This is a genomic window from Yersinia rochesterensis, assembly GCF_003600645.1.
GTDB classification, from domain to species: domain Bacteria; phylum Pseudomonadota; class Gammaproteobacteria; order Enterobacterales; family Enterobacteriaceae; genus Yersinia; species Yersinia rochesterensis.
Genome location: NZ_CP032482.1, coordinates 1,554,516 through 1,669,858 on the forward strand (window position 1 = coordinate 1,554,516; position 115,343 = coordinate 1,669,858).

Here is a 115,343-nt window from a genome sequence, read left to right on the forward strand (position 1 = left end):
GCCGCTAAATGTAACACCCTGCTCGCTCACAATCGCTTGTTCTTGCATGATAACAGCATCGGCACCTGCGGGAATAGGTGCGCCGGTCATGATCCGAATACAGCTATTTGCTGGCCATTCATCTTTAAAGGGGGCGCCTGCGAAAGCTTTACCCGCCACCGGTAATGGCAGGGTACTGCTAAGTTCATTACAGCGCACAGCATAACCGTCCATAGCTGAATTAGCGAAAGGTGGCACGGCAATCGGTGATGTAATTGCACTAGCTGTGATACGTCCCGCAGCATCAGTGAGCGCTATGGTTTCGCTGGTCTGTAATGGCGTGATCTGCGACAGCATTTTAGTCAGCGCTTGCTCCAGAGAGAGTAAATCCGAGGTATTACCGTGATCCATGCTGAACTCCGTGATCTGAGGGCACCGTTACAAGAAACTAAGCGGGTGCTAGGCAATCTATCAATTGAGAAGGCCATTATGGCAGAGATTGTTATGCGGGTGAATTGATGGCGGCAAAGAGGCCACAGTCTGATACTGTCTTTTACCGAACGACTCTTTTTCTTAGCATTTGCTTTCATCAGGCAAACTGGGGGTAATATGGACTATCAAAAAATTCTTAGATTCTGGTTTAGTGAGATGGATCCGGCATTGTGGTTCAAAAAAGACGAAGATTTTGATACCTATTTACGTCAGCATTTCGGTGCCTTTTGGCAGGCTGCTTCTAAGGGGGAGCTGGCGCATTGGCGGCAGAATATTGAGGGGCGCCTGGCGGAAATACTCATATTAGATCAGTTTAGCCGAAACTTATTCCGTGATTTACCGACTTCTTTTTCCTGTGATGGCATGGCGTTAGTGTTGGCACAGGAGGCGGTCAGTAGTGGTAAAACTAGCCAACTGTCTGATACTCAACGTGGTTTTCTCTATTTGCCTTTTATGCATTCTGAATCCGCATTAATCCATCAGCAAGCATTGAAGCTATATACCGAACTAGGTAATGAGACTCAGCTCGATTATGAATTGCGCCATAAAGCCATTATTGATCGCTTCGGCCGCTACCCACACCGCAATCATATTCTTGGGCGAGTATCCAGTGCCGAGGAGCAGGCTTTTCTGTTACAACCCGGATCTGCTTTTTAGTTCCAAAGGGGTGAACAATAAGTCGTCAGAGCTACACCTAAACTGGCGGCTTATTGCTGTCTTGGCTATTACTGATCTTGCAGTCATGCTCACAAAAAAACACTCTCCCTAAAGTCGAATCGACATTTTTATCCATTTGACCTCACAGGATAATTTGAGGTTTTTCCTAAACTGCCGTCCACTCCATAATGCTCATTGAAACTATATTGTTACCAATATATAACAATCTAACAATATATAGATGAGAACTCAGTCTCTACGGTTTTTCATTTCTGAGTTTATGTTGGCATGGAAGTTTAACAATATGGTAGATGGATCAATATGGTTGAAACAACATCATTAGAGACGAGCGCAGCATCACAATCAGCACGTTTGACAGAGAAAGCGGATACCCGGCAGAGAATTCGAGCTATCGTCGGTGCTTCCTCGGGTAATTTGGTTGAATGGTTCGACTTTTATATTTATTCGTTTTGTGCCCTTTACTTTGCACCGCTTTTTTTCCCTAGCGATAATCCGACCACTCAGTTAGTGCAAACTGCGGGTGTTTTTGCCGCAGGTTTTTTGATGCGCCCTATTGGTGGCTGGTTATTTGGTTATATTGCCGATAAACATGGTCGTAAGCTCTCCATGCTTATTTCTGTCTACATGATGTGTGCTGGCTCGTTAATGATTGCCTGCCTGCCAACATATGCTTCTATTGGTAGCCTCGCTCCTATTTTGTTATTAATTGCTCGCTTATTCCAAGGTCTATCAGTCGGTGGCGAATACGGCACCAGTGCTACCTATATGAGTGAAGTGGCAGTGAAAGGGCGCAAAGGTTTTTATGCTTCTTTCCAATATGTCACATTGATCGGCGGACAATTACTGGCATTATTAGTGCTGGTTTTGTTACAGCAAACTCTATCATCTGAAGTATTACATAGTTGGGGCTGGCGGATTCCTTTTGTGCTTGGGGCATTGCTGGCCGTGGTTGCACTTTATTTACGCCGTTCATTGAATGAAACTTCAGATGAAAAGACCCGTAACAAGAAAGATGCCGGTAGTTTGAAAGGGCTGTGGAAGCATCGGCGAGCCTTTATTATGGTATTAGGTTTCACTGCTGGCGGTTCACTGTCTTTTTATACTTATACGACTTATATGCAAAAATATTTAGTCAATACGGCTGGGATGGATGTGAAAACAGCCAGTCTGGTAATGACAGCGGCATTGTTTATTTTCATGATAATCCAACCCTTATTTGGTGCATTATCCGACCGTATTAGCCGGCGTACATCTATGCTGACTTTCGGTTTATTATCTATGCTACTCACAGTGCCTATTCTCCATGCGTTGAAAGGTGTCACCAGCCCTTATATCGCCTTTATGCTGATTGTCACCGCACTAATTATTCTCAGCTTCTATACTGCTATTGGTGGATTGCTGAAAGCCGAGATGTTCCCACCGGAGGTCAGAGCACTGGGGGTTGGCTTATCCTATGCGGTCGCCAATGCTATGTTTGGTGGTAGCGCTGAATATGTCGCGTTATCTCTCAAATCTTTTGATATGGAAAACAGTTTCTTCTGGTATGTCTCAGCCATGTGTTTCCTCACCTTCCTGGTTTCATTACGTTTACACCGCAAAGGGCAGGAGGTTGAACTATAAAGGGCTAATGTTGCGTACAACTGAAGCCACAATAAGATGGCTTCAGTAAGTATTGGCTAAATAACGTTGAATGGTCGCCAGTAATTTCCCTGTTCCACAACATGTATCATTATATCCTTCGGTATGTCGACGGTTAATAACCCGGTCATGGGGGCAGCCGCCATGACAAATAGAAAACCACTCGCAAAGTTGCATTTTTTCAGTCGCATTTTTTTCCTCATTGATGACTTGTTGATTATGCGATGAATGAGCTAAAAGATCCGCCAGGTCAGTATTTAACAAAGATCCATAGATGCTACCTTTATCACCCACATATTTGTCGCAGGGAGAGATGTCACCATTGGGTTCTAAGGTAATAATTTCTTGCGAGCAATTGCCAGACCAATAACATGCGGAAAGTTTATTTTTAGCATCTTTCAATACACGAATAAAATCATAAAAAACAGCAATATGTATCTTTCCCTGATAACCGTTTACCCAAATAGTAAACAGCTCTGATAGAAACTGGATAAATTCAGCATAACTGATAAATCCTTCGCCAACATACTGCCCTTTAACGAGTCTATTATCAGGAACTATATTAAGAAACTCAATGTGGGTTAATTCTATTGAGATAAAATAGTCCAACATCTCTTTCATGTCAGTTTTATAAACTTCTCGGTCAACAACAATAAGAGCACCATATGGAATATTATACTCGAGAAGTTTTTTTATTCCTTTGGCTATGCGATCAGATGTTTTTCTGCCTCGATAGTCCATCCGCCGTTTATCATTTACCGCTGGTACTCCATCAAGACTAATTCCGACATTCATGCCAATACCTTTAATAAATATTAACCACTCATCTGAGATATTAACGACATTTGATTGCATGGTGTTGGTTATATATTGCTCTGGCCGCTTGAATTGTTGCTGCAACCAAATAAGTTTTTTAAAAAATGCTGGCTTTAGTAGTGTGATTTCACCGCCATGCCAGACAAACTCAAATCTATTTACATTAGGAATGGCAAGGATCTGCCGTACTGTCCGGACGAGGGTATGAAATAACACCGTCTGATTGGGGCCTTCTGCCCATGAGTGGCAGTAGGTACAACGAAGATTACATAAACGGGTTGCCTTTAACACAACAACCAGTTTTTTTGCTTTAATAGCTTTCACTGAAATACTTTTTTTTATCTCTTCGTTGAATGTATCTAGCTCATCACTATCGAGTAATTTTTTTGCTGGTATTTTACCAATAAGATAAGATGATAGTGTTCTGTATTCACATGTATCGAGCTTTTCCAGTTCTTTAAGACCTATATCATTTATCTTAGTGCAATCAATGAATTTTACCGGAATTATATTATCCATAGCATATTCCTATTTGTTCATGTAAGTTTTCCATCTCTCATGTTTATTATTCTGTTGCCATATGAAGAAGCTTCATCTGAATGTGTAACCATAATAATAGTTGTACCTTTTTGGTTTATATATTTTAATTGCTGTAATACAGAAAGGGCATTTTTACTGTCTAAATTGCCAGTAGGCTCATCAGCCAAGAGCAATGCAGGGTTAGATACCATCGCTCTGGCGATGGCGACTCGTTGTTGTTGACCGCCTGAGAGTTGCATTGGTTTATGATTTTTCCGGTTATCAATATCGAACAGGTTTAAAATTTGGTTAACTTGTTCGGTACGTTCCTTTTTACCAATGCCCCGATATTTAAGTGGTAAGGCAACGTTATCAAAAATAGATAAGTGTGAAATGAGATTGAATGATTGAAATATATAACCTATTAATAATCGTCGTAATATTGTTTTTTGTGAGTGGCTCATATCAATAATGTTTTTTTTCGCCAGTGTGAATGAACCATTATCAAGAGAGTCAAACAGACCGATGATATTAAGTAATGTGGATTTTCCTGAGCCTGATGGCCCCATAATAGAAACGAAATCACCTTTTTCAACGCTGAAGCTAAGATGATTAAGAACCTTGGTTTTAATTGTTTTGGTGGTATAACACTTTTCAGCATTTTGTATATTTAGCATGTTATTTGAACTCAATAATATCGTATTCACTATTGTTAGTTTCTGGTGGGGTGACAATGATTTCCCCAACCTTTATTCCTGCTATTATCTCTGTTTTCATCGGGCTTCGACGATCTATTTCTATTTTAGATTTAATAGCTAGATCATTTTCTGGCTGATATATATAAATGAAATTATTTCCATCATCATCGGAAATGATACTATCAGTTGGTACCATCAATGCAGAGCTGTTTTTTTCTTGTAGTGGGATTTGTATTTCAATAGATTGCCCTCTTTTAAGTAGGGAGGTAGTATCATGTAGAGGGATCAGTTTTGCTTTGAATTTACCATTTTCAACAATAGTGGATACTGATTCAATAAGTAGTGGTGTATCTTGACCATTTATTGCTGCCAATATTTGGCTTTGTGGCTTAATTTTATCGAGGTAATATTCACTGAAATAAACATTAAAATAATATGATTTAAGGTTGTCGATAATTGCAATTTTTTCGCCGGGTTTTATTTGTTGACCCAGTTCTACATCAAGGATAGATAAAACCCCATCAATTGGAGCTTTTATAACTAATTGTTCCATCCCGTTTTCGATGATATCCATCATTCTCTCCAGTAATAATATAGAATCATCTATCCTCTTGAATTGTAATGGGAATGATTCTTTATTTTTATTATCATGATCTTTTAAAATTTCACTTTTTATTTGCCAGTTTTTTAACATACCGACTTGGTTTTCCAGTTCGGATTTTGCAATCATTGATTTCATGTCGAGGACTTGATGCCTGGCTAAATCTCTGGACATAGTCGTTATTTGATGCTGAGCCTCTTGTAAATTAAGTTTTGTTTCTCTATTATCTTGTTCCAATTGTATTTTCATATTGCGTAGATTGCTTATTTGCTCGGTAATGTTTACTATTCTGGATGTCGTTTCCAGCATAAAATCGTAGTTAGATAAACGAATAATGATATCGCCTTTCTCGACAGTATCGGAAGCCTGTTTGGCGACTTCAGTGACTTTTCCTCCTCGTTCACTTGATACAATCATACTTTCTTTAGGTACCGCGATAGCTCGGGTTGTCAGCACATCTTGATACACTTCTGCTTCAATAGTATGGAAAACAGCATTCTCTCGTGATATGAGTAAAGACCGCTGAGCGGTAGATAAACAATAAATATAATAAAGACAAGAAATAATAGCCAATAATACGAAAAAAATAATTAACTTAGCAGTCGTGTTTTTATTTTTTCTCTGCTCAATATTTATATCCATGATGTTATTTCTTCTTCTGACTATTTAGTGTATTACTATTGAAAATAAGTGTAGTAGTCATAACGATAATTACGCATAAAATAAAAGTAATAAATGAACCTGTCGCATAAACATAAGATAACCCTTTAATTACACTATATTGTGCCAGCCAATTATGCAATAACATAAAACCGAGAGGGAGTGATATTATTACTGCTATGACGATAGGTATAATGTTCTGCTGTATAAAGAAAATAATATGCGTATAAATTGATCCGCCAATAGACTCCATTATTGCTAGTGTTTTTTCGAGCCGTTTGGTCTCTGAGGTGCTGATTATTATTGTGCTTATTAATACTAATGTGACTGTAAATAATGTTACCGTGTTGATCGTATCATACATAAGTATATTATTACTGAAATATTCTTGGTGTAAGTTGCTGACTGATTTTATATGCTCAGTATTAACGTGATAGCGTTTTAATATTTTCTCTATTTTCCCGATGTCTTGAATGTTTTCAATTTTGACAGCACCATAGCGTTGGGGATTGTTTTGAATAAGCATAAGTAAGGGAGGCGCTGTCTCTTCTCTATCTGCCAGATAAAAGTCATCGATCACATTCAGTACCCTAACTGATTGTTGCGAGTTATTCTCATTAATATAAAAAATAGTATTCAGTATATGGTCATAGGACTGTTGTCCCATTAATGTCATAAACGATTTCGTGGCGATTGCATGGTAAATGTTGCTATTATCACTGGGTAATAATGGGCTTTTGTCCCCCGCTAGAATATTTACTCCCCAAGTATTAATAAAATGCTCATTTACCTTTAGGATGTTAACTGTGGCTAGTTTGTCTTTTTCTTGCTGATTACTATGGAATACAGAAGTATTCTGCCGAGACATGTCAAATGGCCGCCAGTTACTCAGCGAGATACTATTAACTCCAGCTGCATTCCTTAATTCATCTTGTAAATTGTTTATTGCGGTTTTTGATTTTAATTCGTCACTTAGTATAAATGTTATTACATTTTCTTTTTCATAACCAAAATTGTAATCTTTCATAAAATGAATCTGTGTCATTATACCCGCCCACAGGTATATGATGATACCTGCAATAATGATCTGCATGCAGAACATAATACGAGTCATATAGTGTGACTGAGATGATTGTGCAGCAATGCTGTTGCTATAGGTATTATTAGGCAAAGTCAGCGTCAGCAAAAAAAGGTAGTGGGCGAGTAAAATAGCTGCGTAAGTTAGCGCGGTAGTAATAGATAACGCGGTTGAGAAGTCATAATTGCCATGAGTAAAGATAAGCTCTCTGGCACTATCGGAAAATTGCACGAGTGACATCAAAATAAAAAGAGCAGCTAATAGTACAAATGCAGTTTGGAATGTAGCAATAAAAAATGCTTCTGTGATTAGCTGATAACGGGACGCACCAATGGCTTTTTTTATATAGAAACTGTTTCTCTTCTTTGTATTTATCACATTGTTAATATTGAAGAAATTCATTGTCGTAGCAAAAAAAACAAATACACCTGAGGCGTATAAAATATTTAAGTATGAGCTTGAAACTACTGTGCTAATTTCATCAGGCAATGCATTGTCATAATGGATATCAGCAATATTACGTGCTGAAAGCTGAATGAATTCTTCTGGACTAAAAGGGGCTCCTGGAAGCTGTGGTGCGTGCTGAATAACGTGAGAATTTAGTTGCTCGGAGGTGGGGCTGATCCCAGATTTCATCGTGATAAAAGCGTAGGCATGGGTATCATACCAATCATGTCTTTTATCGTGGTAACCATCCAATATTTCAGGAGCGAATGCGATAACTGCAGTCGTTTTAAAACGGCTGGATGGATTAAATTCAACAACATCTTTAATAAGAAATTGGCCTTTATCACCTAACGTTATGACATGCCCTTGAGGGTTATCCAGATGAAGATATTGTCGGTTAAACTCAGGGGTAATGATAATTTCATTCTGTGCCAGATAGAGTTTTTTTTGTTGATAGGGATTTAATGTGTTAAAAAAATCGGTGCTAATTGCATAGATATCAATATTTGAATACGTCTTATCATTGACATGTAGGTTGGTGAAAATACGTGCGATGTAATCAATCTTCTTGATATCTTTATCATTTCTTAATACGGAAATAAGTGGGAATGGAACTTGTGCTGACTTCACTTCATCGCCGTTAGGTAGATTAAATGATGTTTCTATCCGATATATATCTTTATAGTTACTATTATGTTTCTCAATACGAGAGTCTGTTAAATAAAGAAACAATACAAAAAATAGTGAGATCAATCCTATAGCCGTTATTAGTATTGCTAACAGGCTTGATACTGGGCTTAGCTTCAGATCATTAAAAAATTCACTTGTTAGCATGGAAAGTATCTCACTGATTTTAATAAAATAGAGTGGTGGTGTTATTTTTTTCTAAAATTCATCAAACGATAATGATCATTATAATTAAGATGCTACTAATAGCATCTTAATTTGTTTTAATTAAAAGTATCATTGTTTGATTTATTGTTGTGTAAAACTTTTTGACCAATTCCAGGCGGTTATTTGGTTGTCGGCGTTGCTGCGTTTTAGATTTTCTATTTCATGGTCATTTATAGAAAATAAATTATTTTTAAATGATTGTTCTAACGACTCTAACTTAGTCTTTAATGCCATTAAATGAGCATTATTTATTCTTTCATTTGATTGATTCGACGTAAACATATGAATATCCTTTTAAGTTTATTCCTTTTTTGTGCTGCTCAGCCTCAGTGAGTGTTGAGCTATTTATTTGTAATTCTTTTCTCCGATTTTATCAATGTTTTTTTCATCATGCTTTTTATAATGATTTATTAATTATGTTATTAAACTAAAGGATTATTAGTTATTGGCGTAACGAGAGTAAGCTATATATCTTAAATAAAATAAAAAGCTCCCGAAGGAGCTTGAGGTTAATGGCAAAGTGCCTGTAGCCGGTGAAAACAGGCAGATCGTAAAGACGCCATACTTCTTTTGTTAAACAAGCTTCCCAGGGGGGCGAGCTGCGCCATCCTTGGCGCGGACGCTTTACTCTTCTACCTACCGTCATCTTGCAAGATCGAGTTATCGAGGTTTGTCAGCAGTCCGAAGGAGCTTTAAGTTTTCTATTATTGTTGATCGGCTGAGTGATATCCGTTAGCGATGTAAATATTCGGCATGGAAACGCAGATGATCTTCAATAAATGTCGCTATGGTGAAATAGCTATGATCATAGCCCGGCTGAATACGCAAGGTCAGAGGCCAATCACGTTGACGTGCCAACTCGGCTAATTTTGCCGGTTGTAATTGATCGGCAAGGAACTGATCGACATCTCCCTGATCCACCAACATCGGCAACTGGGTTTCTGCATGTGTTAGTAAATGGCAGCTATCATATTGTAACCATTGGCTTTCATCTGCACCCAGATAGGCACTAAAGGCTTTACGGCCCCACGGAACCTGACACGGATTGACTATCGGCGCGAAAGCTGAGGCCGATTGATATTGCTGCGGGTTACGCAGCGCTAACATCAGCGCACCGTGCCCGCCCATTGAGTGACCACAGATAGATTGACGTGCACTGACACTAAAGTGCTGACCAATCAATGCAGGCAACTCCTGGCTGATGTAATCATACATATGAAAATGTTCAGACCAGGGAGCTTGCGTTGCATTGAGGTAGAACCCCGCTCCCTGGCCTAAATCATAGCCATCATCATTAGGAACATCATCACCACGTGGGCTGGTATCCGGCATCACCAGCACCAATCCTAGCTCAGCCGCGATACGCTGTGCGCCCGCTTTTAGCGTGAAGTTTTCATCATTACAGGTTAGCCCCGATAGCCAGTAAACTACCGGCGGCGGGTTATCATCCCGTGGTGGTGGCAGATAGATGCTGAAAGTCATATTGCAATTCAGGCTGCTGGCGGCGTGGCGATAGCGCTGTTGCCATCCGCCAAACATCCGGTGCTCTTCGAGAAGTTCAAGTGACGTATTCATGCCTTCTTGCCTTACTTGTTTTGTAAAGAATGGTTTTGCGAAGATTGATCAAAATGAATCACGGTACGGATGGATTTGCCTTCATGCATCAAATCAAAGGCTTCATTGATTTGGTCCAATCCCATGGTATGGGTGATGAAGTCATTCAGGGCGAACTTCCCATCCAGATATTGCTGCACAATGCCCGGTAATTCTGAACGGCCTTTTACCCCACCAAAGGCAGAACCACGCCAGACGCGGCCTGTCACCAATTGGAATGGACGGGTTGAGATCTCTTCACCGGCACCGGCGACACCAATAATCACTGATTCGCCCCAACCTTTATGGCAGCACTCTAAAGCTGAACGCATGACATTGACGTTACCAATACATTCGAATGAGAAATCTACGCCGCCATCGGTCAACTCGACAATCACATCCTGAATAGGTTTATCATAATCTTTCGGGTTAATCAGGTCCGTCGCACCCAGTTTGCGGGCCAGCTCGAATTTACTGGTATTGAGATCGATACCGATAATGCGACTGGCACCGGCCATCTGTGCGCCAATGACCGCAGACAAGCCAATACCACCCAGCCCGAAGATAGCTACAGTGTCACCCGGTTTTACTTTGGCAGTATTGATAACTGCCCCCATGCCAGTGGTGACGCCACAACCGAGCAAGCAAACTTCTTCTAATGGCGCTTCTTTATTGATTTTTGCTAGTGATATTTCTGGTACCACTGTCAGTTCGGAGAAAGTTGAGGTGCCCATGTAATGGAAAATTGGCTGGCCATTCTTAGAAAAACGCGTGGTGCCATCAGGCATTAACCCTTTGCCCTGTGTGCTGCGGATTGCTTGACACAGGTTGGTCTTACCAGAGCGACAGAATTTACATTCACCACATTCAGGTGTGTACAGCGGGATCACATGATCACCCACCGCAACACTGGTCACGCCTTCGCCAATTGCTTCTACAATACCGCCACCTTCGTGACCCAGAATAGCTGGGAATACACCTTCAGGATCTTTGCCCGATAAGGTATAGGCGTCAGTGTGGCAAACCCCACTGGCGACGATCCGCACCAGGACTTCGCCTTTTTGTGGTGGCATTAAATCGACTTCTTCAACGGATAGCGGCTGGTTTGGCCCCCATGCGACGGCGGCGCGGGTTTTAATCATCTTCATGGTGTTGCTCCTATAGCTTCTGTGTAATGAGTGTTATATAAATATATTCTTTATGTATCATATATGTTTCATGTGATCGTTACCGATAACAGCAGACGATACTTGTATAAATTATGACCGGAAAAAGTAGCTCTGCCCGCTCAATTACTGAGTTTCAATCTGTTCAATGATTAATTCTTTGAGGGCGCGAACATTAGGGCTAAAGGCATCTTTACGCCAAATAAGCCAGGTTGCCGTCTCGGCAATATCGGGTGGCAGGTGGTGCACCTGTACTCGCTCGTGGCCGGGTAGTAGAGCCAATACTGAATGCGGTATCAGCGCTAACCCCGCTCCGCTAGCCACACAAGCTAGCATGGCGTGGTAGGACTGGATTTCCATGATATGTCCAGGTAAGCAGCCCGCCTGACGGAACCAGCTTTCCAGCTGTAGCCGATATGAACAACTGGGACGAAAAGCAAACAAAGTTTCATCCACGGCATCACGGGCTTGCAGAATAGGTCGGTGATCCAGACAGGAAATGATCACCAATTGCTCCTCGAAAGAGCGGCAACCATGCAGTTCATCATGCTGCACCGGGCCATCGACCAATGCGGTCGCCAGTGTTCCGGCTCGGACTTGTTCAATGATTTCGCCGGAAGTCCCGGTGGTCAGTGATAAAGAGACCTTGGGATAGCGCTGGTGATAAGCCGCGAGCAGATTGGGCAGGCGAGTGGCCGCAGTACTTTCCATCGAGCCGAGAGGGAAATTACCGGCAGGTTCACCTGCATGAGTAATGCTCATGGCCTCCTCGCTCAGCGCCAGAATTCGGTTGGCATAGCAAAGAAAATTGTGACCCATGGGCGAAAGGCGCAGGCGCTGTTTTTCACGGATGAACAGGTCTGCACCCAACTCTATTTCAAGCTGGCGCAGGCGTGTCGTCAAATTTGAGGGGACGCGGTGCATCTGCTCCGCTGCTCGGGCAACGGAACCTGTTTCTGCTACACAACAAAACATGCGCAGCTGGGTCAGATCCATAGGTGTTCTCTTTTTGTGATGAACTTAGTGACTATTATTCATTTTTTGTGATTCTAATGCTCAGGCATGATATTCGCAACTTTCTTTTAACAGATTGTCTGCGGTAATGAGCTGACAGAAATAGATAGGCGGGGCTGATGGCATTAAGAATTGCATTGAGTGGCTTTCTGGCATTAGTGGTGGCTATGGGGATAGGGCGTTTTGCTTTCACTCCCCAAGTGCCACTGATGATAGCGGAACATCAATTCACCCTGACCGGGGCAGGGCTGGTTGCGGCAGTTAATTATCTGGGATATTTATTTGGTGCTTTTGATGCCATGCGGGCCAGCCGCCATGTTGAACGCCGCTTATGGCTAGGGATATGGGGCGCGGCGGCGTTGACATTGCTATCGGCGTTTGTTGACGGGCCGTGGTGGCATGGTGTGGTACGTTTTGCTATTGGCTGGGCCAGTGGCTGGTCGATGGTGCTGGTTGCCGCCTGGACCAATGAGCGATTGGCACATTTTGGCCGTCCTGCGCTGAGTGCGGCTGTCTTTGCTGGGCCGGGGGCTGGCATATTCATCAGCGGCATGTTGGCTGTGCTGATTCATAGCTATGGCTTATCGGCGGGAGAAGCTTGGCTAGTGTATGGCGTATTGGCGTTGATTATTGTTGCTGCCATTAGTATTAATTTACCGCGCAGTGGGGAATTGCATCGTCCTCATCTTGCCGCTGTGCCACTGACTTTAACTCCAGCACTGAAACGGTTGGTGTGGAGTTACAGTCTGGCGGGGTTTGGCTATATTTTACCCGCCACGTTTTTATCGCAGATGGCCACTGCCCGTTTCCCTGATAGTCTATTTGCGCAGTTTGTCTGGCCTGTTTTCGGTGGTGCCGCCGTGATAGGTATTACCCTCGGTATCCTGACGCGCCATTGTTTGACATCACAAACACGGCTGGCATTAACCCTGTGGGTACAGGCCTTAGGGGTGCTGTGTGCAGAATGGGTGCCAGGTGTGAGCGGACTGGCATTGGGTGCTGTATTAATCGGCGGTGGTTTTTTGAGTGTCGTCCAACTTTCTTTGCAACATGGTCGCGAATTGGCCCCGGAACACACCCGGTATATGGCCGGTTTATTGACCACCGGCTATGCTATCGGGCAGTTGGTTGGGCCGATATTATCCGCGATTTCGACCGCATTGACCCACCGGTTGGAACCCGCATTATATGTCGCAATAGTGGCACTGATGATTGCCGGGGCTTTGGTGATTAAAACCCCAGCCCGTGCGCGGGAGATTGCTGCTCATCCAGACGCAACAATTTCATCATGATGAAAGAGCCGCTGCAGATGAATAACAATCATCGGATATCAAGAACAATCACTGGATAATCATTTTGCTCTCAACTAAAGTGGAGAGCAAAATCTGAACGTGATCTACATCATGTTTATCTCGCTCAGACACGTATGCCTGTTGGAGAAAAGAATGTCATCGCTGAGTAAAGAAGCTGAGCTGGTTCATGAAGCACTGCTGGCCCGTGGCCTTGAAACCCCATTGCGCAAACAAGAATTAGATGCCGAAACGCGCAAGACCCGGATTCAGGAACATATGACGCAAGTTATGCAATTGCTGAATCTTGATTTATCTGACGATAGCCTGGCTGATACACCCAGACGTATCGCCAAGATGTATGTTGATGAGATTTTCTCCGGACTGGATTACGAGAATTTCCCTAAAATTACCCTGATCGAAAATAAAATGAAGGTTGATGAGATGGTTACGGTGCGTGATATCACCCTGACCAGTACTTGTGAACATCATTTTGTCACTATCGATGGTAAAGCAATAGTGGCCTATATCCCGAAAGACAGTGTGATTGGTTTATCCAAAATCAATCGTATTGTGCAGTTTTTCGCCCAGCGCCCACAAGTACAAGAGCGGCTGACGCAGCAAATCCTGCTGGCCTTGCAGACCTTGTTAGGGACAAATAATGTCGCTGTTTCTATTGATGCCGTGCATTATTGTGTGAAAGCGCGTGGTATTCGCGATGCGACCAGTGCGACCACCACCACGTCATTGGGCGGGTTGTTCAAATCCAGTCAGAATACTCGCCAGGAATTCCTGCGCGCTGTTCGTCATAATAGCTAATATCACCACGGTTAATTAGCCTTTTGCCAAAAAGGGCACCATTGGGTGCCCCTATACAGGATGTCGGGTATGCGTCAACGCATCGCAACGTTAGACAGCGCGCGAGGTCTGGCCATTCTTGGCATTCTTCTGCTCAATATTAGTGCTTTTGGCCTTCCCAAGGCTGCTTATCTTAATCCTGCTTATCTTGGTCTTCCCTCTGTGTCTGATAGCTGGACATGGGCCATTCTTGATATTGTCGCTCAAGCAAAGTTCCTCTCTATTTTTGCCATTTTATTTGGTGCTGGCCTTGAACTGCTGCTTAAACGTGGCAAAGGCTGGATACGGGCGCGGCTTTCTCTCCTATTGTTATTAGGGTTGATTCACGGCATTTTCTTCTGGGATGGCGATATTCTTTTAGCTTATGGTTTGATCGGCCTGGTGTGCTGGCGAATGATTCGTGATGCTAAAGATGCAACCAGTTTATTGCGCACCGGGGCGGTGCTTTATTTGCTGGGGGTGGCGGTGTTATTGCTACTGGGTTTTGTCACCAGCGGCGAGCCGGGCCGCTTTTGGCAACCGGGGCCAGCAGATTTGCAATATGAGCAATTCTGGAAATTACAGGGTGGGGCGGAGGCTTGGAAAAACCGGCTGGATCTGTTGTCATCCAATTTGATTGCTATCGGCGCGCAATATGGCTGGGAACTGGCAGGCTCAATGCTCTTGGGGGCCGGGCTGATGCGTTGCGGTTGGCTACGTGGGGAATTCAGTTTGCGCCATTATCGGGTGCTGGCTGCTTGTTTGATACCGCTTTCATTAGTTATCCAAATACCGGGTGTGGCGCTGCAATGGTTGGTTGGATGGGATTTCCGTTGGACCGGCTTTTTGCTACAAGTGCCGCGTGAGCTGGGCGCACCTCTGCAGGCGGTAGGTTATTTGGCCTTGCTTTATGGCTTCTGGCCGACATTGGCGGGCTGGCGAGTTAGCCATTGGTTGGCACAGGTTGGCCGCATGGCACTGAGCAATTATTTATTGCAGACATTGATATGCACTTTTATCTTCTATCACCTCGGCTTCTATCAGCAGCTAGATCGTCTGCAATTGTTAGCTATCGTTCCATTGGTCTGGCTATGTAATATCCTCTTCTCCTTGTTATGGCTGCATTATTTTGCCCAAGGGCCAGTCGAATGGCTTTGGCGTAAATTGACCGCCTATGCTTGTGGTCAATCGTTACAGCCGCGCAACACCAAGTCTTGAATGCGTCTAAAACAGGATAATGATTGAACAGTTGCAAATTTGTATGTAAACGTTTTCTTTCTTGTGACGTATTTCACGTGGCAGTCTCAATAAACTGGGTAGGATAGGCCACCTGCCATGACAGGTTGTGCTTAACCTATGCATGGCGACTTATTGATAAAATAAGACTCACAGGATAAGGTCATGGCCGCTCTGCATTCAACTGGAAACAGTATTACTATTCGCGATGTGGCCTCACGGGCGGGCGTTTCGCTGGCCACAGTTTCAAGAGTGCTTAATAACAGCGCCTCTATTCGGCCAGAAACTCGGGCTGCCGTGCTGAAAGCGGTGTCAGAGCTGGGCTACCGACCTAATGCCAATGCACAGGCGCTGGCAACTCAAAGCAGTGATACGGTCGGTGTGGTCGTGATGGATGTATCAGATCCCTTTTTTGGTGCATTGGTGAAAGCGGTAGACACTGTTGCACAGCGACATCAAAAATATCTATTAATTGGCAATAGTTATCACCAAGCAGATAAGGAGCGGCACGCCATTGAGGTGTTACTCCGCCAGCGATGTAATGCTTTGGTGGTTCACGCTAAGGTATTGAGTGACGGTGAATTAATTGCCTTTTTGGACCAAGTTCCCGGCATGGTTCTGATTAATCGAATCATTCCCGGGTTTGAGCATCGTTGCGTCGGATTAGATAATGTTAGCGGTGCGCAAATGGCGTGTCGCCTGCTGCTCAAACATGGTCATCAGCGCATTGGTTTCCTCGGTTCTAATCACCCCATAGATGATGTAATGCAGCGCCAGATTGGGTACCTCAAGGCACTTGAGGGTGCCGGTATTACTGTACCTGATACTTGGCGCGCCTATGGTACTCCGGACTTAGCCGGAGGAGAGCGGGCTATGATTGACCTGCTGGGGCGCAATTTGCAACTCAGTGCAGTGTTTGCCTATAACGACTCAATGGCTGCTGGCGCACTGGCGGTGCTAAAAGAAAATGGTATCAGTGTCCCTGAGCAGTTTTCGCTGGTGGGTTTTGATGATATCCCGATTGCTCGCTATACCAGCCCTAAATTAACCACAGTCCGCTATCCTATTGTTTCTATGGCAACTTTAGCCACAGAGCTGGCGCTTGAAGGTGCCAGCCGTGCGCCAGACTCACATGCGGTCTATTGTTTTAATCCTACACTGGTGCCCCGGCATTCTGTCGCAATTTGTGGTGTCGCTCACTAGTTCGGTATTTATTCTTGTGTAACCGTTTTCAATCTGTGAGAAAATTCACAGATTCTTAACAACGGCCCGTCTATGCTCTAGTTGTTTTCTACCTGAATGTATCAATATGTCATCAGTTACCGGATAAAAAAATACACGGTAGCGGGTTTTAGAATAGCGATTTACAAACGCGAGTTCCGCAAACGACGAGTTTGTAAATGACATGGTTTTTGACGACTCAGGCAGCTTTTCGGAGTGGAGTGTGTTCAAGGACGAAAGATATGAGTGTCAGCTGCTTTGAACGATGGGTTTTTCTCACGTTAAGGCGATGGTGTTATCACCCTGTACTACCCTACATAAACCCGGAGATACAAATGAATAAGAAGGTTTTCACATTAGCGACTCTGGTTGCCAGCATGATGTTCGGCGCGGCGGCTCAAGCTGATACCCGTATTGGTGTCACTATTTATAAATATGATGACAACTTTATGTCCGTGGTCCGTAAAGCTATCGAGAAAGATGCTAAAGCATCTCCTGATGTTACCTTACTGATGAATGACTCTCAGAATGACCAATCCAAGCAAAACGATCAAATCGACGTGTTGCTGGCGAAAGGCGTAAAAGCGTTGGCAATCAACTTGGTTGACCCAGCCGCAGCGCCGGTGGTTATTGATAAAGCCCGCGCAAACGATGTTCCAATCGTGTTCTATAACAAAGAACCTTCACGCAAAGCGCTTGATAGCTATGACAAAGCTTATTATGTAGGGACTGATTCCAAAGAATCTGGTGTTATCCAGGGTGAGTTAATCGCCAAACATTGGCAAGCCAATCCAAATTGGGATTTGAACAAAGACGGCAAAATTCAATTTGTGCTGTTGAAAGGCGAGCCAGGTCACCCAGATGCAGAAGCTCGTACCACCTATGTTATCAAGACCCTTAACGAGAAAGGCATCCCGACACAACAATTGCAGTTAGATACCGCAATGTGGGATACCGCACAGGCTAAAGATAAGATGGATGCGTGGCTATCTGGCCCGAACGCCAACAAAATTGAAGTGGTTATCGCTAATAACGATGCCATGGCAATGGGTGCAGTGGAAGCATTGAAAGCGCATAACAAAACCAGCATTCCAGTCTTTGGTGTTGACGCCTTACCAGAAGCATTAGCTCTGGTGAAATCAGGTAAAATGGCCGGTACTGTTCTGAACGATGCCAACAATCAAGCTAAAGCGACCTTTGATCTGGCTAAAAATCTGGCCGATGGCAAACCTGCTGCCGAAGGCACTAAATGGAAAATCGAAAACAAAATCGTACGAATTCCATATGTAGGTGTTGATAAAGATAACCTGGCTGAATTTACTAAATAATAGCCAGTAGCCGTGATGGGATGTACCCACAGCAGCTCTAACCGCTATGGGTAAAGACGTTATTAATAACCTTCTGGCCCCGTTCTTGGGTGACCAGCACCGGGGTGGAAGGTTTTTTTGCATTGATCCTTATTTTGAATATGCGCTAAACGACTGGTGCTGTATATATCCAGGACGTCAGTGGCAATTCTTAGCCAGGTACAACTATGGCCGATATTAATACAGCACAACCTCGTGAGTGGTTGCTGGAAATGAGTAATATTGATAAATCATTTCCGGGCGTAAAGGCGTTAGATAACGTAAATCTTAAAGTGCGGCCAAATTCGATCCATGCCTTAATGGGAGAGAATGGTGCAGGTAAGTCAACGCTATTAAAATGTCTGTTTGGTATCTATAAAAAAGACTCTGGAAGTATTATCTTTCAGGGGCAAGAAATAGAATTTAAAAGTTCTAAAGAAGCATTAGAACATGGTGTTTCTATGGTGCATCAGGAGTTAAACCTGGTATTACAACGCACCGTAATGGATAATATGTGGTTGGGGCGTTATCCAACTAAGGGTTTCTTTGTCGATCAAGATAAAATGTACAAAGATACCAAAGCAATCTTCGATGAATTGGATATTGATATTGATCCACGCGATAAAGTTGCCACTTTATCGGTATCCCAAATGCAAATGATCGAAATTGCCAAAGCTTTCTCTTACAATGCCAAAATCGTCATTATGGATGAACCCACTTCTTCATTAACTGAGAAAGAAGTTAATCATTTATTTACGATTATCCGCAAATTAAAAGATCGCGGCTGCGGAATTGTTTATATCTCCCATAAAATGGAAGAAATATTCCAGCTGTGTGATGAAATTACTATTTTGCGCGATGGTCAGTGGATTGTGACCCAACCACTGGAAGGGCTGACCATGGACCAGATAATCTCAATGATGGTCGGGCGTTCACTGAGTCAACGTTTCCCAGATCGCCTTAATAAGCCCGGTGAAGTCATTCTGGAAGTGAAAAATCTGACCTCACTGCGCCAACCTTCAATCCGTGATGTGTCCTTTGATTTGCATAAAGGTGAGATTCTGGGAATTGCCGGGTTGGTGGGGGCAAAGCGCACCGATATTGTTGAAACTTTATTTGGTATCCGCGAAAAAGTAGCTGGCACTATTAAGTTGCATGGTAAGAGTATTAATAATCACAGCGCCAATGAAGCTATTAATCACGGTTTTGCCTTAGTGACGGAAGAGCGCCGTTCAACCGGGATTTATGCTTATCTCGATGTTGGCTTTAATTCCCTAATTTCTAATATTCGTAATTATAAAAATAAATTTGGGCTGCTGGATAATACCCGCATGAAAAGCGACACCCAATGGGTTATTGACGCTATGCGAGTAAAAACACCCGGTCATCGCACCAGTATTGGTTCTTTATCGGGTGGGAATCAGCAGAAAGTTATTATTGGCCGTTGGTTACTGACTCAACCAGAAATATTAATGTTGGATGAACCGACTCGGGGGATTGACGTCGGTGCTAAGTTTGAAATCTATCAGTTAATGACTGAACTAGCGAAGAAAGACAAAGGAATTATTATTATTTCCTCTGAAATGCCTGAGCTATTAGGGATTACTGACAGAATTTTGGTAATGAGTAATGGTCAGGTTGCGGGAATTGTTGAAACAAAACAAACCACGCAAAATGAAATATTACGTCTTGCATCCTTGCATCTCTAATCTAGTCGAAGGTTCTTATTATGAATGCGTTAAATAAGAAAAGCATGCTCACTTACCTTAAAGAGAGCGGGATTTACGTCGTATTATTCGTATTGCTGGCAATAATTATTGTCAAGGACCCGACATTTTTAAGCCTGATGAACTTAAGTAATATTCTGACCCAATCTTCTGTGCGTATTATTATCGCGCTCGGTGTTGCGGGGCTGATTGTGACTCAAGGGACTGACTTATCCGCCGGTCGTCAGGTGGGGTTAGCGGCAGTGGTTGCAGCTACAATGCTGCAAGCCATGGATAACGTTAATAAAGTTTTCCCAGATTTGCAGACTGTACCTATTCCGATCGTTATTTTAACCGTGTGTTTGATTGGTGCGATTATCGGATTGGTCAACGGTATTATCATTGCTTACCTGAATGTGACACCATTTATTACCACATTGGGCACCATGATTATTGTTTACGGGATTAACTCCCTGTATTACGACTTCGTGGGCGCATCACCGATTGCCGGTTTTGACCCTGCATTCTCAACCTTTGCACAAGGGTTCTTGCGATTTGGTGATTTCAAACTCTCTTACATTACTTTCTATGCTTTGATTGCTATCGTTTTTGTTTGGGTACTGTGGAATAAAACGCGCTTTGGTAAAAATATCTTCGCCATCGGCGGTAACCCAGAGGCAGCAAAAGTTTCTGGTGTGAATGTGCCACTAAACTTAATCATGATTTATGCGCTGTCTGGTGTGTTCTATGCATTCGGCGGGATGTTGGAAGCTGGCCGTATCGGTAGTGCGACGAATAACTTAGGCTTCATGTATGAGTTAGACGCAATCGCCGCTTGCGTGGTCGGCGGGGTGTCATTCAGCGGCGGTGTCGGTACGGTTATCGGCGTGGTGACCGGGGTAATCATCTTTACTGTGATTAACTACGGGCTGACTTATATCGGTGTGAACCCGTATTGGCAGTACATTATTAAGGGCGCGATTATTATCTTTGCGGTAGCACTGGACTCACTGAAATACGCTAAGAAGAAATAATCGACCATTAGCAGTAAAAAAAGCCAGCCAGAGTCAAACTCGGCTGGCTTTTAATTGTCATTTTTTTCGTCATAATTGTCGAAAGATACCATGATGTCTGGCGCACTAGATTCAGTGAGCCGGATTACGCAGATAGATAATCCAGTAGGTCAAACCTACTAATAATCCGCCACCAATGATATTACCGAGAGTCACCGGAATAAGATTATCAATAATAAAATTAGACATTGTGAGGGCAGGGAATTGCTCTGGTGCTGCATTAATTGAATGCCAGAATTCAGGTGATGCAAAATCACGAATCACAATAGCTAATGGGATCAAAAACATATTAGCAATGCTGTGCTCAAATCCACTGGCAACAAACATGCCAATGGGAAGTAGCATCACCACGATTTTGTCTGTCAAAGTATGGCCTGAATAACTCATCCATACAGCCAGGCAGACCATCAGATTAGCTAATATCCCCAAACACACAGCTTCTACAAAGGTATGGTGCAATTTATGGTCGGCTGTTTGCAGCACATTTAAGCCCCATAAACCATTCGCCGCGGTATGCTGTCCAGCAAACCAAATCAGAGCAACAAAAAACAATGCGCCAATCAAATTACCAAAATAGACATTAATCCAATTGGCCATTAATTGCCGCCAATTTATCTTGCCGCTGGCTTTCGCTACCACAATCAACACCGTAGAGGTGAATAAATCAGCACCACAAATAATTACCAGAATCAGGCCGAGGGAGAAACATAAACCGCCGACTAATTTTGCCAGCCCATATGCCACACCTGCGGTGCCGGTGGTAGCTGTAATGTAGAAGACAAAAGCAATGGAGATAAAAACACCTGCTGTTATGGCTAAATAAAAGGTTGTGGCGGGATTCTTAGTGGCCTTATATATACCAACTTGCTCTGCAAGTTTTGCCATATCAACCGGAAGTCGTAGATCAAAGGGATTTTCAATACTCATTGATAACTCCTTGTTGCTTATTTTATTGTTAAGATAAAAATAAATATTTATTTTAGTGACAGGAGTTTCATGCATTTTCCATACCATGAAACAGATGGGGCGATTATAAATTGGGTGATGAGTCAGATTAAGTATTTCTATTGGTGATTTTCAGTCAGTATTACTCATATCGTTATATAATAATCTATACATCGATGTGCCGGTGATGGATATAAATTGTCACGATATGTTTTAATGTAACTTAATGTTTTATTGAATTTTTAATCTGAATGAGACGTGATTTCAATCATGAATTGTCATAGGCTAATGTGGTGAAATAGTTTATTAATCCAGATCAAGCTTATCGTTGGTTAATATATATTTGTTCATTTCAATACATTAAAGTAGTTATCATCCATTTTTTGGGCTTAATTACTTTGGGTATATATGGATAGCGCAAAAAAACTACCCCGTCCCACATTGGCTCAAGTTTGGCAAGACACATTGTTCAGGGTATCGAAAAAGTTATTATTACTGCGGGATATAACCGATTTAGTTAATGAACTCAGGAAACTCTCTTTTTCTGTCATCCGTTTCCAACGGGTCAATTTATTACTGCTTAACCCCCTGTATAACCAAATGACCCTCTATACCCATGATGATGTGTCTGATACTGTCGTGGAGTCGCAAAATATTTTATTTGCCGAAGGCCCTGGTGGCCAGGCCTGGCAGCAACAGACGCCTTTGCAAACTGACCATCAGCGTATGCAAAGGGAGTTTTCTGCTGTCTGCGATTTAGCGCCGTATCAGGAATTACATTCTGGTTGCCATTTTCCTTTGGGCCATGATAACCACTGGTCGGGCTGTGTTGAGTTTATTAAAACCGATGACAGCCAGTTTGATGAGCAAGATATTACTTTACTGGAATTATTGGCCGAGGTAGTGGCCATTGCGGTGAACAATATTACTGAGATAAACCGAGCATTTTCCGAGCGTGAACGGTTACGCTTTGAACGGGATCATTTCCGGATATTAGTTGATGTCACCAATACGGTTATTTCTAAACTGGAGTTGGATGTATTAGCAGCAGAAGTCTCGAAAGAAATACATCGCTTTTTCAATATTGATTACATCAGTTTGGCAATATGTGGCACCCACAATGACAAAAATAAACTGAATGTTTTTTCTACCCGCTATCAGTCTGGTAAAGCGGTGCAGCATCAGCAATCCTGGGTGGATATAACAGGTACATTAGCCGGGCAGGTTTTACATAGCCGGGAATTATTGCTGGTCAATCTGGCTGATATTGCTCTCTTGGCTCCGGATGATAAACAACTGGAAAATATGCTGGACGCTGGCTTACAGGCAGTCTGTCTGTTACCCCTATTTTTCGGTCATAAGATGCTGGGCGTATTAAAACTAGCACAATGCCAAAGTGATATTTTCACCGACAGTAACCTCAAGTTGCTGCGACAAATAGCTGCGCGAATTGCTATCGCAGTCGATAACGCTTTGGCTTATAACGAAATTACCCGTTTGAAAGATTCACTGGTCAATGAAAATCTCTATTTGACTGATCAAATTATTCATAATGAAGAGTTTGGTGAAATCATCGGCCAAAGTAGCGCTATTCAAGCGGTGCTGGAACAGGTTGAAATGGTGGCCTCCAGTGATTGTACAGTGCTGATTTTGGGTGAAACAGGAACAGGTAAAGAGTTAATTGCTCGCGCTATCCATAATTTGAGCACCCGTAAGAATAAACGCATGGTGAAAATGAACTGTGCGGCTATCCCCTCCGGCTTAATGGAGAGTGACTTATTCGGTCATGAAAAAGGAGCTTATACCGGCGCATCATCACAGCGCATTGGCCGATTTGAAATGGCAGATGGCGGTACGTTATTTCTCGATGAGGTCGGTGATATTCCTCTTGAGCTGCAACCGAAACTCCTACGGGTACTACAAGAGCGCGAAATAGAACGATTGGGGGGCAGTAAAATTATTCCGGTTGATGTTAGGCTAATTGCCGCAACCAACCGCGATTTAAAAACGATGATGGTGAATCGGGAATACCGCAGTGATCTCTATTATCGGCTTAATGTTTTCCCAATTGTGATTCCACCTTTGCGTGAACGCCCTGAAGATATTCCTTTACTGGTGAAATTCTTTACTCAGAAAATAGCCAAACGTATGAACCGCACTATCGATACCATTCCGAGTGAGACATTGCGTTTGCTCAGTCGCTTACCTTGGCCGGGTAATATTCGTGAACTGGAAAATGTGATTGAGCGGGCGGTGATCCTCAGCCGTGGCACTACGTTAAATTTACAGTTAAAAGAACTGGAATATCATTTATCACCATTAGAAGTAGCCAAACCGGTGTCTGAAAAGGTTGTTCACAAAGTTTTATTACCTGAGAGTGAAGAACCGGAATTTTCAGAATCCGAACGTGCGCGAATTATTCGGGTATTACGGGAAACTAATGGCGTGGTTGCCGGGCCAAAAGGGGCGGCAATTAAGTTAGGGCTGAAACGTACGACACTGTTATCCCGCATGCAGCGGCTAGGAATATCAGTAAAAAGTATCGAAGATGAAGATGGAATGGAGTAACTCAAAAATAAGATCCATATCTAATTACCGGTCACCCTGTTGAACCAAGGCGTGATAAATCTTTCTACTCGGACGAAGCGTCGCGAGCAAAGCCAGTCTGGGCGCGCCCAGCGCACAGCCACCGAAGTGTACATAAGTACATGACGGTGGCGAGCACTGCGTAAACCCAGAATGGCAAAGCGCAGTAGCCGTTAGTCTATTAACTTACTTCGGCTTCTCGACGTAACCGCGCCTTCAACTGGCTATACTCTTGCTGCACGTAGTTTTCCGCCCAAGTTTGATCTGTAATGGCCTCAAGTTTCACCGCACAATACTTATATTCCGGTGTCTTGGAAATAGGGTCCAGATGGTCCAGTGTCAGCTCATTACAAGCGCCAATCCACCACTGATAAGTCATATATACCGCACCAACATTGATACGCTCACTGACTGACACGCGAGTAATAACCTTGCCGCGCCGTGATTCAACCCACACTAATTGCTGGTCTTGCAAGTGCATTTTATCAGCATCCTGCGGGCTGATTTGCACATAACCTGGTTCGTCGGCCAGTGTTTGTAATGCTGAGCAATTACCGGTCATTGAGCGGCAGGAATAGTGGCCGACCTCACGCACGGTACACAGCACCAGCGGATACTCCTCATCCACCTGTTCCATTGGTGCGCGCCATTCGCTGGCAAACAACAGTCCTTTGCCGCCAGGGCGGTCGAACTTATTACCGGCATATAGCCACGGTGTGCCGGGACTGTCTTCCGTGGTACAAGGCCACGGAATATAGCCTAAACCGGCCATTTTTTCGTAAGTTGCGCCGTAATACAGTGGGCACAGCTCGCGCAGTTCGTCCCAAATCTCTTTAGTATTGTTGTATTTCATCGGATAGCCGAGCGCCGTAGCCATTAGGCTAATAATTGCCCAATCCGGTTTTACATCACCTTGGGGTTCTACAGCTTTTTCAAAACGTTGGAAGCCCCGGTCGGCGGCAGAATAAACGCCTTCATGTTCACCCCACGATGTTGCCGGGAAAATGACGTCCGCTTCGGCAGCCGTTTTGGTCATAAATATGTCCTGCACAATCAGCAATTCCAATTCGCTGAATGCTTCGCGCATCATCGAAAGGTCGGGTTCAGTTTGCAGCGGATCCTCGCCCATCACGTAGTTGGCTTTGATTTTTCCCTCTTTAACCTTGTGCGGAACATCGGTCAGCGAGTAACCAATTTTGTTGGAAAGCGAAGGAACACCCCAGGCTTTGGCAAATTTTTCCAGTGTTGCTGGGTCAGTAACGGGTTGGTAACCGGGGTACATATTGGGCAATGCGCCCATGTCGCAGGCACCTTGCACGTTATTTTGTCCACGCACCGGGCCAACGCCAACATTCGGGCGGCCTAAGTTGCCCGTCAGTAATGCCAATCCAGATAATCCCTTAACAACATCTACGCCCTGACCCCATTGGGTTACTCCCATGCCCCACAAGATGGTGGCAGAGGGCGCGGCAGCATAGATGCGCATTGCTTCACGGATGGTTTGTGCTGACAAGCCAGTGATGCTTTCGACATATTCCGGTGTGTATTTGGCAACAATTTCGCGATACTCATCAAAACCTTCGGTATAACGCGAAACATAGTCTTTATCGTATAGTTCTTCAGTTATCAGCACATTGGCGAATGCATTCACCAGCGCCATATTGGAGCCGTTTTTCAATGGCAGCCACAGGTCGGCAATACGCGCTGTTTCAATATGGCGAGGATCGCAAACAATGACTTTAGCGCCTTTCTCTTTAGCTTTGAGAATGCGGCGGGCCACGATAGGGTGAGAATCTGCGGCGTTATAGCCAAACACTAAAATGCATTTGGTATCTTCAATCTCGCAGATGGAATTACTCATCGCGCCGTTACCCAATGTCACTTGTAGACCCGCCACTGATGGGCCGTGACACACACGAGCGCAGCAGTCAATGTTGTTGCTGCCGGTGACGGCGCGGGCAAATTTTTGCATTACATAGTTGGTTTCATTGCCCGGCCCACGGGAAGAACCGGTGTGCATAATGGCTTCCGGGCCATATTTTTCTTTAATAGCGCGCAGTTTACTGCTGGCGAATTCGATAGCTTCGTCCCAAGAAACTGCTTCCAGCTTGCCGCCTTTTTGACGACGAATCATCGGCTGTTTTAAGCGCGGGGTCAGTAGCTTGGTATCATTGAGAAAATCCCAGCCATAATAGCCTTTCAGACAAAGTTCACCCTGATTGGTGACGCCATTTGCCCCTTCAGCGCCAACAACTTTACCATTTTCGACCAGTAAATTGATTTTGCAGCCGGAGCCGCAGTAAGGACAGACAGTGAGTGCCTTGTGCATATTAATTATCCTTCGTTCAAAAGTTCATCTCGTTGGCTTCGTCCAGTGCGGCGCGCATTTGTTTCTTGCGTAGCATGGCTTGCAGGGTGTCGCGGCCAATCAGGTGTAGCGCCTGAGTCGGACACACCGAGATACAGGCCGGGCCGGCGGCGCGACCTTCACATAAATCACACTTTTGAGCTTCAGCTTTCAGGCAAAAGCCCTGTGAGAGGCCGTTGAACATCACTTCGACCTGTTTGGTCACCACATTCATGGCACCGTAAGGGCAGGCAACAACGCAGGTTTTGCAGCCAATACATTTCTCCTGCAATACCTGGATGCTGTCAGTTGCCCGCACAATCGCGCCATTCGGACAAACATTGGCACAAGGGGCATCTTCACAGTGACGACACATAATGGCGGTGCTGACATTCATTCCTTTGACCACTTTCAAGCGCGGGGCGAAATTGGCTTTGGTCATGGTGTCCAGTTTGCCGCCATTGTGTGCTAGCACGCAGGCAACCTCACAGGTACGGCAGCCAATACACTTTTTTGGGTCTGCGATTATGAACCGGTTCATTGTTTCCTCTCCTTACGGTTCCAAATAGAAAGTTCTGGCAGATTTGCATTTAGGTTCGCAAATCTGGCTCATTACCTCACATATTGCATGGTTTATGCCAAGTTGAAGAGGTTCGATAGAAGTTAATCAATCTAATTGTTTTAAAAGGATTTATGGTTTTTTATCGAGGGGAGAGAACTGGAAAAAACTGTCGGCGGGTGTGACGTCGGCAAATTTGACGACACCACACCGTCACCTAATCAAAGGTGGCTAAAACCGCCGTCACCCTGCCAATGGGGTAGTTGTTGATACAGTGTTTCGACGGCCTGTTTGACAATGTCGGTCATCGGGAAGTAGAACGCCACTAAGGTGGGCTGGATACCGACGAAGATAACTTCGCTGATATCTTCCTTTAACTGATCAATCAGAAAATTGAGCGGTAAATTATGCGTGCTCATGATGAACATCTCGGAAATTCGCTGCGGATCAATAATACGAATCTCACCTGGCGGCAGTTCCATATCGGCGGCATCAACGATAATCAAGCGCGTGGGGCGTAAAGCACGAATCCGATGCACCACATTTTCCGGTGCCGAGCCGCCGTCGATAACTTGCCAGTCAGCTAAGGGTTGCTGGGTCATGCGCTCGGCTAGCAGCGGGCCTGCGCCGTCATCGCCCATCATGCTATTGCCGACGGTTAATACTAAATTTGTGATGGGATGTTGATGGTTCATGGGCGGCGTTTCACCATTAAATAAATGGCCGGTTCCTGCTCAATATCGTACAGGGTTTGCAGCAGTTGTTGGCTCCACTGCGGGTGCAGCGAAGTAGGGTCTTCAGCCAGTGGCGCAAAGGCTTGGGCCAGTAATTGGGTATGGGTGCTGTCGATGGTGATTTCACCAAATTTCAGCAAGCCGGCCATTTTTCGGCGAGCTTCGCCCTCGGGTAACTGGCTGAACCACTGTTCATACTCATTCAGCGGGCATTCCATGATGGCTTTTAAGCAATCAATGACTCCAACATGGTGGCCAATAGCCAGCGAGTAATACATCACTTGCTGCGCTTGCTCGGGCATATCCTCATCACTGTCGAGGAACTTCTGGTTTAGCGCATAAAAAATCACTTTAGCGGCCATCAACATACCCTCCCGCCAGTTGTTATAGAGTGAGTTGTTGCAGAGTTATCTGTTGCAGGCTGGCAAATATCTCACTTAGGCGCGGGTCATCTTGCTGGTGGAGGTAACTTTGACAGCGCTGTTCCAGCCCTGGTAGAGGTTGATTGACCAGCAGTGATAAGAAACTGTCGGTGATTTCCCGCCCTTGACGATAACCGGCCATGCGGCGGGCCTCGCGCTCTAACAATACCCGCAGTGTGAGTGGCGCATCCGGGTGGATCAGCGCCACGCGCTCATCGGCGGCTTCTTGATGATCCTCACCTTTGAGTTTTTGCTCCAGCAAACCCAGCGCTACCGCAAAGCCATAAATGGTGGCGGCGGGGGTAGGAGGGCAGCCGGGGATATAAACATCAATCGGCACAATGGTGTCGCTACCGCCCCAGACACAATACAGGTCGTGGAAGATGCCGCCGCCGCAACCACAAGCGCCATAAGAGACACAGATTTTAGGGTCAGGGGCCGATTCATAGGCGCGTAAGGCCGGTGTGCGCATGGCGCGAGTGACTGCGCCAGTAAACAGTAAAATGTCGGCGTGGCGCGGCGAGGCCACCACTTTAATACCAAAGCGCTCAGTGTCGAATACCGGCGTAATCGAGGAGAAAATCTCGATTTCACAGCCATTGCAGCCGCCGCAGTCCACTCGATATACATAAGCCGAGCGTTTGATATCTTTGAGTAATTTTCTTTTTAGCTGGGCGATAGAAGAGTCAAGCGCAACTGGCTGGCTGATATGGTGCCCCCAGGCCGGTTTTAATGAATCTAGTTGGCTCATGAGTTGATCCCCTCATTGCGGTGCTGATTGAGCATCACATTATGCTGACTAACAATATTATGCTGACGACCAATATTATGATGACGACCAATATTCTGTTTCCGCTTGCACTCCGGGCAGGTTTCAAAATGAGGCCGTTGTTGTTCGACATCTTCAGCGCTCATTCCGGAGTGAATCAGTAGCGCCATGACGTAATCCACTTCTTTTTTCGGCGCAAAGGGCTGCTGGCACTGCTGGCAATGGGCGAGAGTAAAACTGGCGCGCTGATATAAATCGGCTTTATTGAATACCGCCAGCTCAAATTCTTGTGATAACACAATGGCGCGGGTCGGGCAGACTTCCTCACAGCGACCACAAAAAATGCAGCGCCCCAGGAACAATTGCCATTGTCGAGTCCCGCCAGTAAGGTCGGTTTCCATGGTCAACGCATTGGCGGGGCAGGCCATGGTACAGGCACCACAGGCAATGCATTGCTCGGCATCATATTGTGGTTTACCACGGAAGCCGTGGCTGACCTCAAGCGGCTTAAACGGATACTTCACCGTGGTATCGCCAACTTTCAGGATGGTTTTAAACAGTTTTAACATTCTTCATCCCTCTATTTGAGCGGCGAATGGGTGCGCTCAATGCCATAGCGTTCGATCTCTTTGTACGGCACGGTGACGGATTTCTGCTTGCGCATATCCACCAATGTCACCCGGTCGGTGCAGGAGTAGCAGGGATCGAGACTGCCAATAATCAATGGCGCATCAGAAACCGTGTTGCCGCGCAGCATATAGCGCAGCACCGGCCAATTGGCATAGGTGGCGGCGCGACAGCGCCAGCGGAACAGCTTTTGATTGTCGCCGGTCATACTCCAGTGGACATCTTCGCCGCGTGGCGCTTCTGAAAAACCGAGCGCAAATTTGTATGGCTGATAGTGGACTTTTTCCTCCAGCAGCGGCCCGCCCGGCATATGGTTCAGCCCGTATTCAATCATCACCAGCGAGTCAAAGAATTCCCGCACCCGCACCAGCAGGCGCGAATGTACATCACAGCCATCAAGGCTAAACAACTCTTTAGGGACATTGGCGTAGTTGGCGTAAGGGTGGTCATGGCGCATATCGCGGGCATAGCCACTGGCGCGGATCATCGGGCCGACAGGGCTGAAATCACGGGCAATTTTGCGGTCCAGCAAGCCAACACCGACAGTACGCTGCTCAATATTGGCGGTGCTCATCAGCATATCCACCAGCTCACTGATATCGGCGCGCATCTCTGAGACCAATTGCAGAGTTTTGAGGCGGTCGGCTTTCAGAATATCGCGCCGTACCCCGCCAATCAGATTCAGGCCATAGGTTTTACGCGCGCCGGTGAGCATCTCGGCGATGGTCATGGCTTTTTCGCGCACGCGGAAGAACTGCATAAAACCGGTATCAAAACCGACAAAGTGGCAGGACAATCCGATATTGAGCAGATGGCTGTGCAGCCGCTCGACTTCCAGCAAAATAGTGCGGATCATCTGCGCCCGTGGTGGCACGATAATGCCGAGCGCATTCTCAATCGACGAGGTGTAAGCGACACTGTGAGTAAAGCCGCAAATACCGCAGATGCGATCCGACAGGAAAGTTACGTCGTTATAGCCCATGCGGGTTTCAGCCAGTTTTTCCATGCCTCGATGCACATAAAAAAGGCGATAGTCGGCGTCAATAATGTCTTCGCCGTCAACAAACAACCGAAAGTGGCCCGGCTCATCGGAGGTAATATGCATCGGGCCGATGGGCACGACCCGGCTGCTGCTGCCCGCTTCATTTTCAAACTGATAGGTTTCAGTGTTGCTGGTAGGGGTTGGGCGCTGGCGGTAATCCATGGTGTCTTTGCGCAATGGATAAAGGTCGTCCGGCCAATCATCGGGCAGCACTAAACGGCGCTCATCAGGCAGGCCAATGGGCTGCAAGCCATACATATCGCGCACTTCGCGCTCCCCCCAGACCGCCGCCGGAACCCGTGGTGTCACGGAGGGGAACTCGGGGCGCTCGGGGCTAATCAGCGCTTTGACAATCACCCAGCATTTGTCGCCGTATTCTTTGCCGGTATCAACGCCGTATTGTTCGCGGCCCTCCATTGACAACACATAGTAAATAGCAAAATAGCCATTCAAACTGCGTTCGTCATTGCCGAATAGCACTGACAGCCAACCACCTTGTTGATAATAAAGGTGTTCAACCACATCCGGCAGACTGTTCAGCTTAATGGTAATCGTCAGTTGGTCTGGGGTTTGCCACTCTTCATCAAGGATTGCCGCCGGAAATTGTTCCCGCAGGCGGGCTACATAAGCGGCGCCCAGTTTTTCACCACCATGTGGCGGTTGCCCTGAAACTGAAATAGGGGGTTCGTGAGTCACGTTACATCTCCTGACGAGTCGGGGTAAGTTGTACAACGGTATGGCTTTGTGCAACGGATGGAATGGGCTGAGTTATCGTTGGGGGTGGAGAAATCTGTTGCCACGGCAAGATAAAGGGCTGCTGGGCGGGGTCACGACTGTCATTATTGAGCACAATCTGTGCTGCATCGGTCAGCAAACGGGTGACCGGTGCGGGAATATGTACCCCGAGCAACAGCATCAACAGCAATAAAATAGCCATTGGCGCAGTGGTCAGAATCCCCAACTCCCCTTTGCTCACGGCTTCCGGTGGGGTGCCCAGCACAGTGCTGGCGATCATGCGCACCAACCCGGCCAGTACCAGGGTTAGCAGCAATAGTAAGATAATCACTAAGGTGATATGACCGGCTTTAATCGCGGCGGCGACCACCATAAATTCACTGACAAACACGTTAAACGGCGGCATCCCGGCCAGTGCCAATGCGCCGCCAGCCAGCATCACCGCCGTGAATGGCGCAACACGAATAATGCCCTTGATAGCGCCCATATCTCGCGTGCCATACTTCAGCAGCACATTCCCCGAACCGCAGAACAGCAAGGTTTTTGCCAGGCTGTGATTCATAGTGTGGAACAGTGCGGCCAATACCCCGAGTGGGCCACCAATGCCCAATGCCACGGCGATTAACCCCATGTTCTCCACACTGGAGTAAGCCAGCAAACGTTTCATATCGCGCTGTGCCAGAATAAAAAATGCGGAGACGGCAACTGACATCATGCCGAAGACCAACAGCAACATTTGTGGGAAATGCGGCCCGATAGCGGCGCTGATAATGATGTAATAGCGGATGATGACCAACAGGGCGCAGTTGAGTAATACGGCGGATAACAAGGCGCTGGTCGGGCTGGGGGCTTCGCTGTGGGCATCCGGTAGCCATGAGTGCATGGGAAACAGGCCGGTTTTGGTGCCAAAGCCAATCAGAATAAAGACAAATGCCAGGTGCATCAGGCTAGGGTCTAGCTCTTTGGCATGTTCGGCGACGACTGTCCAGAAGATGGCACTGCTGGGGTCTGCCAGCACATTGGCCGCATTGGCATACACCAATACTGTGCCGTATAACCCGAAAGCCACCCCCACGGTACAGATGATAATGTACTTCCACGCCGCCTCCAGTGAGGAGCGCTGGCCGTATAATCCCACCAAAAAGGCCGAACTGAGAGTGGTGGCTTCAATGCCGACCCACATCAGAATGAGATTATTGCTGGTCACCACCAACAGCATGGTGAACAGGAACAGATGGAAAAAGCCGTAATAATTGCACAGCGTGCTGACGGTAATTTCGTCGTTATTCACTTCATGGCGCATATAGCCGAGGGAGTAAAGGCCGGTGATAAAACCGATAACCCCCAGAATAGCGAGGAACAACGCGCTGAGGCTGTCAATATGCAGCCAGTTGTGAACCGCCAGAATTTCCCCGCCAACGGCGACCCGGCATACCACCATCAAGGCCACTATGAACAATAAACTGATGCCGGCAAAATGTACCCAAGTGGTTGCCATGCGGGCGGCACGGCCCAAAGCCCGGCAAGCAAATGCCAGCAGCGAGGTTATCAGAGGTATCGCCAGCAGTAACAGCAGCAGGTCAGTATGACTCATTTCATTACCCCTTTAGCGCCGTCAGTTGTTTAACATCCAGCGTGTGCAGTGTGCGGTAAATTTTGCGCGCCATTAACGTCATCACAATCACCGCGAAGATGGCATCGGTAGCAATACCAATCTCGACCAACTCCGGTGCGCGGAAAGCCAGTAACGCCAACATCAGGTGAGCGCCATTTTCCATCAGGCAGTAGCCGAAGATATTTTTCAGGATATTGCGCTGGGTGACGATACACAGCAGGCCAATCAGGAAGTGCCCCAGTGACACCGCCAGCGTCGGTTTCAGGGCGCTGACCATCGGCAATTGCACCGGCTCGACCACGAAGTAGCTCAGTAAAATGATAATGGCGGCGATAAATATTAGACTGGCCGTCCCTATCACACCGCCGTCGGCTTTGGGGTCTTCCATCTGGCGAAAAGCGCGGTACATAATCCACGGCACCAAGATCACCTTGGTGATAAAGGCGGTCAGCGACCACATATACAGCTCGTGGGCGTGCAAGGTTTCGGCTAATACCAGGAAAATCAGCACCAAGACCAGTGACTGCACCGCATAAAACAGCGCCGAGGTGGCGGGCTTTTTGACAATAATTACCAGTAGCGAGGTAATGATCAGCAGGCCAGCTAGATTGTTGACGACCATATTGTTGACAAGAAGTGTTCCGGTCATTTTTTACTCCCTTATCCGAGCCAGGCGACGGCAATAAAGCTTGAGCACACAGACATAATCACCAGCACCACCAACACGCCCTGCATGGCCAACGGCAGCGGTTTGGCACTGGCGACGGCTTCTGATGGTTTGCCGGGCACGGTTTGCCCGAACCAGTAGAGGAACCAGCCGAAGCTCGCTACTGATTCAATCAGGGCCAGCACCAATAGCGGTATTAGCAGCCAATGTTCACCAGAAAGTGAGAAACCGGCGGCGAAAATGGGGAATTTGCTGAAGAAACCGTTAAACGGCGGCACTCCGGTGATAGCCAGTGCGGCGACACAAAATCCAACGCCCAATAGCGGCATTTTGCCCATGATGCCTTTGAGTTTGGGTAACATGCGGGTACCGCAGCTGTAGCTCAGCGCCCCGGCGACCAGGAAGAATAAGCTCTTGGCAAACGCGTGGTTGAAGATGTAGGCAATGCCGCCATCAAAGGCCAGTTTTGACCCATAGATAGCCAGAGACAGCGCGAAGAAAATATAAGACAACTGGGTGATGGTGGAGTAGGCCAGCAGCCGCTTCATATCTTTTTGCGGCAGATACATAAAGAAGCCATAAATCAGGGTGATAACCGCCATCACCATGCCGACGGTGCCGATAATTTGCGGCACGTCACCGGCAGAATAAATGGCACGGGCGAAGATATAGACCCCCACTTTGACCATCGAGGCGGCATGCAGATAGGAACTGACTGGGGTCGGCGCTTCCATCGCATCTGGCAACCAGATATGCAGTGGCAGTTGGGCGGATTTCCCCCAAGCGGCAAACAGGATGCCACCGAACACCATGATTTTGGTGTTGTTATCCAGTTGCGCTAGCGCGGTTAAAGCAAAAGTGCCCGTATTGACCAGCAGCACTGCCGCCGCCAAATACAGGCCGATGGCGGCCACATGGGTGACCAGCAAAGCTTTTAGCGCTGAGCGCAGTGACTTCTGGCTTTGATAGTAGCCAATCAATCCCCACGAGCAGCCGCCAGTAATTTCAAAGAAGAACAACTGACCCAGTATCGTGGATGATAATACCAGCCCAGCCATCGCGCCGATGAATACTAATAACAGCGCATAGTAGCGGTTGGTGCCTTCGTGAGGATGCTCGCGATTACCTAATGTCAGATAGCCAGTGGAATAAATGCTAACCAGCAAACCGAGGAACACCACGGCGAAAGCAATCAAGGTGCTGATGCGGTCGATGGTCAGGCCGAACAGCGCCATATCACCGTAATGAATCAGATCAAAAGTGACATCAATCTTGCCGCCACTCAGATAGGCGTAAGCCAGCAGCACAGTGCCGAGAGTGGCCAGCAGTGAAAAGAAAGTGCAAGACCATTTTGCCCATTGTTGTGGTAAACAGGCCGTGAGAATGGCACCGGCAAACGGCAGCAGAATGGTCGCAAGGGCGATGTTTATAAGGACTGAATCCATAAGAGCCATGTTATCCATGATGGGTTTATTAGCTCCTTAAAGGCCGGTGAGATAGAAAACCAGAGACAGGGCGGCGACGCCAAACCCCAGCCAGGTAACACGGGAGGTCAACAGGAAGCGCCCGCGGGCAATACTGTTTTCCACGATGGAGGCCAGTACAAACAGCACCACCAATTTGATAACACCGGCCACCAGCGCCCATAGCAAGCCCGGCCCACTCAGTACCGCCAGCTTGCCAAAGGGGATAAATACGCCGAGGAAAAGCTGCGCCACCACCACCTGTTTTAAACTAATGCCCCATTTGACCAAGCCCAGTGACGCGCCGGAATACTCAGTCAGAGGCCCTTCTTGTAGCTCTTGTTCTGCTTCGGCGACATCGAACGGAATTTTGCCCATCTCGATAAACACCGCGAAACCACAGGCCAATAGCGCCAGAGCCGTTGCCGTCGGTGATTGCCAGTGCCCTTGAGACAAGGCGGTACTGATGGTGCCGATATTGGTGGAACCAGCAATTAACCCGACCACCAGCAGTGACAGAATTAATGTCGGTTCGACCAACACCCCCAGCGTCAACTCTCGACTGGCACCAATACCGGCGAAGATGCTGCCGCTATCCAGACCCGCCAGTGAGAAAAAGAAGCGGAACAACGCGAACAGATACAACAGGGTTATCAGGTCGCCCGCCACCCCAAAGGGGGAGGCCAGAGTGAAAATGGGCAACGCCATGGCAATCAACAACATGCTACCCAGCAGTACATAGGGCATCAGGCGGAAAATAATCCCAGCATTGGCGGGGGCTACATCCTGGCGTTTCAGCAGCTTGGCTAAATCTCGATATTCTTGCAGGACGCCCGGCCCACGGCGCGAGTGCATCCGGGCTTTCACCATGCGCGAGATCCCCGCCATCAGCGGTGCCAGCGCTAGCATCACCAGCGCTTGCCCGATGGCGAAAGCAATCATAGAGACCGCGGGCATATCAATAGTTGGCATTGCTCGTCTCCTTAAATAGCCGCAATGATCAGCAGGGTAACCAACGCGGCGACCACATACAGACAGTAGAGGCGGAAATCGCCCTGTTGCAGCCATTGAATTCGTTGGCTGAGCCATTGGATCAAACGGATAAGCGGAGCCACAATTTTGTCGTCCCAGACCGGTTCCACCCGGCCCGCGCCACTGACGGAATGTTCCAGCGCGCGTTGCATCATTGGCGCGGGGTCGAGTGTTTTACGCAGCCGATAGAGTGGGGCAAACATGGCTCGCAGAGGTTGAGTAAAACCACCGGCAGAGACAGTCATCGCCTGCTCCCAGGCATAGCCGCAAGCCCAAGGATCACCGCCATGGCGAAATGCTAAACGGCTGCCTTTGTAGCGGCTGACGACTAGCAAAATCACCAGTGGCAATATCAGTAAACCGAAGAAAATATACAGGGTGGACAGCATGGCCTGAGAACTGTGTTGCGGGAATAACACCGCGCCTTGGGCGACCTGCAAAGAAGGCACTGGCGGGGCGGTTATCAAGCTAGCGGCAATGCGGGCAATCACCGGTGCGACGTGGGTGGCACCTATCCCCAAGGCCAAACACAACAGTGCCAACAACAGCATGGCGGCGGTCATCGGCCAGGGGACTTCCCGCGCGAGGGCTGCTTTTTCTGTGCGCGGCAACCCGCAGAAACTAATGCCGTAAACTTTCACAAAACACATCGCCGCCAGTGCGCCGGTAATTGCCAGCATCACGATAGCAATCGGCCCGGCCAGGCGAATAATAAAGCCGCCATCTTTGGTCATGGTAAACAGCGATTGATAAGTAAACCATTCACTGACAAAACCATTGAATGGCGGTAGGGCGGAAATCGCCATACATCCCACCAAAAAGGCCAGCGCGGTATAAGGCATCATTCTGGCTAAGCCTCCCATCTTCTCCATGTCTTTGGTATGTAAGCGATAAATGACCGCACCGGCCCCAAGGAACAGCAGCCCTTTGAAGACGGCGTGATTAAGCAGATGGTAAAGTGCGCCAAGTAAGCCAAGAGCGGCTAATACTGGCTGATGGCTGGCAATCCCTATCATGCCGACCCCAACACCCATCAGGATGATGCCGATGTTCTCGACGGTGTGGTATGCCAGCAGGCGTTTGATGTCGTGCTCCGCCAGCGCATATAGCACGCCGAGCACGGAGGAGACTGCGCCAAAGCCCAAGACCACCACGCCCCACCACAGCTGGCTCGCGCCGAGCAAATCAATGCCCACTTTGATGATGCCGAAGATACCAATTTTAACCATGACACCGGACATCAGGGCTGAAGCATGGGACGGGGCAGCAGGGTGCGCCCGTGGCAACCAGCCATGGAGCGGCAGCATCCCGGCCTTGGCACCAAAACCGAAGAAAGCTAACAAGAAGATAACCGAGGCCATGATCGGCTGCGGGTTAGCTTGACGGAAAGCAGCAAACTCCAGACTGCCGCTCAGGCGGTACAACAGGAAGAAAGCAATCATGATCAGCACGGAACCGGCGTGGGCAATCAGAAAATAGAGCAAGCCCGCGCTGATGGCGTCGTCGTCCTGATCGGAAATCACCAGGAAGTAAGATGCCAATGACATCATTTCGAAGAAAATAATAAAGTAGAAAGCGTTATCCACCACCACCAGCGCCACCATTGAGGCGATGAATAAGTTCATAAAGACCCCCATTCCCCATGCCCCGCGCCCTTTGTATTCCTGCACATAGGCCAGTGAATAGAGGGCGGTTATCACCACCAACAGTGAGATGACCATCAGCATAAATGCCGCTAATGGGTCAAGGCGCAGACTGAATGCCGCGAATGGGAATGGCCCGGCGGTGATGAAAGTGATTATCCCGCCTCCCAGCAGTGTGGGCGCAGCAGCCAACAGACCAACAACGCCACCCAGTAATGACGCCAGCCCAGAGGCATAAATCGCCAGTGTTTCGCGCCGTGCCAAAAGCAGAGAAAGCAATGCGCCAGCCAGATACAGCAGTAAGGAGAGCCATAATAGCTCAAGCGAACTCATCATCTTTTCTGCTCCTCGTGAGAGATGGCGGACGCGGTGTCCGTGGCCATAAAGGGCAGCTCGTTGGCAAATCCGCTGGCGGCGGCCAGGTGCTTGGCGCGATTAGCCTGCTCAATGCTGTGTTCATCCACCAACATCAAGGCATTGGTCGGACAAACCCGCACACATTCCGGCCCCTGCGGTTGGAAGCTACATAAGTCACATTTCACTGCGACAGTGCGAACTCCGGCATTCCAGGCAAGGAACGGATTCATATTGACCGGGCTGAATGGCACATCAGATAACGTGGTCATCGGAATGTATTCAGGGAAAATTTCTGGCACCCCCAATGGTTTACTCCCCGCTGGGGTGATAGCGCCAAATGGGCAGGCGATACCGCAAAGCTTACAGCCGATACAGGTGGTTTCATCCAATTCGACGGCGTTATTGGTCAGGGTGATGGCATTGACCGGACAAACTCGTGCGCACCATGCATCTTCGCAGTGGCGACAGAGAATTGGCGTCGTAACCGTGGCGTTACGCATCACGGTCAATCTGGGATGTTCTTGTAAACCCTTGGCTTTATGCACCTGGCTGCAAGCAGCCATACAGGTATTGCATCCAATACAAAGCCTTGGCTCCGCAATCACAAAGCGGTTCATGGCCATACCCTCCGGGACAAAAATCTGGTGACAGTCAGGCAGATAGAAATCATTTCCCAGCGACAAAGCATATTCTGTGCCAGTCCGGCGGAGGCCAATACAAAAGAGCGGTGAAGCCCCGCCAGTAGGGCATTAAGGTGATTGCAGATAAAGGGGAGGAATTTAAAAGGCAGTAAAAACAGGGGGATTGCCACAGGTCGGTGTCGACATTAGTGACGAAACTGCCGCTGTTTGATGACACTTCGACAGTAATTATTCATCCAGTGAATTTATTGCGAGAGGATTTTGGTAAATATCATTATTTATCAGTTTGTTAAATTGAATGTCGTTTCAGTAGAAAGCGCGGAATTACTGGCACCGTCTTTGCATTATTTTTGTAAGTTAAATCCACACAGGGAGAACAGTCATGCATGAGATTACCTTGTGCCAAAACGCTATTGCCATGATAGAACAGCAGGCACGGCTGCATGGTGCGCAGAGAATTACCGGGGTGTGGCTGGAAACCGGCGCATTTTCTTGTGTCGAGCCGCAGGCATTGGAGTTCTGCTTTGAGCTGGTGTGCCGTGGCACTTTGGCTGAAGGCTGCGTTTTGCATCTTAGCCAGCAGCAATCACAAGTGTGGTGCCATGACTGTCAGCAATCCATTAATTTGCTCAGCAGTAAAGTGACTCGCTGTCCATTGTGTGGCGGCAGTCATTTGCGTACTGGCGCGGCTGATGATGGCGTGATGATTAAGCGGTTGGAGGTGGAATGAATTTACTTTTTTTATGCCGTGATACAGCAGGAGCCGGATTATGTGTATAGGGATCCCAGGGCAAATTGTCGCGCTAGATGACATTCAACCGGGCACGGCATGGGTGGATGTCTGCGGTGTACGCCGCTCGGTGAATATTATGCTGGTGGCCGCAGATGAGCAGGCCAGTGCAGCATTAATCGGCCATTGGGTTTTGGTGCATGTGGGGTTCGCCATGAGTCGGCTGGATGAGGATGAAGCACTGGAAACCTTGCAGTTATTGCAGGAAATGGGGGAGGTTGAAAGCGATGTGGGGGAATTTCTAGGGCAAAGGGGGAGTTTTTTATAGTCTAGTGGTGTTGATTCAGGAGTTCACAAATTCAGTAAGTTAGATATTCAGTGATCCGGTTCGGTTGTTAGTGCTTCACGGCTCACCTGTCCTTGAGTGAACCAACAGCCAAAGGGGGTGGCGGCCCCCTTGTGGAATTACGCGCTGGCGCGAAATATTACTGCTGTTCGCAGTACCCTCCGGCAGTTTGCATGCTAATCGAACCGGGGCCGACTATAGCCTCTTCGAGGCTACTCTCCGGGCCAACGCAAGCGTTGTTCAAAACTGCTACGCAGTGTTGTCGCATTCCAGCTCGACAGCCCCTTTCGCCGCGTCCATGCGGCTCATTCGGCCTGCAATCTTTGTCGGCAATATTTCTGATTGCGCTTAACTGCAAAAGCAAAACAAGAGCAAAAACAAAAGCGGGGCAAGAGTAAAAACCAATTCAAAATCATGGTGCAGGTGCAGGTGCAGGTGCAGGTGCAGGTGCAGGTGCAGTTTTTTTCGCTTTTTCTTCTGCCAGCCGTTGTTCCAGTTCAACTAACTGTTCTGGCGATACTGCCGGATAGCCTTGTGCATCATCGGGTATGACGTGTACCTCAGGGATAGGAATTAATGGCCCAAGGAAGCGCGGCTCACGTTTCAGAACATAGAGATCAGACAGTGCGCCGAGGCGGGCAAAGATCTCGCGGACCCGGACATTGAGCATATTTTTGGGGGATGGCACGGCAAAACACTGCGCTTGAATCCCCATATGCAGAGCAATAAATAATGCCCGCTCGCAATGGAAACGCTGAGTAATGATAATAAAATCATTAGTATCAAACACCTTACGAGTGCGCACAATAGAATCTAGCGTGCGAAAACCTGCATAATCCAACACGATATCAGAGGGGGCAACCCCTGCGGCGATCAGGTCACGGCGCATGGTCATTGGCTCGTTATAACTGTGTAGAGCATTATCACCGCTAAGCAGTAAGTAACTGATTTTGCCACTGTTATAGGCGTTTAATGCTCCTTGGATGCGGTATTGATAGAACTGATTAATACCACCGGTACGGTAATATTTGGCAGTACCCAACACCACACCGACTTGCCGATGGGGTAAGTCTTGTAGCTCATCATAAATAAAAGGGGCTGTTTTCCAGCTGATCCAGCGATCGAGCGCAATAGCTGTCACCATCAGCAACCCTGCGATGATAATTAAGCTAATAATCAGGCGTTTCCACATTCTGAGGCCTTTAATGCATTCAACTCACTGGTGATGTTGCAAGGCTACTGTACCTGCCCATGCCGCGCAACATAATATCTTTCGCCCTTAGGGTTACAACTGCGTTAGCTGCGCTCGTTCACCCGAATCACTGACTTGAGCCAGTGATTCGGGATTCTCTTACAGCCAGCCTGGCTGTAATGCCAATGTCTTTTCGCCCTTGGCGCTACAGCGGCGTTAGCTGCATTCGTTACTCGGCCAACGTAAAAGTGCGGGCCGGGTAGGATTTAGAACGAAGTTCGCTTGTAGGTACGATACTGTGGTTGCCAATAGTTATGCTCAATGGCTTTTGCCAGTGCTTCTTCTGAGGTCACAATGGCGACGCCTTGCAACTGTGCGGCTTTACCGACCTGCATTGCAATGGTTTTTGACACAGCTTGAATATCGTCGATATTCGGCAACAATGCCCCCTCACCATTAAGCGCTAGTGGTGAACACCCGGCTAATGCGCGGCTGGCAGCCATTAGCATGCCGTCAGTCACGCGTTTGGCGCCGGATGCCAATACTCCCAAGCCAATACCGGGGAAGATATAGGAATTATTGCATTGAGCAATTGGATACAGTTTATCTTTATAACTCACGGGTGAGAAAGGACTGCCCGTCGCCACCAGTGCGGCGCCATCGGTCCAGTTAATAATGTCTTCTGGCCGTGCTTCTACCCGCGATGTTGGGTTCGACAGTGGCATCACGATTGGGCGCGCGCAGTGTTTGTGCATCTCACGGATCAATTCTTCGGTAAACAGCCCTGGCTGACCAGAAACGCCAATCAGGACAGTGGGCTTGGCATTACGCACGACATCCTGCAATGAGATTGAGTCACTGCTCAGATTCCAGCCCTGCAGTGAATCACTCTTCTGCACCAGTTTACTTTGAAAATCCAACAAATTAGGGAGTTTGTCAGTCAACAGGCCGAAACGGTCGACCATAAAGACGCGCGCCCGGGCTTGTTCTTCGCTCAATCCTTCTGAGATCATCTGTGCGATGATTTGCTCAGCAATACCACAACCAGCAGAACCGGCACCGAGGAAGGTGACTGTTTGGTCGCGCAACTGGCTACCAGCGGCATGACTGGCGGCAATCAGGCTACCCAAGGTGACCGCTGCAGTACCTTGAATATCATCATTGAAACAGCACAACTCATCACGATAGCGGTTAAGCAGCGGAGTCGCGTTATTCTGAGCAAAATCCTCAAACTGCAACAACACATTCGGCCAGCGACGTTTTACTGCCTGAATGAACTCATCAACAAATGCATAATATTCATCGCCGGAAATTCGCGGGTGACGCCAGCCCATATACAGCGGGTCATTCAGGCGTTGTGGATTGTTGGTGCCCACATCCAACACCACTGGCAAAGTATAAGCTGGGCTGATACCACCACACGCGGTATACAGTGAGAGTTTCCCAATGGGAATGCCCATACCGCCGATACCCTGATCGCCAAGGCCAAGAATACGTTCGCCGTCGGTGACCACGATAACCTTAACATTCTGCTTGGTGGCATTTTGCAGCATGTCATCAATGTGTTCACGGTTCGGATAGGAGATAAATAACCCGCGCGCGCGGCGATAGATATCCGAAAAGTGTTCGCAAGCTTCGCCTACAGTCGGGGTATAAATAATGGGCATCATCTCACTGAGATGGGCTTCCAGCAGGCGGTAAAACAGAGTCTCATTGGTATCTTGAATATTACGCAGATAAATATGTTTATCATCGTCGTTTTTGAAATCTTGATACTGGCGGTAAGCACGCTCGGCCTGTTCCTCAATGGTTTCAACCGCTTCCGGTAATAAGCCGTGTAAATTGAAGTGGTTGCGCTCATCATTAGTGAAGGCGCTACCTTTATTCAATAAAGGGAATTCCAATAGGATGGGGCCAGCGTAAGGGATGTACAAGGGGCGCTTACTTTCGTATTCCAGTTCCATGAGTTTTACTCTTTGACTTTGGGTAGAGACAGTAATTGTTACCCCGATCCTAAAAGATAAGAAAAATATGTACAGCTTTTGTTAGTTAAATAAAACAACTGTGGGTAAAAGTGCGAGCCAACTTACAGATTCAATAGCTAATCAGCAACATGCGGTGTTTTATTGCGCAATACCCCGCATGCCATTGCATGCTGCGTTGTCATTCGAGGAGCATTTTGTTTGCATGGCAGATAAAACTCACCTGCTGGCACAAAAAAACATCACATTGGAGGAGTATCTGGTACAGCCTCATTTGCTGATAGCCCTTCAGGCCGTGGTGGGGACTGATTTATTACTGACTGTCGCCAGCCGGGTGGTGACTGAGCAAAGTGATAACCGGGGTTAGTCAGATAACCCCGGATTAAGCGCTATTCGTTTAAAATGTCACGCGTTTTACATCAGAGCAACCAAGGGCGGCCAGTGTGGCTTGAGTTGCAGCCCACTGAGTCAGTATCGGCTGGCTGCCTTCGACCAGCACTGCGCGGCGAATAGCACCACAATCTTTGCCTGAAAGATTGGTCAGGATCAATGCGGCTTGCAGTGGTGGCAAACTCGGGTTGAATGCCGCATTTTCAGCATAACGGCCTGCATAAATGTTGCCATCTGCAGTTTCTAATGCCACGCCGCTGTGAGAAAGGCTGTAAGGTGCATGGCTGTGGTTTGCACCATTAAGTGCCGCCTGAGTCAAGGCGTCAGTGTCAGTCACTTTATATTCGTGATTGACCGGGTCCATCAGCAGGGTGGTGATATCCAGATCTTTCGGACCGAAAGAGTCAGGTAAATATTGTCCCAGTGTTGAAGCCGGGCGGCCTGGTAGATGAATGTGCAGGCCAGTTCCGCTGTTCAATTCATTCATAAACTGGCGGCAATGACCACATGGCGTGTAATTAACGGTAATAGAAACCAAACTGGCCTCATTGCGCAGCCATGCATGGGTGACAGCGCACTGTTCGGCATGAATGGTTTGTTGCAATGGGGCACCACTGAACTCCATATTGGCACCGAAATAGAGATTACCGCTAATCCCCCTGGCAATGGCCCCGACCTTAAAATGGGAGATAGGCGTTAGCGCACAAGCGGCGGCCAGTGGTAACAACGCAAATGCTAGCGCATCGTCATCTAACCCACTGATGCTCTTCACTGTTTCAACTTGCTTAGCTGTCAGCATTGCAGGGAAATCGTTTGCGCTCAAGATAGGTTCAAGGGCGGATTGCAGTGAGGCGGGCAACGTAGCCCAAGCGTCATGGAAACGTGCTTGCATAGGGTTCTCTCCAATAGTTACGGGAAACTATTTTAGGCAGCTTAGGGTTTTCTTGGTGTGACGTGGATCTCGTTATATATGAAATCTATGCAAGTAAAATCCCAAATGAGAGATGTATCTCAAATTTATACCGTCATCCTCAGCCAAATAAATGTAGCAGTATCGGAAATAAAAAGGGCGCCAGCAGTGAAGTAATAATCCCGCAGATAACCAATGCGAGTGAGCTAAACGCGCCTTCCTGGAAATCTAACTCCGCACAACGGGCAGTGCCAAGGGCGTGCGAAGCTGTTCCCATTGCCAAACCGCGCGAGGCTTTGGTGGTGATTTTTAACAGATTCAACAAGCTGTGACCAAAAACGGCCCCCAGAATGCCGACAAAAATAACGCATACCGCACTGATGGCCGGTAAACCATGAATAGATTCGGCCACGGCCATGGCGATCGGCGTAGTGACGGATTTTGGCAAAACTGAGGCAGCAATTTCAGGGGTTGCCCCCATCCAGAGGGCAACAGCAGTACCACTGACCATGGCGGTAATACTGCCGATAAAACAGATGCTAATGATGGATTTCCAGCGCGCACGAATCTGATGCAACTGTTCATACAGTGGGAAAGCCAGTGCCACCACCGCGGGCTGCAACAGGTCATTCAGGATTTTGCTGCCCGCGAAATAGTTGGCATAGGGCATATGTGTTACTAACAACAATGGAATGATGACAACCATTGATATCAATAATGGGTTGAGCAGCGGCATTTTTAGCCAGCGGGCCAAACGACGGGCGCTGAAGAACACAATGAGAGTCAGTGGCAGTGACCACCATAAATTGCTGATCATTTGTCTTCCTCCGTGTGAGTCGGAGAACCTACCACCTTGCGCTCACGGTGGACATATTGTGAACTGTAGGCCACCACCAGCATCACAATCAGGGTACTGACAAAGCAGGAAACCACAATCGGGCCAAACTGCTGGGTCAGTTGATCATAATATTGCATGACGCCGACACCGATCGGCACAAACAGTAGCGCCATATAGCGGATCAGCAGGTGGCAGCCAGGTTTCACCCAGGTTGAAGGCAAAATCTGTGAGGCCAGCAGAGCAAACAGAATCAGCATGCCGATGATGCTACCGGGGATGGTGATGGGTAGCAGTAAGGCCACGGCCTTACCCGCCCATAAACACAGATAAATAATGACGAAAGCTCGCAGATACTGCCAGCAAAGTGAAGTCACATTGCGCATAAGAAGAGTCCTGAGTGACCGAATACATTCATCATACAATTAAGTTTAGCACTGTGCCAGTCATCACAGTATGAATAATATACCCATTACTTTTCAAATTGCAGGGGTGCTGGCTGCTGGCTCTTCTTGTCTTTTAGCCAGTTGGTAGCCGCGATAGAAGAATGCCAGCCCCAAAATAGCCGCAACAATTAGCATATAGAACATCATTTGTGGTGCCGCATACGCTAACAAAAAGCCGCAAAGTACCGGATTAGCTGCACCGCCTAACTGGCCGAGATTCTGTACTCCATAGTAACTGCCTTTAAGATTTGCTGGGGCAATAAAATCGATAAACAGGTATTCGACCGGGATAACAATAATCTCACCTAATGAGAAAATCGCCATTGCCAGCATCCACACGGGGATTGACTGCTGAGCCACCATAAATCCGAACAAACCAATAATAAAGAACAGTGTGCCGAGCATCAGCCAGCGCATTAAATTCTGTTGATTCATACGGCGACTTAATAGGTATTGTAAGGTAATGACAATGACGGCATTGACCGTCATCACGGCACCAATCACTTGATAAGCAAATTTGGCATCAGACACGGTAATCAGGTATTGAGATAAGTAGCCGGAGAACTGGCCAAAAACCACTGCACTGAGCATGCTCCCAATAGTGAAATAAATCAGCCGGTTATCATGGCGCAGAATACGGAATGTCTGGCGGAAATCTGGCACGGATTCGGTCTGTGTCTGTTCAGCGACCGACATATCAGCGCTGTTTATTCTGAATTTTAAAGTGATGGCCACCAATAACGCCAGTATCCCCGAAATGATAAAAGGAACTTGCGGCCCGATGTTGACGACCAACACCCCTAACCCTGGGCCGATCGCCCAGCCAACATTCACTAGGGTGTAGTTAGCCGAGAAAGCTTTAATGCGCTCATTAACCGGTAGCCAGTCAGCAAAACAGGCTTTAATAGCAATAGCGTAGACCGAGTAGGCCGAGTGCAACAGCGCCAGAATCAGGATAACCCACGCTGGGTGCTCAACCCACGGCAAGCTAAAAAAGGTCACTGAGAATAGGGTGACGGCTAGCAGAATCAACTGTTTTTTGTTGAATTTGTCCACCAGATAACCGCCGTACAAACTGGTGAAAATACCTAAGGTTAAACTCGCCCCAAGGACTAACCCAACCTTATCGGGAGCCAACTGAAAATGCTCGGCCAAATAGATGGTGATAAAGGGGAGTGTGACGGCTCGCCCAATGGTCAAGACCAATGAGGCAATCAGCAGATTAGTGACTCGCGATGGAAATCCTTTCATGGCATTTTCTTATTGATAATTATTTTGGGTAATGAACTGTTTCTATGCGGTTTTTTCAATCAAAAGAATGACTCGAACAGCATTACCACAGAGCGGCTCAGCCAATTACAGTAGACTATTGCAGGAACTAAAGAGAGGGGGAGGAAGAAAAATTTTTGCAAATAGCCGATCGACCTAAATCGACCAGCCATTTATAGGTTTTTAACCTAAATATTCGATGATAGATAAGCCACCATTATAATCGGTGCTGTAGATAATCCCCTTGGCATCAACAAACACATCACACGACTGAATGACTTGTGGGCGACCGGGTCGCTTATCCATCATTTTTTCCGGCGCAGCGGGCACTAAAGCCCCCGTCTCTTTCGGCTGATAAGGGTTGCTGATGTCATAAGCACGAACCCCGGCATTCTGGTAAGTTGCAAAAATCAGTGATGAGCTGATAAAACTACCAGGCCGGTTCTCATGCAAATTATGTGGGCCAAAATGAGCGCCTTTTTTCACATAATCCTGCTCATCAGGCACCGGGAAGGTTGAGATACTCACCGGATTGCTCGGCTCACGAATATCGAATAACCAAATATGCTTCTCGCCATCCTCTTGGTTATCCAGCACCGCTTCATCCAGCACCACCAATAAATCGCGGTCGGGCAGGGGCAATGCAGTATGTGTGCCACCGCCAAATGGTGGGCTCCAGTTACGATGACTGATAAGCGTTGGCTCAGAGCGGTCGCTGACATCTAACAAGGTTAGGCCGCCATCGCGCCAACTGCCATATGCAGTGTCGCCGCTGATAATGGCATGATGCAATGCATAGCGTTTGCCGTCTGGCCAAGTGGCTTGCTCACCCGCCGCAGTATGCATGCCGGGTAAAGCATAACGGCCAGCAACCTGCGGTTTTTGCGGGTCAGCCAAGTCAATGGTGAGAAAGATATAATCACTGTAACCATCTAACAGCGCCGAAACATAAGCCCAACGCCCGCCGACATACCAGATTCGGTGGATACCAATGCCGTCAAGTGGCAGGAAACTTATCTCGCGCGGCTTATCCGGTGTCGAAATATCAAAAATGCGTAAACCGGCACTCCAACCGCGGCCTTCTTGCTGGGTACTGACCGTTTGGGCAACTGACTGGGTGTAATACACTTTTTCTTCGGCAAAACTGGCGTCAGCGAAGAGGTCACGAGCATTAATCACCAGTAACAGGTCATCATGGGCTTGTAAGTGCACATTCCAGGTATTGGGTGGTGCGGCAATAAAACCCGCGGGGCGGGGATTTTTGGCATCTCGAACATCAATAATTGAGACACCCTGCGACACCATATGGCCGACATAGGCGTAACCGCGATGCACCATCACCTGCACACCATCTGGTTTGCCGCCCTGATCGCTATGACCAATCAGCCGCATATTGCGGCTGTATTCTGGTGTCGGCAAGACTCCTTGCGCTGCCATTTATTTCACTCCAAATCGATTAACCACATTGATTTTTACGGGTTCATTACTGACCGTTCTTGACCGCAAGGGTAGCAAACCAAGGCGAGTTGAAATCATCAGATTGGCCCCAGCCAGGGATAATTTTACTCAAACCAGCAACGTTAACCGGGCCGGGTTGGCTTGCCAACAGGGCTTGTGGAATAGAGGCTGCACGGAATTCATAGCTAGCGGGGGTTTCTTCACCAGCAATCTTCTTGGCAATCAGGCGCAAGTTAACCGCCCCAATGAGCTTAGGATCGACAGCAACACTGACTTTCCATGGGCTATTAGCTTCACGCATCAGTTGTAAATCTTGATTCGAGATATCAATGCTGTACAGCTTGATTTCAGTACGGCCATTTTCCTGCAAGGCTTTATAAGCGCCCTGAGTAAAGGCATCCCAAGTTCCCCAGATAGCGTCGATCTTACCTTTTGGGTATTTTGCCAAGACGGCACCCACTTTATTCGCGGTATCACCTTGAACATCAGATGAAACAGCACCAATAGACTCCAGTTCAACAATGCCCGGATTCTGTTTTAGTAATGTCTGATAAGCGGCCTGGCGACGTTCCATTGGTGGGAAACCGGCTACCCAGAGTTTAATAATATTTGCTTTCCCGTTGAAATCTTTGACTAATTGACCGAAAGATTCATTGGTCAAGGAGGCGTCGTCTTGTTGAGTCACAGTTAAGCCGGGGATATCGCCCTGAATGGCGGTATCAAATACAGACACCGCAATGCCGCTGGCGGCAATACGTTTAACCAGTTCAGTTGAGTAAGGGTCACGGCCTTGGGAAAGGATAATTCCATCATATTTTTGGCTAATAGCTTGGTTAACAAAGTCCTGAAAACGTGCATCATCGCCATTACTCAAGAAAGTATCGACTTTGAAACCGAGCTTTTTGCCCTCTTTTAATACACCTGACAAGAACTGTGTTGTGTTGTCGTCAGAACCCAAATTACGAATTACCGCAATTTTAATCAGCCCTTCATGGTTGGCTATCGCGTCTGGAATTGGGGCTACTGTGGCGGTGTCCGCAGCGAATACTGGCAGTGCCGTCAATAGGCTCAGGGCCAGTAATGGGGAAGAAAATTTTTTCATCTGGAACTCCGTCATGGTGTTGATATGTTATGCAATGTGTACGTTGCTATCATTGTTATGGCTATCTTTGTGTCTAGACGTCTATCTGTCTCTGTGGAACATCATAACCATAACTATTTAGATAAGGAATTAACTTTGTTATGAATTTTTGGATTGCCTTATGTCTTTTAGTTTGGATAGCTGAAATAAACAGCGAAAGACGGAGAGGGGGTGAGTATAATGAGAGCAAATAATACCAATAACCTTTTTGTTTTAGTGGTTTTATTTCAATAGAAGTTTTATGGTCTATTTTTATTACAACGAACATCAGGGTTAATATTTTATTTCACTGCATACTCATGACTGGTATTCTAAATAGACCTGAGCCACAACAATAAAATAAAAGATGTTAACTGTCATGAAATGAGTCAATTTTCATCGTTTTAAGTTTAATGATTTTTAAAGGATTAAAGTCACTATGGGTAAAATTAGCAACCTATATAAATTCAGGAAAGATGGCGTTGAGATGGCGAAAATGGATTTAGATTATCTTATCAATAATGGATTTATTGATAACCCTATTTGCCGCTATATGTCGCGTAGTGAGTTCTTCTTTCTATTTTTTCGTTATTTATTCGCATTAATGGTTATTGTGTTTCTGGTGACGATTTTATTTCCTGATTTGACTGATGACGTTTTGTATCTTTCAGTTTCGTCCTTCTTTCCCGTACTTTCATTGGTGTTGTTGCTACCTTGTTCATACCGTTTGGCGAGCCAAAAGTTAAGTCCCTGTTTATTGATGTTCCACTTTCTTCCGTTCGCTTATTGTTTTTTGCACGGCGTACTGATGTTTTTCTTGTTGGGTTCATTTTTACTTTATCTGATACTTATCAATATTTTTGATATAAAACCACTCGCATGTGAACGTAGAAAACAATGGGCTTCTACCTTACCTAACGAATATCCATTCAGATTGGCACTGATCAGCTTTAGTTTATTATATCTAAGCTTTTTTCTATTATTTGAGTTAGATGATGCCATTATTGCGTTAATGATGTTGTCGTGGATTTTCTTTTTACTGGCTAAATGGTATTGGCCGGTGGTGGCATTGAATATCGTGGGGGCCGTTGGTTTATTCTGGTTTTTCTCGTCAGGATTTGTGGAAGTAAAACATCATAAGAATATTATTATTGATGCACTTATTAAGATTTCTTTACTGGACAGTATTTTATTTTTAATTTTCTCACTCAGTTTATTTATTAATATCCTATTTTGGTTGGAAGCTCGGCAACGTGAGCAGCAACCTATCACGCATAGAGAGTAACGGTCAGATTTCAATCAATATGTTGGCAATAAAAAGCCAGTCAGGACTCCCATGACTGGCTTTTTCGTCTTCTAGCTCGATATTACTTTACTTGCATGCCGGGTTGAGCACCACTGTCCGGACTAAGCAGGAAGATATCGTTGCCGCCAGGGCCGGCTGCCATCACCATACCCTCTGAAATACCAAAGCGCATTTTACGTGGAGCCAGGTTTGCCACCATCATGGTGAGTCGACCTTCTAAGACTTTCGGATCAGGGTAAGCCGAACGAATGCCAGAGAAGACCTGACGCGTTTCACCGCCGATATTCAGTTTTAGTTTCAGTAATTTATCTGAACCCTCGACAAAATCTGCTTGTTCAATCAGCGCGATACGCATATCCACTTTAGCAAAATCATCAAAACTGATGGTTTCCTGGATCGGGTCATCGGCTAATGGACCGGTTACCGTCACTGCTGTTGCAGCCATATCTTCTTTAGAAGAAGCGACCATATCGTTCACCTTATCCAAATCAATACGGTTAAATAGCGCTTTAAAAGTATTAATCTGATGACCTAACAGGGGGTGTTCGATGCTATCCCAAGTTAATTCAGTGTTGAGGAAAGCTTCGGTACGTTCGGTCAGCGCAGGTAGCACCGGCTTGAGGTAAGTCATCAAGACCCGGAACAGGTTGATGCCCATGGAGCAAATAGCTTGCAAGTCAGCATCACGGCCTTCTTCTTTCGCCACAACCCAAGGAGCCTGTTCATCAACATAACGGTTGGCAACATCGGCCAGCGCCATAATTTCACGAATCGCTTTGCTTGATTCGCGGCTATTATAAGCATCCGCAATACTGACGGCGGCATCTGTAAAGGTTTTATATAATTCAGGTGAAGCAAGGTTCCCGGCTAACTTACCAGCAAAACGCTTGTTAATAAAACCGGCATTACGGGAAGCCAGATTGACCACTTTATTGACGATATCGGCATTAACGCGCTGGACAAAATCTTCCAGATTCAAATCGATATCATCAATACGTGAAGAGAGCTTGGCGGCGTAGTAATAACGCAGGCAATCGGCATCCAGATGTTTCAGGTAAGTGCCCGCTTTAATGAATGTGCCACGGGATTTCGACATTTTTGCGCCGTTTACCGTGACATAACCATGGACGAACAGATTGGTTGGCTTGCGGAAGTTACTGCCCTCCAACATGGCTGGCCAGAACAAGCTATGGAAGTAAACAATGTCTTTACCGATGAAATGATACAGATCGGTTGTAGAATCTTTACGCCAGAACTCATCAAAATCTAAATCGCCGCGCTTATCGCACAGATTTTTGAATGCGCCCATATAGCCGATAGGGGCATCAAGCCAGACGTAGAAATATTTACCTGGCGCATCGGGGATTTCAAAACCAAAGTAAGGCGCATCACGGGAGATATCCCACTGTTGCAGGCCCGACTCAAACCATTCCTGCATTTTATTCGCAACTTGTTCTTGCAGTGCGCCTGAACGTGTCCAGGCTTGCAACATATCGCTGAAAGCAGGTAAGTCGAAGAAGAAATGCTCAGATTCGCGCATGACCGGCGTAGCACCGGAAACCGCAGATTTTGGGTCAATAAGTTCAGTCGGGCTGTAGGTTGCGCCACAAACTTCGCAGTTATCGCCATATTGATCCGGCGCTTTACACTTCGGACAAGTGCCTTTCACAAAGCGATCGGGCAGAAACATACCTTTCTCAGGGTCATAGAGCTGAGAAATAGTCCGATTTTTGATATGACCGTTCGCTTTTAGGCGGCCGTATATCAGGCTCGACAGTTCACGGTTTTCATCACTGTGAGTCGAGTGATAGTTATCATAACTGATAGCGAAACCGGCGAAATCTTGTTGGTGCTCCTGGCTCATTTCGGCAATCATCTGCTCTGGTTCGATACCCAATTGCTGAGCTTTTAGCATGATTGGGGTGCCGTGGGCATCATCTGCACAGATAAAATGAACCTGGTTGCCGCGCATTCGCTGGAAACGGACCCATACGTCTGCCTGGATGTGCTCGAGCATGTGACCGAGATGTATAGAACCGTTAGCGTATGGTAGCGCGCACGTCACCAATATTTTTTTCGCGACTTGAGCCATAGTGGGAAATTGCTTTCTTTATGTCGATTAAAGGGTCTTTGATGTTAACCGATATACCGGCTCGTCGCTAGGGTAGGAAACCTGCACTTTGCCTTAAGTTATAATCGATTTACTTTGACGACACAGGCATGACGGAGTTCTGGTACACTATATACTCGTCATACTTCAAGCTGCATGAGCGTTGGCTGCTCTCATTCACCCGAATTATTGACTGGAGTCAACTCATCGGGATTTATTCAATTGCCGCCTTCCTGCAACTCGAATTATTTAGAGTATATTTTGGTTAAAAACGATTGTTGGTTAATAACGATAAATACAAGGAGCCGGGATGAGCCAAAAATCCCCCGAGCAGACCACCCCTGACCTGCTGCAATTACAAATTTCAAAGGTTCTTGCTGCCTTTAAACACCCAACCTTGCAAAAGAGCCTAACTGAGTTGCGCGCTATTCATCACTGTGCCCTATTGGACAATGTGCTGCATATCGAGCTGGTGATGCCTTTTGCCTGGCAATTTGGTTTTGATGCATTGAAAGAGTCGGCCAGCGGAGAATTGCTGGCAGTGACCGGTGCTAAGGCCATTGACTGGAAACTTTCTCATAATATCACCACGCTAAAACGCGCCAATGATCAACCGGGCGTCAAAGGCGTGCGCAACATTGTCGCGGTCAGTTCCGGTAAAGGCGGGGTGGGGAAATCCAGCACCGCTGTGAACCTGGCATTGGCCTTGGCGGAGGAAGGCGCAAAAGTCGGTATTCTGGATGCTGATATTTATGGCCCCTCCATCCCAAATATGTTGGGCACCACCCAGCAGCGGCCAACATCCCCTGATGGCAAACATATGGCACCGATTATGGCCCATGGTATTGCCACTAACTCGATTGGCTATTTGGTGACTGACGAAAACGCGATGGTGTGGCGCGGCCCGATGGCCAGCAAGGCCTTAATGCAGATGCTGCAAGATACCTTATGGCCGGATTTGGATTATTTGGTCATTGATATGCCGCCAGGTACCGGTGATATCCAACTGACGCTGTCACAGAATATTCCAGTCACCGGTGCGCTGGTGGTGACCACGCCACAGGATATTGCCCTGATTGATGCCATGAAAGGCATTGTGATGTTTGAGAAAGTGCATGTGCCGGTGCTGGGTATTATTGAGAATATGAGCATGCATATTTGCAGTAATTGTGGCCATCTGGAACCTATTTTTGGTACCGGCGGGGCAGAGAAACTGGCGCAGAAATATCATTGCAAACTACTGGGCCAAATTCCGCTGCATATTTCACTGCGCGAAGACCTCGACCGCGGCGAGCCAACGGTTGTTAGTCATCCTGATAGCGAATTTGCTGATATCTATCGCCAACTGGCATCCAACGTTGCGGCAGAAATATACTGGCAGGGCGAAGCGATTCCGACGGAAATTTCATTCCGCGCGGTGTAATTGCGGTTATTTGTCTCTCTAAAGTCTTTGGCGTTGCGCAGTCAACACCGCTGCAACGCCAAAGACGCAGGGTATTGTGCTGGCATCAAACCCGTTAACTCCTTATAATTGGCGCGATCGAAGCACTTAGCGTGCTTTGTCTCCCCTCACACTTCGTAATCAGGTCTTTAATTTTATGACTGACAAAGCACACCAGTGCGTCATTATCGGGATAGCGGGTGCCTCAGCCTCCGGAAAAAGTCTTATCGCCAGTACGCTGTATCGTGAATTGCGTGAACAGGTTGGTGACCAACATATTGGCGTCATTCCTGAGGATGGTTATTACAAAGACCAAAGTCACCTGTCAATGGAAGAGCGGGTCAAAACTAACTATGACCATCCCAGCGCCATGGACCACAATTTATTGTTGGAACATCTGCAATCACTGAAAGCAGGCAAGCCGATTGAACTGCCGCTCTACAGTTATACTGAGCACACGCGTAAAAAAGAAACCGTCCATTTAGAACCGAAAAAAGTGATTATTTTGGAAGGGATCTTACTGTTGACTGACATTCGTCTGCGCCAGGAAATGAACTTTTCTATCTTTGTTGACACCCCTTTGGATATCTGTTTGATGCGCCGTATGAAGCGTGATGTCAATGAACGTGGCCGTTCCATGGACTCCGTCATGGCTCAATATCAGAAAACAGTGCGCCCAATGTTCCTGCAGTTTATCGAGCCTTCCAAGCAATATGCTGACATTATCGTTCCGCGCGGCGGCAAAAACCGTATTGCGATCGATATTCTAAAAGCGAAAATTAGCCAGTTCTTTGAGTAATGTTCGTCTGGATCTTTGCTTCTTAATATGGCAGCTTTCATAGTATGCAAGCTGTAACATGCGAATTTTGATGGAGATTTTAGCAATGAGACTGTGCGACCGTGACATAGAAGCTTGGCTGGACAGCGGTAAATTGGGGATTGACCCCCGCCCGCCAGTAGAACGTATTAATGGTGCGACAGTCGATGTCCGCTTAGGGAATAAATTTCGTGTCTTCCTCGGGCATACTGCGGGTTTTATTGACTTAAGCGGCCCGAAAGATGAAGTCAGCGCAGCGCTGGAACGGGTCATGAGTGATGAAATCATTCTGCCTGAAGGAGAAGCATTCTTCCTGCATCCCGGTGAGTTGGCGCTGGCGGTTACACTGGAATCAGTGACTATTCCCGATGATTTGGTCGGCTGGCTTGATGGCCGCTCTTCCTTGGCCCGCCTTGGATTGATGGTGCATGTGACCGCCCACAGGATAGATCCCGGCTGGCAAGGTAGGATTGTGCTGGAGTTCTATAATTCAGGTAAGCTGCCATTGGCACTGCGCCCTGGCATGCTGATTGGTGCGCTGAGTTTTGAGCCACTCTCAGGCCCCGCTGCCCGCCCTTATAATAGCCGTCAGGATGCCAAATATCGTGGCCAACAAGGTGCTGTAGCCAGCCGTATTGATAAAGATTAGTCCTTTTCTCGCTGAGATTTTCGCCTGATAAGGCTTGTAGCTTGATAAGACTTTTAACTTGATAAGACCTTTAGCTTAATAAGACAAGAGGATGTCATGAGACGATTACTAACGACGTTGATTATCCTGCTGGTTGTGCTGGTGGCAGGAATGAGCGCATTGGTATTGCTAGTAAATCCTAATGACTTTCGTGCTTATATGGTCAAACAGGTTGAAAGAAAAAGTGGCTATCATCTGCAACTGGACGGTGATTTACGTTGGCATGTCTGGCCTCAACTTAGCATCATTGCGGGTCGGACTGCGTTAACGGCCCCCGGTGCTGCTGCGCCGGTAGTCAGTGCTGAAAATATGCGCCTGGATGTTAAGCTCTGGCCACTGTTATCGCATCAGCTTGATGTTAAACAGGTCATGCTAAAAGGTGCGGTTATCCGTTTAACGCCGGATAGTGAGGCACAGCAGGAACCAGGGGCGCCGGTTGCGCCAGCGGGTAATGCACCTCTTGATGAACATCGCGCCTGGAAACTCGATATCAATAAAGTCCAGGTTGCTGACAGTCTGCTAATTTGGCAACGGTCAGATAATGATCAAGTGAATGTTCGCGATATTAATCTTGAACTTAGCCAAGACCCTCAACGACAAGTCCATATAACACTCGACAGCCGTGTTAACCGCAATCAGCGGGATGTCACTTTCTCCTTGGTTGCCGACGCCGATATGCGCCATTATCCACAGCAGTTCAGCGCGAATATCAGCCAATTCACCTATAAATTGGAAGGTGCAGATATTCCTGTCGGTGGTGTGAGCGGCGAGGGGACATTAGAAGCCAGTTATCAACGCGATATTCAGCAATTGTTGCTCAATAAACTGAGTTTCAAGGCAAATAATAACCAACTGACAGGCAGTGCCAAAGCGACTTTTGGCCCAGTTCCTGAGTATGTTATTAATTTGGCTGCTGATAATCTCAACTTGGATTCCATTTTCGGTTGGCAACCCAAGAGCATCGCCGACACTAAAGCCACGGCCAAAGCGGCGACGGTAACCGCACCAGTTATTGCTATTCAAGTCGATGATGATGTTGGGCAGGATTTACAGGCATTCCGTGATTTTTCGGCGCAAATGACACTGACTGCGAATAATGTGGTTTATCGTGCAATAAAAGTCAGCCAATTTAATTTACAAGCATCAAACCAACAAGGTGATGTCCAGATTAGCCGTTTAACGGGCAGCGCTTTGGGCGGTGATTTTTCACTGCCGGGTTCACTGGATGTCACGGGCAAGAAAATCCTCACCGCGATTAATCCGGTGATAAACCATATGGAATTAGGGCCGGTATTAGCGGCAGCAGATTTACCGCAGATGATGACTGGTAAATTCTCCATGAAAGCGCAGTTGTCCGGCGATGGCATTAATGTTAAGGCATTCACTCATCGTTGGAAGGGGGATGCGCAGTTCAGCATGAATGATGCAAGGTTAGAGGGGCTGAATATTCAGAAACTCATTCAGCAAGCGGTCACTCGTAGTTCCAATGATGTTAAAGCTCAAGACCGCGATGAGCGCTATACCGCGGTTAAACAGCTGCAAGCAAATTTGACTCTGAACAAAGGGCGGATGAATGTCAGCAATCTGGTTGCAGACTCTACTTTGATTGCGATTAAAGGCAGCGGAGAACTCAATCTACCGGCGAAGCAAGCTGACATGAATCTGTCAGTACGTGTGATGCAAGGTTGGAGCGGGCAAGATAGCTTGGTCAAAATGCTGCAAAATACGGACATTCCACTGCGTATTTATGGTCCATGGGCTCAACTCAGCTATCAACTGAATGTTGAGCAGCTTTTGCGGAATGAATTACAACAGCGGGCTAAAAAAGCACTCAGTGATTGGGCTGAACGTACTCAGCAGAGCCGCGGAAGTAAGGATCTTAAGAAGCTGATTGATAAGCTTTAAAAAAGAGCGCCATCTTCGATAGCAATGATAGTTATCGGAGGTGGTGGTCTGACTTTGTTATTCTTCAGTTATAATATTGTTCTCCAATGTCGCCTTTCTAAACATAAAATCCTCTCTCTTGCTCACAAACTAACATTTGTTTCTAAAATCTCTGCGAATCATTGATAGATGTCATAAACTCGCCCATGGACTTTGGGCAGAGTGCAGAGCAATTTCCGTGTTTTAACAATTTATGTTTTAACAATTTATGTTTTAACAATCTGTATCTCAATAATCCGTGTCTTAACAACAATAATGATTTACACCCCAAGTAATTAGCGGGCCACTAGCGGTGCGGTGGTGTTGAAAACGCAGGGTATTCAGCAACAGGCGAGTTTTCGGTAAGAGAGGGTATATGTTAGATCTTTTGATTGGGGTTGTAGTGGCCATTGGTGTTGGCCGTTATATTATTAAAGGCTACTCAGCCACCGGCGTACTCATGGTCGGCGGCTTATTGTTATTAGCTATCAGCGCCCTGATGGGCAAAAACGTGTTACCCGCCAGTGCGACGCCAACTGGTTGGCGGGCGACAGACATTGTTGAGTACGTCAAAATCTTGCTGATGAGCCGTGGTGGCGACCTCGGTATGATGATCATGATGTTATGTGGCTTTGCCGCGTATATGACCCACATTGGCGCGAATGATGTGGTGGTTAAGATTGCATCCAAACCACTACAAATGATCAACTCCCCGTATTTATTGATGGTCGCGGCCTATATTGTGGCCTGTTTGATGTCTTTGGCGGTGTCATCGGCAACCGGGTTGGGCGTATTATTGATGGCGACATTGTTCCCAGTGATGGTTAACGTGGGTATCAGTCGGGGGGCTGCTGCCGCAATTTGTGCATCACCCGCAGCTATCATTCTGGCCCCCACCTCTGGCGATGTTGTGCTGGCAGCAAAAGCCTCTGAAATGCCGCTGGTCGATTTTGCTTTTAAAACCACATTACCCATCTCCATTGCGGCGATTGTCTGCATGGCTATTGCTCACTTTTTCTGGCAGCGTTATCTGGATAGCAAAAGCCAGGAAAAGCATGAAATGATGGATGTTAATGACATCACGACCAATGCCCCGAGTTTTTACGCCATTTTACCTTTCACACCTATTATTGGTGTGCTGATATTTGATGGCAAATGGGGGCCGGAACTACACATCATTACGGTATTGGTCATCTGTATGCTGATTGCTGCAGTGATTGAGTTCTTGCGCAGTTTCAATGCAAAAACGGTCTTTACCGGACTCGAGATTGCTTATCGGGGGATGGCTGATGCATTCGCGACAGTGGTCATGCTGTTAGTTGCTGCTGGGGTATTTGCGCAGGGTTTGAGTACCGTTGGTTTTATCAGCGGGCTGATTGGATTGGCACAATCATTCGGCACAGGTGGCATTATTATGATGCTGGTATTGGTCACTATCACCATGCTGGCGGCGATGACGACCGGCTCAGGTAATGCGCCATTCTATGCATTTGTTGAATTGATCCCGAAACTGGCAGGACAAATGGGAATTAACCCGGCTTATCTGGTGATCCCAATGCTACAAGCTTCAAATTTGGGGCGTACATTGTCCCCGGTTTCTGGCGTGGTAGTTGCGGTGGCGGGGATGGCAAAAATCTCACCTTTCGAAGTAGTGAAACGCACCTCAGTTCCGGTATTAGTTGGGCTAGTGGTGGTGATTGTCGCTACTGAAATTCTGGTTCCTGTGCACTTATAACATCTAAAAATTGTCATAAAAAGCACAAATAATGATAAAAAAACCGGGTAGCAATAAGCAACCCGGTTCTATTTTTATCATTCACATGGCCAATTTCTGCGGCCTAAATATTACGCTACCCACTAATTACACTTCATAATCAGGATCCGGAACCTTCAGTGGCGTTATCTTCACCTTTAAGATGCGGTGACTGCTCACCTCAAGAGGTTCGAACAGATAGTCACCAATTTTCAGTTGCTCACCGACCTGAGGGATCCGCTGGGTATACTCCATCAATAATCCAGCCAATGTATGATATTCACGTTTGTCATCAATCGGCAGTGGTAGATAGAGCACCAAATCTTCCAACGGCATATAGCCATTGGCTATCCAGCAGCCATCATCGGTTTGTTGAATATCATGACGGGCATCTAATTCCTCACCTGCAACAGGCAGATTACCCGCAATGGTTTCCATCACATCGGTCAGCGTCACCACCCCTTCGATAGAGCCGAATTCATCCACCACGAAGGCAAAATGGGTCTGTGCCTGGCGGAATTGCTCAAGCGCCATCAGCAAAGAGACTTGCTCAGGGAAAATTAAAGGCTGACGAATCAATGCTCGCAAGTCGAGTTTTTCATTGGTTAACTGTTGCTTCAACAAATCAATGACATGAATAACGCCGAGCGGTTCATCTGTTGAACTATCTTCGGTGACGACAATTCGGGTATGCATATTCTTCGTTAGCAACTGAGTCAATTTTTCTGGCGGATCATTCAAGTCGAGATACTCAACATCATGGCGTGAGGTCATGATGCTACTCACCGTCCGCTGTGCCAGCCCTAACACCCGCTCAATCATCCGGCGTTCTTGTTGGTTGAACACCTCTTGACCCACCCGAGTATTATCAGCAATCAGATTAGCTGTATGGTTATCCAATTCAGCTTCTTCATGCTTGCCACTGAGCATACGCAGCACCGCTTCTGCTGTCCTTTCACGTAAAGGACGGACAGTCGATAGGAAGCGGCGGCGGTTGAATTGTGCAAACTGATTCAGTGATTCAATAATGACTGAGAAACCAATAGCCGCATACAGATAACCTTTCGGAATACGGTAACCAAAGCCTTCAGCCACTAAACTGAAACCTATCATCAGCAAGAAGCTCAAACAGAGAATGACAATCGTTGGATGCGCATTCACGAAGCGAGTCAATGGCTTACTGGCTAATAGCATCAGGCCAATTGCAATACAGACCGCAGCCATCATGACCGCCAGATGATCGACCATGCCGACGGCGGTAATCACCGAATCGAGGGAGAAAATAGCATCCAACACCACGATTTGTGCCACGACAGGCCAAAAACGAGCGCCTTTGCGCTGCTGATTTTGTTGATGATCCTTACCCTCAAGGCGCTCATTGAGCTCCATGGTGGCTTTGAATAACAAGAATATCCCACCGATTAGCATGATCAAGTCACGAGCGCTGAATGGATGCCCAGAAAGTGTGACAAATGGCGCAGTTAATGTCGCTAACCAAGAGATACTCGCCAATAACACCAAGCGCATCAGCAGTGCGCACAACAGCCCTGTTACTCTCGCTTTATCTCGTAAATGACGGGGTAGCTTCTCCGCCAAAATAGCAATAAATATTAGATTATCAATACCCAATACAATTTCGAGCACAACCAGCGTTGCTAGCCCCGCCCAAATAGTAGGATCTGCGATCCATTCCATATATCTAACTTCACCTTTTATTTCTATGAATTATGACACTAAAACGAATAATGGGCTTATAAGATCAAATTTTCAAATTTAATATAAGAAATAGCTGATATTCATGACAAGAAATACAAACGTAAAAAGGAAATCAATGAAGATAACGTAATGAAATAATTACGCTAATTTATAATTAGTGTGTCAACCAGATAAAGAGAGCTAACAGAATTCTCCTAGTTAAATTTAATATTCTATACTGGATAATCAGTAGAAATCATGATGAGTGTAAAGCGCCTATCCTGTCAAAAGTAGAACATGCCTTTATCAAAGAAAATTTAGACTTTTAGGGTTCTTGCCGTATCCCAAACGCCTGCGCCGTTGAAGGTTTTGTCAATGATTTACCCTTTTACTCTGAGTTTTCTGACCTGAGAAGTGTTGGTCAGTTGGAATACAGAGTGACACTCACGACAACGAAAACGGTTCTAGTTTTTAGGATTCTACCCATGGCGATAAACCAGAGCTGGATCATAACGGAAACAATAAATATTGCGTGGCCAGAGTAAACCTCAAAGGCCACATTATACATCGGATTTAACCGATTGGAGTTATCTTCTAATGAAGATAAAACAGCACTTTTAACACTTTGCTGTGCTCTGATTTTCCTCGTTCATTGACGTTTGAAGCTTTTGGTATTGCTTTATTAGAAGGTGCGATGCATGACAAACCTTTAATTTCAAGTGAAATAGAAACTAAGACAACATTTATTAATACCGGTCAATAGATAGGATTGCTTGTACCGCTATCAGATCCAAAAGCATTAAGAGCAGCGATGGATAACTTATGGGGTAATATTTGAGCTATCTGAAAAATTAGGACGTAATTCAAGAACACGTTATTTAGAATATTTTATTTCTGAGAAAATAGTGTCTGGTTATATTGTTCTCAATAATGAAATTATTGATAGATAATATTTCATTACATAATTTTATAAATTTTTTTGATAATGCAATGTTAATTCAGTCTGTCTGATGATTGACAAAAATGAGGTGTTTACAGGTATTTTAAGAATGTAATCAGAAAAATTCTGATGTAAACTTTGATGCGAGTAGATGGATAAGGGATAATCCCAGTTTATTTCGCCAAGTGTACAGAATTAATCCAACCAGATTTAACTGTTTAAAGTTGAAGAGGTCATAGCAATGAAGTGTTTGAAAGCCGTTATTCCTGTTGCCGGGCTTGGCACCCGCATGTTGCCAGCGACGAAGGCGATTCCGAAAGAAATGCTGCCAGTGGTTGATAAGCCTCTGATTCAATATATCGTAGATGAATGTGTTGCCGCCGGAGTCAAAGAGATCGTGCTGGTAAGCCATTCGTCCAAAAATGCGATAGAAAACCATTTTGATACCTCATTTGAATTGGAGGCGGCACTGGAGTCACGGGTTAAGCGGCAGTTATTAAAAGAGATTAAAAATATTTGCCCGCCCGATGTCACCATTATGCAAGTGCGCCAGGGCCATGCCAAAGGACTGGGGCACGCAGTACTTTGTGCTCAACCGATGGTGGGCGATAACCCATTTATTGTGCTGCTGCCAGATGTACTACTTGACGATTCAACAGCTGATTTGTCTAAAGAGAATCTTGCCAGTATGATTCAGCGCTTTGAGAAAACTGGGCATAGCCAAATCATGGTCGAGCCGGTGCCTCAAGCGGACGTTTCCAAGTACGGTATTGCTGATTGTGGCCATGTTGATTTAAAACCAGGTGAAAGCACCCTGATGACAGCTGTAGTAGAGAAGCCTTCTGTAGCTGATGCGCCTTCTAATCTTGCTGTGGTTGGGCGCTATGTGTTGTCTAAAGATATTTGGCCATTACTGAAAAAAACTCCGCGCGGTGCTGGCGATGAAATTCAGCTTACTGATGCCATTGCGATGTTAATGGAGCAAGAACCGGTTGAAGCTTTCCATATGACGGGTAAATCTCACGATTGCGGCGACAAATTAGGCTATATGAAAGCCTTTGTCACTTATGGCGTTCGCCATAACACCGAAGGTGAAAATTTTACTGCTTGGCTGAAAAAACAAATCGATTAATATCGATTTAGTGCCAGAATAGAGAATGATTTTAAATTTGCATTAAAAATCAGTAGGTTAATTATGACCAAATTGAAAGCAGTAATCCCTGTGGCCGGTTTAGGCATGAGAATGCTTCCCGCCACCAAAGCTATCCCCAAGGAAATGCTACCTATTGTCGATAAGCCATTAATCCAATATGTAGTTAATGAGTGTGTTGCTGCCGGTATTAAAGAAATTATTTTAATAACTCATTCGTCAAAGAATGCGGTAGAAAATCATTTTGATACTTCTTATGAGCTAGAGGCCATGCTGGAGGCGCGTGTTAAGCGCCAATTATTGGAAGAAGTGCAATCTATCTGCCCGCCGGGAGTGACGATTATGCACCTTCGCCAAGGGCATGCAGAAGGATTAGGCCATGCGGTATTATGTGCCAAACCACTGGTAGGGAATGAACCATTCGCGGTGTTGTTGCCGGATGTGCTGATTGATGACGCAATGTCGGATTTAACCCGAGATAATCTGGCTCAATTGGTTAAACGTTTCGAAGAAACCGGCAACAGCCAAGTATTAGTACATTCGGTTGAACCAGAGGCTTTATCAAACTACTCGGTCATTTCGTGTGAAAAAGCTGACTTGGAACCTGGTGAAAGTAGCCGTATTAAGGCCATGGTTGAAAAGCCGCAAAGCCCAGTTGACTTACAATCAAATCTTTCTGCTGTGGGGCGCTATGTCCTGTCCGCAGATATTTGGCCACTGTTGGAGCAAACCAAGCCCGGAGCTTGGGGGCGTATTCAACTGACAGATGCTATTGATGCTCTGGCTGAAGTTAAACCAGTAGAAGCTGTTGGATTAACTGGCAAGTCTTATAACTGTGGTGAGAAACTCGGTTATATGCAGGCATATGTTGCTTACGGTTTACGTCATCCAAAGCAAGGCGCTGAGTTTAAGGCCTGGTTGAAAGAATTTCTGGCGTAAGCCAATGTAGCGATATATGAAAAGCAATCTTGGTGATTGCTTTTTTTTTCTACAAACCAGCATGATAAATTAAATCACATTCACTGTTCACTTTGATAAAGCAAACGTGTGCGAACAGCAACTAGTCAGTTGTGCTATCTATCGCACCAATCACTACCCAGCGGACATAATCCTGAGTTAACATGTTTCCCACATCAAAAACCTGTTGGCTTCAAGGCCGATAACAGGTGTCATCTCTTCAGACAGGAGTTTTTTAATGTCCAAACAACAGATCGGCGTTGTCGGTATGGCAGTGATGGGCCGTAACTTGGCGCTCAATATCGAAAGCCGCGGCTATTCCGTCTCTATCTTTAACCGTTCATCAGACAAAACCGATGAAGTAGTTGCTGAGAATCCAGGTAAAAATCTGGTGCCGAGTTACACCGTTGAAGAGTTTGTTGATTCACTAGAAAAGCCGCGCCGTATCCTGCTGATGGTGAAAGCGGGTGAAGCCACTGATAAAACGATTGCTTCACTGACGCCGCACTTGGATAAAGGCGACATTCTGATTGATGGTGGTAATACTTACTACAAAGACACCATCCGTCGTAATCGCGAACTTTCTGCACAAGGTTTTAACTTTATCGGTACTGGTGTTTCCGGTGGCGAAGAGGGGGCATTGAAAGGCCCATCCATCATGCCTGGTGGCCAGAAAGAAGCCTACGAGTTAGTTGCTCCTATTCTTGAGAAAATTGCTGCTCGTGCTGATGATGGCGATGCTTGTGTTGCGTATATTGGTGCAGACGGTGCGGGCCATTACGTTAAAATGGTTCACAATGGCATTGAATACGGTGACATGCAGTTGATCGCTGAAGCTTATTCTCTGTTGAAACAGTCTTTGGGCTTGAGCAACGAAGAGTTAGCAAGCACCTTTGCTGAGTGGAACAAAGGTGAACTGAACAGCTATCTAATTGATATTACTAAAGACATCTTTACCAAGAAAGATGAAGAAGGTAAATATCTGGTTGACGTTATTCTGGACGAAGCAGCAAATAAAGGTACCGGTAAATGGACCAGCCAAAGTTCTCTGGACTTAGGTGAGCCATTAACATTGATCACTGAGTCTGTGTTTGCTCGTTATTTGTCTTCCCTGAAAGATCAGCGTGTTGCGGCATCTAAAGTGCTCACTGGCCCGACAGTGAAGCCTTTCACTGGTGATAAAGCTGAGTTCATTGAGAAAATTCGTCGCGCATTGTATCTGGGTAAAATAGTTTCTTACGCGCAAGGTTTCTCTCAGTTGAAAGCGGCTTCCGAAGAAAATAACTGGAATCTGCATTACGGCGAGATTGCCAAGATTTTCCGTGCTGGTTGTATTATTTGTGCTCAGTTCCTGCAAAAAATCACTGACGCGTACGCAGAAAATGCGGATATCGCAAACCTGCTGTTGGCACCTTACTTCAAGCAAATTGCTGATGAATATCAGCAAGCGTTGCGTGATGTTGTGTCTTATGCGGTTCAAAACGGTATCCCAACACCAACATTCTCTGCGGCGATTAACTATTATGACAGCTACCGTTCAGCCGTACTGCCAGCTAACTTGATTCAGGCGCAGCGCGACTATTTCGGCGCACATACATATAAGCGTACAGATAAAGAAGGCGTGTTCCATACCGAGTGGATGGAATAATCTATTTAACGGCTACTGCGCTTTGCCATTCTGGGATTGCGCAGTGCTCGGACTCCTCACGTACTTCGTGTACGCTCCAGGTCACTCCGCGCTGGGCGCCCCCAGACTGCCTTTGCTCGCTACGCCTTGAATAGGTTTGCTATTAAGACAAACTTAGAAAGAACAGACAGTCGCTGATTTTAAAAGTTTGCCTTAATAAAAATGCCCTCGATGCTGAGTCGAGGGCGTTTTTTTGCCAGTAAGAGAACCAATAAGAAAATTACTTCTCGTGGCGTTCGCGCAGGCGGCCAATGACTTTGCTTAGATCTAAATCCTGATCTTGTAATAACACCAGCAAGTGATACATCAAATCCGATGCTTCATTTGTCAGTTCTTCACGATCATTCACCGTGGCAGCAAGGGCGGTTTCCACTCCTTCTTCCCCCACTTTTTGCGCGATACGCTTAGTGCCGCAGGCATACAGTTTTGCGGTGTAAGAACTGTCTGGATCTGCTGACTTACGTGATGCCAACAACTGCTCTAGTTGATATAGGAAACCCCAATCGCTGGCCGCTGGGGCGAAGCAACTGTTATTACCTAAATGGCAGGTTGGGCCGATAGGATTGACCAGAATCAGCAGGGTATCATTATCGCAGTCAGGGTAGATATTTACTACATTCAGGAAATGGCCGGAGCTTTCGCCTTTGGTCCATAAGCGCTGTTTAGTGCGAGAGAAGAAAGTGACTTTGCCGGTTTCTTCTGTCACTGCCAGCGCTTCTTTATTCATATACCCCATCATCAGAACTTCGCCGGATACGGCATGTTGAACGATGGCTGGCATCAGATTGTCGACTTTGTCCCAATCCAGTTGGTTAATTTGTTGTTCGCTTAACACACTCTTATCTCCACACCTTGTTCAGACAAATACTTTTTCAATTCGCCGATATTAATGATTTGCTTATGGAATACGGAGGCTGCTAGCGCACCATCGACATCTGCATCACGGAATGCTTCCAGAAAGTGTTCTGGTGTTCCGGCACCGCCAGAGGCGATTAACGGGACATTGCAGAGAGTTCGCATCTGTTTCAATTGGCGCAAATCATAACCGTTACGCACGCCATCTTGATTCATCATATTTAGCACAATCTCACCGGCCCCACGTAATTGAACTTCTTTTATCCAATCCTCGGTTTGCCAGGTGGTGGCTTTGGTCCGTTTTTCATCGCCGGTAAATTGATAAACTTGGTAACTGTCACTTTCTGCGTCATACCAAGTATCAATGCCCACCACAATGCATTGTACGCCATAGCGGTCGGCCAAGCGGGTAATTAACGTCGGATCAGCCAGCGCTGGTGAGTTGATGGAGATTTTGTCCGCACCGAAGGTTAGGATTTGACCGGCATCTTCCACACTCTTAATTCCACCTGCAACGCAGAATGGAATATCAATCACTTCCGCAACCCGTGATACCCAGCTTTTGTCGACCACTCGGCCATCAGAGGAGGCCGTGATATCGTAAAATACCAACTCATCAGCGCCTTCTTGTGCATAGCGTTGTGCCAGCGGCACGATATCACCAATGATTTCATGATTGCGGAACTGGACGCCTTTAACCACTTGGCCGTCTTTCACATCCAGACAAGGAATTATACGTTTTGCCAGCATGCAATCGCCTCCTTCACGTTAAATTTGCCGTCCAAGAGCGCGCGGCCCACGATCACGCCTTGTACACCACTGCCGCGCAAACGAGCAATATCATCCAGACAACCAATGCCACCGGAGGCCTGGAATGCCACTTGCGGGTAACGCTGGCACACTTCCTGATACAGCTCAACATTTGAGCCACTTAAGGTGCCATCGCGTGAGATGTCTGTACAGAGCACATGTTTTAGGCCGAAAGGTAGGTATTGTTCGACAATTTGCTCTAACGTGGCATCAGAATTCTCCTGCCAACCGCTGATTGCGACTTCTTTGCGGCCTGCATCATTGATACGCACGTCCAGCGCTAGCACAATGGCCTCGGCACCATAGCGTTCAAACCATTGCTGTACCATTTCCGGTTGTTTAACCGCGGTTGAACCCACAACAACGCGTGTTGCGCCAGCTTCCAGTAGTGCGACAACATCTTGCTCATTACGGATACCGCCGCCAACTTGCACCGGCACATCAACACCGGCCAGTAACTCACGTAATAATGGGATTTGGCGGGCTGCGGGGTCTTTAGCGCCAGTCAGATCAACCAAATGCAATACTTGAGCACCTTGCTGCTGATAATCCTGTAAGCGCGGTAACGGGTGATTGCCATAATCACGCTGTTGACCGTAATCGCCTTGATGCAAACGCACCACCTTGCCTTCGATCAAATCCAAAGCGGGAATAATCATGGTGCTTACATCTCCAAAAAGTTTTTCAGCAGTTGGGCTCCAGCCGCTCCGGAGCGTTCCGGATGAAACTGCACACCAAAGAAGTTGTCTTTTTCGACTGCGGCGGTAAACGGCTCGCCGTAATTGGCTTGGGCGATGGTATTTGGGCATATTGGCATTGCGTATCCGTGCACAAAGTAGAAATAAGTTCCGTCCGGGATACCGCGGAACAGATGATTTCCCGCCTGTGGCGTGATCTGGTTCCAACCCATATGCGGTAACGGTAAACCAAAGTCTGTCATCTGTTTTACCGGTGTATCGATAATGCCAAGCGTCTCAATCCCGCCGCTCTCTTCGCTGCTGGTTGCCAGCAACTGCATTCCGAGGCAAATACCCAGCACTGGCTGAGTGCAGCTTTTAATCAACTCGATAAGCTCGCGTTGCTTCAATTGCTCCATTGCTGCATGAGCGGTACCCACGCCAGGTAGAAACAGCTTATCGGCCCGCAGCACTATTTCCGGGTCGCGGCTGATAACCGGCGCATAACCTAAACGCTGCACCGCGTAGGTGACAGAGGAGAGGTTGGCGCAACCGGTATCCAGAATCACCACATCCATTACAGCACTCCCTTGGAACTTGGCAGGGTGTTGCCCTCAACACGGATTGCCTGGCGCAAAGTACGACCAAACACTTTAAACAGGCTTTCCACCCGGTGGTGATCATTGCGACCTTTGGTTTTCAGGTGCAGGGTGCAGGCCATGGCATAAGAGAGAGAGCGGAAGAAGTGCTCGACCATCTCAGTGCTGAGGTCGCCCACGCGCTGATAGTTAAATTCTGCTTTGTATTCCAAGTGTGGACGGCCGGAAATATCTAATGCACAACGAGCCAGACATTCATCCATTGGCAGCACAAAACCAAAACGCCCAATACCGCGTTTGTCACCCAGTGCGTTGTTAATAGCCTCACCCAGCGCCAGCGCAGTATCTTCCACGGTGTGGTGGTCATCAATGTACAGATCGCCACTGACCTGAATATCCATCCGGAAACCGCCGTGTGTTGCGATTTGGTCCAGCATATGGTCGAAGAAACCTACGCCGGTTTTGATCTTACTGCCGCCTTCTCGGTCCAGCCAGACATCAACATCAATGGCAGTTTCTTTGGTGACACGGTTAACGTGAGCATGGCGATCACGCTGGGTCAGTTGTTTGGCAATCTGTGACCAATTCAGCCCATCGCGCTGATACCGCAAGCCGCTGATACCCATGTTTTGCGCCAATTGCAGATCAGTCTCGCGGTCACCGATAACATAGCTGTTGGCGCTGTTCATCACACCTTCGGCCAGATAGTTTTCGACTAATACTGTTTTTGGCTTACGACAATCACAGTTATCTGCCGGTAAGTGCGGGCAAATCAAAACCTGTTCGAAATTGATCCCCTGAGAGCTGAAAATCTGCATCATTAGGTTATGTGGCGGATCAAAAGTTTCTTGCGGGAAACTGGCAGTGCCCAGCCCATCTTGATTAGTTATCATCACCAAACGATAATCTGCTTTTTGCAGTTCCAGCAATGCTGGAATGACGTCTGGCTCCAGCTCCAGCTTGTCCAGCCGATCAACCTGAAAGTCCGCTGGTGGCTCAGCAATCAGGGTGCCGTCTCTGTCAATAAAAAGAAATTTCTGGCTCATATCGTTTCCTTACGGAGGCTGGAGGTATTAGTGTTATTCGGGCTATCAACACCAGGTAAAGGAGCAAGGGCGGCAGCCACTCGCTCACATTCCTGGCGGGTACCTATCGTGATACGCAGGCAATTCGATAGGCTCGGTTGCTTGTTTTGGTCTCGCAAAATAATGCCCTGATCCCACAGTGTTTTGAACACACTGCTGGAGGCTGTGAATCGCGCTAATAAGTAGTTACTTTCACTGGTAAACACTTGTTCAACACAGGCGCAGTTTTGTAACGCATTTTGTAGCCATTCACGATTGGCTTTTACTTCGCTGACCCGTTGGCGCATTTGCTCAAGGCCCTGTGGGCTGAGCGCCTGTGCAGCAATATCCGCCACTGGCGTTGATAATGGGTACGGCGCAATCACTTTAAGCAGCAGTTGGATGATATCGCTGTTCGCTAACGTAAAGCCACAACGCAAACCGGCTAATGCAAAAGCTTTCGATAAGGTGCGCAAAATAACTAAATTCGGATAATCTTTTAGCCAACCGCTCACCGAGGCCTGTGGGCAGAACTCTATATAAGCTTCGTCGATAGCCACGATAGCGCGGCCTTGTGCTAGTTCCAGCACTGCGCGTAAGTCAGCCGGGTTGATCAAATTACCGGTTGGGTTATTCGGGCTGCAAATATAAATCAGTTTCACCCGATCTAAGCTTTCTTTAATCGCGGGCACATCTAATTGCCAATCTGTTTTGGTCTGCACTGTGCGAAGCTCAACACCAAAAGTTTCGGCACTGACAGCATACATACCATAGGTTGGCGGGCAGAACAGAATAGCATCCTGACCCGGCTCGCAGAAGGCGCGAATTAACAGCTCAATCCCTTCATCGGCCCCACGGCTGACTAAGACTTGGTCAGTTTCTAAACCGGCGTAAGCCGCATAGCGCTCGATAACCAATTTGGGCTGGCACTCGGGGTAGCGGTTAAAGGTTTGCGCCGTCAACTGGTATTCAGTGGCCAGCGGATATTCATTGGCATTGAGCCACACATCGCCATTACCGCCCAAGCGGCGGGCTGACATATAAGGGGTCAGTGCGCGGACATTGGCCCGGGCTAAATCAGTGACATTGGCAGAGTTACTCATGCTTGCTCCTTATTAGCGGCTGTCAGGGCAGCGACACGGAGGGTAACGGCGTTTTTGTGGGCGGTCAGTTGTTCAGCCTGAGCCAGCGTTTCAATGGTTGATGCCAGTCCCAGCAAACCTTGCGGGGTTAATTGCTGCACGGTCATGCGCTTAACAAAATCGGCTAGCCCTAAACTGGAATAGGTTGAGGTATAACCGTAAGTCGGCAATACGTGGTTGGTGCCAGAGGCATAATCACCGGCCGATTCTGGCGACCAGTCACCCATAAACACCGAACCGGCGTTATCGATCTGATCAATGATTTCTTCCGGCTGGCGGATTTGCAGAATCAAGTGTTCCGGCCCGTATTGATTGCTGATTTCAATACATTGCTGCAAGTCTTTAGTGATGATCAAGCGGCTGCTTTCCAATGCTTGACGGGCAATATCCGCACGCGATAACTGCTGGAGTTGGCGCTCAACTTCGACCGCAACGGCTTGAGCAATAGCGGCATCTGGCGTCAGTAAGACTACTTGAGAATCCGGCCCGTGCTCGGCCTGAGACAGCAAGTCAGCGGCAATAAACGCCGGTGTAGCGCCGCTGTCGGCGATAACCAATACTTCAGATGGGCCAGCCGGCATATCAATCGCCGCACCGTCCAAACGTTGGCTGACCTGACGTTTTGCTTCAGTGACATAAGCATTGCCCGGCCCAAAGATCTTATTCACTTTCGGCACTGACTCACTACCAAATGCCATCGCAGCAATCGCTTGCGCTCCGCCAATTTGGAACACTTCTTGAATGCCACATAATTGCGCGGCATACAGAATTTCATCGGCAATCGGCGGTGGGGAGCATAAAATCACGCGCTGGCAACCGGCAATACGCGCCGGAGTGCCAAGCATCAGCACGGTAGAAAGCAGCGGAGCTGAGCCGCCAGGAATATATAAGCCGACGGAGGCAATCGGGCGGGTGATTTGCTGACAGCGCACACCCGGTTGCGTTTCAACATCCACCACCGGCATTTTCTGCGCGTTATGGAAGATTTCAATATTACGCACCGCTTGCGCCATGGCCTGTTTGATGTCGTCACCCAAGCGCCCTGCGGCGGCGGCTATCTCATCGCGGCTGATGCGGATGTCAGCAACTTTAACCGTATCAAAACGTTGGCTAAAATCACGCAAAGCACTATCGCCCTCGATTTTCACCCGGTCAAGGATTTCACTGACTGTTGCGGTGATTCGCTCTGATGCATTAATAGCTGGGCGGCTCAACAGCGCTTTTTGCTGCTCTTCACTGCATTGCTGCCAGTTGATTAAGGTATTGAAATTCGTCGGCTGCATTCTTTACTCCATCATCTTTTCAATCGGCAACACCAGAATGGAGCTGGCACCCAGCGCTTTCAGTTTTTCCATGGTTTCCCAGAATAGGGTCTCGCTACTGACCATGTGCATCGCTACGCGGCTTTTGTCACCAGCCAGTGGCAGAATGGTCGGGCGCTCGGCACCCGGCAGCAGGGTGATGATTTCATCCAGGCGCTCACTTGGCGCGTGCATCATGATGTATTTGGATTCGCGCGCTTGAATCACACCCTGAATACGGGTCATCAGGCGGTCAATCAGCTGTTGCTTATCGGCTGGCATTTCGCCATCACGTTGAATCAGGCAGGCTTTAGAGCGGTAAATCACTTCAACTTCGCGCAGGCCGTTGGCTTCCAATGTGGCGCCAGTGGATACCAGGTCACAGATGACATCGGCTAAACCGGCACGTGGAGCCACTTCAACTGAGCCGTTGAGCAAGCAGGATTTGAAAGTTACCCCTTGTTTATCAAGATATTGTTTTAAAATGTGCGGGTAAGAAGTGGCGATGCGCTTATTTTGTAAACATTGCGGGCCGGTATATTCGGTATCCAGTGAGGCGGCCAGTGACAGGCGACAACCACCGAAATCCAGACGGCGTAAAGTGAAATAACGTGGGTCTTCACCTTGAGCACGGCGGCTCAGCAACTCTTCTTCCAGCACGTTTTCGCCAATAATCCCCAGATCAACCACACCATCCATCACTAACCCTGGGATATCGTCATCACGTACTCGCAGGATATCGATCGGCATGTTTTCCGCGAAAGCGATCAGGCGCTGTTGTTGTAAATTAATTTTAATTCCGCAGCGCGATAATAATTCGTGGCAATCGTCACTTAGGCGGCCTGATTTCTGCATCGCAATGCGTAAACGCGTTTTATCCAACATGGTAATCCTCTTAATCTATTAATTTATAAATCTAATTTATAAAATGGTGGGCAACAAAAAAGCCCTCGGAAGATAATCTTCCGAGGGCTTTCTCTATTGCGTTCTACCGCCACCTGGAAGATTCGTTAACCGTCTTCCAGCACACATCGGCCTGCAAGACTAGTCAGGATGATGGTGATGATGGTGATTAAATTGAACGCGATTCATAATAATTTCTCTATTTGGGATTTCTAACATAATTTCTGTCAATCAACGTAAACCATCTGACTAGTACCGCGCAACCTTTTTTTCACCTGATGATTTTATTTTACGGCGGTACACCACGTGCCATCTGCTGGCGCTGGTTTTATTTTTAGCGATTATCACTCTATTTGATGTCAGTTTAAGCAGGAAATTGTTACATATGGCGATTACGCCAACGAACAAAAACAGATTCATAATATCGAGCAATTATTAAGTTACATTAATTCTCGTAGGTTATTAGTATGGAGTGTGGCGGTATGAACCGGTCGAGGGCAATTGAGATGAAAAAAGTAGCCATTATTGGATTGGGCTGGCTGGGTATGCCGTTGGCGCAATCATTGGTTCGTCGTGGAATTGAGGTTGTGGGGAGTAAAACCACGCCGGATGGCGTCGAAGCCGTCAGAATGAGCGGGATTAATTGCTTTCAATTGCAACTCACCCCCGAGTTGATTTGTGACCCAGATGATTTGGCACAACTGATGACGGTGGATGCGCTGGTTATCACCTTACCCGCCAGCCGCACGGCTGACGGCGGGGCACAGTATTTTCAAGCGGTACAGATGGTGGTCGACAGTGCACTGGCGTTTGGTGTGCCGCGCATTATTTTTACCAGCTCGACCTCAGTGTATGGCGAAACTCGGGGCCGAATTAAAGAAAGTTCTCCACTGCAACCGGTGACCACAGCGGGTAAAACGCTGGCAGAACTTGAACTCTGGCTGCATAAATTACCGAATACTTCGGTGGATATTTTGCGTCTGGCGGGGTTGGTGGGGACTGATCGCCATCCGGGCCGTTTTCTGGCGGGTAAAACCAATGTGAAAGGTGGCTCGCAGGGGGTAAATCTGGTGCATCAGGAGGATGTGATATCCGCCATCGAACTGCTGCTTAACCTGCCCAGAGGCGGGCATATTTATAATTTGTGCGCGCCAATCCACCCACGAAAACGGGATTTTTATCCTGAATGCGCGCGCGCGTTACAACTGACTCCGCCCGAGTTTGCGCCTGAAGATATTGAAGAACCCATTCGCGAGATTGATGGCAGTAAGATTTGCAGTGAGTTGGGGTTTGAGTATCAGTACCCCGATCCAGCCAGAATGCCTTTGAATTAATGATACGGCTACTGCGCGTTTGTATTTTGGGCTTGAGCACTGCCCAAGCCCAAAATACTTTCGCTCGCTACGCCTCGAATGGATGGGCATTGAAAACATTACGAAATAAGGATCAATACCCAATCACCGCTTCTGATGAATATAAGTCAGGGCTAAGGCCAGCGCCAGAACCAACCCTTTGATGATATCCATTGCGTAGTAAGGTACTGACAGCATCACCAGCCCGTTTTGCAGCACACCAAGGATAACCGCGCCAATTAAGGTGCCGAAAGCATTGGGTTTGCCGGAACCCGCGAGTGAAAAGCCAATATAGGCGGCAGCAACGGCGTCCATCAGGTAACCACCACCGGCGTTGACTTGTGACGAGCCAATGCGTGATGCCAGTAAAATCCCGCCCAGTGCCGCTAGCAAAGATGAAAATACATAAGCCAACACCCGATAACGTACGGTACGGATGCCCGCCAGCCGCGCCGCTTCTGGGTTGCCACCAATGGCATACATCCGGCGACCATGCTTGGTTAATGACAAATACAACTGCACTACAATAGTCACCGCCAACATGATTAGCACGATAACCGGCACTTGACCCAGCGCTGAGAATATCTCAGGAATGACGCCCTCCGCCATATCGCCGCTCGGCAGCAACATATTCTGCGTGATAGAGCCGCCGTAGCTGTACGTCATCGCCACGCCCTGAATGACAAACAGACTGGCAAGGGTCGCCAGCATATCGGGGATCTTCAGCACCACAATCAGAAATGCGTTAAATAGCCCCACTAATGTACAAATGAGCAAGGTCAGGATAATTGCCCCAGTGGTGCCAAATCCGTACCAGACAAAGAGTGAGACCACGATGGCATTGGCCAGCGAAGCAGTCGAACCGACCGATAAGTCAAACCCCCCCACAGACAGGGAAATAGACACCCCGATAGCAATCACTGTCACTATGGCAATGGATCGCAATATATTGATGATATTGTTTGGGTCGAGGAAGTTATCTGAGGCCAGACCAAACAGCGCGATTAGCGCCACGACGGTGAGCAACATCCCCCATTTGTAGAGAAAATCAAACAACTGGTGACGCCATGGCTGCGCGTCCGGCAGGGGTATTTCTTTGCTCACTGAGGGGTTCCTCCGGTTGAAAATAGTAATAATGTTTCTTCATCGACATCTGCGGCGTTTAGCTCGGCAACAATTCGCCCATCCCACAACACACAGATACGAGAGCATAAACCGACCAATTCTGAGAATTCACCGGATGCATAAATAATGCCTTTTCCCTGTTGCGCTAACCCGTCAATCAGATTGAACAGATCCTGTTTGGCTTTGATGTCCACACCTTTGGTTGGCTCATCAAAAATCAATACCTGCGCATCGCCGCGCAACCATTTGCCGATCGCCACTTTCTGCTGATTCCCCCCCGACAAGCGGGCGAGTTTTTGCTGCGGCGAAGAAGTTCGCACCCCCAAGCGCGCAATCAACTCTTTGGCCCAACTCAACTCTTGGCGGCGGCTAAAAATACTCCAGCGGGAAAAACTGTCATCAGCGGCCACACTCAGGTTCATTGGGATACCTTCGTGGATAAAAATACCTTCTTTGCGCCGTTCTTCGGGCACTAAAGCTAGCCCCTGCTCGACGGAGCGATCCGGTGAACGCGGTTTCCAAGGTTTGCCCTGTAATTCACCCTGATCAACACGGCTGGGCGTAGCACCAAACAATGCTTTGCACAATTCGGTTTTTCCCGCGCCAGCTAACCCGGCAATCCCTAATATTTCCCCTTCATGCAATGTCAGGGAAATATCGCGTAATTTGTGTTGGTCATGTAACCCACTGACAGACAATAATATTTTTTCACTAAATGCCGTTCGTCGGGGTGGGAAAATATCATCCAAAGTGTGGCCGAGCATCTTTTCGACAATTTGCTCACCACTCAGGTCACCCATTGCATCATGGCTGACTTTGCGACCATCGCGTAATACGGTCAATTGATCGCAAATTTCGCGCAATTCATGGATGCGGTGCGAAATGAACACAATGGCTATTCCTTCGGATTGCAAGCGGCGCACCACTTTAAACAGACGCGCACTCTCTTCTTGATCCAAGGGGGCGGTGGGTTCATCCAGAATGAGAAAACGGCATTGATGGGAAAGGGCGCGGGCCAATAGAACCTGTTGTTTCTCCGCCAATGTGCAAGATTCCAACCGCTGGCGCACATTCAACTTGAGGTCAAGCTGCCCGAGTAGCGCTTCTGCCTGGCGATAAAGTTGTGGCCAATTAAACAGATGCCCCTGTTCCGCTAGCGTATCCAGCATAATATTTTCCGCCACAGACAGGGTAGGGATCAGTGCGACATCAACCTCTTGCTGAACCACATGGATACCGTGCTGCTTTGCCTGACGGGGGGAGTGAATGTCTATCTGCTGGCCATCAATATAGATCTCGCCGCGATAGTGATTGTGAGCGCCGGAAAGAATCGCCATCAGCGTCGATTTCCCTGCACCATTAGCCCCGACTAGCGCATGAGTAGACCCACCTTCCAGTGTGAAATCAACTTGTTGTAGGGCATGGAATCCAGAAAATGAGATAGATATATTCCGCATCTCAAGGCGGGAGGATGAGGTGATACTGGACATAAATTTCTATCACTGCCCTATGAAGTATTTTGACGGAATAGGCAGTCAATAATGCTGCGGTAGACTTCTTTTTAACACAATTTCCATTATTCGCAACAAACTAAAATAGTTAAGGTATATCAAAAAGTTATTAAACATTGGCAACTTAGCCTTTAAGATGAGAAAAATACTGATGAGATCATCCTTTAAAAGGAACGCGCCATGAGCACGAACGCAATCCGAGTGCAGGTGGGGCCTGCCAACTATTTTTCTTTTCCAGGCGCTATCGAAAAGCTGAGCGAGTTTTATCCTCAAGCAACATTGGAAAATGCGCTGTGGATCTATGGTGAGCGCGCCTTGGCGGCGGCCAGTGATTATCTGCCAGCGGCTTTCCATGGGCCACAAGCGGTACGAGCTTTATTTTCCAGTCATTGCAGTGAATCTACTGTTGCTGATTTAGTGAAGGCTGCGGGCAGTGACCGACAAGTGGTGATCGGTATTGGCGGTGGTGCAGTATTGGATACGGCCAAGGTGGTGGCGCGTAAACTTGGCTTGCCGCTGGTAGCTATTCCCACGATCGCGGCAACCTGCGCGGCCTGGACACCACTTTCCGTGTGGTATAACGATGCCGGGCAAGCGCTAAATTTTGAAATATTTAAAGATTCCAACCAGTTGGTGTTAGTAGAACCGCGTATTATTTTGCAGGCACCAGTGGAATATCTATTGGCGGGAATTGGCGATACATTGGCGAAATGGTACGAAGCGGTGGTGCTAAGCCCGCAACCGGAAACATTGTCTTTGACCGTTCGTTTGGGTTTACAGGCCGCGCTGGACATTCGCAATGTGCTGCTCAAACAGAGCGAATCTGCATTACAGGCGGTGGAGCAGGGGGAACTAACGCAAGATTTCCTTGATGTAGTGGATGCGATTATTGCCGGTGGCGGTATGGTCGGTGGGCTGGGCGAGCGCTATACCCGCGTTGCGGCGGCTCATGCAGTACACAATGGTCTGACACTGCTGCCCCAGACCGAGCATTTCCTGCATGGCACCAAAGTTGCCTATGGAATTTTGGTTCAAACAGCCCTGCTGGAGCAAGATGAAGCACTGCAATCACTGATTGTGGCGTTTAATAAATTAGGTTTACCAACGCATTTGGCTGCGCTGGATGTTGATATTAATGACCGTGATGCTATTGAGCGTGTGATTAGTCGAATTCTGAAGCCGAGCGAGTCAATTCATTATCTGCCTGTTGAGCTGAGTTCAGACAAAATATGGACAGCAATTGAGCGGGTAGAAATTGCCGCTCAGCACTGATACAGCATAGAAATAGCCGTTTAGATCAAACTGCCATAAGAATATTGTTTCAAGCCGTTTAACATCTTGTTTTTTGCTCTCAAGTTAGGGCAAAATACGCGCCATGGAATAGCCGACGTTTAAACGCGTCGGTTATTTTTTTGCATTCGTGTTTTCACAAATCAAGAGGCCGGACAACGATCCGGATAGATAAACAGGTCCGCGAGCGATTATTCACATACGAAAATCGCCGTTATGAGGAAAGAAAGATGGGGCAATTATTTACACTGGCACCGGTGCCCACCGGTATGCGCTGCACATGCAGCGATTATGGCGCAACAGGTATGGCAAATACCCGTTACACCGCTCTTATTTCCCCACTTACGTGTCCCAGGCAGATACGAAGTTTCCCCGTCACCTCTGACCTGCGAGCTACACTTGCAAATTGGGTCAAAGGTATGGGGAGGCTGAATCATGACGCATAATGCTACTGTTGCAGTCGGCACCAATCAAACTGGCACCAATAACCGCGTTCAGCTCAGAAAAACACTGACGTTGGTGCAAGTGGTGATGATGGGCTTGGCTTATTTACAGCCGATGACCATTTTCGATACTTTTGGTATTGTCTCCGGCCTGACCGATGGTCACGTCGCGACTTCTTACGCCATTGCGTTGATAGCAGTGCTGTTCACTGCCGTCAGCTATGGCAAATTGGTTAAGCGTTTCCCGTCTGCGGGTTCGGCTTATACCTACGCCCAGAAATCCATTAGTCCGAATGTTGGCTTTATGGTGGGTTGGTCATCACTGCTGGACTACCTGTTCATGCCGATGATTAACATTCTATTGGCAAAAATTTATCTCGAAGCGATTTTCCCAGGTGTGCCATCATGGATTTTTGTTGGCGCATTGGTCAGCTTGATGACGCTATTCAACCTGCGTGGCATTAATGTGGTCGCTAACCTGAACTCGATCATCGTTGTGGTTCAGGTCGCTGTCATGGTGGTCTTTATGGGGCTGCTGATTCACGGTGTTTATCAAGGTGAAGGGACAGGTACGCTGGTTAGCCCACGTCCGTTCTATTCTGAAAATGCTCATTTGGTGCCGATGATAACCGGGGCCACGATACTGTGCTTCTCATTCCTTGGCTTCGATGGCATCAGTTCGCTGTCTGAAGAAACGCCAGATGCCGGGAGAGTGATCCCGAAAGCGATTTTCCTGACTGCATTGATTGGCGGCGTGATTTTTATTGTCGTGTCTTACTTCTTGCAGCTCTATTTCCCGGATATTTCGCGCTTCACTGACCCCGATGCATCACAGCCGGAAATCATGCTGTTTGTGGCCGGCAAATTCTTCCAGTCAGTGATTCTGTGCTTCTCCTGTGTCACGGTGTTGGCATCAGGTATGGCGGCACACGCCGGCGTTTCGCGCTTGCTGTATGTGATGGGGCGCGATGGGGTATTCCCTGAGAGAATATTTGGCTACGTGCATCCAAAATGGCGTACTCCAGCCATCAACGTATTGTTGGTGGGGGGCGTGGCATTGTCTGCTATTTCCTTTGATTTGGTCACGGCAACTGCATTGATTAACTTTGGTGCGCTGGTGGCTTTCACCTTCGTTAACCTGTCGGTGATTTCACAGTTCTATATCCGCGAGCGCCGCAACTGCACAGTTAGGGATCATATCAGCTACCTGATTCTACCGATGATTGGTGCAGGGACAGTGGGTGTACTGTGGGTTAATCTGGAAAGTAGCTCTATGACTCTGGGGCTGGTATGGGGCGCAATTGGCCTGCTTTATATGGTCTGGAAAACTCGCGCTTTCCGTCAGGCATTACCTCAGTTTACTGGTGAGCTTGCACAGTAACGCCATGTGTTCTTGTTGATTGGATATGGTGTTATTGCTGATTAAAACGGAGCCTGACGGCTCCGTTTTTTATTGGATTAAATCCATTATCAATATCAGCTCACCAGATCTCTGGCATAGTCAAACAGGGCTTTCAGTAGTGCCAACTTCTCTTTATCGCCCTCATACTGGTTATAAAACTGTTCCAGTTGCAGTACATAATCTTGCACTCTTTCTGGATTAAGTGCTTCGCGACGATGCTCTAACCAGCGCTGTTGCTCACTGTCCGTCAAAGTATTCGGATAATTACGGGCGCGGAAGCGAAATAGCAGCGCTTCCAAACGTGGGTCTTGGAAGGTCAGATCGAGCGCGGGTAGATTTTGTGGCTCAGTTTGTAAAATGATTTTCATGGTGGCGCGGTCAGCATCACTGAAAAATCCATTATACAGCTGGGCATCTACATCATCAGACACTGCAAAAGGTTCCGCTTCAGCAAACAACGCGACCACTTTTTCGCGTATTTGCGGGTTTTGCCGCAATAGTTGCAGGTTTTGCAGACAGCGCTGACGATCAATCCCCAGCCGCTCGGCATTCTCAGCCAGCAGCGTTTTCGCCGGTGCCAATACCGGACATTTATTAATGTGCACCAACTTCAAGGGGACGGCTGCGTCTTGAGCATTGAGTTTATCGCGGCGGGTATACAGCCGCTCACGCAGAGTATCGCTATCCAGCTCCAATAGTGGCGACGTATCACCCGCCAAATCGCACATAATTACCGCATTTTTATTCTCAGGATGCCATGCTAGCGGGGCAACCCAACTGGTGTTGCCCCGCGCGGCACCAAACATGCCAGACACATGAACCAGTGGCGTCATATCTGCAATATCAATCAATGCGTTAATTTTATGTTTGCTGCGGTGCTGATAGAGGTAATCAAACAGCCGGGGTTGCGCTTGCTTGACCAACTTTGCCATGGCGATGGTGGCGTGCACATCGGACATCGCATCATGGGCATGTAAGTGCTCGACACCATTGGCTTTAGTTAAATGCTCAAGTTTAAAGCTGGGTAAGCCATCTTCGTTTTCTGGCCAGACAATGCCTTCTGGACGCAGGGCATAACAAGCGCGCATGACATCGAGCAAGTCCCAACGGGAATTACCGCCTTGCCAGCTATAAGCATAGGGATCATAGAAATTGCGGTAGAAAATATTGCGGCTAACTTCATCATCAAAACGAATATTATTGTAGCCGAGAATACAGGTGCCGGGCACATTGAAAGCTTGATGAATTTGGCGGGCAAACTCGGCTTCATTAACCCCATTGGCTAAGGCATGTTGCGGGGTGATGCCGGTTATCATCACGGCCTCTGGTTGCGGCAGATAGTCATCGGCGGGGGCACAGTAAACCACCAATGGTTCCTCGATGATATTGAACTCCAAATCGGTACGCACTCCGGCAAACTGCGCGGGTCTGTCTAACGCCGGGCGCTGACCAAAGGTTTCATAATCGTGAATGTAAAATGTTGGTGACTTATTTTTATCTGACATTATTCAGTTTAACCCTTAATTCTTATGGCTATTCTTTATGATGGGACACCGCCGCGGTCAGTCGCAGTGACCCATGGCATTAGTGCTAGAATATCATTTCAGGCGGGTTAGGGTGTCAGGATTTATTTTGAAATAATTATGTTTTAGTCAATCAGTGTCGTTCTAACTAATATTTACCTGCTGTTTAATTAGCTACTTATATAATCTGCATACTTAATAAAATATGTAGGATTAATGGTGAAAACACTTCTGTTAACCGGTGCCACAGGTTTTTTGGGCGGAGCAGTGCTTGAAAAGTTATTGTTGGAAAACTCAGATTTTAATTATTTATTATTAGTTAGGGCCAAAACACCGGAGCAGGGATTAACCCGTATTCGAGAAAATCTGGCAAAGTTTTATCTGCCTGCTGGGCGGCTGAATAAAATAATGACACATCATATTCTATTAGGGGATTTAGCTGAACCTGACAGTTTTATTAATGACCCGCGTATCAATGAAGTGACGCATGTTATTAATTGTGCCGCCGTCGCATCATTTGGTAATAACCCATTAATCTGGAAAGTTAATGTCGACGGCACATTAGCCTTCGGCAAAAGAATGTCTCAGGTCGCCGGTTTACAAAGATTCATTCATGTGGGCACCGCCATGTCTTGTACTCCCGATGCCGATACTGTAGTGAATGAGCAGATCCTATCGGCAGAAGATGATGCACATTTAGTGGAATACACTAAATCTAAATCGGCCATTGAGCGCTTATTGGCGGAAGAATGTCCGGGGTTGCCATTGGTATTTGCCCGGCCATCAATTGTTGTCGGGCATACTCGTTTGGGCTGCCAACCTTCTAGCAGCATCTTCTGGGTATTCCGCATGGCATTAATGCTGCGCAAGTTTATGTGCTCTCTGGATGACTATATTGATGTTATTCCAGTCGATTATTGTGCTGACGCCTTAGTGTGTATTTTGCTGCATCCAAACTTACCGGAAGATATCTATCATATTTCTGCTGGAGAGAAAGACAGTGTCAGTTTTGCTGAGATTGATCAGGCCATGTCGTCAGCAGCTCGACAACAACCCATGGGGGCAGATTATCGCCAGGTAGAATATGGTGCTTTGGTGCAGATGCGTAAGCAACTGAAAGGTATTTTCGGCCCATGTAATGAGCGTTTAATGTTGAAAGCCATGCGCTTATACGGCTCTTTTGCCGTGCTAAATGTACGTTTCAGTAATGAGCGATTGCTCAGTTTGGGGATGCCAAGGTCGCCCCGTTTTACCGATTATATTGCTTGTTGTGTAGAATCGAGCTTTGGCATGACAATCCAACAACAAATGGCAGTTGATTTTAAATAAGCTTATTTCCCCGTTTAGCCATCGCTGACGGGGATTATTTAGTTCCCTCCGATTTATTCCCGCCACTTTTAGTAACGGTTAATCCGATGCCAGAGTGTAATAACTCAGCTAGACTTAGTTTTTAGTATCTTATTGGAAGTAGGTCTGTCGTGCGCTTGAATAAAAAAATATCGCCGCTGGATAACCTGATTTACACCCATTACCGCCTGACTCATGCTTTGCGTATTACGCTGGCTTTTATCCTAACATTCCTGATTATCCGCTTGTTGGCCGTCCCAGAAGGGACTTGGCCGCTGATCACCTTAGTGGTTGTCATGGGGCCGATATCCTATTGGGGGAATGTGTTGTCCAGAGCTATGCAGCGCATTGGCGGGACTGTTTTTGGCGCAATATCCGGTCTGATCGCCCTTTATCTTGAGTCATATTCTCTCACTCTGATGCTGGTTTGGTGTGGCGCTGTAATGTTCCTGTGTGGTTATCTGACTCTGGGCAAACGCCCCTATATGGCTCTGCTGATTGGTATCACGCTGGCAGTGGTCTGTGGGTCAGCTCCGGGGGATATGAACACGGCACTGTGGCGCAGCGGCGATGTTATTTTTGGCTCATTATTGGCGTTAGTTTTTACCAGTGTCTATCCGCAACGCGCCTTTACCCATTGGCGCATGCAAATGAGTGATAACTTGCGCGCTATCAGCCAAATTTACGCCGCCTACTTATCGCCGAATGTTATCGATCGTCCGCGATTAGAGCCAAAATTAAAAGCTGCGCTCAATCAATCGGTTAAAATGCGTACTTTTATTGCGCCAGCCAGTAAAGAATCTCATATTAATAAAGATGTTTTTGAGGCTATCCAGACACTCAGCCGCAATCTGATTTGCACACTGGAATTACTGGTGGATGCTTATTGGTCATCGCGAGAAAGTCATTTTATTATGCTCAATGCCAAAGGGCTGCGCAGCGCCCAATTGATGACGGCCCGCACGCTTAATACTTTAAGTGACAGTTTGCGCGATGGTTCACCGGCTCGAGAGCGGGAAGTCGCGGGTGAGTTGAGCGAAATTTCAACCGAATTGAAATCATTGATGTTGGTTGTCACACAAGAACAGCAGATAGAAACGCCAATTTACGGCTATGTTTGGCTGAGTCTGGAGTTAACCAAACAACTTGAGGAATTGGACGATCTGATTAATATGACCTTGCGCAGGTGATCAATCCGGTTTTAAGGCAGATGATATTTCTGTCTGGCGGGTAAAGCAGGTAAGATAAGCCAATGAATCTTGTCACCAGGTACGGCAAAGCGGTATGGTGCAGGTAGCCTGGTCACCAGCAATTGAATTTGTGTAAAACTTAAGTGAAGGTATGAAAATGGATAATGCAACTAAGCCAACTTTCCAGGACGTTTTGGAGTTTGTGCGTATGTTCCGTCGCAAAAATAAATTACAGCGTGAAATCGTTGATAACGAAAAGAAAATTCGTGATAACCAAAAACGCGTTCTGTTGCTCGATAACCTGAGTGAATACATCAAGCCAGGGATGAGCATTGAAGAGGTTCAGGCCATTATCGCTAACATGCGTGGTGACTACGAAGATCGTGTTGATGATTACATCATCAAAAACGCCGATCTGTCTAAAGAACGTCGTGAATTGTCGAAAAAACTGAAAGCGATGGGTGAAGTTAAGTAACTTTAGCTCAAGCGGGATAGTTTTTTTGTAGCTATTAATAGAAAGGCTGGCATCAATTGCCAGCCTTTTCTTTTTTCTATCAATACATTAACTTGACGGTTTATTTTGCCGCAAGAAACGAAACGCTGGAATGTTGATTCCTTTGACAAAGATAAACGCCAGCAGCAACGAACCCCACAATGCCATGGTGATATAGCTACTCACCCCCATGATATTCAGCCCGCTTTCCAGCATTTGTAGCAAGAACAGCGCTAATACAATGCCGAAAATCTTACCAAACCCGCCATCAGGATTAACCCCGCCTAATACCGTTGCTAGAATAGTGATAAGTAACAGTGACTCGCCGTAGGACGCTTTGGCGGAGTTGAGTTTGGACATCATCAACAACGCCGCGACAGTGCAGAGTAACGATGAAATCACATACACCCAAATTAGTGTGCGGCGGGTATTAATCCCGGAGAAAAAGGTGGCTTTTTCGTTGGAGCCAGAAAGATATATCTGACGGCCCAACGGGGTCTTGGCCAGTATTAACCAGATAATCAGAGCGACCGCGATGAACAAATATAACGGCACCGGCACCCCGAGAAAGTTATTGCGATCCAATGCCAGCACATAGTTGGGGAAGTTAGAAATCGCCGACCCTTTGGAGATAAGCACATTCACGCCCTTGAGCAAGGTCATGATGCCCAATGTCGCCAGAATAGGGGAGACGCGGACCACCGAGATAAGTACCCCATTGATCAGCCCAACCACCAAAGCAACTGAGGCTCCGGCCAATAGCATCAGCATCATTGAGCTGAATGTTGGCTCAAGGTGGGTACAAACCCAGGCCATCACCAGCGCACTGGCATTGGCGGTAGCAATGATTGATAAGTTAATCCCTCCGGTCAGCATAGTGATTGCCATTGCCAGTGTTAATACCCCAGCGACGGGGATTTGTGAGGCAATGGATTGGAAGTTAGCCGCAGACCAGAATACCTGTGGGATCAGCACACTGAACACCACCGCCACCAACACCAGCAGTGCCACCAGCCAGCGCTCGGTATGATCCCGTTGAGTTGTTTTCGACATGGTTATATCCCTACCTTATGACGTTGGCCCCAGGCCGTCACACTGATACTGATGACAATCACCAGACCGATAACCACGGTGTGCCAGTACGACGAAATACCCAGTAAATTCAAACCATTTTGCAATATCGCCAGCAAAATCACTCCCAGCAGGGTACCGGTTAAAGTGCCGCGCCCGCCGATAATACTGGTGCCGCCCAGCACTACCGCCGCCAATACAGTGAGTTCATAGCCGAGCAGTGAATCTGGGGCCACCGTCAAAACGGTGTAAGACTGCACCACACCGGCAATGCCGGATAAAAAGCCCATGTAGCCATAAACAAACAGTTGCAGCTTAAGGATGCTGAACCCCATGCGGGAGGCGGCTTCCTGATTACCGCCTAATGCATAAATTTGCCGACCAATACTGGTGCGAGTCATCAGCAAAGCTGTGACGATAATCGTCGTCAGCAAAGTCAAAATCGGCAGCGAAAGGCCATAGTCATAGCCATCAGCAGCGGTAAAGGCGAACAGCATCGGCCCATGTTCGAACCATTCTGGGTAGGTATACAACCAAATTCCTCGGCTGAGATACAGCAGTAATCCGTAGAATATATTCAGCGTGGAAATGGTAATAATGATGGACGGCACGCGCAGGCGATTAACTAACAGCGCATTAATCAGCCCCAGCAATAAGCCGATACCGCCCGCCAGTGCGAATGCCACCGGGAAGTTACCACCGAACTTCACAATTAATGTCACCATGACATATTGCGAGATGATGGTCATCGCCGGGAATGAAATATCAATACCGCCAGAAATCAACACGATAAATAAACCACAGGCCAAAATGGTTAACATGGCATAGTTATTTATCAAGTCATAAATATTGGCGAGTGTCAGAAAATCGGGACTGGCGAAAGTCAGATAAGTCGAAATAACCAATATAGTGAAAGCCAACATAACTTCATGGCGTTTCAGATGTTCTTTATTGAATAAACCTGTTTTACCGACATCCGATTTATTGAGTGCATGGGGGTTAGCCATTTACTACCTCCGCAATGGCTGCTTCGCTGCTATTACTTGGCAAGAATTCCTGCACAAGTCGGCCGGCCCGCATTACTAAAATACGGTGGCTGTTAAAGTAAGCTTCATCAATCTCATCACACACCATCAATACCGCAATGCCACGCGCTGACAATGCATTGATAATATTATAAATACCGGCTTTGTTGGCGATATCCACCCCGACTGTCGGAGAGTCGAGGATCAATATTTGCGGCTCAGTTGCCAGCCATTTGGCGATAGCAATGCGCTGCGCATTCCCACCGGATAAGGTATTGACCGGTAAGTCACTGCTGCCAATTTTAATCGACAGGTGCTTTACCATGTCTTCGACCAATGTATCGACCCGCTCAGTACGCATCAGGTGGAAGGTGTTTTTCAGCCGGTGTAAAACCGTGGCGCTGATATTGTCGCGGATGGATTGCGCCATAATCAGCCCGGTGCTCATGCGGTCTTCCGAAACATAACCCACACCGGCGGCGATGGCATCGCGGTTACTACTGAAATACATTGGTTTATCATTGATACGAATGGTTCCCGACTCGGGAGTGGTTAAACCGAATAAACTGAGACACAACTCGGTTCGCCCGGAACCCAACAGGCCGACCAGCGAGATAATTTCGCCCGGATGTAAAGTCAGTGAGACATTGTGATATTCGTTGCCACGGGAAAGTTCTTCCACTACCAGCACTGGCGGGCGTGATGGGGTGTAAGCGGGTAAGACCTGAAAATCAAACTTCATACCGGTCATGAGCCAAGCCAGCCGTGGGTTATCAACTTCAGCGGCGGGGTAGGTTCCGACCCAATTACCATCTTTTAGCACCGTAATGCGGTCTGAAATTTCCAGCACTTCACTCAACCGGTGGCTAACAAATACCACGCAAATATTGCGTGATTTAAGTTCATGCACCACCCGCAGCAAGCCGTTAACTTCTTGCCGGGTCAGAGACGCGGTGGGTTCATCCATCACAATCAAACGCGCATCCTGCGCCAGCGCACGACAGATAGCGACTAACTGCTTCTGGGCGATGGGTAAATCCTCAACCAATTCATCCAGATTAAGATGGGCATCAATGCTATTGATGACGCGCTCGGCGGTTTCCCGCATCTGACGTTTATTCACCCATAGATGATGATGATAATGATTCATGGCAATGTTCTCAGCCACGGTCAGATTGGGGAATAATGATAAATCCTGATAAATAACCTGAATCCCCAGCCGGACAGATTCAATGGGGGTCAGGGTTGAATAGGTTTTGCCATCGATAGTCATCGCGGCATCGGCATCGGGTTGATAAACACCGGAGATAATCTTGATCAGTGTGGATTTGCCACAACCGTTTTGCCCTGCGAGGCAATGAACCTCACCTGGTAACAGGGTCATAGCCACCTTATTGAGCGCTTTAACGCCATAAAAGGTTTTACTGATGTTTTCCAGGGTAATAAATGGTTGCATAGATCTTACTTCCTCTCGATCCAAGCGGATATTAATGACAGAGCCGGACAGGGCATCCGGCTTTGCGATAACTCAGTAAATCAATACAGTGAATCCACGTTATCTTTGGTTACGCGCAACACATTATGGAATTGAATCAGACGTTTATCTTGATTAACTTCCGCTTTACCCACTCCTGGAACATCCATGCCGGTTTCGATTTTCTCGCCTTTCAGCACTTTATCAGCCACCGCAGTCATAGCATAACCGGCTGAACCTGGGTCATAAGTCACACCCATCGCGATGTCACCACTTTTCACCAGTGATGCCGCCTGAGACGGGATCATCATGCCGAACACATGAACATTGTTTTTCGCGCGTTTCTCTTTCACTGCGCGCCCAGCACCAATCGGGCCTTGTGAACCGAAAGCGACGATGCCTTTCAAATCACTGTGCGCTTTCATCAAGTCCAGTGTAGTGCGGCGTGAGTCATCAATGCTCTCGGCGACCGGCATACGGCTGGTCACTTCAAACATTTCTGGATAATGCTCTTTTTGGTATTTAACAAATAGATCTGCCCACAGGTTATGTTGTGGCACGGTCAGGCTGCCAACATAAATCACATAACCGCCTTTGCCGCCCATCGCTTTTGCCATTTCTTCCACATTATCTGCGGCAAATTTGGCATTATCGATGATCTCAATATCCCAGTTAGCACTTGGCTGCCCAGGAGATTCGTTGGTTAACACCACGATTCCAGCTTCACGCGCTTTCTTAAATACTGGCTCCAGTACATCGGCATCGTTCGGTACAATGCTGATGGCACTGACTTTCTTGGCGATTAAATCTTCAATAATTTTAACTTGTTGTGGGGCATCAGTGCTGGAGGGGCCGACTTGATAGGCTTTGATCCCAAGATCTTTACCGGCGCGTTCCACCCCTTCGCCCATGCGGTTGAACCATGGCATACCGGCGATTTTCGAGATATTGACGACTTCCACTTCTTGCGCCAATGCACTGCCCGAGCAGGCGATCATGCTGAACAGGCTAGCTGCTAATAATGTTTTTACACTCAGTTTTTTCATCTAAGGCTCCGGGAGTTCATGTAGGTTGAGGCTATCGTAGTTAGGTGTTGGCGTAATATTCTGTATGACTTAAGTTATATTTATGTTTTTAATAAAATGAAGATTTATCAGGAAGCAGATTTTACATCTGCACTACATTTCCTGTAGGTGGACTCTACTGCCTCGGTGGCTATTTTCCCCATATCTTTGAATGCTATTTACATGGATAAAATGGCTGCTTTCCTGGTTTGTGACTGAGGTCATGGTTCTGAGGGGGGAAGTCAAGAGAGTTGCATCGAAATGGTCGGCATAAAGGGAATTGCAGCGCGTATTGCATGGACATTCTGGTTTGATGAGTTTGATGATAATCACGGCTAGTTAGAGTTGAATGGCGGCCTATGAAGGCTATCGTACCCCGCCGGGTACCATGGTTAATAAGTGTTGGCGCGGATAATTCTGGCTAATGTTGCGTTGTTGTAATTGCCAATGAATGTGTTCTACATCATGAAGTTGGCGATCTAATAGCAACCCCACCACACTGCCGCTGTGTGCCACATTCAGCCCATATAAATCCAATTCCTCCACTAACGCCAAGAGGGCGGAAAAGTCCGGTTTGACCAACAAGTGCTGACTGGCTTGTGCGCTAAGGGTGGTGGATTGGCCCAACAGGGCGTTATCGTGGCGTTCGGCGGCCTGAGTAAACAGTTGCCATGCCCGCTCCAGTGAGGCGGCACCCGCCAACAATGTGGGTTGGCGATGACGACGATGATAATCTTCAGTGTTGAGAATATGCGGGCTTTCCAGCAGCAGAATGTCCATGGAAGGCTGCCAATCATAAGAAATCTGCGTGGCGGCGGTTTGGTGGTCAAATAAGGTTAGCCGCCGAAATAAAGTGCTGTCAGTGGGCTCCAGACTGACGCACAAAGTAGCAAGGGCGGCTTCATCCAGTGTTTCACCCAGATGACGGGCGGTGGCCAGTGCGGTAGCAGCAATGTCGGCTGTGCTGCTGGCCAACCCTTTTGCCACCGGAATAGTGGAATCAAAACTGATATGCAGGCCACGGGCCATCTCTGCTGGTTGGTCGAAGTAAGCTAATACCGCCCTTAGCATTTGGCGCATACGTGGCCGTTCGTGGCCGTCTGGAACACCGTCGGTGACTGACACGGTGCTAAACCAGTTTACCGGGCAGGAAATCAGCTTTTCCCCTCCCAATATCCAGCCCTGAATTAACTCACCACAGGACGCGGGGCAGCGGGCTTCAGCCATGACCCAAAACCTGCTGCAAGGCGGTGACCAACCGCTGATTATCGGTTGCACTTTTGATGGCCACACGGTAATGGTCGCCGGTCAGACCGGGGTAATTGGCACAGTGGCGAATCAAAATATGCTGCTGCAATAATGCTTGTTGCAGGTTGATTTCTGGCCTTAGGCAGCGCAGGAAAATGTAATTGGCGCACCCTTGCCACACCTGCAATGCGGGTAAATCCGCTAAGTGCTGATATAACCAAGGCCGCTGCTGCTTTAGCCACTCATGCGTCGCCTGAATATAAGGTTGGTCATCAAGAATAATCTCACCCGCTAGCGTGGCGAAAGCATTGATAGTCCAGGGTTCGCGCTGCTGTTTCATTTGCGCCATAGCCGCCAGATTGCCACTGAGCAGGTAACCCAAACGTAACCCTGGGATCGCGAAAAACTTAGTCAGGGAACGCAAGACATAAAGTTGGGGGAAATCAGCCAATTGTGGGATAAGCCCCGGCGCATTGGGCAGGAAATCAATAAAGGCCTCATCGACAATCAGCGCAATGTGGTGTTGATGGCAGCACTGCACAATAGCTTGCAACAGCGCCGCATCAGGCATCAGGCCGGTGGGGTTATTCGGCGTTGCTAAAAACAGGCAATCAGGGCGCAATTGCACTAAAACGTCTAGTAACCGCTCATCGGGCTGATAGCCATCAGCTTCACTCATCTGATAATCATGAATCTGGCAACCGACTCGTTGCAGGGCGCGGCGATATTCAGCAAAACCCGGTGTCAGCAACAGGGCACTGCGCGGTTGCAGATAATGCACCACGGCATAAATCAGTTCAGTAGCCCCATTGCCTGCCATGATGTTTTCCGGCAAACAATGGTGAGCACGGGCTAGCGCACTGTGTAATTGGCGATACTCAACATCAGGGTAATGCTCCGCGCGCGCTAACTGTTCAACAATGGCAATTTTTAGGGAGTCTGGCATTCCCAACGGATTAATATTGGCACTGAAATCAAGGATGTTTTCTGCATCTGTGCCGATTTTCAGTGCCATTTCCAGCACATTCCCACCATGCTCACTCATTGCTGCGTTATTCCCCTATTTAGGTTATGCATTAGATTACCATAAGCGAGGGAATTGAGTTTAGCGACAGCGCTTCTGGCGTGAATGCCAGAATTTCGCGCAAGCGCACCACATCACCAATCACAATCAACGCCGGCGCAGTTAACCCTTGTGCAGCCACCTGATCAGCTAAGGTGGTCAGGGTGCCACTGGCGACTTGTTGCTGTTGATGGCTGGCATACATCACCACCGCTGCGGAGGTGTTCGGCGCTTTACCCGCAGCAATCAATTGCTGGCAAATGGTCGTCAGTTGCGTCATTCCCATCAGGATAATCAGAGTGCCGTCCAATTTTGCCAGTGTCGCCCAGTCCTGCGGCTCATTACCTTGGCGCAAATGGCCGGTAACCACATGAAAACCTGAAGAATAATCACGATGAGTCACCGGGATCCCAGCATAGGCCAGCCCGCCGATGGCTGAGCTTATCCCCGGCACCACCTCAAACGGAATCTCCGCCAATGCCAATGCTTCAGCCTCTTCACCGCCGCGGCCAAACACATAAGGGTCACCGCCTTTGAGCCGCACCACATTCAGGCCGCGCTGGGCGCAATCCACCAAAATTTGATTAATTTGTGTTTGCGGCACCAAATGATGATTGGGCGTTTTACCCACATTGATCATTTCGCAACCGTCCGGGGCTTCAGCCAATAATTCCGCACAAACCAACCGGTCATAGACCAGCGCTTCGGCGCGGCGAATAGCATGTAAGCCTTTGACTGTAATCAGCGCCGCATCCCCCGGCCCCGCGCCCACTAGCCAAACTTTCCCACTTTTCATATTGCCTCTCATTGTGCGGCGAGGGCCGGTTGTACCGGCAGATTCAGTGCCACGCGCAGGACATCACGGGCAATCATTAATTCTTCATTGGTATTGACGATGGCAATCTGTACTGGGGCGTTATCTTGTTGAATAAAAAACTGATTTTTGAGGTTTTTCTCTTTATCCAGTTCAATACCAAGGAACGCCAATTCCCGACATATCTGCTGGCGGGCGCTACGTGAATTTTCGCCAATGCCGCCAGTAAAGATAAGCGCATCAATCCCGCCCAGTTGCACGATATAGCTGCCAATCACGGCACGGATCCGCTCGGCGAACAGCTCAAGGGCTACTGCGGCGCGGCGGTTGCCATTGTCGGCGGCGTGTTCCACATCACGATAATCATGAGAAATGCCGGAAATACCCAGCAAGCCGGATTGGTTATTGATCAGATGGTTAATTTCGGCCGCACTTTTGCCTTCCGTTTGCTGAATAAAAGGCAGAATAGACGGGTCAATATCGCCGCTGCGGGTTCCCATCATCACACCCGCTTGTGGGGTGAAGCCCATGGAGGTATTCACCGAGCAGCCATTGCTGATAGCACAAATACTGGAGCCATTGCCAAGGTGACAGGAGACAATGCGTAGTGTTTCCACGGGCCGCCCCATGTGCTCGGCACAGACTGCACTGACATATTTATGGCTGGTGCCGTGGAAGCCGTAACGGCGGATGCCCAGTTCTGCATAATAACGCCAGGGTAATGGATATAAATATGAGGTTTGGCTGAGTGTTTGGTGAAACGCGGTATCAAACACCGCCACCGCGTGGGCATGGGGTAGGGCGTGTTGAAACACCCGGATACCCAGTGCATTCACCGGGTTATGTAAGGGCGCTAATGCGCAAAGTTGTTCAATGTTATTCAACACTTGCGGGGTTATTAGCACTGAATCGGCAAAGGTCTCACCGCCATGGGCAACCCGATGGCCGACGCCGATAATTTCATCCAACGAGTCAATAATATTGTGCTCAATCAGCGCCCTGAGCAGGTATTCAGCCCCCTGGCGGCAATCCGCGATGGGGAGAGTTTCTCGCCATTGCACATCACCGGCCCGCAGATTAAATACCGCATCATTCATACCAATGCGCTCAATTAATCCCTGACATAGCACTTGTTCACCATTTAGCATGGAAAAAAGCTGAAATTTCAACGAAGAACTGCCGGCGTTAATCGCCATAATCTTACCGGGCATGCGACTCTCCACAATGTTTTAAATAAGTCATAAGGTCAGTTAACCCCTCGCCGGTTTGCGCCGAGGTGATAAAAATATGTTGTGCGCCCGCTTGCGTCAGGCAGTCCGCCGCCCAGCTCAGTTGAGCGGCGTGGCTGACGGTATCGGCTTTGCTGATAATGCCGATCACCGGTTTGTTGAAAACCTGTGCCAACATTGGCGCAAACCAGCTCTGTGTGGCATCGGCGTTTTGCACCAACCCCACCACATCGGCCTCACAAGCGCTCGCCAGTAACGCACTGTATAAGCAGCGGTTTTCCAGATATTCACCCGGTGTATCTATGGCATTGTCCTGCCAGATAATGGCCTGGGTTTTCTGGTAATTCAGCGCTTCGCCATGCAAACGCTGGATTAGCGACGTTTTGCCGCATTGACTGGGGCCAATCAACATGATGCGCTGCATGGCATTAAGTCCGGGTCATCGGGCAGGCGGTAAACTTCATCATGTCGCCGAGGGTGTGAATCACCTGTTTCAACGCGTACTCCACCGCAGAAACATCGCCGGTAAACACCACTGCGCCAGTGAAACGATCAATAAAACCAATCTCGACCGCACCCGATTTGGTGGCGATATCACTGGCAATAATCGAAGCTTCACTGGGGGTAATGGTCAGAATACCAATGGCGCTGCTGACATCGTTTAGTCCCAGTTTTTTGTAAAGTGCTTTATTCGGGTTGGCTATCAGATGCGCGAGAGTTATCTGTTTGCCGGGAACATATTCTTGAATCACGCGCTCGGGGGTATTGTTGGTTTCCATCATGCCTCCTGAACTAACTGACGCCACAGCGCCTCATGGGGACGCGGGATAACTGAGCTGTAAATCAATAATCCCTTTTCACCGGCACATTGGCTGGCGACTTCGACTGCGGTTTGCACATCAGCAATATCGCCACTGAGCACCTGATAACATTTGCCGCCGATACCAAAAGCCATATGAATACGCACCAAAGTGACATTGGCGGCTTTTACTGCCCGGTCAGCTGCAGTGATGCAGGCCACTACACTCCAGGTTTCCACCACACCTGCTGCCTGGCGGTTCTCCACCCGATTTAAGCCGCTGATGGCGGGTAATACTGACGGGTGAAGATTGGGTAGCACGATGCTATCGACCAATAAGTGCCCGCTATGCCGTTCGCCGTTTTGCACCGACTGAGTCACCGCTCCGATGTCGCCCCCGACCATCAGCAAATATTTGCCGGGGCACAGAGTTTTGCTGACCAACAGGTCGACATTGGCACTTTTCAGCATTAAGTCGCAGACTTCCATCCCTTTGGCGATACTGCTTAATTCAACAATTCCAATGGCTTGTGACATGCTTACTCCTGTTAAATGCCGCGACGAATCGTGATGGTGTTGGCGCTGACATCCGTGACGACATCCCGAATACTGGCGTGTAGCGGTGCGCCCAAGGCGTCATGCGGGATGTGCCCAATCAACTGGCCGTGTTCTACCTGATCTCCGACTGTGACAATGGCTTGTGCGGCAGTACCGATATGTTGGCGCAGCGGCAATATCACCTGCTGCGGCAAATAGTTTTCTTCACTGAAAGGTGCGGCTTGATACCAGTCAGTCAGATCCAAACGAGCAATTAGCCGTGATGTCGGCACCAGGCGGTAATTTGCCATTGGGTCGGCTGCGCGCAGTTCTCCTTGATAGCGGGCACCTTGCGCACGCAACTGGGTTTTCAGCAGGCGGTTAATACGCATTGGCGAGATATCTACCGGACAGGCGTAGCTTTCACACAGACTGCATTCTGAGCAGGTCAGGGCGCTGAGCAAGATGTCTGGCGTGGCGACTTGCTGATAAATAATCGCCCGCACCAGTAAATGTGGCGGCAGTTCATGGCCAATCAGGTGGCGTGGGCAGAGTTCAGTACACATGCGGCACTGCTCGCAGACGGTTCGGGCGATGGCGAGCACATCCTGGTCACTGCGGGCGCGGCGGGTAATCAGCAGATGGTCAGCGGGCAACACCAGCAGGCCGCCAGTGGTTTTGGTCACCGGCTGGTCAAGGTCATGCAGGGCATGGCCCATCATTGGGCCGCCATTGATATAGGCCGGATTGTTGATGGTCACGCCACCAGCCAGTGCCAGCACCTCTCGCAAAGGCGTACCCAGTGGCACCGTCAAGGTTAAGGGCCGTGCCACTGCGCCGTTGACTGTCAGAGTGCGGCGGGTCACCGGCCATTGCTGTTCCACTGCTCGAGCCACATTGAGCAAAGTTTGCACATTATTCACCACCACGCCAATGCTGATGGGCAGCGCGGCGGGCGGAACCCGGCGACCGGTCGCCAACCAAATGGTGATCACTTCATCACCAGCGGGGTAAACATCGGGTAAAATATGCAGCCGAATTTGCGGTGGTAGCAGCGGTGTCAGCGCCGCAATGGCTTCCTCATATTTAGCTTTTAAGGCAATGATGCCTTCGCGCGCACCGGTTGCGACCATGCCATACAGCACGCCGCGCACCAATCTTGCCGCCTGACGAGGGATTAATTGTTGGTCTACTTTCAGCAGCGGTTCACACTCAGCGGCATTAACCAGAAAAATTTCCGCCTGCGCCTGTAATTTCACCGCCGTGGGGAACCCGGCACCACCCGCCCCAACCACACCAGCATCCCGCACCCGCTGTTGGATAGTCGCGGCGTCACATTGCACCAGCTCGCTATCAGCGGAGGGAGTGCACAGAAAATGAGTATCCGGTATCTGAATATCACTCATAAAGCGCCTCGATAATTCCGCGGATATCTTTGTCGTCAGCTGGGCGTGGATTAGTGCGCAATGTCACATCGGCCTGAGCGGCGGCAATCATGTCTGGGATGTGTTGCTGCAACTGGCGTTCATTGATTTTCATTGCCGCCAACGGCTGAGGTAGCCCGCACTGGCGTTTCAGCAATTCTATTTGGTGAATAAGCTGATTGACCGCCCCGCGATCGTCACCATTGGCCGGGCTGAAATGGCACAGTTTTGCCAGCCGAACATAGCGTTTACGCGCCCGGGCATCGGCGGCGTTAAAGCGAATCACTGGCACCAGCAGCAGGGCATTCGCCAAACCATGAGCAATATGAAATTGCCCGCCTAATTGGTGGGCGATGGCGTGATTGATCCCCAGCCCGGCCTGGCTGAATGCCATGCCCGCCAGTGTCGAGGCATTGTGCATTTTTCCACGGGTTATCAAGCAATCACCTTTACGGCAGGCGGTTACCAGATGGCGGAATACCAGTTGCACCGCTTTTTCTGCCAGTGCATCGGTAAAATCACTGGCACGCGGTGAAACATAGGCTTCCAGTGCATGAGTCAGTACGTCCAACCCGGTATTGGCGGTAATCGCGGGCGGCACGCTGGCCACCAATGCGGCATCCAAAATGGCAATGTCAGGGTAAATATCATCGTCAAATATCGGATATTTAATACTTTTTTCTGGGTCACTTATCACGCAAGCGCTGGTGACTTCCGAGCCGGTGCCGCTGGTGGTAGGGATGGCGATACAGGTTTCTATCTCCAGCCCCTGCTTGCGGCTAAACCAGACAATGGCTTTGGCGGCATCCAGTGCCGAGCCGCCACCAAAACCGATCACCATGTCGGGGCGCAGTGCTTGCATCTGCTCAATCCCTTTCACCACTGTGGCGATATTTGGATCCGGCGTGATATCGCTGAAAAAAGTTATGTGGTTGTCTGCGGGCAGCGCCTGTTTGAGCTTATCCAGCAGCGGCGAGGTCGCCAAAAAACCGTCGCAAACTATCCAAATTTTGCGCTGATGAAAGCGTTGCAGCACTTTGAGGCTGCCTTCCCCGCTATAAATGCGCGTTTGCAGGAAAAAAGTTTTCATACATCCTCGCTCAGCGAATGGAGAAACCGTTAGTCAGCACACAGCGGCGTTGGCGGGCAAAGGTGCGCGCCGAAGTGGTGCCTTCCCCGGTCGGGGTGGCGATGGTGAAGGTGGTAAAGTCCTCACCACCGACGCCGATCCCGGCATAAGACGGGCCGTTTTTGACAAAAATGGAAGTCTGCAATAGGCGGGCGGCCAGATTTAGGCGCGAGACATTCTGCGAATGCATGGTTGCGGTATGATGTAGACCGCCTTCGACTTGCAGCGCCAGCGCCAGACCAGCATCAAAATCCTTTACCCGCACTACCGGTAGCAGCGGCATCAATTGTTCGGTGGTGACCAATGGATCGTCATCGGTCACTTCGACCAGTAACAGACGCGGTGCTTTAGCCGGGCAGGCGATGCCCGCCGCTTTCAGCAATTCAATCGGGCTTTTACCCACCAAATTTTTATTGGCATGACCCTGCGGGGTGAGACAGGCTTGGCGTAGGCTGTCCACTTCATGTGGCTGGCTGATGAGCAATGCATCGAAGGCTTGCATCTGTTGCAATAAACGGTCAGCTACACTTTCCACTACAATCAAGCTTTTCTCGGCAATACACGGCAGGTTGTAGTCGAATGAAGCGCCAGCCACGATATCCTGCGCCGCTTTGACTAATTCGGCAGTTTCATCCACCAGGCAAGGCGGATTACCGGCCCCGGCCCCAACCACTTTCTTGCCACTTTTCATGCCCATGGCGACAATGGCGGGGCCACCAGTGATGGCGAGCAAAGCAATTTTGTCATGGGCCATCATCTGTTGAGTGGCTTCAAAACTCGGTTCTTGCACGGTCACCACCAGATTGCGGATGCCGCAACTGTTGAAAATGATCTCCTCGATTTGGGCGATTAAATCCAGTGACACGGCTTTAGCGCCGGGATGTGGGCTGAAATACACCGCATTACCGGCCGCCAACATACTGATACTGTTGTTGATAATGGTTTCGGTCGGATTGGTGCTGGGGGCGACCGACCCAATGACACCAAATGGCGAATATTCGAATAACACCATGCCGCCGTCACCAGTCAGGGCGGTGGTGGACAAATCTTCAATGCCCGGTGTGTTTTCCAATGCCGCTTTATTTTTCAGGATCTTATCTTCTTTATTACCCATGCCGGTTTCACTGGCACCGCGCTCAGATAGGGAAATAAGTTGTGACTTTAGTTGCTCACGAATTGCGCTGATAATGGCGCTGCGGGTTTTCATTGGGCTTTGCTGATAGCGCAAAAATGCGCTGTGAGCGGCATTGATGGCTTCATCCACGCTGGCAAAAATGGCGCTGGAGGCCGAGGCCGTTACGGGCGTCAGTTGCTCGGTGAGGATAGTGCGAATGAGAGATTCAAGGTCATTGGTATTCATTATTCATTCCTCAGATGTAAAGCCGATATGGCCGCTTCTGCTATGTGCATATCTTGTGCAACGCTACCGCCACTTATCCCTAAACCCCCGACCAATTTGCCGCCGCGCCATAATGGGTAGCCGCCGCCAAAGCTCACCACTTTGCCGCCAGTGCTGGCCTCCAGTTGGAACAGGTCGGCTCCCGGTTGAATAGCCGCATTCAGTTGGTGAGTAGCGGTTTTTAAGGCGACCGCAGTCCAGGCTTTTTTCGGTGCTAATTCGCTGCTCACCAGCAGGGTATCGGGCATGCGGTAGGTCATTATCATGTTGCCGTGGCGGTCGGCCAGTGCTACCACCACCGCAATCTGTAATGTCATGGCGGCCTCAACCGCTAACTTAACTAACTGATGAACATCCGGAAATCCAAGTCCGACGATGGTGGGCTGAGCCGTCGTAGCTGTGGGTTTCTCAGTGGTTGCGGCTAAATAGCGTGCCACCACCGTTTGTGCTGTTTGCTGTAATTGCTGGCGTTGATCTTCATCACGGGCCAGGGCGTACAAGCAATCGGATAGCCGGTTGAGGTATTGCAATAACACCGGGCGCACCGGTACTTGCTCTGCTAACTCAATCAGCCGACGTTCACAGCGCCGCGTCAAGGTGCGGGCAAAATGTAAGCGGCTCCCGGCTTCAGTGTTGCCGGGCAAGATAAAGCCGTGAACCGGCGGCAATAGCGCCATGCAGCGGTCCACCGCCTGTTCCAGCGCCTGAATATCTTGTTTGCTAATACTTTTTCGCCCGACCGGAGGGGTTTCAATCCCCTCGCTGGCCAGCTCGGCGCTGAAATAAAATAGTTGATGTTGTACGGCATCAAGTAACTGAAGGTTTTCTTCACCTTGTGCCACGCGGGCACACAGGCTAAGTGCCGCATTCAGCTCATCCAGGGTGCCGTAGGTTTCCACCCGAGAATGACTTTTTTTGACTCGCTGGCCGGTGAACAGGGCTGTGGTGCCCGCATCGCCGGTTTTGGTATAGATGCTCATAAAATCACCGTTTAATCAGTAAGAGCATTCATCGACGATGGCGACAATTGCCAAGTCGATAGCATCATTAGGTTCGGCAAAAACACGCCGAGCGCTGGAACCACCGGACAGCAGCACTAGCTCGCCCTGACCCGCACCGACGGAGTCGACCGCCACTTCATCCGGCGTGTTGCTGTCCGGTGGCAATGAGCCATCGCCAGCGACGCGGCGCACCAACAGTAGTTTCTTACCAATCAGCGTCGGTGACTTTTGCGTTGAGACCACAGAACCTACCACTCGGGCCAGTTGCATGATTTACTCCTGCCTTAACAGTTGAATGTGACGGACTGACAGCGTTTCTTGTGCCAGCGGTGTAACCAAGGTGTGGTGGTCAATCAGCAACCAACCGGGGCCAAATGTGGCAATATCGCGATAACTCAACACCTTGCCAGCGTGTAGCCGCACCGCCAGACCTTGGCTGTCACTGAAACTCAGTGGTAATGGGCGCAGTGCCGCGGTGGGCAGGGCTGGCAGCAGTTGGCGGTGCAAACTGATATGCACTTTCATGCCCCACGACCAGGCCTCATTCAGCGCCGCCACCGCCGGGCAAGTGGCATCGAACTGCGCCAGTCGGTGGATAAACGCCAAATCCGGCAACATTACGTGCAGCGTGGCATGGAGCACGAATATCGATGAGTCCAGCCCGGCGCGTAGCTGCGGCAGCCGCAGGGCGTGAACCCGGCGTTCGCGCTCAGCCAACCGCGTGACAATCTGGCTGACCAGCTGTTCGGTTTGCGCCTGAGTCAGATTCATGGCTGCGTTGTCCGTGACGGGCCTAATAACGTGGCGAACGCGGCGGGGTCGTCAGCGCCCGCTGCATTGGCCTCGTCAGTATCAATGTGCATTTCCAGTTTCATTTGCGGTGAAACGCGGATAGCAACATCATCCAAAATCAACCGGCGGCCACTGCCCTGAATCGCCACCTGCACTCGGTCGCCGTGCTTGACCCGATAGATAAGGGCATCCAGCGGTGACATATGAATATGGCGCAGCGCCACAATCACACCCTGCGGCAATTCCAACTCGGCATATGGACTGACCAACCGGATTGCAGGTGTGTTGTCCAGATTGCCCGACATGCGCAGAGGGGCATTGATACCCAGTATGCGGGCGTCGGTACGGGAGATTTCGACCTGACTGTGGCGACGCAGTGGCCCCAAAATTCGGACGTTTTTCAAGCTACCTTTCGGCCCGACCAAGGTTACAGTCTGTTCGGCGGCATACTGGCCGGGCTGGAGCAGCGCTTTTTTCTCCATCAGCGGCTGATTGGGGAACAATTGTTGATAATCCTGCACTGAGAGATGCAGATGACGGTTGGAAACCCCAAGCGGGATCGGACGAAGACGCATTTCGTCGAGGATCTTGCTGACAACGGGTTCCAGTAACGCTTTTTCCATCAGATTTTTCCTCGTTTACCCAAGTGGATACAGCGAAAGCGAGGCTCACCTTTATGGCGTCGGCAAGCCGGGTCGAGGCAGAGATTGCAGCTCACACGAGGAGCTGGCGGGGCCTCACTTTCTGCACTTTGTCTTGCTACATCCAAATCCATTATTGCCACACCCAAGGCAATTTCTGGTGCATCATCGGTGGCGCTATTGGCAGGCGGTGGGGTCTCTGCCTCTTCAGCCTCCGTCTCCTCATCTGCGGATATCTCAGTCATAACCGCCGCGACGACAACCTCGTGTGCAGGTTGGCTCAAGGTGGTCGGTTCGGCGGCCATCGGCTCAATTTTGGGGGCTTGCCAGTGCGCCATCAGGGCATCTGCTGGGCGAGCCAGCACGGCACTTGAGACCAGCCCGTGATGCCGTTCAGCAAAGGCAGCACCGGTGTTGATTGCCGCCTGAACTGAAGCAACATCACCGGTCAGGCGGATTAACATCCAGCCGGAGCCGTTGGTTTTTTCTATTCCGATAAGGGCAACGGATGCCGCTTTTGCCATGGCATCCGCCGCACCAATTGCCAGCGCTAGACCGCTAACTTCCAGTAAACCCAGTGACGTTTTCACGCTGTGCTCCTCTTCTTACCTTTAGGCAGAGGTCGGTAAAATGGCTTCTACATCGCTGTGCGGGCGCGGAATCACATGGCAAGATTTCACTTCACCCACCGCGCTGGCTGCCGCAGAACCGGCGTCAACAGCGGCTTTCACTGCGCCGACATCGCCGCGAACCATGACAGTCACCAGACCGGAGCCGATTTTTTCATAGCCCACCAGTTGTACGTTGGCCGATTTGACCATGGCGTCAGCCGCTTCGATGGCCGCGACCAGCCCTTTGGTTTCGATAAGTCCTAATGCGTTATTCATAGATATGAGTTCCTTGTTAATTTGAGTGTGATTATTTAAACGGTAAGCCTTTGACTAACCGGGCGGCGTTATTGCCCAGCCGCCGTAATGGGTCTTCGTCTTGTGCCAGTGGCTGCCGGAACAGCGGGTTGGCGGGCGGTAAATGGCGAAAATGCACAATCACTTCGTCGGCAGAACACGCTAGCCCGACCAATAATGGAGAGCGAGTCGCCGCCTGCCAGGCGCGTTGTACGGCATCCGTGTCATCGTCTTGCTGCCACTGCCAGGGAATGCCTTCCTCCTCAATTCCCAGTAATACCGGGTGCCAGACCGCCTCGGGGGTTGACGGGGTTAGGCTGATAACAATCGCGGGCGCATCTTGGGTAAAGTTCATCAATAACTCTCCCGTTGATAGGCCAGAATCAGCCCGGTGGCGACCGCATTACGCGGGCCTTCACTGGCACGGATATTGCCGCGACCCGCCACCAGCTTGTAGTGGGAGAGGGCGTCGGTAACCAATTGCGGGATTTCGAAGTCCAGCGAGGAGCCACCAACCAGCACCACGAAGGGGATATCGCGGATATTGCCGGTCGGACTGACTTGCCGTAGAGCACGAAGTGCATTGGTGACAAACACCCGTTCTTTGGCCGAGCGGCGAATATTGCGTACTTTTTCCAGCGCGTAATCTCCCGGCAGTGGCACCAAACCATCCGGTTTGACCACCACTAATCGGGCAAAAACTTCAGGCGGCAGCGGTTGTGGGAAGAACTGAACGCTGCCGTCTTCGTGGCGCAGGTGGAACAAACTTTCCACTTTTGCCAAGGGGTATTTTTTGATGTCTTCAGCTAAATAGCGGTCTTGGAGATCCAGCTCAGAGGCGATTATCATCGTGACCATATCGCCAGCACCCGCCAGATGGGTGGCAACGATTTGACCTTGCGCATTGATGATCGAGGCATCGGTAGATCCAGCCCCTAAATCGAGGATGGCAAGTGGCCGTCGCGTCCCAGGTGTGGTCAGCGCGCCGAGTATCGCTGCTTCAGCTTCTGCCCCTCCGACCTGCACCTCAATATTCAGGCTTTTTTTGATTTCACTGGCGATATGCGCCATTTGCAGGCGATCAGATTTCACCATTGAGGCGATACCCACCGCCTGTTCCAGCGAAAACTCACCCGCCAGACCACCAGTGACATTGACTGGCACCGCAGTATCAACCGCCAGTAAATCTTGAATGAAGATTTCATTGGTGGGTTTGTTGGTCAGTTCAGCCATGGTTTGGCGGACGTGTTCGAGCATGCCGCCGATATTGGTGCCAGCTTCGCCACTGACATTGTCCAGATGGCGGAAGCTGTTGACCGCGGTCATGATGGCCTCAGCACCGGTTGCGACATCCACCCGCAGGGTACGGCCATTGGCAAATAGCTCCAGATGCCCAGCCGGAATAGAGCGGGCTTTAACATCGCCCTCGGGGGTTTTCACCACCACCGCAGAGCGCGTGCCAATTAAGGCGCGCGCCACTGGGACGATGTTTTTGGTTTCTTCAGCGCTCAGCCCGAAGACCGTGGCAATACCATAAGGGTTCGAGAGGGTTTCAATGACTTGACCCGGCATGGCAACTTCAACCGCTGCCAGCATGCCCATCGGGATACGGTCGATATGCAATACCTCATCGACGATGGGCAGCGGGTGAGTGAGGCGGTTGCTGACCAGCACCCCATCATCCCGTTGCAAGATAATCGCGGTAATGCGAAATCCCGCGCCGTTAGCGGCATTCACCACGGCTGCGACATCGGCAAAATCAACTGCGGAGGGCACCACCAGAATGTAAGGCTGGGTAGGATCGCGAGTGACTAGCTCATCAATAGTGATGGTCAGCCCAACACCCAACCCCAGCCCGCCGGGGGTTTTCGGATTGTGGCCAATCATGGTGGATTCAGTGATGATGGTTTCAGTGATAGTTTCCATCGCCACATCACCAATAACCGGGGTCGCCTCGTTGATGCGGATTAGACTGATATCACTCAGCGTGATACCGGCCTTTTCCACCAACATATTCAGCGCCTTAGTGATGCCAAAAATGTTGCGCTGCGTCCCTTTGACACCGGTGGTTTCGGTCAGGGTACTGGTAACAAAGTGCAACTGACCGTCAGCCATGCATTGTGCCAATGCGACTTCTGTTGATGAGTTGCCGATGTCTACACCGACGATGTAATCCATATCCGATCCTTAAATGACTAATAACTGGATGTCGTGATCAACGGGGCTATCGCGCCCAGGGCACGCTTCCCCTTGATTGATATCACTGGGTTAATCGTCGCCTTTTAGCTTCTTGCGCTGGACATACAAAACGGCGGCTTCGCGCACGAATGCGGCACAAATGGTCGCTTTGTAGGTCTGTTCCAGCTCATCGGCGATGGCATTCAACTCTTCTTTACTGGAGCGGAATGGTCGCAGGGCGTTGTAGATATCCAGCACCTTGTCATCCGGTACCGCAGTCAGCTCAGCGGCGCGCTCAAAGTTCATTGCCAGCAGCGGGCGGCCCGCGTCTTTGGCAATAGATGCTTGAATACGCAGGATTTCCGGGGTAATACGCAAATCCTGTGAAGTGACACTGCCGTTTAAAACATTCGCCAGTGTCAGGTCATCCAATGTTTTATTGGTGGCGGTTTTCACCCAGTCAGGGTGTTTATTCGCCAACGGATAATCAGAGACTTTGGCATCACTGCGCGAACTGGCCGCTGGAGCACAAGCGGCAGTTGGCGTTTGGCCTTGCAAGCTGTTCATCTTGCTGAGCACATCGCGAACCATGGATTCAATAGCTTCGGAATTCATTGTGTTTTCCTTTGTTAAAGCGCCACCCGGAGTTCCTGAGGATTCTTGCCAGTCACCACATATTTGGTTTCTTTAATGTGCAGAATCGCGGATTTGGCCTGATATTTTGGCCGTGCCATTTGGTCATTCAGGGTCGGAACCGGTTGTGGTGATTCCCGCTTGGCGTAACGAGCGGCGTTTTTACCAATCTGGCGATAGGTTTCCAGTGTCAGCAGCGGGGCCTGTGGGAACAGCTCCAGGTTAGAAAGCGGCGGCAGGCCTTGCTGATGAATTACCGTGGTTCCTTTTGACTGGATGCCGATAGAAATTCCGGAGCCACTTAGGCGGTTACCTTCAACGGCGACAAAAGCCACGTCGGAGGATTTAAAGCAGCGGATCACCCGCGCTTTGATACCTTCTTCCTCAATACCGGCAATGACTTCGCGTAGAATATTTTTGTGCGATAAACCGACAATATTGGCGGTTTGCGACAAGCCAAATGCCGGGCCGACAGCGATGATGACTTCATCCTGATGAGTGCCGGGACGGGCTTCACCGACTTCAGTGAGAAAATCCCCGGACGCAACAGCCGCTGCCGCGGGTTGGGTATCTTGCTTAAAGGAAACAGTATTTTTGTCTCCCTGCATTTCCTGTAATACGCCCTCAATAATTTGGCGTAACAGTTTTTCGTTAATATCCACCATCTCGTGAACCCCTTAGCCAAGCTCATTCGGATCAAGCGCGTTTGGAATATTTTTAATTTCTTCCCAACGTGCACCTTCCAGCCGGTAACCGGTCGCTGGCCCCGCGTAGTCATTGACATCATTCACCGCCGACAACACCTGATTGTCACCTTTGATGATGGCCGAGGTATGCAGATAGTCGCCGGCAATTTTGGCTTTCTGGATGTTGAGCATGTCTTGCGCCACATCTTCAAAGCCGCCTTGCGCCAGGGCTTTCACCACTTCCAGACCGGTGCGGTTTTTGCTGATGATTTCCTGAGCGAATTTGATGTCTTCGACGATGTTACGCTCCGGCATATCTTTCGATCCGTGGGCATAAGTTGCGGCAATCACTTCTTCGTCGGTAATTGGCGGTAAACCCATTCCGGCGAATACTGCTTGCAGGGCGCGCGCGGCTTTATTGCGAATGGCCACCACGTCAGCTTCCAATACCGGGCGTAGGCCGCCATCGACTTTCAGATCGCGCTGCAACACGTTGTAATCATCAAAGTCTTCGGCATCTTCGTTGGAGCCTGCGAACATGTTGTCGTAGTTCGGCACCGCAGAATAACCAGAGGAAATAAAGTCAGTGCCCGGCAGGAATTGCATCAGCAGACGGGCGGTACGGCGCATATCTGAGTGGGTAAAGGTTTGGTCGTTACTGGACGCGCATTCTAAATCCAGCGCCGAACAAATTAGGTTTTCGGCCAAAATGGCGCGAATGCCGGATGGCACCGCAGACGGCACACCGACGCAACTGACCGAGCCGTTTTGTAGTCCCTGAACCCCGGCGGCTTTGGTGATGTAAATACAGCGCGCTTCGAGATACAGCATTGATTTCCCTTCGGCGTAGCCCATTTGGACTTCAGAGCCGGAGCCGGAGGTAAAGCGCATTTTCAAGCCTCGTGATGCATAAGATGAGGCGAGAAAACCTTTCGACCATGGGGTGTCATCGCCGTCGGTAAACACCGGCTCAGTGCCATAAACCGAGATAGTTTCGGCGTAACAGGTGTGGCCCAGCATTCCCAGTTTCAGCTCGGTGGCTTCTTCCAGCGAACATTGAGTCAGTACACCGGGGCGGCCAACTTGCGAGCCGACCAACAGCGCAATGGCGTTGAATGGTGCATAGCGGGCAACAGCCACGGTAGTTTCTTGCTCATCGAAACCACGGAATGCGCCTTCCGCAGCATCGGCGGCAATTTGCACCGGATTATCTTTCACGTTGGTCACGTGAGCTTGCTGTGATGGAGTCCGACGGGCGCGCATTTTCTGCATCGACATCATCATTTCCACCACATTCATGTGGGAAACCACCTCGACGATTTTGGCCGGTGTCATGGCGGTCGTCAGTGGCACAATGGTGCGGCGCGACACATTGGGGTCACACAGCATATTGGCCAGCTTGATGGAATCCATCTTCATCACTTCTTCCGCATGCTCCAGATTAATACCGTAGCGGGCGATAAAGTGGTCAATCAGGTCAAAACTGCTTTGTGGTTTGCCGTCTAGCTCGGTCACCACACCATTGACAATCTTGATGGAAGGTTTTGGATCATTCGGGCTTTCCATGGCAATAAAGCCTTCCTCGATCCATTCTTTGACAAAGCCGTCCTGATTAACCGGGCGTTTCGCCAACGCTTCAAATCTTTTCGATTTCATGAAACAGCCTCACTGTGGCGTCAGATATAAGACGGGCGGTCGTTTTTCGGTTCAGCACCTAAAGTGGCTAATACCGTTTTGCCAATCTCACGGGCAGAAATAACTGCCTGACGGACTGCGCCAGAATCGCCGGAGATAACCAGAATCACTTCGTTACTAAAGCTGGTGCCCTGTGCGGGGGAGCTGTAAGCCACCACATCAACATTGGCGGATTTCACGGCGGTATCGGCCATCAAAACACCAATCGAAGCTGGTGCGCCGACGATCACGCCGCAAGAGCGGCCCAGTGGTGCGCCAAAAGCTTTTTCCAGGGCATGACTGGCGCGAGCGCTGTATTGCAGTTCAATGTGGCCAGCTTCATTGGCATAAACATCGCCGAATGTCCGGTCTAACTCTTTCAATGCCACTTCGACGGCGCGTTTTACGTCAGAAACATCATCACCGCCGAAGATAATTAGCGAGCCATGACCGGCACCGCCTTTGGTATCACGGGGTAATTCAATACTGACCACCTCGGTATTGGTGGCTTTTACTGCTTCATCAGCTGCCATGATGTGTGGGCCAGCGCCAGTACGTGCGCCCAAAATGCCAATCGAGCGATAGCGTTTTTCTAGCTTCATGGCGTCCAATAGGGCGCTATCGACGTTAGCGATCACCAGTCCGACTGTGTCGCCGATCGCGGTTCCAACAAATTCCGTTAAACTGCAAGTTTTCTCAGCCATAGCCGTACCTCGTTGTTTATAAGAGGGTTGTGCAGAAGACGCTGGGGCGTGCTCGCTGACTTTTGCTATCACCTGCGCCATGATTTGGTCGACCAGGTCATTGCTACTCATGGTTTATTTCCCTTAGGTAAATTGCCCTTTGGTAAAAAAGCTTCTACATCGGTATGGGGGCGTGGGATAACATGGGTAGACTTCACTTCGCCCACGTTAGCGGCGGCAATCGCGCCTGCATCAGTGGCGGCTTTAACGGCCCCCACGTCACCCCGGACGATAACGGTGACCAGGCCAGATCCAATTTTTTCATAGCCCACTAATGTCACATTGGCCGATTTCACCATGGTGTCAGCAGCTTCAATGGCTGCGGCCAACCCTTTGGTTTCCACCATTCCTAGTGCTTCTTGTTGCATATATACCTCGACGAATATCAGGTGCCCTTACCCGTCATACTTCAAGCTGCATGTGCGTTGGCTGCTTTCGTTCACCCGAATCACTTACCTGAGTAAGCTCATCGGGATTTACTCAATTTCCGCCTTCCTGCAACTCGAATTATTTAGGGTATTGCTTTGGCTTGAATTGCCATGTTCAAAAGTAATGTTGTTATATTCAGTAATAACGTTGTCAGGTTCGTGCTGAGACTGAATATACAAACAAGCAATGAAAAAGAATGGCTGTATTGAATTTACTGGCGGGAATGGTTAGCGATGAAATAACAAATTATTGTCACGAAATTATTTAACTAATTATTTTACAAGCCTATTTAGTTATGAGGAGGTGATAATAATTGGTTTTTGCATATTCATAATTACAATTAAGGTGATGACAATTGGTATTTTATTTGATAATCGCGCACACAATGAAAAGATGAAGCATGGCTCACATTAAAGCAGGAAATGCGAGCTTGATTGCAATAACGGAAAGAATAAAAAGCAATAAAGTCACATTTTTTAATTAAATCATAAATTGCGTATTGACTGGGTTCCAAGAGGGTTCTGGCGGGGGTAATAGCAATAATTTGTTATAGAAACTCTATTTTTTGTTTAATTAATGGCGAATCACAACAACACTTTCATTTCCCGTCTCTTTATAGTTGTTGCGTCAAGGGCCGTGCAATACCATACCCGTCATACTTCGAGCTGCATATGCGTTGGCTGCTTTTGTTCACCCCAGTCACTTACTTATGTAAGCTCCTGGGGATTTACTCAATTGCCGCCTTCCTGCAACTCGAATTATTTAGGGTATATAACGTATTAATTTAACCGTAAGCAGGGTAACCCTATGAACGACTCGCTCAAAGCTCAATGTATGGCTGAATTTCTCGGCACCGGGCTATTTTTATTTTTTGGTATTAGTTGTTTGGCGGCGATGAAAGTGGCTGGTGCCAGTTTTGGTTTGTGGGAAATTTGTATTGTATGGGGGCTGGGGATTTCACTGGCGGTCTATCTAACCGCCGGGATTTCCGGTGCTCACCTCAACCCCGCCATCACTATTGCTCTCTGGCTGTTTGCTTGTTTCCCCGCGCGCAAAGTGATTCCTTACAGCATTGCACAGATTGCCGGTGCTTTTGGTGGCGCAGCGCTATCTTATATGTTGTATCACAACTTATTTACTGATTTTGAAACTGCCCATCAGATGGTGCGCGGTAGTCTGGAAAGCCTGCAATTAGCTAGTATTTTCAGTACTTTCCCTTCACCGGCTATCAGTGTATGGCAAGCTGCATTTGTTGAAATCATAATTACCTCGATATTGATGGGGCTGATTATGGCGCTGACGGATGATGGTAACGGAGTACCGCGCGGCGCATTAGGGCCGTTATTGATTGGTATTCTGGTGGCGGTGATAGGGGCTTCAACCGGGCCATTAACCGGTTTTGCCATGAACCCGGCCCGTGATTTTGGCCCTAAATTGTTTACCTTCTTTGCCGGTTGGGGAAAAATCTCGATGACCGGTGGTCGTGATATCCCTTATTTCATTATCCCGATTATCGCACCAATTATTGGGGCTTGCCTCGGCGCAGCGGTTTATCGCTTCTTCATTGGCAAAAACCTGCCGTGTAATACCTGCAAGTTAGAGGATGAGGAAGCCAGTATATAAATGAATGCCAGTTTCCTCATCTTGAAAGAGTGAAACGGGATGAGGAAATTTCGTGATCTATTCGGGCTAATGGGCTGATTATAGTCCCCTGTTGATTATGACTCTGGTAAAGTGAATTGTTATTTTTTTCATTTTACCAAAACATAAACCTTGATAGGGAAATAGGTTTCTACTGGGTAAATAGGAGTAAAATATAACAAAAAAATAACACATTAATCATTTCAGGGATGACATATGGCAACAAACAAAAAACTAATAACAATAAATTAACTGAGAGGTTTTATCATGATTTCTGCCAGTTCTCTAAACTCAGAGCTCATAAATAAAATCGCGCAGGATTTTGCTCAGGCAACTGGGCTGGCTGTGGTGGTGGTCAATATTCACGGCGAAGAAATTTCTGATCTCTTTAATTTCACGCCATTTTGTCAATTGATGCGACAAGACCCGGTGAATCATCTTCGTTGCCGCATGAGTGATCGCTGCGGTGGTTTGGAAGCCTCAAAATCCAATGAACCTTGTATTTATCGCTGCCACGCCGGGTTAACTGACTTCTCTATTCCGCTGGTTATTGCCGGTCATTTGGTAGGGTTTGTTTTATGCGGGCAGGTGCGGTTGCACTCAGATGTTTATCTTATTGATATTCTTAATGTTGATAATCATTGGCAGCAAGATCCGGCACTGATGGATGAATTCCACAATGTGCCCATTATCGATTTTTCGCGCGTGATTGCGTCGGCAGATTTATTAAAGCTGATTGTTGAAAATTGTCTCAAAAAACATCTCAACTTTGTGGTTATCAATGACAACATGGGCAGCAAAGAACCCGGCAGAATACGGCCGGTTCATCCCCATGACAGCAAAATGAAGAAAGCACTGCGTTATATTGATGCGCATTTATCGGAAGAATTGCGGCTGGAAGAAGTCGCGGCTAAGGTGTATCTCAGCCCTTACTATTTCAGCAAGTTGTTTAAAAAATATCACGGCATCGGCTTTAATGCCTGGGTCAATCAGCAACGGATGGCTAATGCCAGAGAGATGTTGCAGCACAGTGATTGGAGCATTGCTAGCATTGCTAAGAATCTAGGTTTTTCCCAGACCAGCTATTTCTGCAAAGTGTTCCGTCAGACCTACAATGTGACACCGCAGGTATTTCGCTCACTTTCTTCTGAACGCAGCAAGATGGAGTAACCATCATTGATTTAATATTATGCAATTTGGTCGTGCACTTGGGTTTTCTATTTAAATAAACAAACTAAAAATTAACTACTTAAAATAATTAATGACAATAATTTGCTATAGGCCAAGTGGGCTTAAAACTTTTTAAGTTACTGTTTTTAATTTTAAATCACTCATGGTTTCGACAATAATTTGTTGTGGTGATGCAAAAAAATCCCTATCAAAAAATCAAATTCACCATTTTTTATGAACAGAAAAGGGTATATTAATTTTAAGAAATTCCATCAGACTAATAATGAATAAACACTCTGTTATAACAGTGTAAATAAAGAGATAAATGAGATAACGAAACAATAAATTAAATAACAGAATCTACTGTAATTAGATAATTGTAGTTACTGAAATGGTTATGTCGTGTGCTTGTCCTCAAGACATGATTGGGAAGGGGGTGACAATCCCCCGCAGCCCCCGCTGCTGTGATGCTGACGAACCCGCTGAAACCACTGATCCACAGGATTGGGAAGGTAGCGGGGGAGGGTGACGCTAAGCCAGAAGACCAGCCAAATCAGTAAAAGAGTTTCAACTCCTTCGGTGGGAAGCGGGTTGTCATCAGATGCGCGCAGCGCTGACGTTGCGTAGATGCACCTTTTTGACACTGCATATCCCGCTTGAAATGGCGGGATTTTTTTATGCAATGCTCAGGCAAACAAGCATTTATCATCGCAGGAACCGGCAGCGGGTGCGGTAAAACCACCGTAACCTTGGGTATTTTGCGGGCGCTGATGGCGCGTGGATTGTCGGTGCAGCCGTTTAAGGTCGGGCCGGATTATCTGGATACTGGCTGGCATACCGCAGTCAGTGGCGTGACGTCGCGTAACCTCGATGCTTTTATGTTGCCGCCGGCCACCCTCAATGGGCTGTATAACCAACATATGCGCCATGCTGATGTCGCCGTGATTGAAGGTGTCATGGGGCTATATGACGGCTATGGCACTGACCCCGATTATTGCAGCAGTGCGGCGATGGCCAAGCAATTGGGCTGCCCGGTTATCTTGCTGGTGGATGGCAAAGCGGTGTCGACATCCGTGGCGGCGACGGTACTGGGCTTCTGTCAATTCGACCCTGACCTCACCATTGCTGGGGTGATTGTTAACCGCGTCAATTCAGAAAATCACTATCAACTTATTCGCCACGCTATTGAACACTATTGCGGAATTCCAGTTTTGGGCCGCTTGCCGGTCATGGACGATGTGGCTTTGCCATCGCGCCATTTAGGGCTGATTCCAGCACAGGAGCGAGCCGGTGGGCTATCCAAACAACCCGATAATTCGCCACGCTGGCAGCAGTTGGCCCAACAGGTCGAAGAGTTTATCAATCTTGACCGGTTACTGGCCCTGACCTCTTGCACTGAACTTCCGGTTGGAACCCCGCCGACATTACCACCTCAAGCTTTGGCCGACGGGCTGACACTGGCCTTAGCCGAAGATGAAGCTTTCAATTTTTATTACCCCGATAACCTTGATTTGCTGGAGCAGGCTGGAGTGCGTATCCAGCGCTTTAGTCCGCTGCATGACCGCAGCTTGCCTGATTGCCAGATGATTTATTTGGGCGGCGGTTATCCCGAAATTCACGCCAGTGCGCTGGCAGAAAATACCGCCATGCACACCGCATTACAGCAAGCTCATCGCCAGCAAATCCCTTTGTATGCCGAATGTGGTGGCTTGATGTATTTGGGTGACGGTCTTACCGATGACCGCGGGCAGCGCCATGGGATGGTGGGGATTTTGCCCGGTGAAAGCCGCATGGGGAAGCGCTTGACCCGATTTGGTTACTGTCAGGCGCAAGCCCGCAGTGACACATTATTAGCTGCGCAAGGCGAAATATTGCGCGGCCATGAGTTCCATTACTCCGATTTTACCAGCCCGCTGACACCCGTTTTTGATAGCAGTAAATGGCGCGACGGCGAGGTTATCCAGCGCTGGCACAGTGGCTATCAAGTGCAACGTACCCAAGCCAGCTATCTGCATATTCACTTTGCCCAACGCCCCGGTTTATTGAATGGCTGGCTGACCGCGGCCCGGAGTGTGCTATGACCCTCGCGGCGTGGTTTGTGGCTTTCCTATTGGACAATTGGCTCGGCGATCCGCCGCGTTGGCCGCATCCGGTGCGGTGGATTGGCAACTTGATTACCGGGCTGCAACGGAGGATTCGTGCTGTGTGTCATAGCGAGCAGGCCCTGAAATGGGGCGGTGCCCTGTTGTGGGTGTTGGTGGTGGGCATCACCTGGCTCGTCAGTTGGGGATTTTTATGGCTGATGACAGAGATTAACCCGTGGCTCGGCTGGCTGGCGCAAGTGTGGATGATTTACACCTTGCTGGCTGGGCGTTGTTTGAGTGACGCGGCATTGTTGGTCTTTGATGCGCTACAGCAGGGTTCTTTGGCACAAAGTCGCGAAAAACTGTCATGGATTGTCGGGCGCGATACTTCGCAGTTGGAGACGCCGCAAATGACCCGTGCGGTGGTAGAAACCGTGGCGGAGAACAGTGTCGATGGCGTGATTGCGCCGCTATTTTTCCTGCTATTAGGGGGCGCGCCGCTGGCAATGGCCTACAAAGCGGTCAATACCCTTGATTCGATGGTGGGCTATAAAACGCCGAAATACCGCGCGATGGGTTATGTCTCCGCCCGAATGGATGATTGGGCCAATTGGCTTCCCGCGCGCCTGAGCTGGCTGCTGCTCAGTGCCGCGGCCTGGCTGATCCAAGCTGATTATCGTCAGGCTCTGCGTATTGGCTGGCGCGATCGCTATCAGCATTCCAGCCCTAACTGTGCCTGGTCGGAAGCCACTGTAGCTGGGGCGCTGGGCATTCGTCTGGGCGGCCCGAATGATTACTTTGGTGAGCGGGTCGAGAAGCCGTGGATTGGTGATGACCGGCGCGAAGTCGCGCTGAGTGATATTCCGCGCAGCATCCATTTGATGATGATGGCGTCGCTATTGGCCCTGTTATTGTTCGCCCTGATCCACTTGCTGTTGGTTGGTATTTAATAAGGATAACTCCATGAACTATATGAAAAACCCGCAGGAAATCGAACAAAATAGCTTTGTCATTATTGGTGACATTATTGCCACTGAGCGGCCGGACTATCGTTTCGCCAGTGAGATGCACCAAGCGGTGATCAAGCGGGTTATCCACACCACAGCGGATTTTGACTGGCTGGATATTCTGCATTTCTCACCGGATGTGCTGG

106 protein-coding genes, 1 pseudogene, 1 riboswitch and 1 other annotated feature (2 of these 109 cut by a window edge) are annotated in these 115,343 nt (G+C 48.3%); of the genes and pseudogenes, 34 read left to right on the top strand and 73 right to left on the bottom strand.

All coding sequences use genetic code 11. The features are described 5' to 3' along the window. Nucleotides 1-390: the 5' end (the start) of a molybdopterin molybdotransferase MoeA gene (gene moeA, locus DXZ79_RS07375; RefSeq protein ID WP_038634400.1), read on the bottom strand. The gene continues 846 nt to the left of window position 1, outside the view; only the first 390 of its 1,236 coding nucleotides appear in the window; its start codon is at nucleotides 388-390; its stop codon lies off the left edge, out of view. Nucleotides 391-588: 198 nt separating this feature from the next. On the opposite strand from moeA, the gene DXZ79_RS07380 reads away from it, so the two are divergent. Both DXZ79_RS07380 and DXZ79_RS07385 read left to right on the top strand, forming a co-directional pair. Continuing rightward, nucleotides 589-1,128, top strand: a complete 540-nt coding sequence (locus DXZ79_RS07380) for a DUF924 family protein (protein WP_038634398.1) — start codon at nucleotides 589-591, stop codon at nucleotides 1,126-1,128. 321 nt (nucleotides 1,129-1,449) lie between these two features. Next, on the top strand, nucleotides 1,450-2,769 hold the full coding sequence (locus DXZ79_RS07385; RefSeq protein WP_038634396.1) for an MFS family transporter: 1,320 nt from the start codon (nucleotides 1,450-1,452) through the stop codon (nucleotides 2,767-2,769). Between the two features lie 42 nt (nucleotides 2,770-2,811). Here DXZ79_RS07385 and darE read toward each other — a convergent pair whose 3' ends face one another. From darE to ptrR, 8 genes are all read right to left on the bottom strand, one after another. Continuing rightward, nucleotides 2,812-4,122 (bottom strand): darobactin maturation radical SAM/SPASM protein DarE, encoded by a 1,311-nt coding sequence (gene darE, locus DXZ79_RS07390; RefSeq protein WP_038634393.1) that lies wholly within the window; start codon nucleotides 4,120-4,122, stop codon nucleotides 2,812-2,814. A 17-nt stretch (nucleotides 4,123-4,139) separates the two neighbouring features. Next, on the bottom strand, nucleotides 4,140-4,799 hold the full coding sequence (gene darD, locus DXZ79_RS07395; protein ID WP_038634390.1) for a darobactin export ABC transporter ATP-binding protein: 660 nt from the start codon (nucleotides 4,797-4,799) through the stop codon (nucleotides 4,140-4,142). 1 nt (nucleotide 4,800) lies between these two features. Further along, on the bottom strand, nucleotides 4,801-6,063 hold the full coding sequence (gene darC, locus DXZ79_RS07400; RefSeq protein WP_050291630.1) for a darobactin export ABC transporter periplasmic adaptor subunit: 1,263 nt from the start codon (nucleotides 6,061-6,063) through the stop codon (nucleotides 4,801-4,803). A gap of 4 nt (nucleotides 6,064-6,067) precedes the next feature. Beyond that, nucleotides 6,068-8,440: a darobactin export ABC transporter permease subunit gene (darB, locus tag DXZ79_RS07405; protein ID WP_038634383.1), complete on the bottom strand. Its 2,373-nt coding sequence runs from the start codon at nucleotides 8,438-8,440 to the stop codon at nucleotides 6,068-6,070. Nucleotides 8,441-8,581: 141 nt separating this feature from the next. Next, a complete protein-coding gene (gene darA / locus DXZ79_RS07410; RefSeq protein ID WP_032818984.1) occupies nucleotides 8,582-8,782 on the bottom strand; it encodes a darobactin family peptide antibiotic in 201 nt (66 codons plus the stop codon). Between the two features lie 450 nt (nucleotides 8,783-9,232). Next, nucleotides 9,233-10,075 (bottom strand): S-formylglutathione hydrolase, encoded by an 843-nt coding sequence (gene fghA / locus DXZ79_RS07415; RefSeq protein WP_038634381.1) that lies wholly within the window; start codon nucleotides 10,073-10,075, stop codon nucleotides 9,233-9,235. 11 nt (nucleotides 10,076-10,086) lie between these two features. After that, entirely contained in the window at nucleotides 10,087-11,241 is a 1,155-nt protein-coding gene (locus tag DXZ79_RS07420) for an S-(hydroxymethyl)glutathione dehydrogenase/class III alcohol dehydrogenase (RefSeq protein WP_038634378.1), read from the bottom strand. A 144-nt stretch (nucleotides 11,242-11,385) separates the two neighbouring features. Further along, on the bottom strand, nucleotides 11,386-12,255 hold the full coding sequence (gene ptrR, locus DXZ79_RS07425; RefSeq protein ID WP_038634374.1) for a putrescine utilization regulator PtrR: 870 nt from the start codon (nucleotides 12,253-12,255) through the stop codon (nucleotides 11,386-11,388). Between the two features lie 137 nt (nucleotides 12,256-12,392). Between ptrR and DXZ79_RS07430 the strand changes: the two genes are divergently transcribed. The 7 genes from DXZ79_RS07430 to mglC all read left to right on the top strand — a co-directional run bounded on the left by DXZ79_RS07430 (nucleotide 12,393) and on the right by mglC (nucleotide 20,942). Beyond that, nucleotides 12,393-13,565 carry a YbfB/YjiJ family MFS transporter gene (locus DXZ79_RS07430; protein ID WP_120011184.1) on the top strand — a complete coding sequence of 391 codons (1,173 nt, stop codon included), beginning with the start codon at nucleotides 12,393-12,395 and terminating at the stop codon, nucleotides 13,563-13,565. Between the two features lie 153 nt (nucleotides 13,566-13,718). Further along, entirely contained in the window at nucleotides 13,719-14,381 is a 663-nt protein-coding gene (gene folE, locus DXZ79_RS07435; RefSeq protein ID WP_038634369.1) for a GTP cyclohydrolase I FolE, read from the top strand. A 69-nt stretch (nucleotides 14,382-14,450) separates the two neighbouring features. After that, complete coding sequence (gene yeiB, locus DXZ79_RS07440) at nucleotides 14,451-15,617, top strand: DUF418 domain-containing protein YeiB (RefSeq protein ID WP_050291633.1); 1,167 nt, start codon at nucleotides 14,451-14,453, stop codon at nucleotides 15,615-15,617. A 183-nt stretch (nucleotides 15,618-15,800) separates the two neighbouring features. Next, entirely contained in the window at nucleotides 15,801-16,838 is a 1,038-nt protein-coding gene (galS, locus tag DXZ79_RS07445; protein WP_120011185.1) for an HTH-type transcriptional regulator GalS, read from the top strand. Nucleotides 16,839-17,191: 353 nt separating this feature from the next. Then, the gene (gene mglB / locus DXZ79_RS07450; protein WP_038634361.1) at nucleotides 17,192-18,184 is read left to right on the top strand and encodes a galactose/glucose ABC transporter substrate-binding protein MglB; all 993 of its coding nucleotides are present in this window, start codon (nucleotides 17,192-17,194) and stop codon (nucleotides 18,182-18,184) included. A gap of 206 nt (nucleotides 18,185-18,390) precedes the next feature. Next, on the top strand, nucleotides 18,391-19,911 hold the full coding sequence (mglA, locus tag DXZ79_RS07455) for a galactose/methyl galactoside ABC transporter ATP-binding protein MglA (protein ID WP_038634358.1): 1,521 nt from the start codon (nucleotides 18,391-18,393) through the stop codon (nucleotides 19,909-19,911). A 20-nt stretch (nucleotides 19,912-19,931) separates the two neighbouring features. After that, nucleotides 19,932-20,942: a galactose/methyl galactoside ABC transporter permease MglC gene (gene mglC, locus DXZ79_RS07460; RefSeq protein ID WP_038634355.1), complete on the top strand. Its 1,011-nt coding sequence runs from the start codon at nucleotides 19,932-19,934 to the stop codon at nucleotides 20,940-20,942. A 111-nt stretch (nucleotides 20,943-21,053) separates the two neighbouring features. Here mglC and focA read toward each other — a convergent pair whose 3' ends face one another. Beyond that, on the bottom strand, nucleotides 21,054-21,908 hold the full coding sequence (gene focA / locus DXZ79_RS07465; protein ID WP_120011186.1) for a formate transporter FocA: 855 nt from the start codon (nucleotides 21,906-21,908) through the stop codon (nucleotides 21,054-21,056). 426 nt (nucleotides 21,909-22,334) lie between these two features. On the opposite strand from focA, the gene flhA reads away from it, so the two are divergent. Beyond that, nucleotides 22,335-24,494 (top strand): formate hydrogenlyase transcriptional activator FlhA, encoded by a 2,160-nt coding sequence (flhA, locus tag DXZ79_RS07470; protein WP_120011187.1) that lies wholly within the window; start codon nucleotides 22,335-22,337, stop codon nucleotides 24,492-24,494. Between the two features lie 199 nt (nucleotides 24,495-24,693). Here flhA and fdhF read toward each other — a convergent pair whose 3' ends face one another. From fdhF to DXZ79_RS07535, 13 genes are all read right to left on the bottom strand, one after another. Continuing rightward, on the bottom strand, nucleotides 24,694-26,841 hold the full coding sequence (gene fdhF / locus DXZ79_RS07475) for a formate dehydrogenase subunit alpha (protein ID WP_038634346.1): 2,148 nt from the start codon (nucleotides 26,839-26,841) through the stop codon (nucleotides 24,694-24,696). Nucleotides 26,842-26,857: 16 nt separating this feature from the next. Continuing rightward, nucleotides 26,858-27,400 carry a 4Fe-4S binding protein gene (locus DXZ79_RS07480; RefSeq protein WP_038634343.1) on the bottom strand — a complete coding sequence of 181 codons (543 nt, stop codon included), beginning with the start codon at nucleotides 27,398-27,400 and terminating at the stop codon, nucleotides 26,858-26,860. Nucleotides 27,401-27,639: 239 nt separating this feature from the next. Then, nucleotides 27,640-28,113, bottom strand: a complete 474-nt coding sequence (hycI, locus tag DXZ79_RS07485; RefSeq protein ID WP_038634339.1) for a hydrogenase maturation peptidase HycI — start codon at nucleotides 28,111-28,113, stop codon at nucleotides 27,640-27,642. Continuing rightward, nucleotides 28,110-28,514: a formate hydrogenlyase maturation HycH family protein gene (locus DXZ79_RS07490; protein ID WP_050291719.1), complete on the bottom strand. Its 405-nt coding sequence runs from the start codon at nucleotides 28,512-28,514 to the stop codon at nucleotides 28,110-28,112. The genes hycI and DXZ79_RS07490 overlap by 4 nt, the downstream gene beginning before the upstream one ends. A 22-nt stretch (nucleotides 28,515-28,536) precedes the next feature. Continuing rightward, nucleotides 28,537-29,325, bottom strand: a complete 789-nt coding sequence (locus DXZ79_RS07495; RefSeq protein WP_038634336.1) for an NADH-quinone oxidoreductase subunit B family protein — start codon at nucleotides 29,323-29,325, stop codon at nucleotides 28,537-28,539. Continuing rightward, complete coding sequence (gene hyfH / locus DXZ79_RS07500) at nucleotides 29,322-29,912, bottom strand: hydrogenase 4 subunit H (protein ID WP_038634333.1); 591 nt, start codon at nucleotides 29,910-29,912, stop codon at nucleotides 29,322-29,324. Before hyfH ends, DXZ79_RS07495 begins: the two co-directional genes overlap by 4 nt. An 11-nt stretch (nucleotides 29,913-29,923) precedes the next feature. After that, the gene (locus DXZ79_RS07505; RefSeq protein WP_042562358.1) at nucleotides 29,924-31,708 is read right to left on the bottom strand and encodes a hydrogenase large subunit; all 1,785 of its coding nucleotides are present in this window, start codon (nucleotides 31,706-31,708) and stop codon (nucleotides 29,924-29,926) included. Nucleotide 31,709: 1 nt separating this feature from the next. Next, nucleotides 31,710-33,341, bottom strand: a complete 1,632-nt coding sequence (locus DXZ79_RS07510) for a hydrogenase 4 subunit F (RefSeq protein ID WP_038634330.1) — start codon at nucleotides 33,339-33,341, stop codon at nucleotides 31,710-31,712. A gap of 4 nt (nucleotides 33,342-33,345) precedes the next feature. Continuing rightward, nucleotides 33,346-34,011, bottom strand: coding sequence for a hydrogenase 4 membrane subunit (gene hyfE / locus DXZ79_RS07515; protein WP_050291637.1), 666 nt, complete (start codon nucleotides 34,009-34,011; stop codon nucleotides 33,346-33,348). 11 nt (nucleotides 34,012-34,022) lie between these two features. Continuing rightward, a complete protein-coding gene (locus DXZ79_RS07520) occupies nucleotides 34,023-35,492 on the bottom strand; it encodes a hydrogenase 4 subunit D (protein ID WP_038634325.1) in 1,470 nt (489 codons plus the stop codon). Nucleotides 35,493-35,510: 18 nt separating this feature from the next. Further along, a complete protein-coding gene (locus tag DXZ79_RS07525; protein ID WP_038634323.1) occupies nucleotides 35,511-36,464 on the bottom strand; it encodes a respiratory chain complex I subunit 1 family protein in 954 nt (317 codons plus the stop codon). 11 nt (nucleotides 36,465-36,475) lie between these two features. Then, nucleotides 36,476-38,503, bottom strand: coding sequence for a hydrogenase 4 subunit B (gene hyfB, locus DXZ79_RS07530; protein ID WP_038634321.1), 2,028 nt, complete (start codon nucleotides 38,501-38,503; stop codon nucleotides 36,476-36,478). Further along, nucleotides 38,500-39,141, bottom strand: a complete 642-nt coding sequence (locus tag DXZ79_RS07535; RefSeq protein ID WP_038634320.1) for a 4Fe-4S dicluster domain-containing protein — start codon at nucleotides 39,139-39,141, stop codon at nucleotides 38,500-38,502. Before DXZ79_RS07535 ends, hyfB begins: the two co-directional genes overlap by 4 nt. Before the next feature lie 406 nt (nucleotides 39,142-39,547). On the opposite strand from DXZ79_RS07535, the gene hypA reads away from it, so the two are divergent. Further along, on the top strand, nucleotides 39,548-39,895 hold the full coding sequence (hypA, locus tag DXZ79_RS07540) for a hydrogenase maturation nickel metallochaperone HypA (protein ID WP_038634318.1): 348 nt from the start codon (nucleotides 39,548-39,550) through the stop codon (nucleotides 39,893-39,895). A 40-nt stretch (nucleotides 39,896-39,935) separates the two neighbouring features. Then, nucleotides 39,936-40,223 carry a HypC/HybG/HupF family hydrogenase formation chaperone gene (locus DXZ79_RS07545; RefSeq protein ID WP_038634315.1) on the top strand — a complete coding sequence of 96 codons (288 nt, stop codon included), beginning with the start codon at nucleotides 39,936-39,938 and terminating at the stop codon, nucleotides 40,221-40,223. A 430-nt stretch (nucleotides 40,224-40,653) separates the two neighbouring features. On the opposite strand, the gene sanA is transcribed toward DXZ79_RS07545, so the two are convergent. Beyond that, on the bottom strand, nucleotides 40,654-41,433 hold the full coding sequence (gene sanA, locus DXZ79_RS07550) for an outer membrane permeability protein SanA (protein WP_120011188.1): 780 nt from the start codon (nucleotides 41,431-41,433) through the stop codon (nucleotides 40,654-40,656). Nucleotides 41,434-41,699: 266 nt separating this feature from the next. Then, nucleotides 41,700-43,397: an NAD-dependent malic enzyme gene (locus DXZ79_RS07555; RefSeq protein ID WP_038634309.1), complete on the bottom strand. Its 1,698-nt coding sequence runs from the start codon at nucleotides 43,395-43,397 to the stop codon at nucleotides 41,700-41,702. Nucleotides 43,398-43,620: 223 nt separating this feature from the next. Between DXZ79_RS07555 and DXZ79_RS20655 the strand changes: the two genes are divergently transcribed. After that, nucleotides 43,621-43,782: a hypothetical protein gene (locus tag DXZ79_RS20655; RefSeq protein WP_155483403.1), complete on the top strand. Its 162-nt coding sequence runs from the start codon at nucleotides 43,621-43,623 to the stop codon at nucleotides 43,780-43,782. 30 nt (nucleotides 43,783-43,812) lie between these two features. Here DXZ79_RS20655 and cdd read toward each other — a convergent pair whose 3' ends face one another. From cdd to DXZ79_RS07585, 6 genes are all read right to left on the bottom strand, one after another. After that, nucleotides 43,813-44,697 carry a cytidine deaminase gene (cdd, locus tag DXZ79_RS07560; RefSeq protein ID WP_120011189.1) on the bottom strand — a complete coding sequence of 295 codons (885 nt, stop codon included), beginning with the start codon at nucleotides 44,695-44,697 and terminating at the stop codon, nucleotides 43,813-43,815. Nucleotides 44,698-44,836: 139 nt separating this feature from the next. After that, complete coding sequence (locus DXZ79_RS07565; protein ID WP_038634304.1) at nucleotides 44,837-45,532, bottom strand: CidB/LrgB family autolysis modulator; 696 nt, start codon at nucleotides 45,530-45,532, stop codon at nucleotides 44,837-44,839. Further along, nucleotides 45,529-45,936, bottom strand: a complete 408-nt coding sequence (locus DXZ79_RS07570) for a CidA/LrgA family protein (RefSeq protein ID WP_004388761.1) — start codon at nucleotides 45,934-45,936, stop codon at nucleotides 45,529-45,531. The genes DXZ79_RS07565 and DXZ79_RS07570 overlap by 4 nt, the downstream gene beginning before the upstream one ends. 93 nt (nucleotides 45,937-46,029) lie before the next feature. Next, nucleotides 46,030-47,247 (bottom strand): MFS transporter, encoded by a 1,218-nt coding sequence (locus tag DXZ79_RS07575; RefSeq protein ID WP_042562359.1) that lies wholly within the window; start codon nucleotides 47,245-47,247, stop codon nucleotides 46,030-46,032. A 201-nt stretch (nucleotides 47,248-47,448) separates the two neighbouring features. Next, nucleotides 47,449-48,702 (bottom strand): LVIVD repeat-containing protein, encoded by a 1,254-nt coding sequence (locus DXZ79_RS07580; RefSeq protein WP_038634300.1) that lies wholly within the window; start codon nucleotides 48,700-48,702, stop codon nucleotides 47,449-47,451. A gap of 46 nt (nucleotides 48,703-48,748) precedes the next feature. Then, on the bottom strand, nucleotides 48,749-49,825 hold the full coding sequence (locus DXZ79_RS07585; RefSeq protein WP_162928733.1) for a sugar ABC transporter substrate-binding protein: 1,077 nt from the start codon (nucleotides 49,823-49,825) through the stop codon (nucleotides 48,749-48,751). 457 nt (nucleotides 49,826-50,282) lie between these two features. On the opposite strand from DXZ79_RS07585, the gene DXZ79_RS07590 reads away from it, so the two are divergent. Beyond that, nucleotides 50,283-51,128, top strand: coding sequence for a hypothetical protein (locus DXZ79_RS07590; protein ID WP_072089091.1), 846 nt, complete (start codon nucleotides 50,283-50,285; stop codon nucleotides 51,126-51,128). Nucleotides 51,129-51,210: 82 nt separating this feature from the next. Here the strand turns inward: DXZ79_RS07590 and metG are convergent, their stop codons facing one another. After that, a complete protein-coding gene (gene metG, locus DXZ79_RS07595; RefSeq protein WP_038634295.1) occupies nucleotides 51,211-53,241 on the bottom strand; it encodes a methionine--tRNA ligase in 2,031 nt (676 codons plus the stop codon). 328 nt (nucleotides 53,242-53,569) lie between these two features. On the opposite strand from metG, the gene apbC reads away from it, so the two are divergent. The 5 genes from apbC (at nucleotide 53,570) to dcuC (ending at nucleotide 59,863) form a co-directional block, all read left to right on the top strand. After that, a complete protein-coding gene (apbC, locus tag DXZ79_RS07600) occupies nucleotides 53,570-54,682 on the top strand; it encodes an iron-sulfur cluster carrier protein ApbC (RefSeq protein WP_038634293.1) in 1,113 nt (370 codons plus the stop codon). Nucleotides 54,683-54,857: 175 nt separating this feature from the next. Beyond that, nucleotides 54,858-55,499, top strand: coding sequence for a uridine kinase (gene udk / locus DXZ79_RS07605; protein WP_005162352.1), 642 nt, complete (start codon nucleotides 54,858-54,860; stop codon nucleotides 55,497-55,499). An 85-nt stretch (nucleotides 55,500-55,584) separates the two neighbouring features. Next, nucleotides 55,585-56,166, top strand: coding sequence for a dCTP deaminase (dcd, locus tag DXZ79_RS07610; protein WP_005168320.1), 582 nt, complete (start codon nucleotides 55,585-55,587; stop codon nucleotides 56,164-56,166). 96 nt (nucleotides 56,167-56,262) lie between these two features. After that, complete coding sequence (gene asmA, locus DXZ79_RS07615) at nucleotides 56,263-58,110, top strand: outer membrane assembly protein AsmA (RefSeq protein ID WP_038634285.1); 1,848 nt, start codon at nucleotides 56,263-56,265, stop codon at nucleotides 58,108-58,110. Between the two features lie 394 nt (nucleotides 58,111-58,504). Continuing rightward, complete coding sequence (gene dcuC, locus DXZ79_RS07620; protein ID WP_120011191.1) at nucleotides 58,505-59,863, top strand: anaerobic C4-dicarboxylate transporter DcuC; 1,359 nt, start codon at nucleotides 58,505-58,507, stop codon at nucleotides 59,861-59,863. A gap of 126 nt (nucleotides 59,864-59,989) precedes the next feature. Here the strand turns inward: dcuC and DXZ79_RS07625 are convergent, their stop codons facing one another. Together DXZ79_RS07625 and DXZ79_RS21300 are read right to left on the bottom strand one after the other, a co-directional pair. Next, nucleotides 59,990-61,576, bottom strand: a complete 1,587-nt coding sequence (locus DXZ79_RS07625) for a TerC family protein (RefSeq protein WP_038634279.1) — start codon at nucleotides 61,574-61,576, stop codon at nucleotides 59,990-59,992. Nucleotides 61,577-61,896: 320 nt separating this feature from the next. Further along, nucleotides 61,897-62,103, bottom strand: a pseudogene (locus DXZ79_RS21300) (IS1 family transposase); the annotation flags it as partial. Between the two features lie 654 nt (nucleotides 62,104-62,757). Here DXZ79_RS21300 and galU (DXZ79_RS07640) point away from each other — a divergent pair. The 3 genes from galU (DXZ79_RS07640) (at nucleotide 62,758) to gndA (ending at nucleotide 66,271) form a co-directional block, all read left to right on the top strand. Continuing rightward, the gene (galU, locus tag DXZ79_RS07640) at nucleotides 62,758-63,648 is read left to right on the top strand and encodes a UTP--glucose-1-phosphate uridylyltransferase GalU (protein WP_038634276.1); all 891 of its coding nucleotides are present in this window, start codon (nucleotides 62,758-62,760) and stop codon (nucleotides 63,646-63,648) included. A 63-nt stretch (nucleotides 63,649-63,711) separates the two neighbouring features. Then, on the top strand, nucleotides 63,712-64,605 hold the full coding sequence (galU, locus tag DXZ79_RS07645; RefSeq protein ID WP_038634273.1) for a UTP--glucose-1-phosphate uridylyltransferase GalU: 894 nt from the start codon (nucleotides 63,712-63,714) through the stop codon (nucleotides 64,603-64,605). A gap of 256 nt (nucleotides 64,606-64,861) precedes the next feature. Then, nucleotides 64,862-66,271 carry an NADP-dependent phosphogluconate dehydrogenase gene (gndA, locus tag DXZ79_RS07650; RefSeq protein WP_120011192.1) on the top strand — a complete coding sequence of 470 codons (1,410 nt, stop codon included), beginning with the start codon at nucleotides 64,862-64,864 and terminating at the stop codon, nucleotides 66,269-66,271. 259 nt (nucleotides 66,272-66,530) lie between these two features. Here gndA and hisIE read toward each other — a convergent pair whose 3' ends face one another. From hisIE to hisL, 9 genes are all read right to left on the bottom strand, one after another. After that, nucleotides 66,531-67,145, bottom strand: coding sequence for a bifunctional phosphoribosyl-AMP cyclohydrolase/phosphoribosyl-ATP diphosphatase HisIE (gene hisIE / locus DXZ79_RS07655; RefSeq protein ID WP_038634266.1), 615 nt, complete (start codon nucleotides 67,143-67,145; stop codon nucleotides 66,531-66,533). Then, entirely contained in the window at nucleotides 67,139-67,915 is a 777-nt protein-coding gene (hisF, locus tag DXZ79_RS07660) for an imidazole glycerol phosphate synthase subunit HisF (protein WP_038634263.1), read from the bottom strand. The genes hisIE and hisF overlap by 7 nt, the downstream gene beginning before the upstream one ends. Continuing rightward, nucleotides 67,897-68,634 (bottom strand): 1-(5-phosphoribosyl)-5-[(5-phosphoribosylamino)methylideneamino]imidazole-4-carboxamide isomerase, encoded by a 738-nt coding sequence (hisA, locus tag DXZ79_RS07665; protein ID WP_038634260.1) that lies wholly within the window; start codon nucleotides 68,632-68,634, stop codon nucleotides 67,897-67,899. The genes hisF and hisA overlap by 19 nt, the downstream gene beginning before the upstream one ends. A 5-nt stretch (nucleotides 68,635-68,639) precedes the next feature. Beyond that, nucleotides 68,640-69,230 carry an imidazole glycerol phosphate synthase subunit HisH gene (hisH, locus tag DXZ79_RS07670; protein ID WP_038634257.1) on the bottom strand — a complete coding sequence of 197 codons (591 nt, stop codon included), beginning with the start codon at nucleotides 69,228-69,230 and terminating at the stop codon, nucleotides 68,640-68,642. Continuing rightward, the gene (gene hisB, locus DXZ79_RS07675) at nucleotides 69,230-70,297 is read right to left on the bottom strand and encodes a bifunctional histidinol-phosphatase/imidazoleglycerol-phosphate dehydratase HisB (RefSeq protein WP_050291645.1); all 1,068 of its coding nucleotides are present in this window, start codon (nucleotides 70,295-70,297) and stop codon (nucleotides 69,230-69,232) included. The genes hisH and hisB overlap by 1 nt, the downstream gene beginning before the upstream one ends. Beyond that, on the bottom strand, nucleotides 70,294-71,418 hold the full coding sequence (gene hisC / locus DXZ79_RS07680) for a histidinol-phosphate transaminase (RefSeq protein ID WP_038634252.1): 1,125 nt from the start codon (nucleotides 71,416-71,418) through the stop codon (nucleotides 70,294-70,296). The genes hisB and hisC overlap by 4 nt, the downstream gene beginning before the upstream one ends. After that, the gene (gene hisD / locus DXZ79_RS07685; RefSeq protein ID WP_038634249.1) at nucleotides 71,415-72,740 is read right to left on the bottom strand and encodes a histidinol dehydrogenase; all 1,326 of its coding nucleotides are present in this window, start codon (nucleotides 72,738-72,740) and stop codon (nucleotides 71,415-71,417) included. Before hisD ends, hisC begins: the two co-directional genes overlap by 4 nt. A gap of 3 nt (nucleotides 72,741-72,743) precedes the next feature. Continuing rightward, entirely contained in the window at nucleotides 72,744-73,643 is a 900-nt protein-coding gene (gene hisG, locus DXZ79_RS07690) for an ATP phosphoribosyltransferase (protein WP_004388789.1), read from the bottom strand. Between the two features lie 53 nt (nucleotides 73,644-73,696). Continuing rightward, nucleotides 73,697-73,827: a sequence feature (His leader region), on the bottom strand. Next, on the bottom strand, nucleotides 73,803-73,850 hold the full coding sequence (hisL, locus tag DXZ79_RS07695) for a his operon leader peptide (protein ID WP_002231208.1): 48 nt from the start codon (nucleotides 73,848-73,850) through the stop codon (nucleotides 73,803-73,805). Its footprint overlaps the feature before it by 25 nt. 317 nt (nucleotides 73,851-74,167) lie before the next feature. Between hisL and DXZ79_RS07700 the strand changes: the two genes are divergently transcribed. After that, entirely contained in the window at nucleotides 74,168-74,995 is an 828-nt protein-coding gene (locus DXZ79_RS07700) for an SDR family oxidoreductase (RefSeq protein ID WP_038634244.1), read from the top strand. Nucleotides 74,996-75,118: 123 nt separating this feature from the next. On the opposite strand, the gene DXZ79_RS07705 is transcribed toward DXZ79_RS07700, so the two are convergent. Both DXZ79_RS07705 and DXZ79_RS07710 read right to left on the bottom strand, forming a co-directional pair. Further along, entirely contained in the window at nucleotides 75,119-76,117 is a 999-nt protein-coding gene (locus DXZ79_RS07705; protein WP_050291646.1) for an ABC transporter permease, read from the bottom strand. Continuing rightward, nucleotides 76,114-77,628, bottom strand: a complete 1,515-nt coding sequence (locus DXZ79_RS07710; RefSeq protein WP_038634239.1) for a sugar ABC transporter ATP-binding protein — start codon at nucleotides 77,626-77,628, stop codon at nucleotides 76,114-76,116. The genes DXZ79_RS07705 and DXZ79_RS07710 overlap by 4 nt, the downstream gene beginning before the upstream one ends. Nucleotides 77,629-77,829: 201 nt before the next feature. Between DXZ79_RS07710 and DXZ79_RS07715 the strand changes: the two genes are divergently transcribed. The 3 genes from DXZ79_RS07715 to DXZ79_RS07725 all read left to right on the top strand — a co-directional run bounded on the left by DXZ79_RS07715 (nucleotide 77,830) and on the right by DXZ79_RS07725 (nucleotide 80,763). Next, nucleotides 77,830-78,921 (top strand): oxidoreductase, encoded by a 1,092-nt coding sequence (locus DXZ79_RS07715; RefSeq protein ID WP_120011193.1) that lies wholly within the window; start codon nucleotides 77,830-77,832, stop codon nucleotides 78,919-78,921. Nucleotides 78,922-79,169: 248 nt separating this feature from the next. Then, complete coding sequence (locus tag DXZ79_RS21170) at nucleotides 79,170-79,385, top strand: hypothetical protein (RefSeq protein WP_038634233.1); 216 nt, start codon at nucleotides 79,170-79,172, stop codon at nucleotides 79,383-79,385. Beyond that, a complete protein-coding gene (locus DXZ79_RS07725; protein WP_038634232.1) occupies nucleotides 79,375-80,763 on the top strand; it encodes an APC family permease in 1,389 nt (462 codons plus the stop codon). Before DXZ79_RS21170 ends, DXZ79_RS07725 begins: the two co-directional genes overlap by 11 nt. 95 nt (nucleotides 80,764-80,858) lie before the next feature. Here the strand turns inward: DXZ79_RS07725 and sbcB are convergent, their stop codons facing one another. Continuing rightward, nucleotides 80,859-82,289 carry an exodeoxyribonuclease I gene (gene sbcB / locus DXZ79_RS07730; RefSeq protein WP_050291647.1) on the bottom strand — a complete coding sequence of 477 codons (1,431 nt, stop codon included), beginning with the start codon at nucleotides 82,287-82,289 and terminating at the stop codon, nucleotides 80,859-80,861. A gap of 237 nt (nucleotides 82,290-82,526) precedes the next feature. Here sbcB and DXZ79_RS07735 point away from each other — a divergent pair, with 237 nt between their 5' ends. The 3 genes from DXZ79_RS07735 (at nucleotide 82,527) to tmaR (ending at nucleotide 85,319) form a co-directional block, all read left to right on the top strand. Further along, entirely contained in the window at nucleotides 82,527-83,636 is a 1,110-nt protein-coding gene (locus DXZ79_RS07735; protein ID WP_038639619.1) for an SDR family oxidoreductase, read from the top strand. A gap of 149 nt (nucleotides 83,637-83,785) precedes the next feature. Then, nucleotides 83,786-84,844 carry an FUSC family protein gene (locus tag DXZ79_RS07740; RefSeq protein ID WP_038634227.1) on the top strand — a complete coding sequence of 353 codons (1,059 nt, stop codon included), beginning with the start codon at nucleotides 83,786-83,788 and terminating at the stop codon, nucleotides 84,842-84,844. Nucleotides 84,845-85,001: 157 nt separating this feature from the next. Beyond that, a complete protein-coding gene (gene tmaR, locus DXZ79_RS07745; RefSeq protein ID WP_032819099.1) occupies nucleotides 85,002-85,319 on the top strand; it encodes a PTS system regulator TmaR in 318 nt (105 codons plus the stop codon). Nucleotides 85,320-85,406: 87 nt separating this feature from the next. Here tmaR and DXZ79_RS07750 read toward each other — a convergent pair whose 3' ends face one another. The 27 genes from DXZ79_RS07750 to pduA all read right to left on the bottom strand — a co-directional run bounded on the left by DXZ79_RS07750 (nucleotide 85,407) and on the right by pduA (nucleotide 109,234). Beyond that, nucleotides 85,407-86,390 carry an ABC transporter permease gene (locus tag DXZ79_RS07750; RefSeq protein WP_038634221.1) on the bottom strand — a complete coding sequence of 328 codons (984 nt, stop codon included), beginning with the start codon at nucleotides 86,388-86,390 and terminating at the stop codon, nucleotides 85,407-85,409. A gap of 2 nt (nucleotides 86,391-86,392) precedes the next feature. Next, nucleotides 86,393-87,331: an ABC transporter permease gene (locus DXZ79_RS07755; RefSeq protein WP_038639616.1), complete on the bottom strand. Its 939-nt coding sequence runs from the start codon at nucleotides 87,329-87,331 to the stop codon at nucleotides 86,393-86,395. A 76-nt stretch (nucleotides 87,332-87,407) separates the two neighbouring features. Next, a complete protein-coding gene (locus tag DXZ79_RS07760) occupies nucleotides 87,408-88,889 on the bottom strand; it encodes a sugar ABC transporter ATP-binding protein (RefSeq protein WP_038634218.1) in 1,482 nt (493 codons plus the stop codon). Nucleotides 88,890-88,969: 80 nt separating this feature from the next. After that, complete coding sequence (locus DXZ79_RS07765; RefSeq protein ID WP_230852344.1) at nucleotides 88,970-89,905, bottom strand: autoinducer 2 ABC transporter substrate-binding protein; 936 nt, start codon at nucleotides 89,903-89,905, stop codon at nucleotides 88,970-88,972. A gap of 432 nt (nucleotides 89,906-90,337) precedes the next feature. Then, nucleotides 90,338-91,198, bottom strand: coding sequence for a GHMP family kinase ATP-binding protein (locus DXZ79_RS07775; protein WP_038634213.1), 861 nt, complete (start codon nucleotides 91,196-91,198; stop codon nucleotides 90,338-90,340). Next, nucleotides 91,191-92,264, bottom strand: coding sequence for a threonine-phosphate decarboxylase CobD (gene cobD, locus DXZ79_RS07780; protein WP_038634210.1), 1,074 nt, complete (start codon nucleotides 92,262-92,264; stop codon nucleotides 91,191-91,193). Before cobD ends, DXZ79_RS07775 begins: the two co-directional genes overlap by 8 nt. A 31-nt stretch (nucleotides 92,265-92,295) precedes the next feature. Continuing rightward, a complete protein-coding gene (gene cobA, locus DXZ79_RS07785) occupies nucleotides 92,296-93,078 on the bottom strand; it encodes a uroporphyrinogen-III C-methyltransferase (RefSeq protein ID WP_050291648.1) in 783 nt (260 codons plus the stop codon). 8 nt (nucleotides 93,079-93,086) lie between these two features. After that, nucleotides 93,087-94,307, bottom strand: a complete 1,221-nt coding sequence (locus DXZ79_RS07790) for an acetate/propionate family kinase (protein ID WP_038634204.1) — start codon at nucleotides 94,305-94,307, stop codon at nucleotides 93,087-93,089. Then, entirely contained in the window at nucleotides 94,297-94,749 is a 453-nt protein-coding gene (locus DXZ79_RS07795; protein ID WP_038634201.1) for a EutP/PduV family microcompartment system protein, read from the bottom strand. Before DXZ79_RS07795 ends, DXZ79_RS07790 begins: the two co-directional genes overlap by 11 nt. Before the next feature lie 4 nt (nucleotides 94,750-94,753). Then, nucleotides 94,754-95,104: a propanediol utilization microcompartment protein PduU gene (pduU, locus tag DXZ79_RS07800; protein ID WP_038634198.1), complete on the bottom strand. Its 351-nt coding sequence runs from the start codon at nucleotides 95,102-95,104 to the stop codon at nucleotides 94,754-94,756. Continuing rightward, a complete protein-coding gene (locus DXZ79_RS07805; protein ID WP_038634195.1) occupies nucleotides 95,104-95,661 on the bottom strand; it encodes a BMC domain-containing protein in 558 nt (185 codons plus the stop codon). The genes pduU and DXZ79_RS07805 overlap by 1 nt, the downstream gene beginning before the upstream one ends. 11 nt (nucleotides 95,662-95,672) lie before the next feature. Then, on the bottom strand, nucleotides 95,673-97,067 hold the full coding sequence (locus DXZ79_RS07810) for a 4Fe-4S dicluster domain-containing protein (RefSeq protein WP_162928734.1): 1,395 nt from the start codon (nucleotides 97,065-97,067) through the stop codon (nucleotides 95,673-95,675). After that, entirely contained in the window at nucleotides 97,060-98,175 is a 1,116-nt protein-coding gene (locus DXZ79_RS07815; RefSeq protein ID WP_120011194.1) for a 1-propanol dehydrogenase PduQ, read from the bottom strand. Before DXZ79_RS07815 ends, DXZ79_RS07810 begins: the two co-directional genes overlap by 8 nt. A gap of 10 nt (nucleotides 98,176-98,185) precedes the next feature. Further along, complete coding sequence (locus DXZ79_RS07820; protein ID WP_120011195.1) at nucleotides 98,186-99,574, bottom strand: aldehyde dehydrogenase family protein; 1,389 nt, start codon at nucleotides 99,572-99,574, stop codon at nucleotides 98,186-98,188. After that, complete coding sequence (locus tag DXZ79_RS07825; RefSeq protein ID WP_050291649.1) at nucleotides 99,574-100,593, bottom strand: cob(I)yrinic acid a,c-diamide adenosyltransferase; 1,020 nt, start codon at nucleotides 100,591-100,593, stop codon at nucleotides 99,574-99,576. The genes DXZ79_RS07820 and DXZ79_RS07825 overlap by 1 nt, the downstream gene beginning before the upstream one ends. Before the next feature lie 15 nt (nucleotides 100,594-100,608). Beyond that, a complete protein-coding gene (locus DXZ79_RS07830; RefSeq protein ID WP_004699362.1) occupies nucleotides 100,609-100,884 on the bottom strand; it encodes a EutN/CcmL family microcompartment protein in 276 nt (91 codons plus the stop codon). Between the two features lie 3 nt (nucleotides 100,885-100,887). Beyond that, nucleotides 100,888-101,385 carry a microcompartment protein PduM gene (gene pduM / locus DXZ79_RS07835; RefSeq protein WP_038634181.1) on the bottom strand — a complete coding sequence of 166 codons (498 nt, stop codon included), beginning with the start codon at nucleotides 101,383-101,385 and terminating at the stop codon, nucleotides 100,888-100,890. Then, a complete protein-coding gene (locus DXZ79_RS07840; RefSeq protein WP_038634178.1) occupies nucleotides 101,382-102,029 on the bottom strand; it encodes a phosphate propanoyltransferase in 648 nt (215 codons plus the stop codon). Before DXZ79_RS07840 ends, pduM begins: the two co-directional genes overlap by 4 nt. Continuing rightward, nucleotides 102,029-102,637, bottom strand: a complete 609-nt coding sequence (locus DXZ79_RS07845) for a BMC domain-containing protein (RefSeq protein ID WP_038634176.1) — start codon at nucleotides 102,635-102,637, stop codon at nucleotides 102,029-102,031. The genes DXZ79_RS07840 and DXZ79_RS07845 overlap by 1 nt, the downstream gene beginning before the upstream one ends. Before the next feature lie 21 nt (nucleotides 102,638-102,658). Next, nucleotides 102,659-102,934 carry a propanediol utilization microcompartment protein PduJ gene (pduJ, locus tag DXZ79_RS07850; protein WP_004388818.1) on the bottom strand — a complete coding sequence of 92 codons (276 nt, stop codon included), beginning with the start codon at nucleotides 102,932-102,934 and terminating at the stop codon, nucleotides 102,659-102,661. A 31-nt stretch (nucleotides 102,935-102,965) separates the two neighbouring features. Then, the gene (locus DXZ79_RS07855) at nucleotides 102,966-103,307 is read right to left on the bottom strand and encodes a glycerol dehydratase reactivase beta/small subunit family protein (RefSeq protein WP_038634141.1); all 342 of its coding nucleotides are present in this window, start codon (nucleotides 103,305-103,307) and stop codon (nucleotides 102,966-102,968) included. Beyond that, on the bottom strand, nucleotides 103,307-105,130 hold the full coding sequence (locus DXZ79_RS07860) for a diol dehydratase reactivase subunit alpha (RefSeq protein WP_038634138.1): 1,824 nt from the start codon (nucleotides 105,128-105,130) through the stop codon (nucleotides 103,307-103,309). The genes DXZ79_RS07855 and DXZ79_RS07860 overlap by 1 nt, the downstream gene beginning before the upstream one ends. Nucleotides 105,131-105,220: 90 nt before the next feature. Next, nucleotides 105,221-105,745 carry a propanediol dehydratase small subunit PduE gene (pduE, locus tag DXZ79_RS07865; RefSeq protein WP_038634136.1) on the bottom strand — a complete coding sequence of 175 codons (525 nt, stop codon included), beginning with the start codon at nucleotides 105,743-105,745 and terminating at the stop codon, nucleotides 105,221-105,223. 14 nt (nucleotides 105,746-105,759) lie between these two features. Beyond that, complete coding sequence (locus tag DXZ79_RS07870; RefSeq protein WP_162472786.1) at nucleotides 105,760-106,425, bottom strand: propanediol/glycerol family dehydratase medium subunit; 666 nt, start codon at nucleotides 106,423-106,425, stop codon at nucleotides 105,760-105,762. A 15-nt stretch (nucleotides 106,426-106,440) separates the two neighbouring features. Next, nucleotides 106,441-108,105: a propanediol dehydratase large subunit PduC gene (gene pduC / locus DXZ79_RS07875; protein ID WP_038634130.1), complete on the bottom strand. Its 1,665-nt coding sequence runs from the start codon at nucleotides 108,103-108,105 to the stop codon at nucleotides 106,441-106,443. A 20-nt stretch (nucleotides 108,106-108,125) separates the two neighbouring features. Next, entirely contained in the window at nucleotides 108,126-108,938 is an 813-nt protein-coding gene (gene pduB / locus DXZ79_RS07880; protein WP_038634127.1) for a propanediol utilization microcompartment protein PduB, read from the bottom strand. After that, nucleotides 108,935-109,234, bottom strand: a complete 300-nt coding sequence (gene pduA / locus DXZ79_RS07885; RefSeq protein WP_038634124.1) for a propanediol utilization microcompartment protein PduA — start codon at nucleotides 109,232-109,234, stop codon at nucleotides 108,935-108,937. Before pduA ends, pduB begins: the two co-directional genes overlap by 4 nt. Before the next feature lie 868 nt (nucleotides 109,235-110,102). Between pduA and pduF the strand changes: the two genes are divergently transcribed. The 5 genes from pduF to DXZ79_RS07915 form a co-directional block, all read left to right on the top strand. Further along, on the top strand, nucleotides 110,103-110,918 hold the full coding sequence (gene pduF / locus DXZ79_RS07895; RefSeq protein WP_038634121.1) for a propanediol diffusion facilitator PduF: 816 nt from the start codon (nucleotides 110,103-110,105) through the stop codon (nucleotides 110,916-110,918). Nucleotides 110,919-111,203: 285 nt separating this feature from the next. Next, nucleotides 111,204-112,106, top strand: coding sequence for a transcriptional regulator PocR (pocR, locus tag DXZ79_RS07900; protein WP_050291650.1), 903 nt, complete (start codon nucleotides 111,204-111,206; stop codon nucleotides 112,104-112,106). A 375-nt stretch (nucleotides 112,107-112,481) separates the two neighbouring features. Then, nucleotides 112,482-112,673, top strand: a riboswitch (cobalamin riboswitch). A gap of 110 nt (nucleotides 112,674-112,783) precedes the next feature. Beyond that, nucleotides 112,784-114,187: a cobyrinic acid a,c-diamide synthase CobB gene (locus tag DXZ79_RS07905; protein ID WP_038634115.1), complete on the top strand. Its 1,404-nt coding sequence runs from the start codon at nucleotides 112,784-112,786 to the stop codon at nucleotides 114,185-114,187. Then, on the top strand, nucleotides 114,184-115,140 hold the full coding sequence (gene cbiB / locus DXZ79_RS07910; RefSeq protein WP_038634112.1) for an adenosylcobinamide-phosphate synthase CbiB: 957 nt from the start codon (nucleotides 114,184-114,186) through the stop codon (nucleotides 115,138-115,140). Before DXZ79_RS07905 ends, cbiB begins: the two co-directional genes overlap by 4 nt. A 13-nt stretch (nucleotides 115,141-115,153) precedes the next feature. Beyond that, nucleotides 115,154-115,343, top strand: partial view of a cobalt-precorrin-8 methylmutase gene (locus DXZ79_RS07915; protein ID WP_038634109.1) — the beginning only. Its footprint extends 446 nt past the window's final position; the window shows 190 of its 636 coding nt (coding positions 1-190); its start codon is at nucleotides 115,154-115,156; the stop codon falls past the right edge of the window.

What these genes read in the sequence shown, in the direction of transcription:
- DXZ79_RS07380 (WP_038634398.1), top strand. Translation starts at nt 589, where the DNA reads ATGGACTATCAAAAAATTCTTAGATTCTGGTTTAGTGAGATGGATCCG.
- DXZ79_RS07385 (WP_038634396.1), top strand. Translation starts at nt 1,450, where the DNA reads ATGGTTGAAACAACATCATTAGAGACGAGCGCAGCATCACAATCAGCA.
- darE (WP_038634393.1), bottom strand. Translation starts at nt 4,122, where the DNA reads ATGGATAATATAATTCCGGTAAAATTCATTGATTGCACTAAGATAAAT.
- darD (WP_038634390.1), bottom strand. Translation starts at nt 4,799, where the DNA reads ATGCTAAATATACAAAATGCTGAAAAGTGTTATACCACCAAAACAATT.
- darC (WP_050291630.1), bottom strand. Translation starts at nt 6,063, where the DNA reads ATGGATATAAATATTGAGCAGAGAAAAAATAAAAACACGACTGCTAAG.
- darB (WP_038634383.1), bottom strand. Translation starts at nt 8,440, where the DNA reads ATGCTAACAAGTGAATTTTTTAATGATCTGAAGCTAAGCCCAGTATCA.
- darA (WP_032818984.1), bottom strand. Translation starts at nt 8,782, where the DNA reads ATGTTTACGTCGAATCAATCAAATGAAAGAATAAATAATGCTCATTTA.
- fghA (WP_038634381.1), bottom strand. Translation starts at nt 10,075, where the DNA reads ATGAATACGTCACTTGAACTTCTCGAAGAGCACCGGATGTTTGGCGGA.
- DXZ79_RS07420 (WP_038634378.1), bottom strand. Translation starts at nt 11,241, where the DNA reads ATGAAGATGATTAAAACCCGCGCCGCCGTCGCATGGGGGCCAAACCAG.
- ptrR (WP_038634374.1), bottom strand. Translation starts at nt 12,255, where the DNA reads ATGGATCTGACCCAGCTGCGCATGTTTTGTTGTGTAGCAGAAACAGGT.
- DXZ79_RS07430 (WP_120011184.1), top strand. Translation starts at nt 12,393, where the DNA reads ATGGCATTAAGAATTGCATTGAGTGGCTTTCTGGCATTAGTGGTGGCT.
- folE (WP_038634369.1), top strand. Translation starts at nt 13,719, where the DNA reads ATGTCATCGCTGAGTAAAGAAGCTGAGCTGGTTCATGAAGCACTGCTG.
- yeiB (WP_050291633.1), top strand. Translation starts at nt 14,451, where the DNA reads ATGCGTCAACGCATCGCAACGTTAGACAGCGCGCGAGGTCTGGCCATT.
- galS (WP_120011185.1), top strand. Translation starts at nt 15,801, where the DNA reads ATGGCCGCTCTGCATTCAACTGGAAACAGTATTACTATTCGCGATGTG.
- mglB (WP_038634361.1), top strand. Translation starts at nt 17,192, where the DNA reads ATGAATAAGAAGGTTTTCACATTAGCGACTCTGGTTGCCAGCATGATG.
- mglA (WP_038634358.1), top strand. Translation starts at nt 18,391, where the DNA reads ATGGCCGATATTAATACAGCACAACCTCGTGAGTGGTTGCTGGAAATG.
- mglC (WP_038634355.1), top strand. Translation starts at nt 19,932, where the DNA reads ATGAATGCGTTAAATAAGAAAAGCATGCTCACTTACCTTAAAGAGAGC.
- focA (WP_120011186.1), bottom strand. Translation starts at nt 21,908, where the DNA reads ATGAGTATTGAAAATCCCTTTGATCTACGACTTCCGGTTGATATGGCA.
- flhA (WP_120011187.1), top strand. Translation starts at nt 22,335, where the DNA reads ATGGATAGCGCAAAAAAACTACCCCGTCCCACATTGGCTCAAGTTTGG.
- fdhF (WP_038634346.1), bottom strand. Translation starts at nt 26,841, where the DNA reads ATGCACAAGGCACTCACTGTCTGTCCTTACTGCGGCTCCGGCTGCAAA.
- DXZ79_RS07480 (WP_038634343.1), bottom strand. Translation starts at nt 27,400, where the DNA reads ATGAACCGGTTCATAATCGCAGACCCAAAAAAGTGTATTGGCTGCCGT.
- hycI (WP_038634339.1), bottom strand. Translation starts at nt 28,113, where the DNA reads ATGAACCATCAACATCCCATCACAAATTTAGTATTAACCGTCGGCAAT.
- DXZ79_RS07490 (WP_050291719.1), bottom strand. Translation starts at nt 28,514, where the DNA reads ATGGCCGCTAAAGTGATTTTTTATGCGCTAAACCAGAAGTTCCTCGAC.
- DXZ79_RS07495 (WP_038634336.1), bottom strand. Translation starts at nt 29,325, where the DNA reads ATGAGCCAACTAGATTCATTAAAACCGGCCTGGGGGCACCATATCAGC.
- hyfH (WP_038634333.1), bottom strand. Translation starts at nt 29,912, where the DNA reads ATGTTAAAACTGTTTAAAACCATCCTGAAAGTTGGCGATACCACGGTG.
- DXZ79_RS07510 (WP_038634330.1), bottom strand. Translation starts at nt 33,341, where the DNA reads ATGAGTCATACTGACCTGCTGCTGTTACTGCTGGCGATACCTCTGATA.
- hyfE (WP_050291637.1), bottom strand. Translation starts at nt 34,011, where the DNA reads ATGACCGGAACACTTCTTGTCAACAATATGGTCGTCAACAATCTAGCT.
- DXZ79_RS07520 (WP_038634325.1), bottom strand. Translation starts at nt 35,492, where the DNA reads ATGGATAACATGGCTCTTATGGATTCAGTCCTTATAAACATCGCCCTT.
- DXZ79_RS07525 (WP_038634323.1), bottom strand. Translation starts at nt 36,464, where the DNA reads ATGCCAACTATTGATATGCCCGCGGTCTCTATGATTGCTTTCGCCATC.
- hyfB (WP_038634321.1), bottom strand. Translation starts at nt 38,503, where the DNA reads ATGATGAGTTCGCTTGAGCTATTATGGCTCTCCTTACTGCTGTATCTG.
- DXZ79_RS07535 (WP_038634320.1), bottom strand. Translation starts at nt 39,141, where the DNA reads ATGAACCGCTTTGTGATTGCGGAGCCAAGGCTTTGTATTGGATGCAAT.
- hypA (WP_038634318.1), top strand. Translation starts at nt 39,548, where the DNA reads ATGCATGAGATTACCTTGTGCCAAAACGCTATTGCCATGATAGAACAG.
- DXZ79_RS07545 (WP_038634315.1), top strand. Translation starts at nt 39,936, where the DNA reads ATGTGTATAGGGATCCCAGGGCAAATTGTCGCGCTAGATGACATTCAA.
- sanA (WP_120011188.1), bottom strand. Translation starts at nt 41,433, where the DNA reads ATGTGGAAACGCCTGATTATTAGCTTAATTATCATCGCAGGGTTGCTG.
- DXZ79_RS07555 (WP_038634309.1), bottom strand. Translation starts at nt 43,397, where the DNA reads ATGGAACTGGAATACGAAAGTAAGCGCCCCTTGTACATCCCTTACGCT.
- DXZ79_RS20655 (WP_155483403.1), top strand. Translation starts at nt 43,621, where the DNA reads ATGGCAGATAAAACTCACCTGCTGGCACAAAAAAACATCACATTGGAG.
- cdd (WP_120011189.1), bottom strand. Translation starts at nt 44,697, where the DNA reads ATGCAAGCACGTTTCCATGACGCTTGGGCTACGTTGCCCGCCTCACTG.
- DXZ79_RS07565 (WP_038634304.1), bottom strand. Translation starts at nt 45,532, where the DNA reads ATGATCAGCAATTTATGGTGGTCACTGCCACTGACTCTCATTGTGTTC.
- DXZ79_RS07570 (WP_004388761.1), bottom strand. Translation starts at nt 45,936, where the DNA reads ATGCGCAATGTGACTTCACTTTGCTGGCAGTATCTGCGAGCTTTCGTC.
- DXZ79_RS07575 (WP_042562359.1), bottom strand. Translation starts at nt 47,247, where the DNA reads ATGAAAGGATTTCCATCGCGAGTCACTAATCTGCTGATTGCCTCATTG.
- DXZ79_RS07580 (WP_038634300.1), bottom strand. Translation starts at nt 48,702, where the DNA reads ATGGCAGCGCAAGGAGTCTTGCCGACACCAGAATACAGCCGCAATATG.
- DXZ79_RS07585 (WP_162928733.1), bottom strand. Translation starts at nt 49,825, where the DNA reads ATGAAAAAATTTTCTTCCCCATTACTGGCCCTGAGCCTATTGACGGCA.
- DXZ79_RS07590 (WP_072089091.1), top strand. Translation starts at nt 50,283, where the DNA reads ATGGGTAAAATTAGCAACCTATATAAATTCAGGAAAGATGGCGTTGAG.
- metG (WP_038634295.1), bottom strand. Translation starts at nt 53,241, where the DNA reads ATGGCTCAAGTCGCGAAAAAAATATTGGTGACGTGCGCGCTACCATAC.
- apbC (WP_038634293.1), top strand. Translation starts at nt 53,570, where the DNA reads ATGAGCCAAAAATCCCCCGAGCAGACCACCCCTGACCTGCTGCAATTA.
- udk (WP_005162352.1), top strand. Translation starts at nt 54,858, where the DNA reads ATGACTGACAAAGCACACCAGTGCGTCATTATCGGGATAGCGGGTGCC.
- dcd (WP_005168320.1), top strand. Translation starts at nt 55,585, where the DNA reads ATGAGACTGTGCGACCGTGACATAGAAGCTTGGCTGGACAGCGGTAAA.
- asmA (WP_038634285.1), top strand. Translation starts at nt 56,263, where the DNA reads ATGAGACGATTACTAACGACGTTGATTATCCTGCTGGTTGTGCTGGTG.
- dcuC (WP_120011191.1), top strand. Translation starts at nt 58,505, where the DNA reads ATGTTAGATCTTTTGATTGGGGTTGTAGTGGCCATTGGTGTTGGCCGT.
- DXZ79_RS07625 (WP_038634279.1), bottom strand. Translation starts at nt 61,576, where the DNA reads ATGGAATGGATCGCAGATCCTACTATTTGGGCGGGGCTAGCAACGCTG.
- galU (WP_038634276.1), top strand. Translation starts at nt 62,758, where the DNA reads ATGAAGTGTTTGAAAGCCGTTATTCCTGTTGCCGGGCTTGGCACCCGC.
- galU (WP_038634273.1), top strand. Translation starts at nt 63,712, where the DNA reads ATGACCAAATTGAAAGCAGTAATCCCTGTGGCCGGTTTAGGCATGAGA.
- gndA (WP_120011192.1), top strand. Translation starts at nt 64,862, where the DNA reads ATGTCCAAACAACAGATCGGCGTTGTCGGTATGGCAGTGATGGGCCGT.
- hisF (WP_038634263.1), bottom strand. Translation starts at nt 67,915, where the DNA reads ATGCTGGCAAAACGTATAATTCCTTGTCTGGATGTGAAAGACGGCCAA.
- hisA (WP_038634260.1), bottom strand. Translation starts at nt 68,634, where the DNA reads ATGATTATTCCCGCTTTGGATTTGATCGAAGGCAAGGTGGTGCGTTTG.
- hisH (WP_038634257.1), bottom strand. Translation starts at nt 69,230, where the DNA reads ATGGATGTGGTGATTCTGGATACCGGTTGCGCCAACCTCTCCTCTGTC.
- hisB (WP_050291645.1), bottom strand. Translation starts at nt 70,297, where the DNA reads ATGAGCCAGAAATTTCTTTTTATTGACAGAGACGGCACCCTGATTGCT.
- hisC (WP_038634252.1), bottom strand. Translation starts at nt 71,418, where the DNA reads ATGAGTAACTCTGCCAATGTCACTGATTTAGCCCGGGCCAATGTCCGC.
- hisD (WP_038634249.1), bottom strand. Translation starts at nt 72,740, where the DNA reads ATGCAGCCGACGAATTTCAATACCTTAATCAACTGGCAGCAATGCAGT.
- hisG (WP_004388789.1), bottom strand. Translation starts at nt 73,643, where the DNA reads ATGTTGGATAAAACGCGTTTACGCATTGCGATGCAGAAATCAGGCCGC.
- DXZ79_RS07700 (WP_038634244.1), top strand. Translation starts at nt 74,168, where the DNA reads ATGAAAAAAGTAGCCATTATTGGATTGGGCTGGCTGGGTATGCCGTTG.
- DXZ79_RS07710 (WP_038634239.1), bottom strand. Translation starts at nt 77,628, where the DNA reads ATGTCCAGTATCACCTCATCCTCCCGCCTTGAGATGCGGAATATATCT.
- DXZ79_RS07715 (WP_120011193.1), top strand. Translation starts at nt 77,830, where the DNA reads ATGAGCACGAACGCAATCCGAGTGCAGGTGGGGCCTGCCAACTATTTT.
- DXZ79_RS21170 (WP_038634233.1), top strand. Translation starts at nt 79,170, where the DNA reads ATGGGGCAATTATTTACACTGGCACCGGTGCCCACCGGTATGCGCTGC.
- DXZ79_RS07725 (WP_038634232.1), top strand. Translation starts at nt 79,375, where the DNA reads ATGACGCATAATGCTACTGTTGCAGTCGGCACCAATCAAACTGGCACC.
- sbcB (WP_050291647.1), bottom strand. Translation starts at nt 82,289, where the DNA reads ATGTCAGATAAAAATAAGTCACCAACATTTTACATTCACGATTATGAA.
- tmaR (WP_032819099.1), top strand. Translation starts at nt 85,002, where the DNA reads ATGGATAATGCAACTAAGCCAACTTTCCAGGACGTTTTGGAGTTTGTG.
- DXZ79_RS07750 (WP_038634221.1), bottom strand. Translation starts at nt 86,390, where the DNA reads ATGTCGAAAACAACTCAACGGGATCATACCGAGCGCTGGCTGGTGGCA.
- DXZ79_RS07755 (WP_038639616.1), bottom strand. Translation starts at nt 87,331, where the DNA reads ATGTTGGCTTTCACTATATTGGTTATTTCGACTTATCTGACTTTCGCC.
- DXZ79_RS07760 (WP_038634218.1), bottom strand. Translation starts at nt 88,889, where the DNA reads ATGCAACCATTTATTACCCTGGAAAACATCAGTAAAACCTTTTATGGC.
- DXZ79_RS07765 (WP_230852344.1), bottom strand. Translation starts at nt 89,905, where the DNA reads ATGATCGCCTGCTCGGGCAGTGCATTGGCGCAAGAAGTGGAAGTCGTC.
- DXZ79_RS07775 (WP_038634213.1), bottom strand. Translation starts at nt 91,198, where the DNA reads ATGGCTGAAGCCCGCTGCCCCGCGTCCTGTGGTGAGTTAATTCAGGGC.
- cobD (WP_038634210.1), bottom strand. Translation starts at nt 92,264, where the DNA reads ATGAGTGAGCATGGTGGGAATGTGCTGGAAATGGCACTGAAAATCGGC.
- cobA (WP_050291648.1), bottom strand. Translation starts at nt 93,078, where the DNA reads ATGAAAAGTGGGAAAGTTTGGCTAGTGGGCGCGGGGCCGGGGGATGCG.
- DXZ79_RS07790 (WP_038634204.1), bottom strand. Translation starts at nt 94,307, where the DNA reads ATGCCCGGTAAGATTATGGCGATTAACGCCGGCAGTTCTTCGTTGAAA.
- DXZ79_RS07795 (WP_038634201.1), bottom strand. Translation starts at nt 94,749, where the DNA reads ATGCAGCGCATCATGTTGATTGGCCCCAGTCAATGCGGCAAAACGTCG.
- pduU (WP_038634198.1), bottom strand. Translation starts at nt 95,104, where the DNA reads ATGGAAACCAACAATACCCCCGAGCGCGTGATTCAAGAATATGTTCCC.
- DXZ79_RS07805 (WP_038634195.1), bottom strand. Translation starts at nt 95,661, where the DNA reads ATGTCACAAGCCATTGGAATTGTTGAATTAAGCAGTATCGCCAAAGGG.
- DXZ79_RS07810 (WP_162928734.1), bottom strand. Translation starts at nt 97,067, where the DNA reads ATGAGTGATATTCAGATACCGGATACTCATTTTCTGTGCACTCCCTCC.
- DXZ79_RS07815 (WP_120011194.1), bottom strand. Translation starts at nt 98,175, where the DNA reads ATGAAAACTTTTTTCCTGCAAACGCGCATTTATAGCGGGGAAGGCAGC.
- DXZ79_RS07820 (WP_120011195.1), bottom strand. Translation starts at nt 99,574, where the DNA reads ATGAATACCAATGACCTTGAATCTCTCATTCGCACTATCCTCACCGAG.
- DXZ79_RS07825 (WP_050291649.1), bottom strand. Translation starts at nt 100,593, where the DNA reads ATGAGCATCTATACCAAAACCGGCGATGCGGGCACCACAGCCCTGTTC.
- DXZ79_RS07830 (WP_004699362.1), bottom strand. Translation starts at nt 100,884, where the DNA reads ATGCAACTGGCCCGAGTGGTAGGTTCTGTGGTCTCAACGCAAAAGTCA.
- pduM (WP_038634181.1), bottom strand. Translation starts at nt 101,385, where the DNA reads ATGAATCTGACTCAGGCGCAAACCGAACAGCTGGTCAGCCAGATTGTC.
- DXZ79_RS07840 (WP_038634178.1), bottom strand. Translation starts at nt 102,029, where the DNA reads ATGGAAAAAGCGTTACTGGAACCCGTTGTCAGCAAGATCCTCGACGAA.
- pduJ (WP_004388818.1), bottom strand. Translation starts at nt 102,934, where the DNA reads ATGAATAACGCATTAGGACTTATCGAAACCAAAGGGCTGGTCGCGGCC.
- DXZ79_RS07855 (WP_038634141.1), bottom strand. Translation starts at nt 103,307, where the DNA reads ATGAACTTTACCCAAGATGCGCCCGCGATTGTTATCAGCCTAACCCCG.
- DXZ79_RS07860 (WP_038634138.1), bottom strand. Translation starts at nt 105,130, where the DNA reads ATGGATTACATCGTCGGTGTAGACATCGGCAACTCATCAACAGAAGTC.
- pduE (WP_038634136.1), bottom strand. Translation starts at nt 105,745, where the DNA reads ATGAATTCCGAAGCTATTGAATCCATGGTTCGCGATGTGCTCAGCAAG.
- pduC (WP_038634130.1), bottom strand. Translation starts at nt 108,105, where the DNA reads ATGAAATCGAAAAGATTTGAAGCGTTGGCGAAACGCCCGGTTAATCAG.
- pduB (WP_038634127.1), bottom strand. Translation starts at nt 108,938, where the DNA reads ATGAGTAGCAATGACCTGGTCGACCAAATCATGGCGCAGGTGATAGCA.
- pduA (WP_038634124.1), bottom strand. Translation starts at nt 109,234, where the DNA reads ATGCAACAAGAAGCACTAGGAATGGTGGAAACCAAAGGGTTGGCCGCA.
- pduF (WP_038634121.1), top strand. Translation starts at nt 110,103, where the DNA reads ATGAACGACTCGCTCAAAGCTCAATGTATGGCTGAATTTCTCGGCACC.
- pocR (WP_050291650.1), top strand. Translation starts at nt 111,204, where the DNA reads ATGATTTCTGCCAGTTCTCTAAACTCAGAGCTCATAAATAAAATCGCG.
- DXZ79_RS07905 (WP_038634115.1), top strand. Translation starts at nt 112,784, where the DNA reads ATGCAATGCTCAGGCAAACAAGCATTTATCATCGCAGGAACCGGCAGC.
- cbiB (WP_038634112.1), top strand. Translation starts at nt 114,184, where the DNA reads ATGACCCTCGCGGCGTGGTTTGTGGCTTTCCTATTGGACAATTGGCTC.